This window comes from Anoxybacillus sp. FSL W8-1294 (assembly GCF_037965005.1).
Classification (GTDB): domain Bacteria; phylum Bacillota; class Bacilli; order Bacillales; family Anoxybacillaceae; genus Anoxybacillus; species Anoxybacillus flavithermus_G.
The window spans coordinates 2,440,001-2,551,078 of sequence record NZ_CP150179.1 but is presented as its reverse complement, the minus strand read 5'-3'; the positions used below and the strand labels follow the sequence as shown (position 1 = coordinate 2,551,078).

Here is a 111,078-nt window from a genome sequence, read left to right as displayed (position 1 = left end):
AGAATAATCAGACTAGCTGCTCGGATGCCTGTCGGTAGGCGGAAGAAGCAGCGAAACATAAATATACCGACTACGCTCGTAGACGCTTAAGTGGCGATACCTCTGGACGTGGGTTCGACTCCCACCGTCTCCATTTCTAATATCCGATTGTTTCAGATTGAAAATCTTGAAACCCTTGATACGACTGCGTTTGCGGTCGTTTTTTATTTTTCTGGAATCCGAAAGAATCCCATAGATTTCGAAAAAATTTTGCACGAATTTTGCACGGCTTTTTTTTATTTTGCATTGTAGAGTTCCTTCATTGTAATGTCTACTTGGCGCGATTCTTTCTGCTCCATTTCATCCATGATGTGCGAATACGTTTGGAGGGTAGTCACAATGTCTTTATGACCTAACCGTCTGGAAACATACTTAATGTTCACGCCTTTAAACAGTAGCATCGAGGCGTGAGTATGCCGTAAGCCATGACACGTGATTTCTTTAATTTTGGCTTTCTTACATAATTGACGCAACGTCTTGTTTACTGCTGTATTCGTGACAAGTTTGAATTGGCTGTTCACAAAAACAAGATTGTGCTCGTTTCTCAAACCCGTTTTTAAAGCTAGTTCCGTTTGTTTTAACTTCAAATCTTTCAAAATGCTTAATGTATGTTCGTCAATAGTGATTGTTCGTTTTGAAGCATAGTTTTTTGTGTTATCAAATCCATTTTTATATTTATGATCCCACGTTTTATTGATTGCGACAGCCTTATTTTCAAAGTCAACGCAATCCCAAGTTAAGCCGATGATTTCTGAAAAGCGCGCGCCGGTAGCCAAAGCAAATAAAATGATATATCGCGAAATGTATCGTAACTGCAAGTTCTCAGTCGTTATCCTCAATAGCTTGGCCACTTCTTCATAGTTCAAATATTTGATTTCCTCGTCCTTTGGCGCCACTTTCCCGACTGCTACCACGCTAAATGTCGGATCTTTATGGATAATTCCGTCGGCTAAAGCCTCTTTCAAACACGCTTTCATATAGGTATGATGCTTCTTCACGGAAGCTGTGGAATGTGTTTCCCCATAATCATTTAGAGCCTTTTGGTACATTTCTCTCGTCAATTCCTTCAATTTCACGTCTGGAAAATACTTCTCCACAAATTCCACCGCGCGTCTAATGTCGTTGTCATTGTCCATGCTCTTTTTCCCTTTGCGGAAAATCTCGTACCAATTCCGCATGTATTCAGAAAAGAGTTGATCGCCAGCGTTAATGTCGTATCCCTTATGCAGCTGTTTCTCCAATTCCGCGGCCGCAAGTTCGGCTTCTTTCTTGGTGCGGAAGCCGCCTTTTGTTTTAGTTTTGTACTTCCCATTTTCCTTATACGAGACGCGATAGCGCCAGCCACTTTTGGTTTTTTGAATGCTGGCCATGTTCTCTCCCTCCCTTTGCAAAGCAGAATATATGTTTGGTTCAGAAGTCAAAATTTTTTAGATGCACCACCTCCTTTTGTGTTGGGATTTTTCTGTTCCAACCATGTTCAATTCCTTTCTATCTCTGTATGAGAATCTTTGTTATAATAAAATTGACGCGAAAGGAAAGGTGATGACAATGGATATTCTCGAGCGAATTAACCGCCTGGAATCGGCTCAAATGGAAAATCGGCTGACCACGATATTGATGAAAAACTCTTTGATCAATCCCAAAGTGCCTGAATGGGCAAAGGAAGCATATAATGCCTATAAGGCAGCTGGATATAACTGTGATGATTTTGGACACAGCATGGATTTTTATCGAATTATTACTTTATTGCATGATAAAAAATTATTGTGAAGGAACGACTCGTAATATCATATCCACTATCTCATCGATTGAGTGTTCCTCGGTTTTTACGGCCATTTTATCGACTAGTACGGGGTTGAATTGCGCCACTTCTTCCTTCGTAACACCGTGCCATATAGGGAGGATGACGGTTCTTCCCTCTTCTATTTCTCTGTGGAGGAATCCTTTATATTCGTACTGAGTCCACCCTTTTCGGAAAAAGGCTTTAGATAAAACGACTATGCCGAGCTTTGAGTATTTTATGCCTTCATTGATCTTGTCAGACAGACTATCCCCAAGATTGATGACTTTCACATCTTCAAACACCCTCAGCCCGGCTCTACTAAGCTTTTGAGATAACTCTGTCACTATCGCCTCTTTATCCTCGTGAGCGTGAGAAATGAACACATCGTAAATAATGTTTTCTTTTTTGTTGTCTATTTCCAAACTCTGTGCAGCCTGTTGTTTTAATTGCTCAAGTTGTAATTGGATTTGGTCAAGAGCGTCGGTATGAATCCGATGTTCTAATGATTTTGTTAGCTTATCTGCCTCTTTCTTCTGTTCTCGGATGAGTTGTTCTTCCAGCCTTCTGAGTTTTTTCTCTTCATCGTTAATTTTTTTCATTAGATTGCTTTGTTCTTTTAAAGCCGCGTCTAATTTTTGTTCTTGTCTCTGGATATTTCTTAACTTCGTTGTTATGGATGAACCGGTGCTTCTTGACAATGTCTTTTCAATCCTTTGGATCTCTTTTCTTATTTTTAATTCAGTATCTTTTTGTTTTTGTAGCTTAATTTTTAAATCCGTGAGCTTTTTCTTCGATTGCAGGATTTGGTTTTGTAATGAATACAAGCTCATTTAATTCACCGCCTTTTTTAAGTGAATAAGTTTTGATGGCACTCCGTATGTCGCCGCGGCCTCATAAATGGTTGCATCAGTACCGCGGTATGTATAAAGCACATCATCCGACAGAAGCAATTCAACCGCAAACTCATTCGCTTCCCTTTCCACCTTATCCATGCAGAAAAGCGTGTTTTTTTGCAAAAATGAGGTACTTAGTTCGGGATGTAAAACTGCATGCCCAAGCTCGTGTGCGCAAACAAAACGTTGCATGGATTCATTCAATTCTGAATTAATGTGGATAATGTTTATTCGTTTAAAGCTATGATGGTAGCCATAGATTCCTCCCAATTGTTCAAACAACAGCACAATTCCTTTCTGTGATGCAATCTCAAAGGGGTTATTTGTGCCATGCTTTTTGACTAATTTTTCTACTATCTGTTTTATCTGATTAGCCATTAAGCTCTCCCCCTGAAAAACTTATTCTTTTCTATGTTTTTTTGGAGTAAATTTCTCTTTTGCAATGCGTTTCGCAAGTCGAAGGGAGTTTTCCAGCGAAGCAATCAGCAGTTCCCGATCTTCTTCGTCAAGTTCGTCAATGTCCATTCCACCGAATGCGGCGAAGCCGTTTCCTGTTTTGAGACCTTTAATGATGTTCTCCAATTCTTTCTGGATGTCGCGCTCGTCTTTCTCGGTGAGGGCGGGGAGATCTGTTTTTGTATCGTCATCGATGTAGCCGGCGGCTCGCATGAGATCTTCATAAGTAACCTCGTTGTGTGCATGGTCAGCTAATTTTTTTATCGTCTGTGGAGTGGGAGGGCTGTCTAGTAAACATCTAAGTAATCTTGATATATGAGCAGATGTAACTCCTGATTTTTGGGCGTAGTGGTTTATTGATCTATTTCCTTTTGCTTTTTCTAATAACTCGGCAAACTTTTGTTTATCAAAGGACATATTGACAACCTCCTCTTTTGTATTGTCTGAAATCAATGTTACATATCTTTTGTTGTTTGTAAACAACAAAAGATAAAAAATAATAAAAAAGTATTGACTGTATGTAACGAACGATGTTATATTTTACATGTAAACAACATTGACTGCATACAACAACTAAGGAGGGAGTGGTAAAGTGTACATTGACAAAGATAAGTTGAAAGGATTGATGGAAGAAAAGGCAAATGGAGGGTACCGTAAATTTGCTAGAATGTTAGGGCTAGATGCGGCACATTTATACAGGGTTTTAAATTCGAATAGTATGGCAGGACCAAAGTTCCTAGGGAGATTGAAAAAGTATTGCGATGAAAATGGTTTGAATTTTGAAGAATATATTTTTTTAGATGAACCGTTACATGTAGTCAATGAATCGGGGGGAGGACGGAAATGAATCAGTTACAACAAGTTTTCACTTATGGCGAAACACAAATTAGGACAGTTGTTCAAAGTGGTGAGGTTTTGTTTGTTGGTAAGGATGTTTGCGATGTTCTCGAAATCAAAAACAGTCGCGATGCTTTAGGTCGATTAGACGAAGATGAAAAGGGTGTAGTTTTAATCGACACCCCCGGTGGAAAGCAACAAATGTTATGTATTAACGAAGCTGGTCTTTACAGTTTGATTTTAACAAGTCGAAAACCCGAAGCAAAACAGTTCAAACGCTGGGTTACACATGAAGTCCTCCCAACCATCCGCAAAACGGGCGGATATGTCGCAAATGAGGACATGTTCATCAATACGTATCTTCCGTTTGCCGATGACCAAACCAAACTGATGTTTCGCGGTGTACTGGAAACAGTCCGCAAGCAAAACGAACAGATTGCCGCGATGAAGCCGAAAGTGGAGTATTTCGACGCGCTGGTTGATCGAAACTTGCTGACGAATTTCCGAGACACAGCGAAAGAGTTGCAGGTGAAAGAACGTTTCTTCATCGATTGGTTGTTGAAAAACAAATTCGTCTATCGCGATCAGAAAAACAAACTCAAGCCATACGCGGCATATGTGCCAGAGTTGTTTGAGCTGAAAGAATGGGAGCGAAATGGACGAGCTGACGTGCAGACGCTCATCACGCCAAAAGGGCGGGAGACGTTTCGATTGTTGTTGAAGAAAGAGCGAACGGCGTGAAGGAGGGAGAGGAGTCGATGAAAGTCTGGTGGTCCATGCAAGACCTCAAGGAGCGAACGGGATACAGCGAGGATTGGCTCAAAGAAAATATCCTGCTGCATCCTCGCTACAAGCCGATGCTCGACATTGAAAATGGTGGGTTTGTGTACTACCCGGAACGGAAGGGCGAACGCTGGTGCTTCATTGCTTCACAGATGGAGGAGTTCTTACAAAAGTATTTCAAAGACATTTTTCTGAAAAAGGGGGATTCACATGAAAATCAAAAAACTATCGTTCGATGAGTTGCCGTCGCGTGTTACCGACGAGATCACTGCCCGATACAAGGACATTCAGCCAATCGAGACGACCGTTATGGAGTTTGAAACCGTAGCGGAACCGACATACGCCATCAGCTTTCTCGATGCCGATCGAAACATCATTATTGAACTGACGTTTATGGAAGGCAAAATCGTCCATGAAAACCAGGTGACACTCCGAACGGTTTTCAAGGCGATGGAGAAACACCCGGAACGATTTGGCCTCAATTGGAAGGAGGTGAAATGATGTTTTCGCAAAACAAAAAAACATTTTGCAAAAAGCGATATATGCAGATGCTGAAAGATGAAATTTTTCTATTAGGTTTTGTTGAGGTTCTAGAATCTGCAGGCGATCGCCAGGGCGCGAGCCTGGTTCGGGAAAAGCTCTATGAATTAAGAAATTCGCGCTTGCAGTTGAAGGAGTTGATTTCATGAAGTTCCTGGTTCGTGAATGGCTCCAAATGTCGAAAGAAGAGCGTTTTTGGTTGCTAGAAAACGAGGCCTATCGCCAATGGAAAGAAAGAAAAAATAAAAACGGCTCTCTTGCGCCAGAGAACCGTTAAAAAAGGACCGATGAAAAATGTTCCTATCTCTATTCTATCTCATCGGTCCTTCCGATACAAATATTTTTTTTGGGAGGTATTCGATATGAATCTTGACCGTTTTGCGTATGGTTTACGCGATCCACAATCAATTCCGATGATTGGTGAATGCGCACATTGTCACGCTGGAATCTTCAAAGGCTATGAAGTGATTCGATATGAAGGTGAACTTTTCTGCGATACCCATTGCCTTGGTGAATACTTGTTGGAAGTCGTGGACTACGAGGAGGTGATCCTATGAATCCGATCATCCTGGCAGAGACGGCGAACATGGATCATCTTGAATGGTTGCGGTTACGTCAGAAAGGCATCGGCGGCTCGGATGCGGCCGCCATTGCCGGCCTTAACAAATATAAAAGTCCGGTTCAAGTGTATTACGAAAAGGTCGAGGACATCAAAGTGGAATCAGAACAAAGCGAAGCGGCATATTTCGGTCATGTCCTGGAAGATATCGTTGCAAAAGAATTCGCGAGACGCACCGGGAAGAAAATCCGAAAACGGAACGCGATCCTGCAACATCCGGAGTATCCATTCATGCTCGCGAATGTAGACCGGCTCATTGTTGGAGAAGATGCCGGCCTGGAATGTAAAACGGCGAGCGAATACCTCAAGAATGAATGGGTGGAAGGCGAAAAGATTCCGGATCAATATTTCATCCAATGCCAGCACTACATGGCTGTTACCGGTCGCTCTAAATGGTACATCGCGGTCTTAATCGGCGGCAATAAGTTTCGTTGGGATGTCATCGAACGTGACGAAGAAATCATCAATTACTTGATTGAAATTGAGACGGATTTTTGGCAACGCGTCATCGAAAAACGGCCACCGGAAGTGGACGGATCTGATTCAAGTACAAACTTGTTGAATCTCTTGTATCCGGCTGAATCGGTTATCGATGATGCGGCGGAATTACCGGATGAAGTGGATTCGCTCATTGACAAGCTGGAATCGGTGAATGCGGAAATCAAGAAGTACGAAGCGAAAAAGGCCGAAATTGAAAACAAAATCAAAGCAATGTTAGGTGAATATGAACGCGGCTATACCAATGATTACACGGTGAAATGGTCGGTAGTGAACTCGAACAGGTTTGATTCTAAACGATTCGCGAAAGAACACCCGGATTTGTATCGTCAATACGTCCAAGCGTCGACGTATCGACGTTTCAGCATCTCTAAAAACAAATCGAGAAAGGCGGTATCACAATGACTCAAGCGGAGAAACTAAAAAACCAATTGGCAGCGAAAGCGAACGGAAACGGCCAGGTGGCCAAAAAACAAAACGGCGACAAAGTCACCGTCGCCGATCTCCTTCAAAAAATGAAGCCGGAATTCGAACGGGCGCTACCAAAACATATGGATGCTGACCGACTTATTCGTATTGCTCTTACTGAAATGCGCCAAAATCCAACGCTTCTATCCTGCGAAATTAAAAGTTTGATGGGAGCTATCATGCAAGCAGCTCAACTCGGATTGGAGCCTGGACTTCTTGGACATTGTTATTTGATTCCTTTTGAAAATAAAAAACGCGGAACAAAAGAAGTACAGTTTGTTATCGGCTACAAAGGTTTAATTGACTTGGTCCGTCGTTCCGGGGAAGTTGAAAGCATCAAAGCCGAGGCGGTGTATGAAAACGACGAATTCGAGTTTGAATACGGACTCGATGAAAAATTGCGCCACAAACCATTGCTGTTTGGTGATCGTGGGAAGCTCATCGGGTTTTATGCGTATGCCAAGTTCAAAGATGGCGGCCATGCGTTCCATGTGATGTCGGTGGAGGAGATTAACCGAATTCGCGATAAACACTCCAAGGCAAAAGACAAAGGTCCTTGGAAAGAAGAATACGAAGCGATGGCCAAGAAAACGGTCATTCGTCAGCTTATTAAATATTTGCCGATCTCCATCGAAGTTCAGCGGAACATTTCGTTCGATGAAACGGTGCGTAAAGACATCACCGAAGAACCGGAACGCGTCGATGATTTCATTGATATGGAGTCGGAATACCTGGAAGGGGAAGTAATCGAAGCGGAACCGGTGGAAATGGAGCAACAAAAAGCAAACGGCCAGGGGGATTAATTCTCCCTGGTTAACCTGGAGGTGTTCCTTTTGACGATTTACCGCATCAATAAAAAGGACAACTATGTCGTCTTGGATAAGGGCTTCCTTCAAGACAAAACTCTTTCTTGGCAAGCGAAGGGATTGCTCGCTTATATGCTCTCGTTGCCGAACGATTGGGAGTTCAACATGAAAGACCTTAAAAATCGCAGCAAGAACGGCCGAGATGCGACATACCGGATTATGAAAGAGTTAATCGAAGCTGGCTATGTTACTCGCGTTGAAAACCGGGACGGGGGCAAATTTGAAAAAGTGGAATATATCGTTCATGAGGTGAAGCAATCACCGCGTACTGAAAATCCGGATACGGTTCCACCGTATACTGAAAATCCGTATCCGGAAAATCCGTATCCGGAAAATCCGTATCCGGAAAATCCGACACTACTAAATAATAATAATACTAATTATAAAAATACTAATAATGATGATGATGATAAGGACCGTCCAAAAGAAAACGACCTTAATGCTTTCAGGTTTTATGAAGAAAACTTTCAAGCGACGCTTTCTTCTGTCGATATTGAAATCCTTAATTACTGGTTGGATCGTTTCCCGGAAGAAATTGTTCTCTGCGCCATGAGAAAAGCGCTTGAACAAAATGTCCGGAGAATCAAATACATCGATAGAATCCTTGCTAATTGGGAAATACAAAAGGTTCAAACGTTAGAAGATGTAGCTCGCTTGGACAGGCAGCATGAACTTGAAAAACAAACGAAACAAAAACGCGGGGGTGTTGTCGGTGGCTCGGTTCACCAGCATCGCGGAAGTGATGGCCGATCTTCAAAAGAAGACAAAAGAATTTCGCATTATGAACCAGGAAAATGGGATGACGTCGACCTCTCCCTCGAAGGACTCCTATAAATGCGAAAAGTGTCGAGATTTAGGGATTATCTTTGTCGATAACAGCACTGCACGCGTTTGTGAATGCATTGTGCAGCGGAAAATTGAACGAATCTTTAAAGCGTCCGAGATCACTGAAGCGTTTCGTGGCTTGAACTTCTCAAACTTCTCACTTGACCACCGTCCACAGATCGTTCAGGACGCCTTTAAATGCGCCGTAAAATACGTTAAATCGTTTCCGGGTATCAAACATAGCCGGAGGAACTCTATCGCGCTCCTAGGCGCTCCTGGGGCCGGAAAAACGCATTTACTGACGGCGGTGGCCAATAATTTGATCAGAAATCAAGTCGAGGTTCTCTATTTTCCGTACCGGGAAGGGTTTGATGAAATCAAAGACGATATTGAAAATCTGGAGCAAAAATGCGAACGAATGAAGGCGGTCGAGGTGCTGTTTATCGATGACTTGTTCAAACGTGGCGCGACTGAATTTGAGATCAAAACCATGTATTCTGTCGTGAACTATCGGTATCTCAATCACAAGCCGATTATGGTATCGTCGGAGTGCCTAGAGGATGACCTATTAAACATCGATGAGGCGCTCGGCTCTCGCATTATCGAAATGTGTCGGGATTATCTTGTTGAAATCGTCGGCGATCGGAAACTATTAAACTACCGATTAGCCAGATAAAAAAACGGGAGGTGGAAACCTTGATTGAATTCGTCGGGTTCGACGGTCCTGCGCCGTTCTCCATTATTTTTTGGCAACAGAACGGGGAGTACGTTTCCAAGACGATTTGTTACACGGAAGAGGAGGAATGTGAAGCGGTCAGTCGTTTTTATACGCCGAACGATTTTTACGGTGGTTTTGATGCCGCGATCATTTCTAGAAGAGAAGGGACTGTGAAAACGGTTTGGAGGTGGGAGTGATGCGTTGTCCAATCTGTGGCAGTCGGACAAAGGTATTGGATGTTCGTGAAAAGCGAGATAAGGTGAAGCGCAGACGGGAATGCCCGGATTGTTTAACGCGATTCACTACCGAAGAAAAGCTCGTCATTGATTCGTTGGATGAATACCTTATCCGTCGTCTGAATCGTAATTTTCGGACTCTATAAAAAGGGGGATATTTGAGTGAGAAATGGCTTAAGTCTAGGGGATCTCTTTGACATGCAGGAGGCGCTGGATCATCACATTCGGCGCAAACAAAACATCCCGATGGATATGGATCTCGTTCCGTATTTGGTGGATGCGCTCGATGTGGAAATCGCGGAATTACAGAACGAAGTCCGGTACTTCAAGTTTTGGAGTGCAGACCGAAATATGCGGCGTGAAGCGGCGTTGATGGAATATGTCGACGGATTGCATTTCTTCTTAAGCCTGGGATTGGCATTCGAAATCCCACGCGAATTCGAACCGTTACCGCATCACTACGATGACATCCGGAAACAATTCCGGGCGTTGAAACGCCATGTCTACATCATGGATGGTCCGATGGGGCCGACGCTGTGGTATATCGCATTTGATCTTTTCCTTGGCCTTGGTGAACTCCTGGGATTCAGTTGGTCTGAAATCACGCGCGCATACTCGGAAAAGAACAAGGTCAACCATGAACGTCAAAAGGTGGGGTATTGATGCCGAACGTCAAACGGTTTAAGCGGTTGCGGCGAGTTTACCGAGCGATATCGATGAAGGAAATGAACAAAATCATCGAACGGCAAAAGTCACGCGGCTGGGTTCCGGTGTCTGATGTGGTGGAAATGTTAGAAGCAAGTGTGATCGTGGGCGGTTTTGAACCATACCGGTTTAAAGTGGTGATGGAATTTAGGGGGAATGGCCCATGAATCAAAAGCGACAAGAAATTATCGCTCGGATATGTGAATTGGTCGGTTTGAAACCATCATACTTCAATGATTGGTCCGATGAACATCTCACGTTCTTTTTCAGCGATCTGATGTGGAGGTTACGAAAATGACCAAAAATGAAAAGTGGTATTGTCTGCGGCATCCGAAAAAGCACCGGGAAGTCAGAACGGATTCCTGGAAACAGATGATTCTTTGGAAAGCTCGCGGTTATCATCTGTTATCAGTGGTGGAACCTTGGAAAGTTAACAAAAATGTTAAGGCCTAAATTAATATTAATTTTATCGCTAATTTTAATGTTATCGAGGTGGTATTGTGGCCATCAGTCCAGCAAATCGCGGCATGGCGTTCGAGCATTTAGTCGAATACACGAACCGTTGTTACCGAATGAAAGGAATTGCTCACATCGAAAAAGTACCGACTCCCTGGAAGGTGGTCCGGCGAGGAAATCGCATCATCAGCGCGTTCCCGGAAAAAAAGGGAATGGTGGACTTCATTGGTGTTTCTCATGGCCGCATGATTGCCTTCGATGCGAAATCGACGAGGGAACGCACCCGATTTCCTCTCGATAACATCGAGGAACATCAAATGGCCTTTTTGAAGTCCTGGCGTGACCAGGGAGCGATCACCTTTTTCCTGGTGGAATTCGCAAAGAAGCATGAAGTGTATCTCCTTCGTTTTTCGGATGCAGAGAAATGGTGGGAACAATCAAAACAAGGCGGCCGGAAGTCGATCCCTTATGAATGGTTTGTGGAGCATTGCGACCTGGTGAAATCGAGCCGGGGAATCCCGATCGATTATCTGAAATGCCTGGAGAAATGATATGCATGTGTTTGTATCTATTCACGACGACCGGCCGGAATGGATGAAAGAAGAGGACGCTCTTATGTGTTGTTGGTGGTATTGTCCGTTATTCAAAAAATGCGCGACTCGTTGCGGTCATGACTGCACACGATTTGGTGGCGAAGTAATACCAAAAATAAGGGGATGATGGCATGGATCAGTTGAAATGGCAGTGCGAAATTATCCGGGATGAATATGTAACGGAGGCGGATATCGATGTTCGTGCGCGTGAAATACTTCGAATTTGGCAAAGAAAAGGGCTATACCATGTGGGCCAAAAGCAAGGAGGAAGTCATCGCCAATCTGCGGCGAGTTGGTTGTTCTCCCGACATGATTCAATCGCTTGAAGTCTGCAATCCTGGAGAAAACAAATTCAAACCATACAATCCTAAATTCTTACGGTGAGGTGTTGCTCTATGGCTAAACGGATAAGAATCACACTTGGACAATGCAAACGCGAAATCGACGATGCTCTTGCGCTTTGGGAGCAAATCGCGCTGGAGACGCTCCATAAAGAGTTTGGTTTCGGTCCGAAGCGCCAGGAACGGTTCATGAACCGGTTCCATACGGTGGCGCGTGCCAAACTCATGGAGCAATACGCGCAGATGAACATCAAATATCGTCATATGCTTTAAAAAATCAAAAGGGGAAGGTGACCGGCATGAAAACCAAAGCGAAAAAGAAAACACGCAGCGATCGGCGGTTCTTGGAGGTAGAGCGGATCCTACGGCATTATCGGTATTACAAATCCGGGATCGTCAATCTCAAAAAACAACTCGATTACATTATGCCAGGATGCGTCGCAAACTATGAAATCGTGGAGGGGACAACCGGTACCTTCTCGATTCGATCCACTACGGAAAAGTACGCCATCGATCGGATTGAATCGAAACGCGCTCTCGACATTTATGAAAAAATCCGAGAATATGAATTAATCGTGAATTGCATCGAGCAGTCGCTGGAATCGTTGAACAAGGAAGAGAATAAATTCGTTGAAATTCGCTATTTCGATGGTAAATCGATGAAATATGCAGCTGATGTTCTTGGATATTCGGAACGGTCCATTTTCAACGTGAGAAACGAGGTTTTGCAAAAACTATCGATCAGTCTGAACGGTGTCTTGCAGTTGCTAAAATGAGAGCGATCGGCTCTCTTTTTCTTACCTTTGCAGTTTTCTTGCAGTTTTTTTGCAGTTTTCTTGCATTTTTTTAATTCTATAAAATGTTATTATGCTAATAGGCAACACCTACCCCATCAATGGAGTTACCACCCGGAATTTTTCGGGTGGGTTTTATTTTTTATGTTAATGTTAATGTTATTTTTATCGTTAATAGAGGTGTTAATGTTGTCATGAATCTTCGTGTTGAAAATAAAAAAATTACCGATTTGAAGCCAGCGCCGTACAATCCGCGCTTGGACCTTCAGCCTGGTGATCCGGATTATGAAAAGCTGAAACGGTCCATTCAAGAATTCGGCCTGGTGGAGCCGATTGTGTTTAACGAACGGACCGGATATGTGGTTGGTGGCCATCAGCGATTGAAGGTCCTTCAAGACCTGGGATGGTCCGAAGTGCCGGTTTCGGTGGTTGACCTGGATCCGGAAAAAGAGAAAGCACTAAATGTCGCTCTTAATAAAATTGAGGGCGATTGGGATAATTTTAAACTCAAAGAATTGCTCGAAGAACTTGATTCCGGTGCGTTCGATATAACAATCACCGGTTTCGATGAAGAAGAAATTGAGGACCTCATGACACAGTTCTATGTCGAAGAAGAAACCGAGGTCAAAGAAGACAATTTCGACCCGGATAAAGCGGCCGAAGAAATCCAGGAACCGATCACCAAGCCTGGCGATGTGTGGTTGCTTGGTCGCCATCGGCTAATGTGTGGTGATTCGACCAACATTGATGATGTCCTACGGCTCATGGGCGGCAAACAAGCCGATATGATTTTTACCGATCCACCGTATAACGTCGATTACGAAGGCAGCAATGGAAAGAAAATCAAAAACGACAACATGGAAGATTCGGCTTTTTATCAGTTCCTCTATGATGCCTTTGTTGCCATGTATACGGCGCTGAAAGAGGGCGGTCCGATCTATGTGTGCCATGCGGATTCGGAAGGCCTGAATTTCAGAAAAGCGTTTAAAGATGCCGGGTTCCTCATGAAGCAATGCTTGATATGGGTAAAAAACAGCCTTGTCCTTGGCCGGCAGGACTACCATTGGAAGCATGAACCGATTCTCTATGGCTGGAAGCCTGGCGCGGCTCATGCCTGGTATGGCGGCCGGAAACAGGACACCGTCGTCGAGGAAGATGTGGACTTGGTGGTCCAAAAGGAAGGCGATCATTTCGTTTTGTCCTTCTCTAACGGCATTAAGTCCGTTATGGTGAAAGTGCCAAGCTACGAGATTGTCTTTTCCGGCGATGATTCGGATAGTACGACCTGGCGCATCGAAAAGCCGAAGAAAAACGCGGACCATCCGACCATGAAGCCGATCGCTCTTTGCGCGCGAGCAATTCAAAACTCCAGCAAGCCTGGAGAATTGGTGCTGGATCCGTTTGGCGGTTCCGGATCTACGTTGATCGCGTGCGAACAAACCGGGCGTACTTGCTTCACGATGGAGTTCGATCCAATATATTGCGATGTAATCCTTCGTCGATTTGAGGAATTCACCGGTCAGAAGGCGGTTCGAATTTGAAATATCGTACGGCAGGAACTGTCGGAATCATACGCCTGTGGAGTTAGTAGGTTGCGAGGACGATGAAGCAGGAAATTCTCACTGCGAAGTGAGAAGCCCGCGACTTTAGTCGTGGGAGGTTCACAGCAAACAAAAATACAACCGATCGGCATTCCGGTCGGTTTTTTGTGTGGTGATGAAGATGGCTGGCAGACCTACCAAGCTAACACCGGAACTTCAAAAGAAAATTATTGATGCGATCCGGGCCGGCAACTACATGGAAACGGCGGCGGCCTATGCTGGTATCTCGAAGGATACCTTTTTCCGTTGGCTACGGAAGGGAGCGCGCGCCAAAAGCGGCATTTATAAAGATTTTCACGATGCGGTTGAAAAAGCGCTCGCGGATGCGGAAGTTCGGGACGTGATGCTGATCGCAAATGCAGCGGCTACGGATTGGAAGGCAGCGGCCTGGCGGCTTGAACGTAAATTTCCAGACAGATGGGGAAGAAAGGAGAGATTGTCGGCCGATCTCAATCATTCGGGTCAGGTGGTAAAACGTGAAGAGTACGACATCTCGATCACTCACGAAATCACAAATGAAATCCTCAACGACGAAGAAGCGAAAGAACTTGCAAAACAATTACTCCGACGAAGAAATGCTCTTAAACGGTCTGATGAACAATCTTGATGAGATTGAAAAGGCGCTCGCTCGCGAGGATTATTCGGTTTATCTTGAATACGTCCATCATGGCCGGTATATCCCTTCGCGCCATTCTGATTTGGTATGCCAATATCTCGAAAAAGTCGAACGCGGCGAAATTCGACGGCTCATGATTTTCATGCCACCTCGCCATTCTAAATCTATGACCGTTACGGAAACCTTTCCGTCCTGGTTTATTGGCCGAAATCCGGAGCGCCGGGTGATCGAGGTATCCTACGGTGACTCCCTGGCGCGGAAATTCGGAAAAGCGAACCGGAATAAAATCGCGGAATTCGGCGAGGAATTATTCGGCATTACGCTCGCTCGCGATAATAACTCGGTTACCAATTGGGATATAGAAGGCCATCGTGGTGGTATGATTTCCGTCGGTATCGGCGGTGGTATCACCGGGCAGGGCGCGGACCTCTTAATCATCGACGACCCGATCAAAAACCGGAAAGAGGCCGATTCGGAAACCTATCGCGAGATGCTTTGGTCTGAATGGAAGGACACACTATCGACCCGGTTGCAGCCTGGCGGCCGGGTTATTTTAATTCTCACAAGATGGCATGAAGATGACCTGGCTGGCCGGCTCCTAAAACACGAACCGGACAAATGGACGGTCCTGTCGTTGCCGGCGGTCTGTGAATCAGAAGATGATCCATTGGGCCGTAAGATCGGCGAGGCGTTATGGGCAGAGTACGGATTCGATGAAAAATGGGCCGAAGAAACGAAGCGGTCCGTCGGCTCTCGTACTTGGTCGGCCTTATACCAACAGCGGCCATCGCCTGCCGAGGGTTCTATGTTCAAACGGTCATGGTGGAAATATTACCGCGCGTTGCCGGCTCGGTTTGATGAGGTCATTCAATCCTGGGACTGTGCGTTCAAAGATAATAAAGACAGCGACTATGTTGTTGGCCAAGTGTGGGGAAGAATCGGCGCAAACAAATATTTAATCGACCAGGTTCGGGGGCAAATGGATTTTCCGACGACAATCCAAGCAATCCGTAATCTATCGGCTCGTTATCCTTCTGCCTACGCGAAGTTGATTGAGGATAAGGCGAACGGTACGGCCGTTATTCAAACATTGCGGAATGAAATCCCTGGTATTATCCCGGTGAATCCGGACGGTGGAAAAGTAGCAAGGGCGGCATCGGCATCGGCAGACGCGGAAGCCGGCAACATCTACTTGCCAGCGCCGGAGATTGCTCCTTGGGTGCATGATTTCGTCGAGGAATGCGCTTCGTTCCCTAACGGTGCGAACGACGACCAAGTTGACGCATTCACACAAGCTATAAACCGATTTAATAACAAACCGCGACCGAGCATTCGCTCGCTATAAAGGTGGTGAGAAAATGGGGATTCACTGGCGTAGTTTTATCCCTCGTTTCTTTCAAAGAAAAGCATCAGAGGTAAACCGTTTAATAGCGGCCTGGTTTCTTGGTGAACCAATTTGGACGCCGGTTAACTACGAGAATTTAGCAAAAGAGGGATTTGAAAAAAACATATGGGTGTATCGATGTATTATGGCCATTGCGCATGCCGGCGCGAGTGTTCCTTGGCTCTTGTTTCAAACGCGGCGGAACGGTGACCGGAAGGAAATCACACAACATGCCTTGATCGATCTTTTAAATAATCCGAATCCGTTTATGTCCAGGCAGGATTTGATAGAGCATCTCATTGCCTTTCAGTTATTGTCTGGCAATGCATATTTGCAGCATGCCGGTCCAAAAGCCGGGCCACCGAAGGAATTATGGGCACTGCGGCCCGATCGGGTGAGAATTATCCCTCATCCTGTCGATCTCATTGGTGGTTATGAATACAGGATCGACGATTCCTTAAAACAGCAATTTCCGGCGGATCAAATCACGCACTTTAAGTTTTTTTCTGCGCTCGATGATTTCTACGGTTTATCGCCTATCCAAGTGGCGGCTCGTAGAATTGACAGCGATAACTTTGCGAATAACTGGAACGCATCGTTATTACAAAATGGTGCGCGGCCATCGGGTGCATTGGTAACGGATTCGACGCTCGGCGATGAACAATACAAGCGTTTAAAACAACAAATTCGCGAGCATTACATGAGTCCTAAAAATGCCGGGAAACCGATGCTCCTGGAAGGCGGCCTGGATTGGAAGGAAATGAGTTTATCTCCTAAAGACATGGATTTTATCGAATTGAAAAAGATGAGCCGTTTGGAAATCTGCGCAGCATTCGGTGTTCCACCGGAAATCGTCGGCGACATGGAGCATGCGACGTATTCAAACTACCAGGAAGCTCGGAAAGCGTTCTATCAAGACACCGTTATTCCGATCTTGTATAAAATCCGCGATCGCTTGAACAGTACGCTGGTGAAGAAATTCGGTGATAATCTCGTCCTGGATGTGAACCTGGATGCTATTGATGCGCTTCAAGAGGATCGGGCTGAAATGTGGGATCGCGTATTAAACGCGGTCGATAAGGGATTGCTCTCTATCAACGAGGGCCGTTATGAACTCGGTTTTGAAAACATCGAAGGCGGCGATGTCCGTTATGTACCGATGAATGTCTTACTTGAAGGCCCGGATGCGCCGGATTATGCTTCGTTGCTCGCTCCCGATCAGCCGTCGAATGGCCAAAATAACGACGAAGAGCCACCGGATGAAGCGGAAGATGAGGGCGAAGCGAAAAACCTGGAGCTAAAATCAGGGCTGAATTTGCAAACTCCTATACAAAAAAAGCAATATTGGCGGTCGTTCGACCGGAAGCGAATCGGCTTTTATAACTCGGTCGCTCGACAATTCAAAAAACAATTTGAAAGGGAAAAAAACGGCGTTTTAAAAGCATTCGATGAAGGCGGCGTGCATGAGGTAGAAAGATACCTCGACGAGAACGCTGGAGAATTGGGAAAAGCGCTAACGGCGACATATATCGCGGTGATGGATGCTTTCGGTAAGGAAGTTTATAGCTACCTCAAAGGGGTGAAATCATCCCAAGGAATGGAGAAAAAAGACGATGTAGAGGATGAATTTGATGTCTTTGATAAGGCGGTCCAAGAATTCATTTCGTCTACCGTTGCTAACAAAATTGTTAATATTAACGATAACACTAAAAATATGGTTAAAGAAATTATTAGCAAAGGGTTTGAGGAACAGTTAACGGTTCCGGAAATTCGCGATCAAATTGAAGCGCTCTATCTTGAACAAATCATTCCGAACCGATCGATGGTCATTGCTCGCACCGAGGTCATCAGCGCATCGAACGCCGGAAGCCGGTATGCAGCAAAACAGACCGGGCTTCAATTGGAGAAGGAATGGGTGGCTACGGCGGACAAGCGAACGCGAAAATCGCATAAAAAAGCCGATGGCCAGCGCCGGGGAATCGATGAACCATACGAAGTCGGCGGCCACAAATTGATGTATCCTGGCGATCCAAGCGGTCCGGCTGAAGAAGTCATCCAATGCCGATGCACCGAGGTTTACCATACCGTATAAGGGGATGAAAACATGGAATTATCGATATGTAGTTTTAAAAATCGCGTTGCAAACGGGAGGTGATCCGGATGAACGAACTAGAAGTCAAGTCGTTTAGCTTCGAAGTGAAATCAACAGACGACAATACATTTGAGGGCTATGCATCGGTATTCGGAAACGTGGACTCCTACGGTGATGTCGTGGAAAAAGGGGCCTTCAAGAAAACAATCCAGGAACGCGGCCATAAGGTGAAGGTTTTATGGCAACACGATCCTTGGACGCCGATCGGGAAAGCGATTCATCTCGAAGAAGACAATCATGGTCTGTTTGTAAAAGCGAAAATATCGCAAACCGAAGAAGGAAAACGCGCCATGACGCTTATCAAAGATGGCGTGATTGATGTATTGTCCATCGGTTTCTCTACCGTAAAAGACGAATGGGACAACGAGAAAGGCATCCGTCACATTAAAGAGGTAAAGCTCTATGAATTTTCGCCGGTGACATTCGCCGCCAATGACCAAGCTGTTATCACAGCGGCCAAAAACGACAGCCGGTTGATGTCGATGCTCTATCGTTTCAATCAAGAACTTAAAGCTGGGAAAGTATTAAGCGGGAAAAACCGCGCGTTGGTGGAACAAGCGATTCAGGCTTTGCAGGCGCTCCTGGATGCGGCGGATGAAAGCGAAAATAACCAAAAACAAGGTCAAGGAGCCGAAGAAGAAAAACACGCGCAGGAAGTCTTGAAAATGATTCAAGATATTCAACAAATTAAATTTTAGTAAAAATGGATTGGTGCCACATCAAAAACTAACCAAATAAATTGAGTTTTCAACGCCTATAAGGGCGTTTTTTTCTTGCACTTTTCTGTCCTAAACGGAGCCGGTTTATTGGACCACTCCTGGGGAAGAAAAGCCGCATGATATCAAAACCAAAAAACAGAAAGGGGATCACTATGGATTTAAAACAATTACAAGAGCAATTAGGCAATGTCTTTGAAGAATTCAAAAAAGCGCGTGATGCGTTCCATGAAGAAAAAGAAAAGCTTGGGGATGCAACACAAGAAACAAAGAACTTGGTTACTAAACTTAACGAAAGAATGGACGAGTTGAAATCTCGTATCGACGAACTTGAAACAAAAGCGAATCGTCCGTTTATGCCTGGCGGCGAAAATGGCAAAAGCAAACAAAACCAAATGACACCGGAGCAAAAGGCCGCCTTCTTTAAATTCATTCGTGAAGGCAAATCCGGAATGACTCCGGAAGAAAGAAAGGCGCTTGTTCAAGATTCGGCTGGCGAAATCTTGGTACCGGAAGCGCTCGATAACGAGATCGTTCGTGAATTGCCAAAAATTACGATCGCTCGTCAATTAGCCCAAGTGCGCACTACAACATCCAACCGTCAACGTCGCCGTTCGTTGAACGAAGTTAAGGTTGTGTGGGGTAAATTAGAGACTGGTATCGGCGCTCAATGGGCGGAGGGCGAATCCGATCTTGTTCCGGATGAGGAATACATCTACGTAGAAGATGTATTCGGCTGGACTACGATCGGTGAAGACGAACTCGAAGATTCGGATCAAAACCTAGAAGCATATCTCTCTGATTCGTATGCTCGCGCATTTGCGGAAGCAGAGGATACGGCGATGTTTGTTGGTACCGGTCATGCAAACGGCCAACCGGAGGGAATTCTCAACTCTGCGGTTCCAACATTCAATGCTGGACAAGTTGGCGCTGTTAATGCTGATGATTTCATTAAGTTGCCATACCAAGTCAAAGCGCAATATCGCCGAAATGGGGCATATGTCGTTAACTCGCAGACTGAATTGGCGCTTCGCTTGCTAAAAGACGGAAATCAACAATATTTATGGCAGCCATCGCTCATTGCTGGTAAGCCGGCAACATTTAACGGTTATCCAATTTATACGCAGGATGATATCCCAACACTCCGGGCGACTGGAACGGAGGCCAAAGTAGCTGTATTCGGTGATTTCTATCAAGGTTATCGTATCCTTAACCGGAACGGCGGATCAATCAAACGTCTTGAGGAGAAATTCATCGAGCAAGGTTTGGTCGGCTTCCGTTACAAACGTCGCGTCGGTGGCGGTGTCATCCGTCCAGATGCTTTGGTCATCTTGAAAGTTCCATCAGCATAATGAAATGGGGACGGATTTTTCCGTTTCCTTTTCTTTTTGGGAGGTGATTAACGTTGAAATTCAAAGCGAAATCGGCATTGATTATTGGCAGCGAAGTTCTAACTCCTGGGCAAGAATACGATTCCAAAGAATTAAAAGTCGCGGATAAATATGTGAAATCATGGATTGAATCCGGCCTGGTGGAAGAGGTGGACGAGAATGAGTCTAAAAATAACGATGACGCTGGAGGAGATGAAACTGTTTCTTCGGGTGGAAAACGATCTGGAAGACGCTCTGATTCAAAATCTGAAGAAGACGGCGAGTAATGAAGCGGAGCGTTTTCTAAATACCGATTTTTCTACCACTGATGAAACGGGAAATGTCATCGAAAATGAAGCGCCGGATGAAGTGAAGCAGTGGGTGCTTAACCGAATGGCCCAATTATACGAAAATCGCGGCCAAGTTCCACCACCGGATTTTTCGATGATTCAACATCTGCGTGATTATCCGTTTGATGGCGATTTTGGCCAACCGGAGGAATGCACTGATGAAGATTGGTAAACTGCGGCATCGTGTAACGGTCCAGGAATCCACTAGGGTGAATGATTCGATGGGTGGCGGCCGGGAGGAATGGAGCGATCTTTTTTCTACCTGGGCGAACGTAAAGCCAATAAAAGGGGAAAGACGATACGAAGCCATGAAGGTGAAAGGAGGCATCACCCATGAGATTGAAATGCGCTATCGTCCTGGTATTACGGTCCACCACCGGATTGTTTACGATGGGCGCATTTTTGAAATCGTGAATGTGTACCCGGATGAAATAAAAACGATGTTGACTATCGAATGCTCGGAGGTGGTGTGATGGCCAAGCCTAGACTTAACGTACAAATGAAGGACCTGGATAAAACCATCGAGCGTTTTGAAATCCTGGCCAAAAAGAAGAAAAAAGAAACCGCAGAGCTTGTGAATCAGAAAGCGATCGACATTCAACGCGGCGCAAAAAAACGCGCTCCGGTGGATGATGGGGCGCTTCGTGCTTCGATTGTTATCGAAAAGTTTCAGAATGGAATGGCGGCGCGTGTCGGTTCGCGATTGCCTTATGCGGCCTATCAAGAATGGGGAACGGGTATTTACGCGCAACATCCGGACATTCCTGGTAGAAAGACACCTTGGTCCTTTAAGCATCCGAAAACCGGCGAATGGTGGATCAATTTCCGAGGGGCCAAACCACAGCCATTCCTTTTCCCTGCATTCGAAGCGGAAAGAGAAGATTTCCTCAAAAGAATTGAGGAGTTGTATAAAACGCTATGATGAATAAAAAGCTCGTTTCAACGCTAGGCCTTGTCAAATCGGCGGTGTATAAACGTTTAAGCGAAGATCCAGCGATTCAATCCGTTGTTAGTGGTGTGTATGACTATGTGGATAAACACGCGCGTTTTCCCTATATCGTCCTGGGGGAAATGACCGGCTTTCCCTGGGATTCCAAAACCTCGGCCGGTCAAGAAGTGACAATCACCATTCACACCTGGTCGGATTATCCCGGCGATGAAGAAATTCTGTTGAAAATCCACCCGTTGATTTTTGACGCGATCAGCCGGGAACCGATCGATGTTGGGGAGAACTTCGCGGTAATGCTAGCAAGGCTCGAAATAGAGGAAACCATTGAATCTCCCGATGGAAGAGCAAGACAAGGAATCACTCGATTCCGTTTCAGAATAATGGAGGTGTAGAATGATGGCTCGTTCTAAAGGTATCGATGGTGCGGCGGTGTTGGTGTTGGTGAACCTTGGCGATGATGTCACTCCAAACTGGACACCGGTTGCGGAACAAACCAACCTTTCGACTGAATCAACGCGGAACTTGATCGAAGCAAGCTCCAAAGATTCGGACCACACAAAATGGATTTATGGGAAACAAGATGATACGGTTTCCCTCGAAGCGCTTTATGTTCCAAACGATGCGGCATTTAAAGCGCTTGAAGATGCGATGAAAAATAAAGAGTCTGTCGTTTTACGTCGGACAGAAAATGGAACCGATATCGAAGAAGCGACAGCGCTCGTTTCGACAATCTCAAAAGAATGGCCGGATAATGATGCATCGACGGTTTCGGTCGAATTTCAATTAGATGAACCTTGGACTCCTATAACTCCTTAATGCGATAGGTACCCATTGATGGGTACCTTTTTTATTTCCAAACACTAAAGGGGGATATGAAATGGCAAATAAAGCAAAAGGCATTGTCAAATTAAACGGTGATTATTCATTGCGTTATACAACAAACGCGTTGGTGGAACTTGAAGATGCTCTCGGTCTAACGTTACCGGAGATTCTTGTTCGTTTTGAACGCGGCGGACTTGGTTTTAAAGCGATTCGTACCGTTGTGTGGGCTGGATTGCTCCATCAATTCGATAACGGCGATGGAACATACGACATCACTCAAAAAGAAGTAGGCGATCTCATCGATGAACTTGGCTTTGAAGCGGTAATCGAAAAGGCAGCAACGGCATTAGAATCGGCGTTCCCTCAATCGGAAAACAAACCAAACCGGGAAACGCGTCGGCAAGGGATCGAAAAAAACTAAATAAGAGCGCTCGTATCGATTGGGAAGATCTCTATGCGAGCGCTCTTAAAGTTGGAATCAAGCCCGATGAATTTTGGAACAGCACACTAAAAGAGATTAAGTGGATGGTTGATGGATATTGGTGGCGCAAAGATGAACTCGGCGAATTGTTGGCGCATTTCACAGCGATTCTCGCAAAACCGCATTACAAAAAGCGGAATCTTAAGAGTTCCGATCTGTATCGTCGTCGCGATCGGGAAAAAGACAATGTTTCACTTGAAGAACGGCGCAGACGATTCGAGCGCGCTGTTCGTTTGATGGGGCCGGATGCCATTCCTGTTACAAGGCAGGTGAGAAAGCATACCTAAAGTATCCGAGTTTTTTGTTGAAATCGGCGCGAAAATATCAAACTTTGAAAAAGGAATTAAAGACGTTCAAAACTCCCTGGCTAGCTTGAATGAACGGATGCGAGCATCCGGGGAGCAATTGACACAGAGTTTATCCGTTCCAATGGCCGTTATGGGTGGAATTGCTATCAAGTCAGCGGCCGATTGGCAAGCGGCGCAAGGGAGAATTCAAGCGTCACTTGGTGCTACCGGCGAAAGAGCAAAACAATTAACCTCGATCGCCAAGGAATTATATTTAAAAGCGTTCGGGGAAAGTAGCGCCGACGCAGCCGAGGGCGTTGCGAAGGTGGCTCGTAACCTTCAAAACCTGCCTACAGATCAACTACAAGCAGTATCGGAACAAGCATTTATTATTCGTGATGCCTTTGGTGTTGACATTAACGAATCCACCAAAATGGCAAACGTCTTAATGAAAAACTTTGGCATTTCGGTTCAAGAAGCACTCGATCTCTTAACGGTCGGATTCCAAAAAGGCGGCGATTACGCTGGTGACTTGCTCGATACCATGTGGGAATACGCGCCACAATTCGCGACGATGGGTCATAGCGCTAGGGATATGATGAATATCCTTATTTCCGGCGCGCAAGCCGGGGCTTTCAACCTCGACAAAGTCGGGGATGCGGTAAAAGAGTTTAATATTCGCGCGAAAGATGGAAGTAAAACGACCGCAGAGGCGTTTCGCGCGCTCGGTTTGGATGCTACAAAAATGGCCAATGACATAGCGGCCGGTGGTGAAAGAGGAAAAGCGGCCTTTAATGCTACCATCGCGGCGTTGGCAGCCATGGAAGACCCGGTCAAACGGAATCAAATCGGTGTTGCTCTATTCGGTACACAGTGGGAAGACCTCGAAGCAAAAGTAATTACATCAATGACCACCACAAAGGACCAATTAGGGCAAGTCGAAGGGGCGACTCAACGTGCCGGCGAAGCCATGCGGAACAATTTCGGAACACAATTACAAGAATTGTGGCGGCAGACGTTAGTGGCTTTGGAACCATTAGGCCTGGTGCTTATTGATTTGGCGAATGCGGTATTACCGATTCTTGCGGCGGCCATACAAAAAGTTTCGACCTGGTTCCAAAATTTAAGCCCGACTGTTCAGAAAGTGATCGCGATCATCGGTGTATTGGTGGCAGCCATCGGTCCATTATTAGTAATTTTCGGAATAATGGCCGGGGCCATTGGACAGGCATTGCCGGTAATCTTAAAGCTAACGAGCGTATTTAAAGGGGTTATCACTGTCGTTCGTGCGCTCGGAACGGCATTTACGTTTTTAGCAACAAATCCAATAGGCCTGATAATCACCGCGATTGCGGCGGCAGTAGCCATTGGTATCTACCTATGGAAAAACTGGGATACCATCAAGCCGAAGCTGGTAGCCATTTGGAATACGGTCAAAGATAATATTGCCCAAGCCTGGGATGCGGTCAAGGCGAAAGCGGCGGAGTTGGCCAGCAATTTGATCGCCAAGTGGGAATCTATTAGATCGTCGGTCGTTTCAAAGGTTCAGAGCCTGTGGAGCAGTGTGACCTCAATGTGGGAATCATTGAAATCCTCGGTGGTTTCTAAAGTACAAAGCCTATGGAGTAGTATCACTTCCACCTGGGAAAATATCAGATCGTCGGTGGTTAATAAGATTCAAAGTTTGAAAGATGGCGCGGTTTCAAGATTCCAATCTCTTGTTTCCTCTGCGAAGAGCAATTTTGAATCGGCAAAGAACGCGATTATAAATCCGATCGAAACGGCGAAAGAGAAGATTCGCGGCATCGTAGAAAAAATCGAGGGCTTTTTCAGCGGTCTGAAATTAAAAATTCCGAAGCCATCGCTCCCACCGTTACCGCATTTTAAAATCACCGGTAAATTCTCATTGAATCCACCATCGATTCCGAAGATTTCGGTCGATTGGTACGCATCCGGTGGTATCATCGATGGAGCAAAATTAATCGGCGCTGGGGAAGCCGGACCGGAGGCGATCATTCCTTTACGTGGTCAAGCAATGCAACCATTCGCAGAGGCGATCGCGGAAAAACTCAACGCGATCAGCGGCCAAGGAAGCATGCAACCATTGGAGATTATCGTTCCGGTCGTCCTGGATGGCCGAGAAATCGCGCGTGTAACGGCTCCATATATGGATACGGAATTGGGGCGTAGACGGAACTCGTTAAGTCGCGCCAAAGGAGGGCGGCTAAATGCTAAACTATAACGGTCATGATTTAAGCAATCTATTAATCGTGAACAGCATTGGCAGGCCAATCCTGCCACCTCAAATCTTAAGCACCAAGGAGATCTATGGTCGTCCTGGTGCTTTCTTTTTTGAAAAAAGACACGGTCCGGTCGTGATACCGGTGGGTGTGACACTCAACGCAAAAGGCCACACTCAATATCGCGCGTTGGTCCGGCAGTTGGCGGTTTATTTAGATGTTGAAGAACCAAAGCCGATGATTTTCTCCGATGAACCGGACAAATTCATTAACGGAATCTTGCAGGATGAATCGACTTTAGAAGAAATCGCAACAACTGGCCAGGGCGAACTGCAGTTTTATTGTCCGGATCCATTTTGGTATGCGCTTGAAGATGATGTGATGTCCTGGAAGGGTCCAGGAACCTATGTGCTGGATCGGAAAGGAACGGCTAATTCCGAGCCATTGATTGAAATTAAAGGGACCAACAATGGCGGAAAAATTACGTTACAAACGGACAATACCACCATCAATTTCACCGGAATTCTATCGGCCGGTGAAACGCTTGTATTGGATTCGGCGTTGATTACGGCGTACATCATCAAAAACGACGGCTCTCAAGTATCGGCGATTCACGATATTGATACCATCATTATGCCGATCCTGGTTCCTGGTGCGAATCAATTAACGATTTCCGTCAGCGGCGGTGCATCTGTTACTCAATTCAAAGTAACGGCGCGAAGCCGTTGGAAATAAAGGGGTGAAAGTATGGCCAAAACACCATATAGCGATTTGAAAAGCGAAGACATTTTATCGGCTCATATTAGCGGTTTGCAGCATTCCGTCAATAAAATCGAAGAAGTCCTAAACATGAAAATCCAAAACGTGACCGGCCATACATTGGTTCCGGTTACCGACCAGGACGATCCGTCATTGCGCTATCGCATTTATGAAGGAACAATCCGGGGATGGCTTGATAATCCTTCGCCGGTTATCTATCGAAATGGAGCGCCGGTAGACCTGTCTGAATACACAATTTCTCCTGGACATGGAGTGGTGGTGTTCCATCAGCAGCAATTGTCTACCGATGTGATTACGGCCGATTTCACCTATGTAATCGCTGGATCCTCGGTGTTGGACCAAATTCTCGCGGATATGGCTCAAATGCAACAACAAATCACCGATCTTCAAAATCGGCCAACCGGCGGAGGTAGCGCAATGTTCCATTATCCTGGAACATACCGGTCGCATTCGGTCGCTGGCGTAGGCGATTTAATAGAAGTCAGGGACCAATCGGGCGCAACAAAAATCCAATTTGTAACAGACGTAGATTTTACAGGTCAGAAAACCTCAAAGGCCTACTCGGTTGTCAATCCGTCTTATGCTACAAATGTAGTGGCCGCAACAAACACCGTCGAATTTTTCCCTTTCCCGGTGTCAGAAACAACGATTTACGATCAAATGGCCGTTCAAGTAGACAGCAATCCTACCGGTGGCCTGGTGATGGGTGTTTATGTGAACGAAGGAGGCAAACCAGGGGCATTAATCGCGCAAACCGTAGCGACCACTCTTTCAGCGACCGGGTGGATTGAGTTGCCGTTTCAAAGCGGCGATCTTCAATTAGAACCAGGTTTGTATTGGCTTGCTCGCTCCAATCAAAACGGAGTGTATTTTGGTCGCTGTTTATATGCGCATCAAGCGATCCCTCTTGGTGATTTTGGAACTCCTACTTATAACGGCTCCGGAAATTATCCAGCATGCGCGTTGCGTTCAACCGGTTATACTTATCGGTCGAATTTGCCGGCGGATGCATCAAGCGTTACCGTTCAATTGCTGAAACGGAATTTTTACTGCTCTCCTTGGATCCGGAGAAAGCCGTAGGTGATGTGGAATGAACAAGTATAACCAGCTTGGGCGCGTTCGTTATAATCAGCTTGGTCGAATGAAATATAACAGCCAGGAGACGGAATATAAGCCATTATATAATCGCCTGGCGTTATCCCGTCCGGTTATCCTGGACCAAAACCGGCGGCGGCTCGCGGTGTTAGAAAACGCGGATGACATCATCTTGGAACAAGAAGTCAACGGCATTGACCAACTCACGTTTACATTGCCTTGGAAGGATAAAAAGCGGAAATATATCCAAAATGAAAATCTAGTGCAATTGGTGGATCGGCTGTATATCATCCGTCGTGTTTCTATCAAACGGTCCGGGCTATCCCCTGCGGAAATCGAAGTATACGCGGAGGCATTGTGGTATGATTTGCAATTCGCCGAGCCGGTGACAAAGTCGCGGTGGGAAGAAGCGACACCGGCGGAAATTATGGCAGATTTACTTGCTGGCACCGGATGGTTCGTCGGAAATGTGACCATCACTCGTCGTCGTACCTTGGAAGTGGAAGAAGGGATCACCAACCGGCTAGAAGCTCTCGCTGAACTACCTAGCTTATTCAGCGGTGAATTGAAATTTAACTCGTCGAACATGACCGTCGATTTTACGGAACCGGTCGGAAGAAAATCCGGGGCGGCGATCGTGTACTCGAAAAACCTAGAAGAAATCGAAGCAATCTATGACACCGAGGAATTGGTCACGCGGATCTATCTGTACGGAAAAGACAACATGTCCATCGCCGATGCAAATGATGGCGTTCCGTACCTGGAAGATTTCAGCTATACGAACAAGGTCCGGGTTCGCGTAATCAAAGACGAACGGTTCACGAATCCGTACTATCTCAAAGAAAAGGGACAGGACGCATTAAAAGTCCTGGCGCGTCCTCGCGCTTCGTACATTATGAAAGCATCCGATCTATCGTCGCTTTCGGGGCTATCGCACGAAGAATTTTTCCTGGGCGACGAGGTATTGGTCTTTGATGAAGAGCTAGGAATCAATGTAACTACGCGTATCATGTCCTGGAAGTATAATGTGAAGGAGCCTTGGAATACAGAACTGCAGCTCGAAACTAAACAACCAAGTTTGACCGAACTCTTGACCGGTATCCAAGATAGCGCGTCATTCTTGCAATCCGAGGATACCGTCGATCGGAGCGAAATGCTCAACCTTCACGTTTTTAACTATTTGATGAACTCAAGGGCTGATGATGGGTTTAATTATTGGACAAACGATGGATGGGAAATCGATCCGGTGAATGGTTATAGTGGGAATGCTTCATTTAAGGCTACGGCCCAGCCTGGAGTAAAAAAATCATTGAAACAAACGGTCTATCCTTCTCATCGTGATTCTTATTCCATCAGCATGCGTGTGGCCACCGAAAACTTGCAAGTCGGAACCGGAAAAGTCGGGGTGTATATCCGCATCAAATATACGGATGGAACAGAAGATGAACCGATTTGGATTTCACTAGCCGAGGAGGTGTAATCATGTATTTTAATCTCATAAATCAAGCGATCGAGGTGAAAAATCCCGATCGTGGTGTTGCGGCGATCGAAGTTGAATTTGTCATGGAAAACTGTCAATCCGGACAAATCAATGTTACGGATATCATGTTGCAAGGGGGAACGATCGCGACCATGTGGGCTGGCCATCCTTCGGAGACTCGTTGGTCCTTGGATGGGTGATGAGACATGAACAAGGAATCCTGGACGCGCTATTTAGCGACGTTATCGAAATTCCAAAGAAAAAAGGTATCCAGCATCGAAATAGAATTCGTCATGGAAAACGTCGAAGCAGGAACGGTTCGTATAACGGATCTACAATTGCAAGAAGGGCAGCAAGTGACGGCCACCATTCCAAATACGGCCGAATTTTTTACACCAAAGTATGGAACGCTGGACGAAACCAAGACAGCCGTCGGCGGCGATTTGTACCTGGGCGATCAACCGAGGGTGTTCTCTGGTGTGAAAAATCGCTTTTATAACATCGTCGGCCGAGGGCATGAAGCAATTGTGGCTCCGAATATCTACGAAGATGATTTCTCGCAAAAATTAGTTACGACTGCGGTGGATATCACCTTGTATGCGAAGAATGATTTCGACCTTTTACGAATCTCAACGAACTATGGCGATTTCGTTTCCGGCGAGGAATTGACGTATGAAGATGAACCGGACCACCCATTAAATAAACGGTATAGCCGCGAGTTCTTTTTTGAAGGCGGCCCGGCTGGTAGTGAAATCAAACTATGGGCTTCTCAAAACATCGCCACTATCAATGGGCAGCCGGCAAACCGAGCCAGCCGGTTACTGAATGTCGGGAACGGAACGTTAAAAATTAAACGTCAATTGTTCATGGGATTGCCTTATGGTTCCAATCGAATACGGATTGAATTTTATAAGCTGGTGAATGGGAAAATGCAAGACACCGGCATCGGTTATTGGGGAATCGTCGAATTGATCCAATGGCAAGAAGGGAAGTCGAAACTATGAGTATTAAATTCTTATCCTGGTCTTTAAATGAACCATCGAACGTTCAATTTGAACAATACGCGAGAGAAATCGCGCTAGGACAATGGCAAATCATCGACCCGGACGCTTGGAAAAATTGGGGCGGCGATCAGCGAAATTTTTGGTATGCGTTCCTGGCGCATCACCAAAAGTTTTACGCGTTCGGTCTACATGATTTCGGCGTGTTGGCCGATGGCTCCATTTATCATTACAAGGCCGGAGAGTCATATCCGGTGCTTACATCGGATGAATCGGCTATCCGGTATTGGATGAGAGACTCCCTTCGTTACCTGGTGGATCATTATCCAAATATCAAATGGTCGTTACAAATGGTTTGTTTTGGTGAAAGCCGGGTAGAACCGATGCTCGATAACGTGAATAATTGCCAGGACACCTTCATTCGGCAATTAAAGAAAATCGCGCAGCTATACATGGACCGTTTCCCTGGTCGCATCAAAGGGATTGAGATGGACTTTGAAAAAAGTTCATCTCGAAGCCGTTCATATCAAGAAGCGGAAAAGTATCGGGATCTCCTGGTCCGGGTAAAAAATGAAGTTTGTATCCCTCTCGGCCTGGAGTTGCGCGTTAACCTTCACGCGATGACCGGCGATTTCGAGCCGCATTGGTATCAATGGACCGATTATCGTACTGTTGCCAGCGGCATTGATGCAAACGGAAACCAAGCCATCGATGAGTTTCAGATCATGTCATACGATTTCTCGCATAATAACTCGGCTCCTGGGCCATCGACACCGATATGGTGGCTTATTCAGGTCCTGGAACACGTGAAGAATGTTTTGCCACCGGAGAAAGTGTTCATCGGGAATGCGGCATATGGTCGCCGTTGGCCATTGAATGAGAAGCGATCCGGGAACGCGGTCCGGTATTGGCAGTTGCTCATGTGGCAAAATGGTTTATTTAGGCATAACGCTGGCCAAACAAACGAAAACGGCGAGTTTGTTTGGTACGATCAATCCTTCATCCCTTATGTTGGTTTCCATGATGAGGAATCCGGATATGAAAAAACGTTCCTTCATGTCTACGATCGGTTCGCAGTACAATTCGCGAAATTAATAGAATCGTTCAATGGAACCGATGTCATTTTCCGGTCTACGTATAATGGTCAAGATTACATCACTAGCTATTCCAAGCACCAAAGGGCCGAATTTACCGGAATTCAAAAAATCATCACTGATGTATCGAGCCGATCCGGGAATACGCGCCAAGGGACGACCTGGACACCGAGCGATACGCTCCCTGGCTATACGTTTATCGGTTATTCGGCTCATTCGGCGGTGTATAACTATAACGAGGACTTGAACACTTGCGAACCGGCCGAAGATGAAACCGGCCAAGATGGGAAGCTCATTTATTCATTCACGTTGCCAAGCGCCGGGAATTATCGATTAATTGCAGCGGTTTATTTTCCATACCTCAATCCGCGCATCCCGATCTTGGTAAATGGCCAAAGTTTCACTATTGGTGAAATCGGGAATCAGCCGGAATGGTATCCGTTTTATGTGAATCCGTCTAAACACTTTTATGACTGCGGCGTATTCTCGTTTGGAACTTCTAACACCATTGAGGTGGGTGTTTGCTCGGACGACGCGCAAATTCTAGGATTTATTGTCTGCCAAAATTTCGAGCATGGAATGTCCGGCGGTGAAGTGGAATATACGGTGAATCTCCACCCAGCAATGAAACGGGGAACGGTCCAGGATGGAATCGTTTCTAAAGTAGAAGCAGATTTTCCGGATCAAATGACCATCACCGGCGAATTATTGCGGCGGCCACCTCGTCCGGCCATCATATGGGAGGATATGTTTGGTCCTCATGTCAATAGTGGTATTACTGATTTGGCTCAAACTCGGTATTATCTCCATGTCGATCCTGATTATGTTCCACCTGGTAGTAATCCGGACCCTAATTTGAAGCGTTGCGTTGGTCCGGCGGTGGCTAGAGGTTATTCAAATGGGGTATGGAAGCCGATCGCGGCAACCGAAACCGAAGAAGCGCATGTGTATGCGGATACTCGCTCTCAATCCATGCAGCTAATACTCAACCGTCAGTATCAAATGAACGCGCATATTGAAGCCGATTTAAGAGCCGATTCAAACGATCGATCGGCGGTGTATGGCATTCGTTTTTATGCGGATACGCCTGGAGAAATCGGAAAAGGATATGTTTTCGTTGCCGATCATAGCGCCGGTCAGTTTTATTTGAAATACGAAAGTGGCGGAAGCTCCCAAGTGTTAGCGTCTGCGCCGTTGAACATCACGCTGGGGAACCGGTATACCTTCAAAGTCCGGGTGGTCGGAAATCACATCAAATGCCTAATCGGAAATGACACGGTGGTGATTGACTATCCAAGCAACAAATCGTTCCCAGGTCAATTAACGAAGGGCGCTCATGGCATTTATGCTCGCAATTGCCGCGTGAAATGCTACCGGCTCCAAATTGCTACAAACGATCGGTACGAACCAATGGAGAAAGTATCGGCGATCGTGGATGGTGTGGAGCATATCGCTCTGAAAGAAAGCCGACCATACTCCTATGATGAATTGGGCTACATGGTGTATTCTGGTTTCGATCCCGACGAAGGCCTGGGAATCAAAATCTCCAATGACTACGAAAACCTTCCAATCGCTACGGTTCCGTCCTGGCGCGGCAATAAAACGATCCGGATTCGAATGGTGGACGCTGGCGTATGGTTACGAAACTTCTATATTGGCGATTCGTCCGGTTTCTCGATTGCATGGAACAGCGACCTGGAAGGCTTTATTAGGACGCTCCGATATATCTCTGAATATGGATGCAAAGGCGTAGCCATGTGGACCGTCGGGCAGGAAGATCCGCGCGTGTTCGCATATTTGCCGACTCCTGAATGATAGATGGCAGAAAGGAAGAGTATTCGTGGAACAATGGTATTCGAACAAAGAACTATTCGAACAAATGATGAAGATGAGAGAGGAGATTGTTCATTTGCGATCCGAAATGAAAGAAACCAGAGACATCATTCGGAAGTACAACGGGTTGCGAGAAGAACTGTACAATATTGAAAGCGAAATTGAAAAGCTGAAAGCAGCAGAAAGCGGCAAGACAACCGTTTTAGATGCCATTCGAGAATGGGGCGGTTGGATTGTCGCTATTTTAATGCTTGTGATCAATATTTGGAAGGGATGACCTGAAAGGAGGTGAGAAAGATGAAGGACTGGAGAAAAATCATTGGTTATTTCATACCGATTATTGCGCTCGTTATTGCGAACATCGTCAAAGTCGATGATCCATCGCAAATCGAAGGAGCGTTGGAGATCATCGTCTCTGGGGTCTTTGGTTTGCTGGCAGCTATCGGTGTCTATCAAAATCATGATAAAACATAGTTCTTTCACGAGCAAAACAAACTTTTGGTGAAAATAACTAATCGATGAGCGATCATTTTCATGCTTGGTGTTGTACGAAACTCGCTCATGGATATTTTACTGAATTAAAACAAATCATAGGAGGATGATTTGAAGATGCCTTGTGATTATAACGGTGGAGCCATTTTTAGCTTATGCACTGACGCAAATCGTTATACAAAAAACGCTACTTCAATTGATGTAGTTGCTAGTTATTATGGTGGTGGAATTAGCGGTCCGAACGGTAATCCGGTTGCGCCAACTTGGGATTATGTCATGGCATTAGAAATACAAGAACAGGAGGATTTTTGGAAAGCGGTAGAGTTACAATCGGGGTATTTCAAACATCAAACACCTGTAAAAAAATTTTACTTGAGTGGAAAGAAAGCAGGAAGATACAGAGTGCGCATGTATTATCAAGCAAGAGAAAACGATGAGTATACAGGCTCTGTTATCACATATTCGTTTCCTGTTGAAAGATAATCATTGCGAAATAGAGGGCACCAAAAATGGCGCCTTCTATTCCCAATTGAGATAAAATATGAAATTTGTTATAATGTATGAAAATAACAAATTTCATATTAAAAGAGGGGATTGCAGTTGAGAAAACTTTTTGTGGTTTTTGGATTATTGCTGATCGTGGTCTTAGGAAGTGGATTTTTCGTACTTAGTAAGACTCCTGCTAAAAATACGGAATCTGAACCTAAAAGTCAAATGGAATCTATACAGCCAGAAGTATTACAACGGGGCGTGGATCCCAATACTTATCCTAAATATGAGTCTAATTTCAATCTTTATTTCGCTCATCTTAATTCTGCTATTTTTGTAGACAAATCCAAAGTCAACAACGGCGGAAAGTCTCTTAATGATGAGGATTATAAGTCTATTTTAAACGAAATTAAAAAGAATTTAAGCGAAATTAAATATGATGACAACGGGGAAAAGAAGCCTGAATTAGATAAAGCAATAAAATTAGTGGATCTAGCCATTCAAAATAATGCGAAAAAAGGTGACCAGATTTTTGAGGAAATCCATCAAACGATACATGATCTGGACGTATATTTTAACACGACGCACTTTGTCGATGACAAATAATTTTCTTAAAACGCATTTTTAAAATGCGTTTTTTTATTTTTTGTCAAAGGAGATGATTGGATGAAGTTCATTCAAGAAATTGCGCCACACGCTCAAAAAATTCAAGAAAAATACAATATTCTTGCGTCGCTCGTGATCGCGCAAGCGTGTTTGGAAAGCAACTTTGGCCAAAGCGGACTAGCTCAAAAGGGAAAGAATTTGTTCGGAATAAAGGGCGCATATAACGGAAAGTCGATCACGATGCAAACAACAGAGTATCGTGACGGAAAAGCGTACAAAACGGATGCTGCATTCCGGAAGTACCCTTCTTGGTTAGAGAGTTTAGAGGACTTGGCACACTTGTACGTCAATGGTGTCAGTTGGGATCGGAATAAATATAAATCGATCATCGGCGAGACGGACTATGTGACTGCATGCAAAAAAGTTCAAGAGTGCGGTTACGCAACCGATCCGAATTATGCGGCAAAATTGATCCAGATCATTGAAAAGTACGACTTAACTAGGTACGATAAAGTCGGAAATAAGCGACCTGTACAAACTGCAGCGAAAGAAGAGTATCAAGTATATACAGTAGAAAAAGGGGATACTTTGAGTGGGATTGCGACTAAGTTTGGAACAACTGTCAATGAACTTTCTAAAATAAACAAAATCAAGAACCCTAATTTGATTCTGGAGGGACAAGTATTAAAAGTGCCTGTTAAAACAGAAAAAGTTGAGTATTACATTGTGAAGAAGGGTGATGCCCTAACTAAAATTGCAAAGAAGTATGGAACAACCGTGCAAAATTTAGTGAAACTTAATAATATTAAAAATCCAGACTTGATTCGTGTTGGGCAAAAGTTGCGTGTGAAATAACCCCTGCCACTCGGCAGGGGATTTTACCTATACTTAAAAAATCCCTATACAAGCAATTTTTTTGTTTTATCTATTTACAATTGTAAATAGATAGTGTATAATGAAATCAGAAAGGAGGTGAACAAAGGGAGATGATGAAAATACTCGATATCGTCGAGAAAATCATGAGTATAGCGGCGGCAACGCTAGCATTCAAGATTTACCTCGACGATAGGAGAAAAAATAAAAAGCGACGTCCAAGAAAGAAGCGTCGCAAATAATCGCCAAGGAAGCCCGACCTTCGGGAAGGGCTTCTAAATAAAAAATAACATCTCCCAAAATAAATGTCAAAGGTCATTCTTAATGTATTGATCGCAATTATTGCTATCAGCTTCTTTGTAACTACAGATTTTAGCAATTTAGGTGTTTTGGATATAGCGTTATTAGTGGCTATTGCGTTATGGGGCTGGACACTAGTCGATCGATTGATTAACTATATCCGCAAATGAGGTGCTTAATATGCAATATCACTTTACATCACGAAAAGAACTCGAGGACTTCATTAAAAACGAAGTCCTCACGACTTCTGAGGTAGTTGAAATTCTTGGTGTTACACGTCAGAGAGTTAGTCAGATGATTTCTTCTGGTAAGTTAAATCCGATAAAAAAACTACGTGGCGATAGTTTGTTTTTACGCCAGGATATCGAAGAAAGGAAAAAAGAACTTGAGGCATTGCGCAAGAAATACCGACCGTATGATGCAGAATAATGCAAAAGCCCTTCTCATTCGAGAGGGGCTTTTTTAATTTAAATGTGACTCATTTTCCTTAACTGCACTGATATAACGAACCTCGACTCTTATTGTATTCTGTCATTTTCCCATTTCCTTCAATGCTTTATCCATCTGTCTTTCATTCGATTTTACAGCAGAACTATCCACAGCATCCACACCGCGATATGTATATTTTAAGTTTTGATGATAGTCAAAAGCAAAATCTTTTACAGCACCTTCACTATTTCGTTCAACAATATAAGATTTGAAAATATTGGTTAACATACGTTCATGATTATTTAATTCACTTAAATAATCTCCGGATTTGTAATCATTGATTATGTCACTCTTGAATTGTTCAATCTCATCCTTATTGAATTTTGTTTTATATTCCATCATTAATTTTTCAACTGCATAATATTTATCTGCCGGTTTATCATCATTTTCGGCAATTTCTTTAATTTTTGATTTCCAATCTGCAACTTCTTTATTGGGTTGCTCTTTTACAGATTTCTCTTTTGCCTTAGTCTTTTCTTCAGCTGGTTTAGATGATTCTTTTTGCACTTCCTCTTTAGGTGTTTCTGTAGATTCTGTGTTTTTCTGTTCCTCGGTCGGCGGTGTAGCTATGAATGCGATAATAAAAAGAACTAATGAAACAATTGTAATTACCCCACCGTAATATTTTTTCTTTTTAATTTTACCTATGATAAGCAGTACAACACCAACAATTATCCCGATAAATCCTAGTGTGCCAAGAAATTCCACTGTTTTATCATCCCCTCTGATAACTTTTTTAATAATATTATCAGAGTTAGGGGTTATCTGTCATTACAGATTTTTGAAGAAAAAAGAAGGCGGAGATCACGCTCCGCCTTGTTTTGATGAATTTGCGAATCAAAAATAATTTTGCACGAATTTTGCACAGAAACAAATTAAACATCGTAAAAACGTTGAAATATCAATATTTGATAAAAAATAGTTATACTCCCACCGTCTCCATACGCTAATGAGAAAACGCTAGAGAGTAAATGCCTCTCTAGCGTTTTATATTTAATAATACCATCCGCCACCATATGGATAAAACGGATATGGACGTGGTGGATAATAATATGGGCGTGGCGGATAAAACGGATAAGGCGTCAATGCGCTGCCGAGCAATCCACCTAGAAAGCCCCCGAAAAACGGTGCACCGAAAAAACCGAAAAACGGTCTGCGACCATACATTTGAGCATTCCCTCCTCGCAAATTCATCATTACATTAACACGATATGCAAGGCGTTTGTCCAATGGTTGGGCTCATCATAAGAAAAACCGACTGCATCAGCAGTCGGCTTTTCTTATTGTATCATATTGTTGTACGGGAATTGGCTCGCATATCCTTGAAATTGCTGATACGATTGTTGTAATTTTTGCTGGTCTGCTTGTTCGAGTGCATACCAACCTTTTTTGAACATTAAATTGTACAATTCACGTTGACAGTTTTGTGTTTCGGTAAACATATGCAAAATTTCGTCATACAAATGTTGATGACTCGCTTCATTTAAAAACGTACAATAACTGTCTGTCATATATTTTTCAGTCGATAACATATCATTAATAAAATCGCGATCGTTCATTTGTGGTGTTTTTGGAATTGGTGTTTCTGGATTTTGCACCTTCATGTTATGTCCTCCTTTATTGCACGTGGGCAGATGGTTGCAATTGATGTAAAAGCTGTTGATAGTGGCGCTGGTGCATTTGTCCAACGCGATCAATCGCTTGTTTAATTTCTTCATCTTGGCATTGAGAAGCGAAAAAATGTGCTTTTTTCATCGCAATCAAATTCCATGAGAGCGCATCCGTTAAATAAAGGGCGTCTTTCGTCGAAATCATTTCAGGCGGTTGAGCCATCATCGCTTGTTGTTGCATGTTCATTTGTTGCTGCATCTGGATCCCTCCTAATAAAATCGCATTCGACTGTATATTGCCCACTTGCTGTATAGTTATACGTATGTAGACAAAAAATACGATTATTCGACAAAAGCATATTCAAGCAAGTGAAAACGTGTTACAATACGGGTGGATGCGCTTGCAAAAGGGGGTAAACAACAATGGAGCAGTTGATGCGCGACTTTTTCTTATTTTTGTCAAAAAATAAAACGTTAACAAAATTGGCGAAGCGTTACGGTCTTCGTTTCGGTGCGTCGCGTTTTGTAGCGGGAGAAACAATCGAACAGGCAGTAGAAGTTATTCAACAACTGAATCGTAAAGGACTAGCGGTCACGATCGATTATTTAGGTGAATTTGTTGATAACGAGCAAGAAGCGAATGAAATGGCGAACCATTCGATTGAGGCGATTCGTGCAATTGGTGAAAATAAACTAAATTCACAACTATCATTAAAAATGACGTCGATGGGATTAGACATTTCCGATGAGCTTGTGATGAAAAATATGCGCCGTATTTTAGATGAAGCGAAAGCCCACGGCGTATTCGTTACAATTGATATGGAAGACTATTCACGTTGTCAAAAAACAATCGATATTTTTAAGCAGTTAAAGAAAGAGTATGACAATGTCGGAACGGTACTGCAAGCATATTTGTACCGTACGGAAAAAGACATCGAAGATTTAAATGCGTATCATCCGAATTTACGTCTCGTGAAAGGCGCGTATAAAGAGTCACAGGAAGTCGCTTTTCCAGACAAAAAAGACGTGGATGAAAACTTTAAAAAGATTATTAAGATGCATCTATTAAACGGAAACTATACAGCTGTTGCTACGCACGATGATGAGATAATTGAATACACGAAACAACTCGTGAAGGAATATAACATCCCGAACGATCAATTTGAGTTCCAAATGTTATACGGCATTCGTCCAGAGAGACAAGAACAATTAGTACGTGAAGGATACACAATGCGCGTCTACGTTCCATATGGAACCGATTGGTACGGCTATTTTATGCGCCGTTTAGCAGAACGCCCAGCCAACGTGGCATTTGTGTTAAAAGGTATATTCAAAAAATAAAGGTGGGGTGTCCCACCTTTATTCACTTCCCATATTTTCTTTTCCATATTGTTGATTTTGGCTTGTTTTCTTTCCGCCCCCATCACGTTCCACAGTCGGACCGGCATTTCCTTTTACACTTGCGGCACTCACACCTGCTTTGGACGGGTGTTTTTTCATTTTCATTGCCTCATCACCTCCTTTTGTATCATTTCCTAAATCGTTGACAAAATTCGCTACATTTATTTGTTGCGAAAATTTAAAATATAATTTATATTTAAGATAAAGGAAAAATGAATGACCATTCATTCAATTCGGATAAGGGGGAACGAGCATGCGAATTAAAAAAGCAGCGGTTCTCGGTTCCGGAGTTATGGGATCGGGAATTGCGGCGCATTTAGCGAACGTCGGCATTCCGACATTGTTGTTAGATATTGTACCGAAAGAGTTGACAGCTGAAGAACAAGCAAAAGGATGGACGCTTGAACATAAACAAGTGCGCAATCGCATCGTCAATCAAGCGGTTCAACGTTTATTGAAACAAAAACCAGCGCCACTTATGTCGAAAGACAACTTAGCATTGATCGAAGTCGGTAACTTTGAAGATGACTTTCATCGCTTAGCCGAATGCGATTGGATTATTGAAGTCGTTGTTGAGCGACTTGATGTGAAAAAAAGTGTGTTTGAAAAAGTGGATGAAGTCAGAAAGCAAGGAAGTATCGTCAGCTCAAACACGTCCGGCATTTCCATCGAAGCGATGGCCGAAGGACGCTCGGACGATTTTAAAAAGCACTTTTTAGGCACGCACTTTTTCAATCCACCGCGCTATTTAAAACTATTAGAAGTCATTCCGACAAAGCACACTGATCCAGCTGTTGTTACGTTTATGAAACAATTTGGTGAAAATGTGCTTGGCAAAGGCGTCGTTCTTGCGAAAGATACGCCAAATTTTATCGCCAATCGGATCGGTACGTACGGTTTGCTTGTGACGGTACGTGAAATGATGAAAGGTGGCTATAGCGTCGGCGAAGTCGATTCTGTGACAGGCCCATTAATCGGTCGTCCGAAAAGTGCGACGTTCCGCACGCTCGATGTCGTCGGTTTAGACACGTTTATTCATGTAGCTAACAACGTATTCGAAAAAGTAGAAGGCGAAGAAAAAGAAGCGTTTACTGTTCCGTCTTTTATGAAAACGATGGTTGAAAAAGGATGGCTTGGCAGTAAGTCAGGGCAAGGATTTTTCTATAAAAAAGGAAAAGACATTTTTGAATTAAATTATGAAACGCTCGAGTATGAACCGACGAAAAAACTAAAGGCACCGTCGATCGAGATGAGCAAACAAGCAAAAGGAACAGCGAACAAATTGAAAGCGCTTGTATATGCGAACGATCGCGCTGGTCAACTGCTGTGGAATATTTTAAGCCCGACGTTATTATATTCCGCTCAGTTGCTTGGTGAAATCGCAGATGACATCGTAGCGATTGACCGTGCAATGAAATGGGGCTTTGGCTGGGAGCTCGGTCCTTTTGAAACATGGGATGCGATCGGTGTGAAGCAGTCTGTTGAAAAAATGAAAGCGGAAGGTCGTCAAGTACCATCGTGGGTTGAAGATATGCTTGCGAGCGGATATGAGGCGTTTTATAAATACGAGCACGGTCGCGTATCATACTACGATCGTGGACAATATAAGCCGGTTGAAGAAAATGAAAAAGTCATTCACATTCAGCGCTTAAAAGAACAAAAAGGGGTCATTAAGAAAAATAGTGGTGCAAGTTTAATTGACCTTGGTGACGATGTAGCATTACTCGAATTTCATTCACCGAACAACGCCATTGGATTTGACATCGTCCAAATGATTAACTACGCGTTAGAAGAAGTTGACCGCAACTATAAAGGACTTGTCATCGGAAATCAAGGAAAAAACTTCTGTGTCGGCGCGAACCTTGCGATGATTTTAATGGAAGCGCAAGATGATAACTATTTTGAAATTGAAATGGTCGTTCGTCAATTCCAACAAGCGATGATGAATATTAAATATAGCACTAAACCGGTCGTTGTCGCACCATTTGCGATGACGTTAGGCGGTGGAACGGAAATTTGCTTGCCAGCTTCACGCATTCAGGCAGCTGCAGAAACATACATGGGGCTTGTTGAGGTAGGTGTCGGTCTCATTCCAGGCGGTGGTGGAAATAAAGAGCTATACATTAAACATTTAAGCGGCATGCCAAACGGTGTGGAATTTGATTTGCAAAAGGTTGCAAATAAAGTGTTTGAAACGATTGCGATGGCGAAAGTATCGACATCGGCAGCAGAAGCGCGTGAGTTAAATTTCTTAAATGCACAAGATGGTATTTCGATCAATGGTGATCATCTCATTCATGACGCAAAACAAGCTGTATTAGCGCTATATGAGAGCGGATACAAACCGCCGGTGCGTAAAAAAATTCCGGTTGTCGGGGAAACAGGGTATGCGACGTTACTACTTGGCGCTCAAGGTATGTATTATTCAGGCTATATTTCGGAGCATGATTTAAAAATTGCGAAAAAGCTTGCATACGTCATCGCTGGTGGAAGCGTACCGTACGGAACAGAAGTGGACGAACAATATTTGCTTGATTTAGAGCGCGAAGCATTTTTAAGTCTTGTCGGTGAGCCGAAAACGCAAGCGCGCATGCAACATATGCTTGTTAAAGGAAAACCGTTAAGAAACTAAGGGGGGATTGACGTGAAAGAAGCGGTCATCGTTGCCGGGGCGCGCACGCCTGTCGGCAAAGCGAAAAAAGGGACGTTAGCAAACGTCCGCCCAGATGATTTAGGGGCGATTGTTGTTAAAGAAACGTTGAAACGAGCAGGAAACTATGAAGGAAACATTGACGATCTCATTATCGGCTGCGCTATGCCAGAGGCAGAACAAGGGTTGAATATTGCGCGCAACATTGGTGCGCTTGCTGGTTTGCCGTATACAGTGCCAGCGATTACAATTAACCGTTATTGTTCATCAGGATTACAAGCGATCGCTTATGCGGCAGAAAGAATTATGCTTGGTCATGCAGATACCGTTATTGCTGGCGGTGTGGAGTCGATGAGCATGGTTCCGATGATGGGTCATGTCGTACGTCCGAACGTGAAGCTCGCAGAAAGTGCGCCAGAGTATTACATGTCGATGGGGCATACAGCTGAGCAAGTCGCGATGAAATATGGGGTGACGCGCGAAGAGCAAGATGCGTTTGCTGTTCGCAGCCATCAAAGAGCAGCAAAAGCGATTGCCGAAGGAAAATTTGTCGATGAAATTGTGCCGGTCGAAGTGACAGTCCGTCATATTGAAAACAATAAATTAGTAGAGAAAAAGATGACGTTTAGTCAAGATGAAGGAGTACGCCCAGATACAAATATGGAAACGCTCGCGAAGTTACGCCCTGCGTTTTCGGTAAACGGAACGGTAACAGCAGGAAACGCTTCACAAACGAGCGACGGAGCAGCTGCGGTGATGGTGATGGATCATGAAAAAGCGAAAGCGCTCGGTTTACAACCGCTTGGTAAATTCCGCTCGTTTGCTGTTGCAGGTGTTCCACCTGAAGTGATGGGTATCGGTCCGATTGCAGCCATTCCAAAGGCGCTTGAGCTTGCGGGTCTTGAGCTTTCTGATATCGGTTTAATTGAACTAAACGAGGCGTTCGCATCACAATCAATTCAAGTCATTCGCGAACTCGGACTAGATGAAGAAAAAGTAAACGTAAACGGAGGAGCCATTGCTCTTGGGCATCCGCTCGGTTGTACAGGTGCAAAGCTAACGTTGACGCTTTTACATGAAATGCGTCGTCGCAACGAACAATTTGGTATTGTCACGATGTGCATTGGCGGTGGCATGGGTGCTGCAGGCGTATTTGAATTATTATAAGAGGGGGAAATAATGATGGAAAAAACATTGAAAGTTGCACAAGGTGGTAGCTTTTTAATTGAAGATGTGTCATCAACGCAAGTGTTTACACCAGAAGATTTTACAGACGAACAAAAAATGATTGCGAAAACGACAGAAGAATTTGTCGTGAATGAAGTGTTGCCACAACTTGAACATTTAGAAAATCATGAGTTTGATCGTTCTGTTGCGCTTTTAAAACAAGCAGGTGAACTCGGATTGCTTGGTGCAGATGTGCCTGAAGAATATGGTGGATTAAGTTTAGATAAAATTAGCTCGGCATTAATTGCTGAAAAAATGGCGCGTGCGGGCGGCTTCTCGATTTCACACGGTGCGCACGTCGGGATCGGTTCGCTTCCAATCGTCTTGTTCGGAACAGAGGAGCAAAAACAAAAATATTTACCGGCACTAGCGACAGGTGAGAAAATTGCTGCTTATGCGTTAACAGAGCCAGGCTCTGGCTCAGATGCGCTCGGTGCGAAAACGACAGCAAAACTAAATACGGAAGGTACGCATTACGTTTTAAATGGGGAAAAACAATGGATTACAAACGCTGGTTTTGCCGACGTATTCGTCGTCTATGCCAAAGTAGACGGTGAGCATTTCACGGCATTTATCGTTGAGCGCGATTTCCCCGGCGTATCGACAGGAGCAGAAGAAAAGAAAATGGGCATTAAAAGCTCATCGACGCGCACATTAATTTTACAAGATGCGCTCGTTCCGAAAGAAAACGTCCTTGGCGAAATCGGCAAAGGCCACATCATCGCCTTTAACATTTTAAACATCGGCCGTTATAAGCTTGGCGTCGGTGCCGTTGGCGGAGCAAAACGTGCCCTTGAAGTGACGATTCAATACGCCAATCAACGTCAACAATTTAAAACACCAATTTCGAAATTTACATTAACACAAGAAAAATTAGCGACGATGGCGTCGAAATTGTATGCGGCAGAAAGCTCCGTTTACCGTACAGTCGGTTTATTTGAAGCGCGCATGGGACAGTTGACAGATGAACAAGCAAAAGACGGAAAGGAAACGGCAAAAGCGATTGCAGAATACGCGATTGAATGCTCATTAAATAAAGTATTTGCTACGGAAATGCTTGACTACGTTGTAGATGAAGGTGTACAAATTCACGGCGGTTATGGTTTCATGCAAGAATACGAAATTGAGCGCATGTATCGTGATTCACGTATTAACCGTATTTTTGAAGGAACGAACGAAATTAACCGCCTCCTTGTACCAGGAATGTATTTAAGAAAGGCGATGAAAGGTGAATTGCCGCTTTTACAAAAAGCGCAACAATTACAAGAAGAATTAATGATGCTTATGCCGGAAGAAGTTGGCGATGGCGTGCTTGAACAAGAAAAATATCTTGTTCGTAATGCGAAAAAAATCGCTTTAATGGTCGCGGGACTGGCGGCGCAAAAGTTCGGTCCGAAACTTGAAAAAGAGCAAGAAGTGCTTGTGAATATTGCAGACATCGTTAGCAACGTATATGCGATGGAATCTGCGCTTTTACGCACGGAAAAAGCGATTGCCCAATCTGGCGTTGAGAAAAACAAACAAAAAGTATTGTATACACAAATTTTCTGCCAGGAAGCATTTAACGAAATTGAAGCACATGCAAAAGAAACGATCGTCGCTGTCGAACAAGGTGACATGTTGCGTATGATGCTATCAGCATTGCGTAAATTAACACGTCATACGCCAATCAACATCATTGCGAAAAAACGTGAGGCAGCGCAAGCACTAATTGAAGCTGAACGATATGTTGTGTAATAATGGAAGTACCAGACGCATCGTCTGGTACTTTCTGTTTGTTATATTGTGTATAGATGAGGTCAACAACCCAACGACTAAAATCGTGGGCTTGTAAGCCCCATGTTGACCAGACCAAGGCTTGAAACAGAGCCTACGTTATAGATGTCATGACACGGTGGGGTGCTTCTCCAGCCCTACCCCCTGTCGTGCAAGATTAAACAAGCGTGGTGGGTGGCGCTAGTGTCTTGCACATAACAAGCATCTATAACATGGTCGAGGAGAATATGACCTGCGTAAGCAGAGGAAAGGGGAGGACCCTATGGTTTTTGTGTTAGACACAAATAAGTGTCCGCTTGCTCCTTGTCACGAAGCAGTTGCGAGAAAGCTGTTGAAACAAGGGAAGGCGGTGATTTACAAACGATTCCCATTTACCATTATCTTGAAAAAATCAGTGGACGAATCAGAAAATGAAACAACATATCGGCTAAAAATCGACTATGGAAGTAGACATACAGGATTAGCGATTTTGCGAGGACAAGAAGTGGTATGGTTAGGGCAACTTGACCATCGCACAGACATCAAGGAAAGAATAGATAAAAGGCGTGCTTTTCGTCGAGCAAGACGAAATCGAAAAACAAGATACAGAAAACCACGCTTTCTGAACCGAAAGCGAAAGGAGGGATGGTTGCCTCCATCACTAGAGAGTCGTGTGCAAAATATCCAAACATGGGTTAGCCGTCTAAAAAAGTTATGCCCCATTGGACATATATCATACGAAAATGCCAAATTCGACACGCAACTCATGCGAAATCCTGAAATCAGTGGCATTGAGTATCAGCAAGGCACGCTTCAAGGATACGAAGTAAGAGAATACTTGCTTGAAAAGTTTGGACGAAAGTGTTGTTATTGCGGAAAAGAAAACGTTCCACTTGAAGTGGAGCATATTATTCCAAAATCGAGAGGCGGGACAGATCGAATAGATAACCTTTGCCTTGCATGTCGAGATTGCAACCAAAGAAAAGGAAACCAAACAGCAGAAGAGTTCGGCTGTCCACACATTCAAAAACAAGTCAAAGAATCATTAAAAGACACAAGTATCATTAACGCAACAAGATGGAAAGTGTACGAAGTATTAAAGCAGGCAAGATTAGATGTTGAGTGCGGAACAGGTGCACGAACAAAAATGAATCGTATTCGTTTAGGTTTGCCGAAAACACACTATTTTGATGCCTGTTGCGTTGGAGAAAGCACACCAAACCACTTGTACTTCAAAACAAAAGAAGTGTTATTCATCAATGCAAAAGGGCGTGGCAGTCGTTCACGCACAAACCTAGATAGATATGGCTTCCCAAGGGGTTATCTTGCAAGACAAAAGTTCTTCTTTGGCTTCCAAACAGGAGACATGGTTAAGGCTATTGTTCCAAGAGGAAAATACAAAGGCGTGTGGTTTGGTGAAGTGGCATGCAGGAAGACTGGAAATTTCGACATCAAAGGAAAAGACGGTAAACGTATCGCACAAGGAATCAGCTATAAATATATTCAAGTCATTCAGCGATTTGATGGATATACTTACAGAAAGGAGGAAGCGGAACTTGCACAAGGCGCAATTCCTCCCCGTGCCTAAAGGCAGGGGCTTCCTTGCGTGAGTTTCGTGAGAAGATGGTAACATTTTATTGGTATCCAAAGTGCGGCACATGTCGCAAAGCAAAAAAATGGCTAGATGACAACAACATTTCTGTGCAAGCGATACATATTGTTGAGCAGCCTCCGTCAAAAGAGCAGTTGCGGACGTTATATGAAAAAAGTGGGCTTGATTTAAAGAAATTTTTTAATACGAGCGGCATGAAGTATCGTGAACTTGGATTAAAAGACAAATTAAAAACGATGACAGAAGAAGACATGCTGCAATTGTTGTCATCAGACGGGATGTTAATCAAGCGTCCAATCATCACAAATGGCGAGCAAGTTATTGTCGGATTTGACGAACAAAAATATCACGAAATGTTTAAATTATCGTGAAATCATGTTGAAAATCGTGTATGATGAAAAAGAAGATGATATGTTGGAGGGAAAACGATGAGCATTCCAAAAGAGCTACGTTATTCACAAGAACATGAATGGGTGCGTGTCGAAGGAAATACAGTTCGCATTGGGATTACGGACTTTGCCCAGTCAGAACTCGGCGATATCGTATTCGTTGAATTGCCAGAAGTGGGGGCGCAACTGACAGCAAATGAGCCATTTGGTAGCGTGGAGTCAGTGAAAACTGTGTCTGAATTATATGCCCCAATTAGCGGAAAAGTCGTAGCTGTGAACGAAGAGTTAAACGACAACCCAGAGTATGTAAACGAATCACCATATGATAAAGCGTGGATGATCGTCATTGAGCCAAGCGATTTAAGTGAAGTGGACAACCTATTAACGGCAGAACAATACGAACAAATGATTAATCAAGAGTAAAACACACATCACAGGGCACCCTATGACACTGGGGTGTCTTTTTTGTTAAAACAAAAAACAATCGATATTACAAAAGATGTTGTTGGGAAATTTAATGAAAACGGCAACTTTGAGCTGTTTTATGACAACGAATGTGTTGGAGGATTTGTTCAAGAAACGAATAAGTTAAAGTTAAAGCATGGATACCAACAACAAAACAGGCGTATTTTGAAAAGCGTAACAGTTACTGAACATCCAAATATGAAATATGTCGATTGTGACATAGAAGGTGGTTGGTGTTAAGGACAGCGCCATCGCTGTCCTTTTGTATTGAATAAAAGGAGAAAAAGTGTACGATCACGAATATAATATACATAAATGAATGTACAAGGTGATGACGATGGCGATTGTTGAGGTAGAAAAAGTGATTATTGTCGAAGGGCGCTCAGATAAACGAAAAGTCGAAAGCATCATTAGTGAGCCAGTTGAAATTATATGTACAAACGGAACGCTTGGCACCGCCAAACTTGATGAATTAATCGATGCTTTGTACGATAAAGAAGTGTACATTTTAGTCGATTCCGATGAAGCGGGGGAGAAATTACGTCGTCAACTCCGTCGAGAGTTTCCGCATGCTGAGCACTTATATATTGATAAAATGTATCGTGAAGTCGCAGCAGCTCCGAAGCATCATATTGCGGTCGTGTTATTAAGTGCAAACATTGATGTACATGCCCAATATTTGTAGAAAGTTGTGTGGTTGTTGTGAAAGTCGTTTATATGTACACGCCGTTATGCGGCACATGTCAAGTGGCAAGTCGAATGGTTGATGTACTTGAGCAGTTATTGCCATCTGTTACATTTGAACGTCAAGATTTAAACTACGTGCCGGACAAAGCGGTTGAGTGGTGCATCGAAAGCGTTCCGTGTTTACTTATTTTTCAACATGATAAACTTGTACAAAAAATATATGCTTTTCATTCTGTTCCATATTTATACGAAACGTTGCGAAAGCTGGCTGAATAAAGCCAGCTTTCGACATATTTCTTGGGAAATTGACGAGGAAACGAGACATTTGTCGAGCGTTTATAGCAGGAACTACTCGCATTTATATGGAAACAATGGATATGAGAAATATGGGACGGGGGCGATTGAATGAACATGTTAGCGCCGATTTTGCCGAATGACTGTTTATATATTCAACTACAATGGGAGAGTCGAGAAGTATTATTATGCATATCGAAAGAAGGGATTCGTCGCGTAGAAGAGGTAGATGGCGAGCGAGTCATTACGATTCGTGGTTCGGCACAGGCAATTATGTCGCTATTGCAAGGGTCTTTAAAACTACAGCAACAACTGCGATTAAACGAATTGTCCGTCACAGCATCGTTTCGTCACATTTTATTGTTAGAGTCGATCTTTTTTCTTGCCAAGCCGTATGATGTTGTTCGTTGACGAACGCATTTTGTCATGTTAAAATTCAAAATATTCACAAATTATTGCGTATGGGGGAGAAACGATGAAATTTGAAACGATTGCTGTTCATGGCGGATTGCAAACGGATCCAGTAACGAAAGCACGTGCGGTGCCTATTTATCAGTCGAATGCATACTTGTTTGATAACACAGAACATGCGGCCAATTTATTTGCGCTAAAAGAAGCTGGATACATTTATACACGCATTCATAATCCGACGGTAACGGTGTTTGAAGAGCGTGTCGCTCAACTTGAAGGCGGTATTGGTGCTTTAGCGGCCGCGAGCGGCATGGCTGCTATTACGATGGCGATATTAAACGTCGCTCAAGCCGGGGATGACATCGTTTCTGCTTCGACGTTATATGGAGGAACGTACAATTTGTTTGCGAATACGTTGCCGAAATACGGCATCACGACACATTTTGTCGATCCGACCGATCCAGAAAATTTCCGCGCTGCCATTACGCCGAAAACGAAAGCCATTTTTGCCGAAACAATTGGCAACCCAAGCCTGCATGTGTTAGACATTGAGGCGGTTGCGGAAATTGCGCATGAAGCAGGTATTCCGTTGATTATTGACAACACGTTTGCAACTCCGTACCTTTGTAGGCCAATCGAGCATGGGGCAGATATCGTCGTTCATTCGGCAACGAAATGGTTGCTTGGTAACGGAACGACGTTAGGTGGTATCATTGTCGATGGTGGAAAATTTGATTGGCATTCGCCGAAGTTTCCAGCGTTTACGACGCCAGATCCAAGTTACCATAATCTCGTATACGCAGACATCGGTGCGGCGGCGTATATCGTGAAAGCACGCGTGCAGTTGTTACGTGACTTAGGACCGGCGATTAGCCCGTTCAACGCGTTTCAGTTTAATTTAGGACTGGAAACGTTACACGTCCGCATGAAAGAACATATTGCCAATACGAGAAAAATCGTCGAGTATTTGGACAACCATCCAGCAGTTAATTGGGTGTTGTATCCGGAACACGACGACCATCCAGCAAAAGAGCTAGCGAAAAAATATATGCCAAAAGGGGCAGGAGCAGTCGTTGTCTTCGGCATTCAAGGTGGCCGTGAAGCAGGGGCTACGTTAATTAACAACGTTAAGCTTTGGTCACATGTGGCAAACGTCGGCGATGCAAAAAGTTTAATTATTCATCCTGCAAGTACAACGCATCAACAGTTAAGTGAAGAAGATTTACAAGCATCCGGCGTAACGGAAGATATGATTCGTTTATCTGTTGGTATTGAAAATGTCGATGATTTAATTGAAGACTTAGAACAAGCGATTGAGTCCGCAACAGGTGTGCGCTCGCTGTATTCACGGGTGTAGCATGCCTTGTGCATATACGCAAAAAATGTTATAAAATTTTTATTGACACCGTCCTTCTTTCGATGATATACTCACCTTTGTAATTTAAAATGATCCTCAAACATATTAAAACGTTAACTGAATAAAGCGTTTAAAAGCGCTCTTATCAAGAGAGGTGGAGGGATGTGCCCGATGAAACCCGGCAACCGTCAGCGCTGCTGAAATGGTGCCAATTCACACAAAGCGTTTGCTTTGAGAGATAAGAGACAGAATGGACGATTCGCGCCTTTCTGTTCTCTTGAGCAGAAAGGCTTTTTTCATGGAAGGAAGGTGACAGCAACGTGATCACATTATCGAATGTAACAAAAGTGTATAAAGCAGCAAGTGGGAATGTAACGGCAGTCGATCATGTGAATTTGCATATCGAACAAGGAGAAATTTTTGGTATTATCGGCTATAGCGGCGCAGGGAAAAGCTCGCTCATTCGGTTATTGAACGGATTAGAAAAGCCAACGAGCGGCGAAGTCATCGTCGATGGCAAGGACATCGGAAAAATTAGTGGAAAACAATTGCGACAAGCGCGCCAACAAATCGGTATGATTTTTCAACATTTTAATTTGCTTTGGTCGCGAACCGTGCGCGAAAATATTGCTTTTCCGTTAGAAATTGCTGGCGTGCCGAAAGAAGAACGGATGAAGCGTGTCGATGAACTCATTCAGCTCGTTGGGCTAGAAGGACGAGAAAATGCATATCCGTCACAACTAAGCGGCGGGCAAAAACAACGTGTCGGCATTGCGCGCGCGTTAGCAAACAATCCGAAAGTGTTGTTGTGCGACGAGGCGACGTCAGCGCTCGACCCACAAACGACAGATTCCATCTTAGATTTGCTCGTCGACATTAATAAACGTCTCGGTTTAACGATCGTATTAATCACTCATGAAATGCACGTTATTCGTAAAATTTGTGATCGTGTAGCGGTCATGGAAAACGGAAAAATCGTTGAAATGGGTGAAGTGCTTCACGTGTTTCGTAAGCCGGAGCAGCCGATTACGAAGCGTTTTGTTCAACAAGTAACTGAGCCGGAAGAAACGAAAGAAGCGATGTTGCATCTTCTTGAGCGATATCCAAATGGAAAAGTTGTACAGCTTACATTTGTTGGCGAAGCAGCTGAGCAACCGCTCATCACGCACATCATTCGACAATTTGATTTAAACGTGAACATTTTGCAAGGGAAAATTTCGCAAACGCATCACGGTTCATACGGGGTGTTGTTCGTTCATTTAGACGGTGCCGATGAAGAAATCGAGCGAGCACTCGCTTTTATTCGCCAGCAAGAAGTTGGAGTGGAGGTGTTGGCGAATGTTCAATGAGCTATTTCCGAACGTCGTTTGGGATAAAATATGGGCGGCAACAATGGAAACGTTGTATATGACCGCCGTCTCCGTTGTCGCAACGTTTGTGCTTGGTATTTTACTCGGATTGTTACTCTTTTTAACGTCTAAGGGAAACATATGGGAAAATCGTTTTATTAACGGTGTGATCGCATCGTTCGTCAACATTTTTCGTTCTATACCGTTTATTATTTTAATTATTTTGCTTATTCCATTTACGAAACTTGTCGTTGGTACAATTCTTGGAGCGGATGCTGCGCTACCGGCACTCATTATCGGGGCCGCCCCGTTTTATGCACGCATGGTTGAAATTGCGCTTCGTGAAATTGATAAAGGTGTCATTGAAGCGGCAAAAGCGATGGGGGCAACGACAGCAACAATTATTTGGAAAGTGCTTCTCCCTGAAGCGTTGCCAGCACTTGTATCTGGTATTACAGTTACAACGATCGCGCTCGTTGGTTATACAGCGATGGCAGGAGTTGTCGGTGCTGGGGGGCTTGGAAACTTAGCGTATTTAGAAGGATTTCAACGCAACAATAACGATGTGACGTTTGTTGCGACAGTGCTCATTTTAATCATCGTCTTTATCATTCAGTTTATTGGTGACTTTGTCACTTCTAAAATAGATAAACGATAAAAGGAGGAAAAAACAAATGAAAAAATGGATCTCTTTACTTGTTGCTGCAGTTGTTGTATTAGCGCTCGCTGCTTGCGGAAAAAGCGAAAGTGCCGAAGAAAAAACGAATAAGCTTGTCGTTGGGGCATCAAACGTGCCACATGCCGAAATTTTAGAAAAAGCAAAACCGATTTTAAAAGAAAAAGGAATTGAACTAGAAATTGTGACGTTCCAAGATTACGTGTTACCAAACAAAGCATTAGCGGATAAAGAGTTAGATGCAAACTATTTCCAACACATTCCTTATTTAGAATCTCAAATGAAAGAGCATGGCTATGACTTTGTGAATGCAGGCGGTATTCATATTGAGCCGATTGGCGTATATTCAAAAAAATACAAAAGCCTTGAAGAGCTACCAAACGGTGCGAAAATCATTATGAGTAACTCTGTTGCTGATCACGGTCGTATTTTATCGATGCTTGAAGAAAAAGGGTTAATTAAGTTAAAAGATGGTGTCGATAAGACGAAAGCAACCGTTGATGATATCGTTGAAAATCCGAAAAATTTAGTGTTTGAAGCAGATATCGAAGCGGGATTGCTTCCGCAAGTATATAAAAACAACGAAGGAGACGCGGTATTAATTAACGCAAACTATGCACTAGATGCTGGTTTAGACCCAGCAAAAGATCCGATTGCGGTTGAATCGCCAGAAAACAACCCATACGTGAACATTATTGCGGTTCGTAAAGGTGACGAAAAACGTAAAGAAATTCAAACGCTCGTTGAAGTGTTGCAATCAAAAGAAATTCAAGACTTCATTTTACAAAAGTATAACGGCGCGGTCATTCCAGCGGCAAAATAAGGATGTCCATTCGGGCGTCCTTTTATATTTTCTCGAAAACGACGCATGATAAAAAGGAAGGAGGCGTGCATATGTCGATGGAACAATGTTTACACGAATATAAGCAAGGGTTAGGCACCGTTTACACAACAAATGCCTCATGTTGGACGAGCGTTTAACGCGTTTACTCGCATGCATTAAAAGGATAGGAATTCCCTATCCTTTTTTACATACGTGATAAAGTAAACAAACTTTAGAAACAAAAAAGTATCAAAATGCTTGCAATAAGGTTGCTAATAATTTTCATCTGTTATAAAATTGTAATGAGAATAAAATGAGAATTACGTTTTTTATGAACATAAGCGAAACTGGAGGTATTTTTTTATGGCAACATTAACAATTAAAGATCTTCACGTTGCAATTGACGGAAAAGAAATTTTAAAAGGGGTTAACCTTGAAATTAAAAGCGGCGAGTTCCATGCGATCATGGGACCGAATGGAACGGGAAAATCGACATTATCGGCGGCGATTATGGGCCATCCAAAATATGAAGTAACAAAAGGAAGCATTACATTAGATGGTCAAGATGTATTAGAAATGGAAGTAGATGAGCGCGCTCGTGCCGGTCTCTTTTTAGCGATGCAATATCCGAGCGAAATTAGCGGTGTAACGAATGCTGATTTCCTTCGCTCAGCGATTAACGCACGTCGTGGAGAAGGAAATGAAATTTCATTAATGAAATTCATTCGTCAATTAGACGAAAAAATGGCGTTTTTAGAAATGAATCCAGATATGGCGCATCGTTATTTAAACGAAGGATTTTCAGGCGGAGAGAAAAAGAGAAACGAAATTTTACAATTAATGATGTTACAACCGAAAATTGCAATTTTAGATGAAATTGACTCAGGTCTTGACATTGATGCATTAAAAGTTGTTGCAAAAGGCGTCAATGAAATGCGCAGCAACGACTTCGGCTGTTTAATCATTACGCACTATCAGCGTTTATTAAACTACATTACGCCAGATTACGTGCATGTTATGATGCAAGGACGCATCGTGAAATCTGGTGGTCCAGAGTTAGCACAACGTCTTGAGGCTGAAGGATACGATTGGATTAAAAAAGAGCTAGGCATTGAAGATGAAGTCGTCGAGCAAGAAGCGTAAGCGTTAGGAGGATTTGTGATGATTGAGACGAAACTACCATTCGACCAACAGTATGTGCGCTCTTTTTCTGAAGGGCGTGGAGAACCGGACTGGCTTTTAAACGTTCGCTTACAAGCTCTTGCGCAAGCGGAACAACTTCCTTTACCGAAGCCAGATAAAACGAAAATTGATCGTTGGAACTTTACACAATTTTCTACTCATCTCGTTGAAAGCGCACCGCTTTCGTCGTTAGAAGAGTTGCCAGAAGAAGTGAAAGTGCTTATTGATATCGATGAGGAACAAAAAAATGTATATGTGCAACGCGATCATACATGTGCATACGCATCGCTTGCCGATGAATTAAAAGAAAAAGGTGTCATTTTTACAGACTTAGCGACAGCTGTTCGCGAGCATAGCGAACTTGTACAAAAATATTTTATGAACGGCGTCAAAGTAAATGAGCACCGTCTTACTGCTCTTCATGCGGCGCTTGTCAACGGTGGAGTGTTCGTATATGTGCCAAAGCACGTTCAAATCGACGTTCCTTTGCAGGCGGTATATGTGCATGAAAAAGCGGAAGCGTTATTTAACCATGTCATTATCGTTGCGGATGTCGGTAGCAAAGTGACGTATGTTGAAAACTATATTTCAACATGTGAACGTTCCGAAGCGATCGTGAACATCATTGCTGAGGTGTTTGCATTAGACGATGCGCAAGTATTTTTTGGCGCTGTGGACAGTTTAGCGAAAGGGACGACGACATACGTAAACCGCCGCGGTATCACAGGTCGTCATGCACGCATTGAATGGGCGCTCGGTTTAATGAACGATGGAAATACTATTTCAGAAAACATTACGCGTTTAATCGGCGACGGTTCGTTTGGCGACACAAAAACAGTTGTTGTGAGCCGCGGTGAGCAAGTGCAAAACTTTACAACAAGCGTCATTCATTATGGAAAGCATACGGAAGGCTACATTTTAAAACATGGCGTAGTCAAAGATGAAGCAACATCTATTTTTAACGGTATTGGCAAAATTGAGCATGGGGCATCGAAATCAAATGCAGAGCAAGAGTCGCGTGTGCTTATGTTAAGCCCGAAAGCGCGTGGCGATGCAAACCCAATTTTATTAATTGATGAAGATGACGTCACAGCAGGCCATGCGGCATCGGTCGGCCGTGTCGATCCGACGCAACTATATTATTTAATGAGCCGCGGTATTTCGAAAACGGAAGCAGAGCGATTAATTATTCATGGCTTTTTAGCACCAGTCGTCAATGAAATTCCGATTGAACGTGTGAAAAAACAATTAATCGAAGTGATCGAAAGGAAAGTTAAATGATGAACGTAAAAGAACTTCGTCAACTATTTCCGATTTTAGATCAACAAGTAAACGGCAAACCGCTTGTTTATTTAGACAGTGCAGCAACGTCGCAAAAACCGCTGCCGGTCATTGAGGCGATTGACAATTATTATCGTCAATACAATTCAAACGTTCATCGTGGCGTGCATACGCTTGGGACTAAGGCAACTGACGCATATGAAGGGGCGCGCGAAAAAGTGCGCCGCTTCATCGGTGCCGCCTCAACGGAAGAAATTATTTTTACACGCGGGACGACAACAGCGATTAACTTAGTGGCGGCAAGCTATGGGCGAGCAAACGTACGTGAAGGCGATGAAATCGTTATTACGTACATGGAGCATCATAGTAATATCATCCCGTGGCAACAAGTCGCCAAACAAACAGGGGCAACGTTAAAATACATTCCGCTTCAACCAGACGGCACGATCCGGTTAGAAGATGTGGAACAAACAGTCACGCCAAACACGAAAATTGTTGCGATCATGTACGTATCGAACGTCCTAGGTACGATCAATCCTGTAAAAGAAATTGCGCAAATTGCCCATAAGAACGGTGCCGTCGTTGTTGTTGACGGGGCACAAAGCACGCCGCATATGAAAGTGAACGTACAGGAGCTAGATTGTGATTTTTATGCGTTTTCAGGCCATAAAATGTGCGGTCCGACAGGTATTGGCGTATTATACGGTAAAAAACGATTGCTTGAGCAAATGGAACCTGTTGAGTTTGGTGGGGAAATGATTGATTTTGTCGGCTTGTATGAGTCGACGTGGAAAGAGCTTCCGTGGAAATTTGAAGGCGGCACGCCAATTATCGCAGGAGCGATTGGCTTAGGAGCGGCGATTGATTTTCTTGAGCAAGTCGGGTTAGATCATATTGCTGAGCACGAACATCGTTTAGCGCAATATGCGCTTGAACAGCTTGCAACGATTGACGGATTAACGATTTACGGCCCGAAAGAACGCGCAGGGCTTGTGACATTTAATATTGACGGTGTGCATCCGCACGATGTTGCGACCGTCTTAGATGCGGAAGGTATTGCTGTTCGTGCTGGTCACCATTGTGCGCAACCACTTATGAAGTGGCTAAACGTGACGGCAACTGCACGCGCAAGCTTTTATTTGTACAACACAGAAGAGGAAATTGATGCACTCGTTTCAGCATTAAAGAAAACGAAGGAGTATTTCAGCTATGTCTTTTAATAGCCATTTAGATACGTTGTATCGACAAGTTATTATGGATCATTACAAAAATCCGAGAAATCGTGGTGTGTTAGAAGGGGAGCACGTCGATATAAACATGAACAACCCGACGTGTGGCGACCGTATTCATTTAACGTTAAAAGTAGAAGGCGGAAAAATTGTCGATGCGAAGTTTGAAGGAGAAGGTTGCTCTATTTCGATGTCCTCTGCATCGATGATGACAGAGGCGATCAAGGGAAAAACAATTGAAGAAGCGCTTAAGCTATCAACGATTTTTTCAGACATGATGCAAGGAAAAGATTATGACGACTCAATTGATTTAGGCGATATTGAAGCACTTCAAGGCGTATCAAAATTCCCTGCCCGCATTAAATGCGCTACATTAGCGTGGAAAGCGATGGAAAAAGGATTGCATGAGCAACAAGGCTAGTCATAAAAAAGGAGGCGAAAGAGATGGCGAAAAAAATGCCAGAAATCGGTGAATATAAGTATGGTTTCGCCGATAAAGATGTATCTGTCTTCCGTGCTGAGCGCGGCTTAACGCGCGAAATTGTAGAAGAAATTTCGCGAATGAAAAATGAACCAAAGTGGATGCTCGACTTCCGCTTAAAAGCGTTAGACATTTTTTACAGCATGCCGATGCCACAATGGGGCGGCGATTTATCAAGTTTAGATTTCGATGAAATTACGTATTACGTCAAACCATCGGAAAAATCCGGTCGTTCTTGGGATGAGGTGCCGGAAGAAATTAAAGCAACGTTCGATAAGCTCGGTATTCCAGAAGCAGAACAAAAATATTTAGCTGGGGTATCGGCGCAATACGAGTCGGAAGTTGTATACCATAACATGAAAGAAGATCTAGAGAAATTAGGGGTCATTTTTAAAGATACAGACTCGGCGTTAAAAGAAAATGAAGATTTATTTCGCGAGCATTGGGCGAAAGTTGTCCCACCGACAGATAATAAATTTGCAGCGCTCAACTCTGCTGTTTGGTCTGGTGGTTCATTCATTTACGTGCCAAAAGGTGTAAAAGTTGATACGCCATTGCAAGCATATTTCCGCATTAACTCGGAAAATATGGGACAATTTGAACGGACGTTAATTATCGTCGATGAAGGGGCGCATGTTCATTACGTGGAAGGCTGTACAGCGCCTGTCTATACGACAAACTCACTTCATAGCGCAGTCGTTGAAATTATCGTGAAAAAAGGCGCATATTGCCGTTATACAACGATTCAAAACTGGGCAAACAACGTCTTTAACCTCGTGACAAAGCGCGCTGTTTGCGAAGAAAATGCAACGATGGAATGGATCGATGGAAATATCGGTTCAAAATTAACGATGAAATACCCAGCTGTCATTTTAAAAGGAGAAGGCGCGCGTGGCTTGACGCTTTCGATTGCGATTGCTGGCAAAGGGCAACATCAAGATGCTGGTGCGAAAATGATTCATTTAGCGCCAAATACGTCATCAACGATCGTCTCAAAATCGATTTCGAAACAAGGTGGAAAAGTCACATATCGCGGTATCGTTCATTTCGGACGGAAAGCGGACGGTTCTCGTTCAAATATTGAGTGTGACACGCTCATTATGGATAATCAATCGACATCTGATACGATTCCATATAACGAAATTTTAAACGACAACATTTCGCTTGAGCATGAAGCAAAAGTGTCGAAAGTATCAGAAGAACAACTATTTTATTTAATGAGCCGCGGCATCTCTGAACAAGAAGCGACAGAAATGATCGTTATGGGCTTTATTGAGCCGTTTACGAGAGAATTGCCGATGGAATACGCCGTTGAAATGAACCGACTCATTAAGTTTGAAATGGAAGGTAGTATTGGATAATCCTTATAATATCAATGGTGTAGCGTTTGCTTATAGGCGCTACACCCACAATTCATTTTCTTTCGGTGTACCGCTGATACAACTCCAGTGCCCCATCCTCAATTTTCTTGGTCACATGGAGGTACGTATCAGCGGTCATTTTTATGCTGGCATGCCCTAATCGCTCGGAAACATATTTGATATTTGCCCCAGCCTCTAAAAGATGCACGGCGTGACTATGACGTAACGCATGCGGCGATAAAACAGGAAGTTCTGCCCGTTTACATACTTCTTTGAAATATTCCCTTACGACATTCGTCCGCAACCAACGTCCGTCTTGCTGGTGAAAGACGATGTTCGTTTCTGGCTTCTTGTAGCCGGGATATCTTAAATACATCTCGTTCCGATTGATGCGATGTTTTTTCAATAAACGAATGGTCACTTCATCCAGCTTAATCGTCCGCAGACTCGCCTTTGATTTTGGAGTGGAAAGATAGGGTGTCGAGTTCGTCGGACACACTAGCGTTTTGTTCACCGTGAGCGTTTTATTTTCCAAGTCAATATCATCCCAGGTCAAAGCCAACGCTTCGCCAATTCGTAATCCTGTCCGCGCTAAAAGCGTAAATAACACGTAATATTGAATCGAATGTTGATACTTCGCGTGTTTTTGCGGCTTCTTTACCTCGTTCAAAAACTTCTCCAGTTGCTCACGTGTAAAATACTTCAGCTCGTTATTTTTCTCTGTCTCCTTTGGAATAGTGGTTTTAGCGACGGGATTCTCGCGCAAAATACGAAATTCATGAACAGCATCATTCAGTGCTGAGTTCATGATGCTGTGAATTCGCCGCACTATCCCCTCGCTATATTGTTTCCCCAATTCGTTGATTCATTTTTGTACTCGACCCGATCGATTTCTTTTAGCTTGTAATTTCCCCAGCGTGGCAAAATGTTAAGTCCGACGTTTCGTTCTTGGAGCGTATACGTAATAGGCTTGACGTTTGGCTTTTTATACACCTCAAGCTCAATCGGCGCAAAAAGTCAAGGAACGTTTCGGCATTGGCGGATGATGCACGATGAAACACCACATCGCCTTGTTGAACGTCAACTGCACCAAAAATGGACACATGGTCATGGTGTCCGTAGCTTGGCACTTGTTTCTGATTTCCTACTTCTGCCCATGTCGTATGTAGCGCTTGATAGGCACGAACATGTGTCTCATCCACATTTAAAAAAATTAACTTCAAAAATAGAAGATAAAAAAATAAAAAGTTTTTGTGAAGATAATCTGTTAGGAGCTATTAATAAATGTCGAATTATTGATATGACAAGCTTTTAACACCTAACAGATGTTAAAAAAACAAACTGTTAGGGGTGCACATATCACAGGAGGCATCGATGGATGAGCTCTTGCAAGAATATAAACAAACGTTGAAACAGACAAAGAAATTACTTGAGCATGCGCCAGAACAAGACAAAACCATTATTCGTCAAATGATTGCCGACCTTGAATTTGTGATTGAATGGCTCACGACTGGACGACAACCTGGTCACAAAAGAGGCATCGAGCGTCGCGCTGCCTATCAACGCGAGAAACTTTTTGACCCATTGCTCATGCAAAAATATTTCCATTCCAACGAACCTGTCTATGAATGGGACGACCACGAAAGAGAAAGCGTCATTACAAGCTGGGATCGGGAACGCATTGGGGATGCATTATCGGTGCCCACCGAACGGGAACGAGAAGTGTATCTCATGTCACGAGGATATTGTCTAACATATGGCGAGATTGCGAATTATCTTTGTATCTCTTCGAGTAGTGTCCAAACGATGATTGAACGCGCTGAAAGAAAAATTAAAAAACGAATCAAAGAAAGCCTCTTCTGCCTTTGTGGGTGAAGAGGCTTTTTTATAATTTATTTAATTATTTTTATAATTTATTTAATTTATCGGTCGGTAGCACCAAGATGCTTCTTTAATGCTTCTTGAAGAATTTGGGAGTAGTTCACGTTATGTTCTTTCGCTAGATCATCAAGCCATTTCGGGATAGTCAACGTCTTTTTAACTGCTTTGTTTTCCATTTCATGTCTAAAAGGTGGCATCCATACTTCGACGAACACAACGACTTGGTGTTTTTCTGTTTGAATTTCCGATACTTTTGAAGGCTGAGGGATTTCTTCATTTTCCTGCTCTAATCCATACAGATGCAATGCCATCGCTTCTTTTGCCATTTGAAATGCTTCTTCTTCTGTGTCTCCGCAGGTAAAACAGCCAGGAAGATCAGGGAACTCAACAGATATCCCATCGCTACCATAATCGAAAATAGCTGGATAAATATAACGGTCTTTTTTATGCATATATGTTAACCTCCTTTAGGAGGGGCTTAAAGTAGTCCCGCCTGTTTAAGTATGCTTTTTACTGTTTTAGTGGGTAAGTCTCTCTTAGGATGAGGGATGGTCACTAATCCGGGTTTACTGGGATGTTTAAACTGATGATGACTGCCAGTCGTTCTGACTATGTACCATCCGTCTTGCTGTATCATTTTAATTAATTCTTTTGAAGAGTAACTCTTCATTTCCCTCCCTCCTCGATTTTATTATAACACGTATAATAATACGTATCAACATTTTTTCGTTATTTTGTGCTTTTTTGTCGTGTAAATGCCACTAATATGTAGAACGACGTTTTCCTCCTTTCATGAGTACCTAGCTTTTGACTAGGCACTTATTTTATGCATGAGGTGATGAGGATGTATAAGTTATGTAACCATCTATCGGATGATGAAATAAAAAACTGTAGATGAGCAATTTTCATAACAATAATTACCATGTAAAAAGAAACAAACAGGGTACCCCTTATGCCACATGGAGCTGTTTTTTCACGGTATCAATGGGAATATTTTGTTTCGCTGCACAGTAAATGAACTCCACGAGGCTATGTCCTTTTCTCTTGTGCAAGAGATCGAGCCCATCAGAAAAATCGCTGTTCGACTCGAATAGGCTGTATACGTAAGCAAGCTGCACCAAGATCCAGTAGCGTTTCACCGCCCGAACCTGACGAACACGGTACCCATCGAGCTTCAGCTGGTCTTTCGCTTGTCGAAAAAAGCATTCGATCGACCAGCGTTGGGCATAGTGGCGCAAGATGTCTTCATCGCTTAGCTCTCGGTCGGTGCTCAAGACGCAGTGAAGATGTTCCGATGTCATCGGCTGATTGGCTTTCCAAGCGAGCAGCACCACCGCATGGTCGAGACCGTTGAGCGCTCCTTCGTAACGATAGACGCGATAATGCTCTTCTCCCACCGTGACGAGGTGAGTGTCATTCGGTTCGATGGAGCGGGCCAACTGCTTCGCTTGGACGGCAACGCCGTTCGGATAGAGAATCCGGTTCGTCTTGAGCATCGCGATGACGTGGAATCCTTTTTTCAGACAAGCTTCCACGAGCGCTTTCGATGGATACCACGAATCCATCAGCACATAAACGGGACGGCGTACATCCAACGAAGAAAGCATCTCGATCGCGAGTTCCCCTTTGCTTTTCCCGCCGTCTTGTCATAGAGGCGGAAGGCAAAGGGAAACGCCTGGGTTGCAGTATGAACCATGAACCAAACAAGAGAATGGCCCCAAATCGATTTTTTCTCTGAGTGAGAGTAGTGCATGATTACTGCTGCTGGAGTAGTAATTATAGGTGGTACAGTAATAGCAGCAGGCACTTGGTTATATAACAAAGTTGTTGATTGGTTTGAAGCTAGAGCGGAAGAAAAAATAATTGATAAAGCTTTAAAAGATTTAGATGGACAGCCTAATAAGCAAAGACATATAAAAGATCCAAAACATGATTGGGATAAAATTATTAAGGGAACAATTACATGGGAAAAAGTAAGAGATATAATAGAAAAAGTTATGAAAAAAGGAACAGAAAGCAGATACGGTTCTGCATATAAAAGAGTTTTAAAAGTTGGGAAAGAAACAGTAACAGTAACATTTCAAAAGATAAATGATAGTATATGGAAAATTAGCGATGCATGGGTAAATAAGAAATAAATAGAATATTATTTGAAAGGTTATGATGTACAATGGATTTAGATAAGTTAGAGAGAATTATAAAAAATGAAAAATGGGAAGAACTTATAGGTTTTTTTGATGCTATTAATGAAGATTATTTAAAAACAGTTGAGAAATATGATCTTTTCAGAATTTCTTTTTACACTTGGTATGTTATGGCTGAATGGGGAAGATTATCACCAAAATTAGAAAAATGTTTAAACCAAGCAGAAAATATATTACTAGATGCCTTTAAAATAGCAACTGAGAAATATTCAAATGACGGAGATTATTTGTGGTTTTATGGTTATTTAATTAGTGTTTTTCCGGAACACTTTGTATCAGTATATTCTGATTATTTAAAAGCAGAAAATACAGGAAAACAAATGTTAAATGTGGCTTCACAAATGCAATATACTTTAGCAATTATTTTTAATGAAAAGTTTTCGGAAAAAGATGTTTTGGAAAGTGGGAAAAAAGACTTAGAAAACATATTTGATAAAAGTACAGAAGTATATAATTATTTTATTAAAATGATAGAACTGATAGAGTCTGAGAATAAAAAATAGAATATTTCAAATAGAAAAATATATAATGTTTCTGTTAAAGCAAAGTTATAAGCGTTCATCTTGAATTCATAGGGGGTAAAATTAAAATACTCCCTTATTTTTCTGTGAAAATTTATCACCTTTCTATCAAAACACATGTTGAGTGCGTCACATTGGTGTCAAGGGTTTAGAAATAAAGAACAGAAAAGATCCATGGGCAATGGTTTGCCCTCCACCCAGGGATGAAAATCCCCCTTTTCTTCCCATAATGAAGAATAGGCGCAAACAGTTTAACAGGACGTTATACTTAATGGTGGCTTGGACCCTGTACAGAAAAGTGTTTGAATCCACTGGGTGCACCACCCATTGTCCGCCCTTTCCTGTGACAGAGGAAAGGTGACGACGAACGGAAAACTGCCGCATGTCTCCCGTGGATTCGCCTAATGATAAAACATATGAATAGTAGAAGAAAAAAGATTATTTATAAGAAAATATGGGGAATTCATCCGAATTTAAACAAATTTTATTTTTGCATTTTGTTAAAACACTTTGTCAAGGAAGACAAGGTGTTTTTTACGTGCAAATAATAACGGGTATTCGGGTTTTATAGTGGAATTTCTTTTTGCCATACTTTATAAGTATAAAAAAATGCATAAAAAGAACTTGGTCTTTTTATTTGACTAACGGACAGTTTACTTCAATAAAAAAAGCCCATTCATTAGGGGCTTTTTTATTGAAAACTATACATTTTTGTCAACCTTAAAGGCAATTTTATATTCTTTTTGTTGTGTTTCTTTACCTAAGTGTTCTAAGTCTAAATTCTTATTTATGAATAAATAATAATTACTTCCCATTTTATAACCTTCTTTAGGAGGGAGAATTTTTATCGTTACATTATTCTCACGTTGGATTTTTACAGGGATATAGTTATTTCTATCGTCTAAAACATAGATATTATCACTATTTAGCAACGATTCATTTATTCCTTTATCAAAAACAATAACCCATTCTTTATTACGTTCAACAGTTTGATATGAATCAATATCTGTTTGTTGAATATCCTGATGAATATTTGGTGAATTAAAATAAAGATAAGTTGATAAACACACTGTAAAGATAGAGGAAAATAACAATGTTTTCTTTTTCATTAATTGCACCTCCAGTTTTTTATTATTTTATAATAAAACGAAAATTTTTACAATTCTTGAACTAAAATTTATAGATGGAATGATAAATAAATACTTTATTAACAAAATAAATTCAAACATCATTCCACCATATAATCCGAAGAGCCATAATAACTTAATCGTACTATATAACCAATCTATATACATCCAATTTAAAATTTTAACCTCTGATTCACACAGTACACCCGATGCGGCGCAACACCTCATCCGAGTGTTGTAGAACGTATTGTTCAAAACGAGTAATGGATTGGGCAATGTCGTTTTGATCCTTGTGAAAAACATTGGCAATCACCTCATCTTTCAACCACTTCCATAACCGTTCAATCGGGTTCAACTGTGGGGAATAAGGTGGCAAAAAGATGAAATGAAAAGCAGCACCTTCCTCGCCATCAAGAAAGGCTTGTACCATCTTGGCATGATGAATACGCGCATTGTCCAACACAAGCACGATGAATCGATCGGCATATTTCTCTTTCAATCGGCGCAAAAAGTCGAGGAACGTTTCGGCATTGACGGATGATGCACGATGGAAAACAACATCGCCTTGTTGAACGTCAACTGCATCAAAAATGGACACATGGTCATGGTGTCCGTAGCTTGGCACTTGTTTTTGATTTCCTACTTCTGCCCATGTCGTACGTAGCGCTTGATAAGCAAGAACATGTGTCTCATCCACATAAAACAGCGTGACATTCTTGAAGGCGAACAGTGCCTGGCACTGTTCGCCAAATACGTATCCTTCTTTCTCGCGGCGGCACGGGCACATTCTACTAAACACGCTCTCAGCTTCTTGTTCCCTTTCCTCGTTCGGCTTGATAACCGTTTCCCCGCACTCTCGTAGTTTCCTGGTGCCATGCCTGCCCACGATGCCAGATGGCTCGCTGATGCAAAGCGACTCATATCGGTTCCGATTTCCGCCAAAATTTGTTCCGCACTTTGCCGCCCGACTCCCGGAATCGTATCTAAGAGCTCCAGCGCTTCTTCAAAAGGGCGCGTTCTCTCCTCGATCTCCTGATCTAATCGCGCAATCGCTTCATCTAGGTATTCCACATGCCGCCATTGTTCGGCTAACATCATCCGTTGATGAGGGCCGATTACCCCGTGTAATGCGCGCTGGAGTTCTTCCACTTTTTGTTTCAATTTCCCTTTTGCGAGCTGAGCGATGACCATCGGATCGTTTTTCCCTTCGATCAACGCACGAATCATTTTTCGTGCCGATGCCCCATTGATATCGGAAACAACGGACGACAACTTGATGTTCGCTCCTTCCAATACTTTTTGAATCCGATTCAATTCCCGCGCTCTTTCTTCGATCAAACTGCGACGATATCGAACGAGTTCTCGCAGTTCTCGTTGGGCTCGGTCCGGAATATAACTTCCTTTCAACAATCCATGGCGAAGCAAGTTGGCGATCCACTCGGCATCCTTCATATCCGTCTTCCGTCCAGGAACCGCTTTAATATGCCGGGCATTGACGACAAGCGTTTCGATTTGTTCGAGTTCGAGCAAATTGTACAACGGTTTCCAGTACACGCTTGTCGATTCCATCGCCACGTGCGTCACCCCTTTTTCTTTCAACCAGTTCACAAACTCCAGCAATTCATCGGTCATGGTACCGAATGTTCGTATTTCTTTTCCTTCAGGGGTGATGGTACAAGCGATAATGGATTTTTTATGCACGTCTACTCCACAACAACGTTCATATAATACCTTCATCGCTTTCCCTCCCTGCTTCATTTCATCTTCAGCTGGTGCAGTAGCCTATGACGAAGCATTCTATCCTGCGTGCTTCCCAACTCGGGAGCGACATTCCGTGGTGCACCAGGCTACTGGGGTCCGTCTATCTTTCGGACTCTTGCGTACCATAGATTCATCGACCTCATGACCCCAGCTGCAAGGAGATATTTCGACAATATTCGTTTTCATCCTTCCGATGGTGCCGAATTTTTTCGGCATGGGGGTCTATCCTGAAAACACCATTTAAGACAAAAAAACGGAACCTGCCTAGCCTTCGGAATTTGATTCCAAAGGGGGGTATTTCAGTATATATATGGTTAATAAGTGCTATGCACTCGTTTTTTCCAGTTTCACTTCGTACCCTAACGCCTCTAATCGTTTCACCGTTTGACGCACGATGCGCGCTTCTCGCTGCCGATCCCAGTAGTCGGCTCCCAACTCTTTATACGGTTCCTTTCGAGTAAGATGTAATAGATCATTTCTAAAATCGTTCTCCCGACCGCGACACTCGCTCGATTTGCTCCTCTTCGTTTGGCGATCCGATGATACTTGGCCGATAGGTACGTGTTCTTCGTTCGGGCGGCGGCACGGGCGCATTCCACGAGGCACGACCTTAGCTTCTTGTTCCCTTTCCTCGTTCGACCTGACAACCGTTTCCCTGCACTCTCATGATTCCCGGGAGCCATTCCGGCCCATGAGGCCAAGTGCGCGGCGGTAGGGAACCGGCTCATGTCCGTCCCGATTTCCGCTGCAATTTGTTCCGCGCTTTGCCGCCCCACTCCCGGGATCGTATCGATGAGCTCCAGCGCTTCATGAAAAGGGCTCGTTCGTTCCTCGATTTCTCGATCCAACCGGGCAATCGCTTCATCTAAATACTCCGCATGACGCCATTGCTCGGCCAGCATCATGCGTTGATGCGGCCCTATCACTCCTTTCAACGCGCGCCGGAGCTCTTCCGTTTTTTGTTTCAGCCGCCCTTTGGCGAGCTGGGCGAGGGCCGCCGGATCGTCTTTTCCTTCGATAAGGGCGCGAATGATGAGCCGGGCCGACATCCCGTTGATGTCGGATACGACCGAAGAAAGCTTGATATTGGCTCCTTCCAGCACTGTTTGGATGCGGTTGAGCTCCCGTGCCAGTTCCTCGATCAAACTGCGCCGATAACGGACCAGTTCTCGGAGCTCCCGCTGAGCTCGATGAGGGATGTAACTCCCTTTTAGCAATCCATGGCGAAGCAAGTCCGCGATCCATTCAGCATCTTTGACATCGGTCTTTCGCCCGGGAACCGCTTTGATGTGTTGGGCATTGACGACAAGCACTTCGATCGGCTCTGCTTCGAGGAGATTATACACCGGCTTCCAATATACGCCCGTCGACTCCATGGCAACGTGCGTCACCTTTTTTTCTTTCAGCCAATCCACCAACTCCTCGAGATCGTCGGTCAGCGTACCAAACGTGCGAATCTCTTTTCCTTCAGGGGTAAGGGCGCAAGCCGTAATCGATTGCTTATGCACGTCCAATCCGCAACAGCGTTCATACAAGACGCGCATCGGTCTCCCTCCCTGCTTCGTTCTCAAAAACAGCTGGTGCAGTAGCCTTTGTTCAAGCATTCTATCCTGCGTGCTTCCCTCAAGGGAGCGACATTCCGTAGTGCACCAGACTACTGGGGTCCGTCTATATATCGGACTTTTACGTACCATAGATACAACGACCTCATGACCCCAGCTGCAAGGAGACCATTCGACAGAAGGTTGTTTTCATCCTTCCGATGGTGACGAAATTTTTTTGTCATGGGGGTCTATATAGTAAATTAAAAGAAAGCTATAGCTATTTATTTGAACATTCGAAATTGGTTGATTATGAGAACAAATACGTTGATTTAGAATCCCATTTTATGACCTATATAAAGAATATTTCCTAAGATTTACAATTAGATATTTTATGCGCTATAATACGAAGTAAAGTTAGAAAAATAGATGTTTAGATTAATTAGGATCATCATAAACCACGTACACATCCCAACCTTCGAAAAAATAGGTATTTCAAAGTATGAAAGAATGAGTTGTTTGTTAAATATATTTAAGAATAGATGAGGGGTGGTTTTATGTTAAGAAAAAGCTGGGAGTTTTTTATTTTGTTTAACAAAGAAGTTTTTTATAACAAAATCGCATTACTTTGGACACTTGTTATTCCTTTGTTTTTCATGGTATTTAACCATCTTTCTTGGTTGACTAATCCTCCAAACTTCCAATCATTTAAAAATAATATTTTTTTATATTGGGGTTTTATGATTTTAACTACCGCAATATACGGTGTAGGGATTTCTATTCTAATGCTTCGAGATAATGGTTTTCTGAAGATGTTTAAATTTATTGCTCGTAATAAACTACCAATTATATTAGGAAAGATTGGGTCACAATGGTTTTTTGTCACTATCAATCTTGTTATTTTTACTGCTGCAAGCGCTCTACTGTTTCACCAACCTGTATTTTCTGTATTAAGCATTGCAATCATAGTAGCTATTATAGTACCACTACCTATTTTCTTTCTTTTTCTATGGATAAGTTCTTTGCCGTATCGTCAGGAAACTATTTCGCCGATATTTACTATTTTGATGTCTTCTCTTATATATTTTGCAAATGTTGAGGTGAATCATAAAAGCTTATTAGTATTAAATCCTGCTAGTTTTATACTAAATGTATCTAAACTTATTTCAGATGCAGTTTCTAATCATGTTTGGGATATAACATTATCGTATACATTAGTAGTGATCATGGGTGTTTATATTTTAATAGGAGTCTTTTCTTATAAAATAATAGATATTACACCTAAAGCAGGTCGAATATAAATAAAAAGGAGAGAGAAGAAAATATGAAAATAAATTCTCTAACTCATTACTATAAAGGTCGTTCATCCCCTGTTTTAAACCAATTATGTATTGAATTTGATCCAAATAAATTAAATGTAATTGTAGGATTAAACGGAGCCGGAAAGACGACATTATTAGATATTATAAGTGGTGTTATACCTTCTGCACAGTTTCATAGTCCATTTGCAGAAGAGGATGTTGTATATCAAATGCAAGGTGTTCCTCTTCCATCGATTATGAAAGGTAAGGACATTGTTCGCCTAATTCTTAAGTGCGATACACCTTTTTCTTTTTCGAAAAGTTTAAAGACATTTATTGAATCCTTAACGCCAAGAGAAAAAGAACTATTGAATAGATTATGGGGTGTAAGAATAGGAGATATGTCTGTTGGAGAAAGAAGATGGCTTATTATCAAATCAGTTTGTCAACTTGAACGAAAACTGTATATTTTTGATGAACCTACTGCTGGTATTGATCCTGACACTAGAAATTACGTACTTAGTAGTATTAACCGTTTGGTCAAAAAAGGTAAGTTGGTTATTATGTCTACTCATATTCTCCATGAACTAGAGTTTATTGATTGTAAAATACATTTTTTACATAAAGGTAGGATTCTATATGAAGGAGACTACGTGTCTTTTTTAAGAAAACATAATACCGAGAATCCAGATATTGCTTTTCAAATGTTTATACAGGAGCAAGGGGGAGAATTAAATGAGGAAACTATGTTTGTATAATAGTCTTCGTCTACTAATTGACAAAATCCCCTACGCTAAATCGGTTTCTATTGGAGGAAACATGAAACAAAAGAGACGAATGGAATAGCTCATTTCATTGAACATTTGTTGTTTAAAAACCAACTTAATTTTTCTAATATGTGATGCTAGTATATTTTTATGGACACATCTTAGTTAAGTTTTTGAATATTTGACTAAAATGCTAATGAAAGGATGTGTCCCTATGGGTAACCAAAATATTGGTATAAAATTCAATGAAGACTTCAAAAAAATGGTGGTAGATCTTTACGGTACTGGAAGGAAAGTTAAGGACTTAAGCAGCGAATATGGCGTATCTGAAGTAACGATTTACAAATGGATCAAAAGATATTCTCCAGTAATATTGTGGTTTATGATTTTGTTTGATTAAGAAAAATCGAAAAACCCTGATAAATCAACGTTTGTAAGGTTTTATTTTCTCATGCAACAAGCAAAAATAATCAAGTTTGAAATGGAAGGTAGTATTGGGTAATAAACGAGCTGATGATCTGCGTGATGCAGGTCATCGGCTTTTTTTGTATGTTATGGTAAGATAAAATGTAGGTGATGAAGATGATTTATGTCGGATTAACAGGTTGGGGCGATCATGATAGTTTATATCCGTCTCGACTTGCGTCAAAAGATAAGCTACAAGCGTATGCCGCTTATTTTCCAACGGTTGAGGTTGATGCGTATTTTTATGCGATTCAACCGCGCCAGAACGTTGAAAAATGGATGGCGGAAACGCCTGCGTCATTCCAATTTGTCGTGAAAGCGTATCAAGGAATGACAGGGCATCAACGTGGTGACATTCCATATGCAAACAAAGACGAGATGTTTACTGCATTTTTACAATCGATTGAGCCATTTCAACAAGGAAATAAGCTTGCGATGGTGTTATTTCAATTTCCACCTTGGTTCGATTGTAAAAAAGAACATGTTTACTATTTGCGTTGGTGCCGGGAGCGAATGGGGAATGTTCCTGTGGCACTTGAATTTCGTCATCAATCGTGGTTTTCCCCTCCGTTTTACGAAAAGACGTTGCGTTTTATGGAAGAAGAGCGCTGGATCCATAGCATTTGCGATGAACCGCAAGCGGGGGAAGGATCGGTACCGACTGTTTTGCATCCAACAGATCCAAATAAAACGCTCATTCGTCTACACGGACGCAACGTAGCTGGCTGGAATAAACGGGATGATGAAAATTGGCGCGCTGTTCGTTATTTATATCGATATAACGAGCAAGAGTTACAAGAGTGGGTACAGCATATTCGCATGTTACAAACGAAATGTGAACACATTTACGTCTTATTTAACAATAACTCGGGTGGAGATGCCGCTGATAATGCAAAACAGTTTTTGCAGTTGTTAGGTATTGAGTATACGAACTTAGCGCCACGACAATTAGATTTGTTTTCATAATGGGGGATGAAAATGGAATACATACTTCTTTTAGTGGTCGGTTTTTTAGCAGGAACGATCGGCAGTCTTGTCGGTTTAGGGGGAGGGATCATTATCGTTCCCGCGCTTCTTTTTTTAAGCACCGCACATGTATTGCCAGCCATTTCACCACAAATGGCGGTTGGTACATCGCTTGTCGTCATTATTTTTAATGGATTGTCGTCGACTTTAACATATATGAAGCATAAAATGGTGGACTATAAAAGCGGCTTGTTTTTTTTCATCGGTAGTGGACCAGGGGCAATGCTTGGTGCATGGGTAAATCAACATGTGCATATGCAACATTTTTCGCTTTATTTCGGATTATTTTTAATTGCTGTTTCATTTTTGCTTATGTTTCAATCGCGTTTTTCACCGCGTGCAACACGAACGTTTCCTATTATGCGCACATATGTCACGAACGAAGGAGAGGAAGTGACATATGGCTATAATCCGTTCATCGCTACGCTCATTGCGTTTATTGTTGGCTTTGTCGGCGGGTTTTTTGGCATTGGTGGCGGTTCGCTCATGGTGCCTGCGATGATGTTATTGTTTTTGTTTCCTCCCCACGTAGCCGTTGCTACATCGATGTTTATCGTTTTTTTATCATCCATTGTTAGTTCACTAACTCATGTGTTTATAGGAAATGTTGCATGGGCGTTTGCGCTTTCGCTTATTCCGGGCGTATGGGTCGGTGCAAAATGTGGCGCATGGCTTAATCGGAGACTAAAAGGAAAAACAGTTGTGACGCTATTGCGGATCGTACTCATTTTACTTGGGGTTCGTTTAATCGTGCAAGGACTTGGCTGGTAAAGGGAAAGGTGTGTTGCAAACATTGAAAGAGACGATACATATTTATCATACAAACGATGTGCATAGCCATTTTGAACATTGGCCAAAAGTAGTGCATTATTTACGAAAAAAAAGAAGCGAGCATAAAAAACAAAATGAACATATGGTTTTGCTCGATATTGGTGACTTTATTGATCGATTTCATCCATTGACAGAAGCGTCGGATGGAAAAGCTAATATCACCCTTTTAAACGATGCAGCATACGATGCGGTCACAATTGGAAATAATGAAGGAATTACACTGAGTCATAAACAGCTCGATACGTTATATGCACATGCTAAATTCCCTGTGATTGTTGCGAACGTTTTTTATGAAAACGGAGAGCGCCCACATTGGATGAAGCCGTATGTTATCATGACGTTCGGGTGTGTTCGCGTGGCGTTCATTGGGGTGACCGTTCCGTTTCAGACGTTTTATGAGCTGCTTGGATGGCGTGTTGCGGATCCATTTGAGACGGTCGCTCAGCTTGTGGAAGAGCTTTCGGAAAAAGTGGATGCGATCGTTTTATTATCTCACTTAGGCGTAAATGATGACGAAAAAATGGCAGAAATGTTCCCACAATTGACAGCGATTTTAGGTGGTCATACCCATCATGTATTTGAGCAAGGAAAATGGGTGAATGAAACGTTGCTCTGTGGAGCGGGGAAATTCGGTCATTATGTTGGGCATGTCACGTTGACGATCGATCAAAAAAGTCGAAAAGTAGATATGAAGGCGCATGTACAACATACGGAAGCGTTAGAATATGAATGCGAAGAAACAAAACAAAAATTAAATGATATGATTGCACAATCTGCTCGTGCGTTGGCTCAGCCGATTGTACAATTGCCAGAGACGCTACATATTGATTGGTTTGCCCCGTCTCCATTGGCAACCATTCTTGCGCAAGCGTTAAATGAATGGTGTGAGGGCGATGTAGCGATGGTGAATGCCGGGGTGCTACTGTCTTCTCTCGAAAAAGGTGTTGTGACGAAAGGAGACATTCACCGCATTTGTCCACATCCGATTAATCCATGCAAAGTATATTTGCGAGGGAGCGAGTTAAAAGAAGTCATTTTACAAGCGGAAACTGAACAAATGAAACAGTTACGTCTGAAAGGATTTGGATTTCGTGGAGAAGTAATGGGACAAATGGTGTATGACCGCATTACTGTTGAAAAAGAACAACTGATAGATGGTCAAGCACATGTGCGCCGCATTTTTATTCATGATCAGCCAATCGATGAGCAAAAAACGTATGCGGTGGCGACAATTGATATGTTTACGTTCGGACATTTATATCCAGAAATATATCGGGCGAAAAAACAATATTATATGCCAGAAATGTTGCGTGATGTGCTTGCGTGGAAGCTAAAAAACATGTATCAATCGTAGGCACCCTTCGTTCCTTTATTCATACATTGAATAAAGGAAAGGAGCGTGAACATATGATTGAGGTAAAACCGTTATGGATTAACGGAGAACCGTTTACAGCGATTTCTGTTCAGTTGCCTAAAACAACGTTATTAGCTGTTGCAAATGATAAAGGATACATTATGTGCGGGGCGTTAGATGTAGCGCTGTTAAACGAAAAATTGCGTGATCGCGGTATTGTCGCAGGAAGGGCGGTAGGGGTGCGAACAATTGACCAACTGTTAGAAGCACCGCTTGAGTCTGTCACTTTTGCGGCTGAACAATTAGGAATCTCACGTGGAATGAAAGGAAAAGACGCTTTGCTTCTCATGAAATAAAATAATAATCCCCTGCTTGATCGCATACATATAGCGTGAGAGGGGGGATTTTTGTTGTATCAACAATTGCGCAAAAGAAGAAAACCGCTACCCGTCCGTTATATTTTTTTAATCACGTTCGTTTTTTTTATTGTTTCGACTGTTGCGAGCCTTTGGTTCATTAATAGAGGGATTGAACCGACGCTTATGGCGATCGCCGAGAAAGAAACGCGCCGCCTAGCGAACTTAGTGATAAACAATGCGATTAGTCAACAAATTGCTGAGGACGATTTCAACGTCGAAAACTTTATTAAAATTGAAAAAGATGGGCAAGGAAAAATTTCGGCTATTGACTTTAATGCAACAGTAGTCAATCGTGTATTAGCAAAAACGACAAACCGCGTACAGCGAAATTTAAAAGCAGCATCGGAAGGAAAACTATCCGCGCTTGAGTTTCCAGACGTGCAAGTTGAAACGGAAATGGAAAAAGGGATTATTTATTATATCCCGCTCGGACAAGCAACAAACAACGTCTTATTAGGGAATTTAGGTCCGCGTATACCGGTTCGCTTTTACGTCATTGGGGACGTTCATTCGGATGTCAACAAAAATATTCGTCCATTTGGAATTAACAATGCTTTAATAGAAATAGCAATTCATATCGAAGTGAACGTGCAAATTATTATTCCATTTGCAACAAAAACAGCAACGATTCAAAACGACATTCCTGTCGCTATCCAAATTATTCAAGGCGAAGTTCCGCAATTTTACAATCAGGGAGGGGAAGGAAATACGTCGATTCAAATTCCTGTTAAATAATGAAAGCAATTAAAATGTACATGATGATCGGTATAGCTATGATTTAGAGGGTATCGCTCATGCAGTAAAGAAAAGCCGTCAATCATAAAAAAAGATGGGGCAAAATGCCTCATCTTTTTTTCATTCGTTCTTGTCTTTCCCACTGTTTTAAATAAGGATATGGATCGAACGACCATTCTGTATAGCCATTATCTTTATACATCCCATAATGAAGATGAGGTGGAAACTTACCTGACGTTCCGGGTGGCCCATAACCAGAGCTTCCGACTGAACCGATGAGCATGCCAGGTTCCACAATAGATCCTTCTTCTAAATTGTTGGCGAATCCGTTTAAATGTGCAAAGTAGTGGTACGTATTGTTGATGTCACGAATACCGATGCGCCAACCACCGTATTTGTTCCAACCTTTTAATTCAACGATGCCATAACATGTAGAACGAACCGGCGTGCCATAGTGAGCAAAAATGTCTGTTCCTTCATGAATGCGGCGCCCTCCCCACCCGCGTGCATCTCCCCATGTACTCCGATAGCTATATTCAAAGCGGCGCGGAATTGGGAAGGCATATTGATCGAGTTGTATTGTCCCAAAATGTTTATATAGCTTCACTTTTCCTAAAATGATATCGACGGTTTTGTTTCGCTCATAATAATCCCATAGCGCCATTTTTATATGCGTATGATCCGTGCCATATGATCGTAAAAAGCGAGCGAATGCAAATAATACGTCTTCATCGTTTGTCCGATCAGCGATACCGTCTCCATTTCCATCTATCCCTATGCCACCGAATTGGCTAATGGTAAACGGGTTTTGATCTTCTTGATTTTTGTTGAGTGGACCCGCCCAGCGTTCCGGGGGAATATAAATGCTAATTACTCCTGTTGGTTTCGGTAGATCTCTACGTGCTTGGCGAACACTTCGTTCATATTGATCAACAGCGGCGAAATAGTACCATGGAATGAAAGAAATCGCTTCGGCCTTTTTATAAAGTTCCATTCGCTTGTCATATAAATCATTTGGTGCAGCTGCAAATGCTTGAAACGGCACGAAAAGAAGAAAGATGATGCACCATAATGTTCTCACGCACTCTTGCTCCTTTCTCCGAAGTTCATATCATTAGTTTGGGGTAATCGACTGTTTTCATAAATAAAAAATGTTGGAAAAACAGTATGAGTAAAATGTTTGTGGGAGAAAAAAAGACAGGTTCCTGATTTGGTATAATAAGGAACCTGTCAGATATGTAAGCAAAATAGATGAAAAACGGGCTCTCCTCCTGGTAAGGTAGTAAGTGAGAAAAAAATACAACCAAAGAAAGGAGTGGAGCCCATGCAGGATTATATCACAAACGGCTTGACATTAAAAGAGATCGAACAGTCTTTATTTAGACATATGCAAAAACAATATGGTCATCTCCTTCAACAGGTGTTGGAGGAGATCGACCGCACATTGGCAGAACAGCGGGACAAGAAACGATATGCGCTCAAAGATAAGCGGACGATCCGACTCCAAACGCTATTTGGAGAGGTGGAAGTGAAGCGAAACTACTACTTTGACCGTGAAAAAAAGGTGTATACGTCTTTACTCGATGTCTTTCTTCAGTTCGATGGGGCGCATGGAGTGAGTCCGCTATTAGAGGAGACAGCGATTCATCTCGCCGTGACGGGTTCTTCGTATCGACAGGCTGCGCAGTCGCTTGAAAAGCTGGTGGGGTATGCATGTATGAGTCACGAAACGATTCGCCAGTCCATCATCGAGGCAGAGGTGGAAGGGCACCGTGCGATGGAGAAAAAAGGGCGCGTGTTTTTTATCGAAGCAGACGGGTTGTACGTGAAACGTCAACGAAGCCGCATCAAAGGAAAAGAAGAAAAGATCATCACGATTCACCAAGGATGGGAGAAAAACGGGAAACGCGTATCCTTAGTGAATCGACGGTATATGGTTCATCAAACGAATGAACCGATTTGGGAAGCTGTAGAGAATTTTCTGATGAAGGAATACAGCTATGATCCGTTTGAGGATTGGGTGGTCATCAATGGAGATGGAGCCCCATGGATTACAGCGTGTCGAGAATATTTCGGGGACAGGGGGTACTTTCAGCTTGATCGGTTCCATGTGGCAAGAGAGATTCGTCAATTGTTCCGAGGTCATGCGAGATATCGGGTGATTCGAAAGAAGTTAGCATCATGGGATGAAGAAGGTGTGTTACGAGAACTCACAAGTGCCATCGGTACGTTAGAACATGAGGAGAAGGAAAAGCAACTCGAGGCGCTTGTTCGTCGAATCGAGGAGATACCAGGATGTTTACGTGACTATCGCGTATGGTTGAAGGAAAAAGGGATTGACACGACAAACATGAGGGCGATGGGGAGTGCGGAAGGAACGATGCATGTGTTTGCGAAACGAAGTAAAAACGGTCGAAGTTGGAGGGATGCAGGGATTGAAGCGATGTTGCGAGCGATCGTCGCGATAAAAGATACGTTACTCATTCGGACACGCGATGGAGTGATGTATGGCGTGGAAGAACGAGAAGAAACGAAACGAGAAACGATCGTGAAAAAGGCACTGAAGCGCGTGCAAACGCAAATGACAGAAGTGGTACGAGATAACATCCCATACCTTCGCCAATCTTCAGGGACACCGATTTACGAGGCATTGCAAGCATTGAAAGGTTTTTAAAACGAGAGAAAACGCACATACCTACAGGATGAGAGTGAGTAAAAGCGCTTACATATAACGATTTTATAAAACCATATATAACCAAAAAAATCGGTCGAGAAAAAAATCTCCCACAAAGTCTTGACTCAAACGGAAAAACAAACTGTTTTGTATTGTAAGGCAATAACTCGTATAATGGGTAATGTACATTAACGAGTGGAGCGTGAAAAACATGTCAACAAAAGAACAGCACCTTCGCAAACCAGAATGGTTAAAAATAAAGTTAAATACGAACGAACATTATACAGGCTTAAAAAAAATGATGCGTGAAAAACAGTTGCATACTGTATGCGAAGAAGCACGTTGCCCAAATATTCATGAATGTTGGGCGGTTCGTCGAACAGCAACGTTTATGATTTTAGGGGACGTATGTACGCGTGCTTGCCGCTTTTGTGCCGTCAAAACAGGATTGCCTACTGAGTTAGACTGGCAAGAACCAGAGCGTGTTGCTGAATCCGTTCGTCTAATGAATTTAAAACATGTCGTTGTGACTGCTGTAGCGCGCGATGATTTAAAAGATGGTGGGGCAGCTGTATTTGCGGAGACAGTTCGCGCCATTCGTCGTAAAAATCCATTGACGACGATCGAAGTATTGCCGTCTGACATGGGTGGCGTGTATGAAAACTTAAAAACGTTAATGGACGCGCGGCCAGATATTTTGAACCATAATATTGAGACGGTTCGTCGCCTTACTCCACGTGTGCGTGCGCGTGCCACGTATGAACGTTCGCTCGAATTTTTACGCCGTGCAAAAGAAATGCAGCCGGACATTCCAACGAAATCTAGTTTAATGGTTGGACTTGGTGAAACAAAAGAAGAAATTTTAGAAGCTATGGACGATTTACGAGCCGTAGGAGTCAACATTTTAACGATTGGACAATATTTACAACCAACGAAAAAACATTTGAAAGTGGAGAAATATTATCATCCGCATGAGTTTATGGAATTAAAAGAGATTGCACTAGCGAAAGGATTTAGCCATTGTGAGTCCGGTCCGCTCGTTCGCTCTTCTTATCATGCGGATGAACAAGTACAATCAGCAAAGGCGGCGGAGTGAATGATGAAGGATGTCCCACTTCATTTGAGCGGGACATCCTTTTTTCTTATTGCATCATGTTCATTTCTTCGCGTTGCACGCCATTTTCGTTTTCCCCGCTACTTACTTTTCTTCCTTGTGGTGATTTAAGCATTTCTTTAATTGTCTGTTGTAAAATTTGATCGATATTTCGGCTATTAGCGTCTAAACGTCCGAAGCGCTCAATATCTTGAAACATGCGCGGATTGTCTGAAACATATACGTGATAATAACGTGGAACGACAGAAATCGCTGTTTTTTTCACTTGATCGGCTGTTTCAAAGCGATTTGTACTATCTGTTTTGTAAACGACGAACACTGTATCGTCTGTGACGAGCGTTCCAACGTCATAAACGTTCGGAAGCTGTGTACATAATTTGCTAATTAAGTCCGCAACGTTTTCACGGTTTAATACTGGAATGGTCGCATATTGTGTCGTGTCCCCTGGAATAGGACTTTTTTGATGACGGACGTAACCGAAATTAGTTAACCGTGAATCCATCCCATTTTTTACGCCATGTTCGTTATATAAATCGTTTCGTGAACGGACGTTAATGGTGGTTCCGCTTTTTTCATACAAAGATGTGGATTCATTCATTTGAGCACAGCCAGATAATAAAACGATAGTGCTAATCCCTGTCCATAACCATGTATTACGCAAAGTAACTCCCCCCTTCTTTTTTATTATTCGCTTTATGGAAAGGATCATAACGGTGATTGCCTGGGAGAAAGACATGTTTTATGATAGAAATGGGAAGAAGAGGTGAGAACTATGATTTGCGTTCATAATACATGTTACGAGCTCGTGGAAAATGTGCGTAACGGGTTCAATGAAGAAGCGTTTCGTGCTCGCTACACAGACATTTTAAATAAATATGACTACATTGTCGGTGATTGGGGATATAACCAACTTCGTTTGCGAGGCTTTTTTGATGACCATAATCAAAAGGCGACATATGATACGAAAATAAGTACGTTATCGGAATATTTGTTTGAATATTGTAATTTTGGATGTGCATATTTTGTGTTGCGGAAAGTGAAAAAATAGGTCAGAACACCTGACCTATTTTTTGTCAACTACCCCCACTTAGCTAACGCTTGAAGTGAGGGCTTGCAACTCCCCAGAAGTGCAAACGGACTTCGTCCTCCTTCCTTGACTTGGGGTTGCATCAGGGGCAGGTTGACGACTACCCAACGACGCAGGTCATGCCTGCATCGTTACCGATTCTCTCGGTGTGTCTGTTGGCAGTACTTGGCTTCCACACACAACAGACGGACCTACGCTCGATGTTTTACGGTTACAACGTTTCCTGTAACCAACTCCATACATCGAGTAGCAGTTATTGGAGTGCCTTTATTGAACGGTTTTCTCCACGCCTTTATTATATCATACACAAAAGAAAGGGGGAACGCGCATTCCTCTCCCACTTACTCCCTTTGGTCGTTGAAGTGGGAGTCTCCTGCGCGAAATAGGATGAATATGGTTGTTGTCCGTTCTCGTCTGGATCGTCATGAACGGGATGTGCCCCTGGATCTTGGCGTGGAATATTTTGATGAAGCGATTTGTACTCGTAATTAAATGCACTATAATATCGCTGTCCTTCTTGCCACGGGGTACTTTTATTTTGTACCGGCTCATGTTCACCACGCGGCGCGCCATATGGACCTTCAGGCAATGTCTCTGGAACGAGAAAATTTTTTCTTGCTTCTACCGTTGAAAAATCATGATATGTTTCATCGGTCATATGAACGCTTCCTTTCGTTTTTTACATAGCGTATCCTTTAACCGACGATTTCATGTAAAAAGTTTCGTAATTCGTTTGCTTCCTCTTCATTGATATTGTATGCATGTTCAATATATCCTGGTTCTTGTAAGTCGTCTGAACCGATAATGGCAAACCGGTTACTTTGTAAATCAAGGACAAGCACTTTCCCATAAAAACGGTCTGTTTGGACGATCGCTAAATCAAACCGTTCATTTTTTCCAACGAAGCTAACAAAACGTGTTTTCGTATCGACTGTGTCATCATATAAAAAGAAACGCTCCATATTCAAACCTCCGTATGTTTTTGTTTGCTTCTTCATCTTAACAAATTTCTGATAGATGTGTAAAAGAAAGCGCTATGATACAATAAAATAAAACACTGAGGGGAAGATGGATGATGTATTTTGTTGATCGTCAAAAAATCGAAAAAACATTGCAATATATGGAGCAAATCGTTCGTTATGTGGAACAACCGTTTCATACACCGATCGAGAAACTCGCGCTTGAGCGCATTGCACATGTCATTATTGAATCTATTATTGATGTAGGAAATGCCATGATTGATGGTTTTATTATGCGCGATCCAGGGAGTTATGAGGACATTATTGATATTTTAGTCGATGAACGTGTCCTTTCAGCTGAAGATGGAGAAGCGCTAAAACAAATCATTCATTTCCGTAAAAAGCTCGTTCAACAATACATCGATGTGCCGCATGACGAATTGTTGGAAGTGTTGCAACGTCATAAGCATGTTCTTCATTCTTTTCCGCATGCTATTCGCACATACTTACATGATGAACTAGGCCCAGTGTCTGCCTTTTTAAACGAAAATGTTTAAAAATTGTGCGTATAGGGAAAATCGTTTAAAATGGAAGAGGGTGAAAATTGATGCGAAAAAAAACCTCTTCTACAAAAGAGCAAATTTTAAAAATGTTAAAAGTGCAGAAACGGTTGACTGTCGGTGAAATGGCGGAACAATTGCAAATTACAGAAATGGCTGTCCGCCGTCATTTAAGTGCATTAGAGCGTGAAGAATTGATTGAATCGACGCTTGTTCGTCAGCCGATGGGAAGGCCGACGAACGTATATGAGTTGAGCGCAAAAGGACATCAGCGTTTCCCGCGTCATTATCAACAAACGATGCTTGATTTTTTAGCTGATTTAGAACAGATGGGCGGGAAACAAATTGTAGCAGATTTGTTTCAAAATCGACAAGAGCGAATGAGAAAACTATACGAACAACAATTTGGTGATAAATCGTTTGATGAAAAAATAAAAGAACTTGTGGCGGTACAAAATGAGCACGGATATATGTCAGAGTTGTTACAGTACGATGACGGTTCATTCGAGTTAGTGGAACATAACTGTCCGATTGCAGAGGTTGCCCAAGCGTATCCGATTGCTTGTGAGTGCGAACGAAAGTTGTTTGAGACGCTTATTCACGAGGCGGACATTGTGCCAAAAACATGTTTAGCTGATGGGGATGATGCGTGTCGTTACCATATTAAGCGAAAAAAATGAACAATCGTTGACAGTTGCTGCTCTCTTTTTGACAAAAATAGTTGTTTTGCGTTAAAGTTTGAACGTGCAAGTTGTCAAAAGGAGTGGCAAAAGTGAAAACGTATAAAGGATATTTAATTGATTTAGATGGTACGATGTATCGCGGGACCGAACGAATTGAAGAGGCGTGTGCGTTTGTGCATCGTCTTCATGAAAAGGGTATTCCGTATTTGTTTGTCACGAATAATTCTTCACGCACGCCAGAACAAGTAGCTGAAAAGCTACGGAATTTTGGCATCCCTGCAACGAAAGAGCAAGTATTTACAACAAGTCAAGCAACGGCCAATTACATTTATGAAAAGAAGCCGAATGCTTCTGTGTATGTGATTGGAGAAGATGGCATTCGTCGAGCGCTTGAAGAAAAAGGGTTTACATTTGCGAATGAAGATGCAGAAGTTGTTGTAATGGGCATTGATCGCAGCATTAATTATGAAAAATTAGCGATCGCTTGCTTAGCTGTTCGCAACGGAGCGATGTTTATTTCGACAAATGGAGACATCGCGATTCCGACAGAGCGTGGACTGTTACCAGGAAACGGTTCACTTACATCTGTTGTCGCTGTATCGACACAGACGAAACCGATTTTTATTGGGAAGCCAGAAAAAATTATTATGGAACAGGCGCTTGACGTGCTCGGTGTGCCAAAAGAAGAAACGTTAATGATCGGGGATAACTATGATACAGATATTATGGCGGGAATGAATGCCGGAATAGATACGCTCCTCGTTCATACAGGCGTGACGACGAAAGAAATGTTACAAACGTATGACCGACAACCGACATATGTCGTCGATTCGTTAAAGGAATGGATGGAACGTATATGAAAGAGGCTAACCCTAAAACGCAAATGCGTCTCGGGGTTAGCCTTGCTTTTTTAGTATTACAGTTTATATTGGCTATCGCTGAAGGAAAAACAATCGTTTATTCAACGTGGGCGGCGCGATGTGCTAAACGACTTGAAGCGGCAGCAGCAATCGCTCCAACGATATCATCTAAAAATGTATGACAGTAACCTGAAGATTTATCATTTAATTGTTTTAAAATACCCGGTTTTTGTTTATCGATGTAACCGTAATTCGTAAAACCAATGGAACCATATACGTTAACGATGGACAGAGCTAAAATTTCATCGACGCCATACAGTCCTTCGTCTTTTGCGATAAACGATTGAAGAGGTTCTTCCAACAATCCTTTTTCCGCTAAAATATCGAGCTGAATGCCGGTAAATAGCGCATTTTGCACTTCGCGTTTTGCGATGACTCGATTGACGTTATGAATACATTCGTCCATTTGTAAGTCAGGATGATATTTAGATTGTAAATAATAAACGAGTTCCGCAATATGTTCGATGGTTACCCCGCGATCTGCAAGCCATTGTCGTGCAATTTGCTCCATTTTTCCTATTTTCTTTTCCTCCATCCAACTTCACCTATTTCATTTTTTGTTTTTTACAATGTATGTGTTTTTTTATGAAACGTGCGTTTATTTCCTCTCTCATATGAAGTTTATACGTATTTTTTAAACATATACATGAAAGAAGGAGGGATGTGCATGGATTATTATTTTCGTGTCGATCATATGGAAACAAAAAATGATCGTCTTCTCGTTCGAAGTGGAAACGATATATATGTCGCCGTGCCAACAAATGAGAAAGAAAACGACATACAGCAATTATATTACATGGCGATGTATATGCGAGCACAAGGTGATGAAACGATTGCAACGTTGCTTCCGACGAAGACAGGTCGATTTGTTGGGCAGTTGCAAGGGATGCGAGTGAGTGTATGGAAGATGGGAAAGCGAAATGAAACAGACGATTTAGCACAACAGATGGCATTATTTCATCAGCGCGGGCGCACATATCCGTATGATGTTTCCACAAGAAACAGATTCGGTCAATGGAACGAGCTATGGGGGCAACGCATTGATCAATTAGAACAGTTTTGGCAATGGCAAGTGAGGTCGTCTGAAAAAAATGAAATGGACGAATTGTTTATTGAGACATTTCCGTATTACTTAGGCTTAGCCGAAAATGCGATTCAGTATGTCGTAGATACCCAATTAGATGAAGTTCCAATGCGTAGCGATATGCGAACCATTTGTCATGAACAATTTGCGCCTGAAGCATGGGAGATGGGGAAAATACCGACGGATTGGGTGTGTGATCATGCGGGTCGCGATATAGCAGAATGGATAAGAAAGCAATGGCTTATGAAACAAGTAGACGGAACGATTACGCATTTTTTACGGACGTATGAACGGGTGCAAACACTTAGTCGCTTTTCTTGGCGGATGATTTATGCTCGCTTACTATTCCCGCTTCATTATTTTCAAGCAATTGAAAACTATTACGGAACAGCAGGAGACATAAGACAAGGCTATGAACAGCAATTGAGACAAGTGTTTGAAGAGAGTGATATGTATGAACAAAAACTTCGCCATTTTCATGACATGACTACTGTTTCCATTCCTCGTCTTGACTGGTTATAAATGTGCTACAATAAAACGGAGGACAATGTGCGAAAGGGGTTAAAAAGATGGGAAGACCGTATGTGTTTATTACAAGAAAATTACCGGACGATATTGTTGCTCCGTTATGTGACAAATATGATGTGAACATGTGGCCGCATAAGGACATCGCTGTGCCGCGCGACGTATTGCTTGAGGAAGCGAGCAAGGCAGAAGCGTTAATTACAATGCTATCTGATCGCATTGATGAGGAGCTGTTGAAGCAAAGTCCGAAGCTTCGCGTGGTGGCAAATGTGGCGGTCGGCTACGACAATATCGACGTAGAGGCAGCAAAAACATATGGAGTTATCGTTTGTAACACCCCCGATGTGTTAACAGAAACGACAGCAGATTTAACATTTGCTTTACTGCTAGCAACAGCGAGACGATTAATTGAAGCAACAGAGTTTATAAAAAGAGGAGAATGGAAAAGTTGGAGCCCGCTGTTACTTGCCGGGACAGATGTTCACCATAAAACGATTGGAATTGTCGGTATGGGGAAAATCGGGCAAGCTGTTGCGCATCGAGCGAAAGGGTTTTATATGCGCGTGTTATACTATAATCGTTCACGAAATATTGAAGCGGAACAAACGCTTGGTGCAACGTATTGTTCGTTTGACGAGTTGCTTGAGCAAGCGGATTTTGTTGTCTGTTTAACTCCTTTAACGAACGAAACGTATCAATTGTTTAATCGTGAAGCATTTATGAAAATGAAGCGGTCGGCCATTTTTGTTAACGCAGGTCGTGGAGCGGTTGTTGATGAAAAAGCGCTGTATGATGCATTAATTGACGGACAAATTGCTGGTGCAGGATTAGATGTATTTGTAGAAGAACCGATTCAGTCGGATCACCCACTTTTACAATTGCCTAACGTTGTTGCACTACCACATATCGGAAGTGCAACGAAGGAGACGAGATATGCAATGATGCATGTATGTTGCCGCAATGTGATGGCCGTCTTGGAAGGAAAAGAACCATATACACCTGTGCGTTAGAGCCAAAGGGCTCTTTTTTTATTTTTTTAGAAAATTTTTAAACATAAAACGTTTTCATATGATACGATAGTGAAAATAAGGATTGTAAATGAAGCGGAGATGTCCTATAATGTCTACTATATAAAAACAAATGTTCACTACAGGAAAACAAGAGGTGGGGAAGATGGTAAAAAGCGTGTCAGTCGGATTATTAGGATTAGGAACGGTTGGTAGTGGTGTTGTCAAAATCATTGAAAACCATCAAGATAAATTGATGCATCAAGTCGGTTGCCCTGTAGAAATTAAAAAGGTTGCGGTGCGTGATCGCGATAAAAAAAGAGATGTCGCTTTGCCGGAGGCGGTATTAACGACAAATGTAGAAGAAGTGATTCATGATCCGGACATTGATGTTGTCATTGAAGTGATGGGAGGCGTCGAAGAGACGCGTCAATATATACTAACGGCATTAAAAAATGGGAAGCATGTCATCACAGCGAATAAAGATTTAATGGCATTATACGGTACAGAGTTGCTCTCCGTTGCGTCTGAGTACGGTTGTGACTTATTTTATGAAGCAAGTGTAGCAGGAGGCATTCCAATTTTACGCAGCCTTGTGGACGGATTAGCTTCTGACCGTATTACGAAAATGATGGGGATTGTCAACGGAACGACAAATTACATTTTAACAAAAATGAGCAAATTTAATCGGCCATATGAAGAAGTATTAGCGGAGGCGCAAGCGCTTGGTTATGCGGAAGCAGATCCAACGTCAGATGTGGAAGGATTAGATGCAGCACGGAAAATGGCAATTTTAGCTCGGCTTGGCTTTTCGATGAATATTGATTTACAAGATGTGTACGTAAAAGGGATTACTGGGATTACGGAAGAAGATTTAAACTATAGCAAACGACTCGGTTATACAATGAAATTAATCGGTATTGCCCATCGAGACGGCGATAAAGTTGAAGTGAGTGTACAACCGACGTTGTTGCCAGAGACGCATCCACTTGCGTCTGTAAACGATGAATATAATGCAGTTTACGTTTACGGTGAGGCGGTTGGCGAGACGATGTTTTACGGTCCGGGGGCAGGAAGTTTGCCGACAGCGACATCCGTCGTATCCGATCTCGTTGCTGTCGTGAAAAATATGCGTCTTGGGGTGAATGGAAGAAGTGCAGTTACTCCGCAATACGATAAGCAGTTAAAAGACGATAGCGAAATATACTCGAAATATTTTTTACGCATTCATGTGAAAGATCAAGTCGGGGCGTTTGCAAAAATTACATCGCTCTTTTCGGAAAGAGGAGTGAGCTTTGAAAAAATTTTACAATTGCCATTAAATCAAAAAGATTTAGCTGAAATTGTACTCGTTACACACCAAGCATCGTTAAAAGACTATCGTGATGTATTGCAGCAGTTGAGAGATTTAGAAGTCGTCGAAAAAGTGAAAAGCTCGTATCGCGTAGAAGGGGAAGGTGCATTGTAATGTGGAAAGGGTTGTTACATCATTATCGTGACTATTTGCCAGTGACCGATCAAACGCCGCTGTTATCGTTAAATGAAGGGAATACACCACTTATCCCGCTTGTTCACTTATCAGAAAAACTCGGTGTGGAATTATACGTTAAAACAGAGGGGGCAAACCCAACAGGATCATTTAAAGATCGCGGAATGGTGATGGCTGTCGCTAAGGCAAAGGAAGAAGGAAGCGATACGATCATTTGTGCTTCGACAGGAAATACGTCTGCGGCAGCAGCAGCTTATGCTGCGAGGGCGAATATGCGCTGTATTATTATCATTCCTGATGGGAAAATTGCGCTTGGGAAGTTGGCACAAGCGGTTATGTATGGAGCGGAAATTGTTGCAATTCAAGGAAATTTCGATCATGCATTAAAAATGGTGCGCCGTTTGAGTGAGTTGGCTCCAGTCACGCTTGTTAATTCGGTCAATCCGTATCGCATCGAAGGACAAAAAACAGCCGCTTTTGAAATTTGTGAGCAACTCGGGGAGGCGCCAGATATTCTTGCCATACCAGTTGGAAATGCAGGAAATATTACAGCTTATTGGAAAGGGTTTAAGCAATTTCATGAAAAGCATGGCACAAAATTACCAGAAATGCGCGGATTTGAAGCGGAAGGGGCGGCAGCGATTGTACGTAATAAAGTGATCGAAAATCCTGAAACGATTGCGACAGCGATTCGCATTGGTAATCCAGCTAGTTGGGAATACGCTGTTCAAGCTGCCAACGAATCAGGTGGAAAAATCGATGAGGTAACAGATGAACAAATTTTGGAGGCGTACCGTTTGCTTGCGCGCGAAGAAGGAATTTTTGCAGAGCCTGCTTCGTGTGCATCGATAGCTGGTGTGATGAAGCAAGTGGCAAGTGGTGAAATTAAAAAAGGCAGCCGTATTGTTGCGGTGCTAACTGGAAACGGATTGAAAGATCCGAATGTAGCGATGGAAGCGATGAAAGTTCACCCGATCGTCTTGCCGAATGATGAGGAAGCGGTGTTTGCGCATATTCAAGGAGCTGTTCTTCAATGAATGATGGGGAGATGTTAAAAATTGTCGTTCCAGGAAGCACAGCCAACCTCGGTCCTGGCTTTGACTCGATCGGATTAGCGGTATCGTTACATTTAACATTGGAAGTCGTGCGTGCAGAATCGTGGGGATTTATCCCAAAAACAGATGAAGTAAAAAGCATTCCAACCGATGAAAGTAATCTAATTTATCAAGTAGCAAGTAAATTAGCAAGCGAGTATGGTGTAACGTTGCCGCCTTGTCATGTATTTGTCTCAAGCAATATTCCTTTTACACGCGGTCTCGGAAGTAGTGCTGCGGCGATTGTGGCGGCTATTGAGTTGGCAAATGAAATTGGACGTCTCCGTTTGTCGCAAGAAGAGAAAATGAGGATAGCGAGTGTATACGAAGGGCATCCTGATAATGTTGGCGCCTCTTTGTATGGGGGGTTAGTAATTGGTAGCTATGTAAAAGAACGTACGCATGTTGTGCACGTACCGCACATCCCGATAGATCTCATTGCGGTCATTCCGACGTATGAACTGGAGACGAAAAAATCTCGTACCGTTCTTCCGAGTGAGTTCACACGTGCGCAGGCAGTAGAGGCGAGTGCGGTTGGAAATGTGCTCGTTGCCGCATTGCTTACACAAAACTGGTCACTGGCAGGTGAGATGATGGATGCGGATCTTTTTCACCAGCCATATCGGGAGCGTCTCGTACCTGAATTGAAACGAGTGCGTGTCGTGGCGAAGCGGAGTGGAGCATTCGGTGTCGCATTAAGTGGTGCTGGTCCGACGGTGCTATGTTTTGCGGAACGAGGGCAAGGAGAGAAAGTATATCATGCGTTGAAAGTGGCGTTTCCATATAGCGATGTTCGGATGTTGTCAGTAGAGGAGACAGGTAGCTCTGTATATAAAATGGCGTTAGAGAAATGAAAAGGGTGCCCAATCATTTTTTGGACACCCTTTTTGCTGTTAGAACACTTGTTCAACTTCAACAATGCCAGGAACTTCTTCAAGCAATGCGCGCTCAATTCCCGCTTTTAACGTAATCGTTGAGCTTGGGCAGCTTCCGCAAGCGCCGAGAAGGCGAAGTTTAACAACGCCATCTTCCACATCAACTAATTCGCAATCTCCGCCATCGCGAAGTAAAAATGGACGAAGTTTATCTAATACTTCTTGCACTTGTTGTTTAATATCTTGATCTGTCATTTTCATCGACTCCTTTCACTAATTTTATTATAATCATCATGATGAAAAAAATCTATTCACGTTACTTAACTTTTTTCCGGGGGAGAGAGTCAACTACCCCCACTTAGCTAACGCTTGAAGTGAGGGCTTGCAACTCCCCAGAAGTGCAAACGGACTTCTTCCTCCTTCCTTGACTTGGGGTTGCATCAGGGGCAGGTTGACGACTACCCAACGACGCAGGTCATGCCTGCATCGTTACCGATTCTCTCGGTGTGTCTGTTGGCAGTACTTGGCTTCCACACACAACAGACGGACCTACGCTCGATGTTTTACGGTTACAACGTTTCCTGTAACCAACTCCATACATCGAGTAGCAGTTATTGGAGTGCCTTTATTGAACGGTTTTCTCCACGCCTTTATTATATCATACACAAAAGAAAGGGGGAACGCGCATTCCTCTCCCACTTACTCCCTTTGGTCGTTGAAGTGGGAGTCTCCTGCGCGAAATAGGATGAATATGATTGAAATATGTGTGTACGGAGCAGATACAGTTTGTGCTTCTTGTGTCGGTGCCCCGTCATCAAAAGATACGTATGAATGGATTCAAGCTGCAGTTTCACGAAAATATCCGAATCATGCGTTTCAGTTCGTTTATGTTGATATTTTTTCGCCACCGGAAGATGATGAAAAGCGTCAGTTTGCGCAAAAAGTAATCGACGAAGATTTATTTTATCCGGTTGTCGTTATTGATGGTGAGATTGTTGACGAAGGAAATCCGAAATTAAAAAACATTTATGAAGCGATTGAAAAAAGGGCGGAGTAATTCGCCCTTCATCTCAATATCCGTTATGGTACTTATACATCCATAAAACACCTGATTTTAGAAGGCGTGGGACGCGACCGGTTAGTGGACGATCAGCAACGAGACCAAATCCATGCTTTTTGCCTAATGATCCTAAAACGCCTTTTAATTTAATTGGTGGAAATTCGCTTGGTGGTTCTTCGCCTTTCCACCGCTTTTGCAACACTTGGGCGATTTGTTCTGCCTGACCTTCAGCAAGTTGAGCGCTCGGGGCATGTGGTAAACTTGCACAGTCCCCAACGACGTATACATTTTCTATATTCGGTATGTGATGTCTAGGTGTTAACACAACACGTCCTTGATTGTCTTTTTCAACATTCAGTTCGCGAACGACGCGATTCGGTTGAATGCCGGCAGTCCACACAATCGCATCACAGTGGATAGCTTCATCGTGGTTATACAACGTATGTTCTTCGACTTTTGTAATATTGGATTGGCGAATAAGCTCAACACCATGTGAATGAAACCATTGTTCTACGTAATGACTTAGCCGTTCAGGGAACATAGACAAAATACGTGTGCCGCGATCAAACAGTTTCACGTGTAAATCTGGACGACTCTCTACTAGCTCGCTTGCCAACTCCACACCGCTTAATCCAGCTCCAACGACGCCGACAATGCTATGCGGTGGGAGATTGCTTAGCTTTTGGTACGTTTCTCTTGCTTTATCGATAGTTTGAATGCTATAAGTAAAAATGTCTGCACCGGGGACACCGTGATATTTGTCTTCACAACCTAATCCGATGACTAAGTCATCGTACGAAATACACGTCCCATCTTGAAGGTGAACCACTTCGTGATGAAGATCAATTTTTTGAACCTCACCAAACACATAAGAGAGGCGAGGGTGTTCTGGAAATGGGACGCGAATGTGCTGGTCACTAATCGTTCCAGCAGCTAAAGCATAATACTCTGTTTTTAAACAATGATATGGAACGCGATCAATTAGCGTAACACGAATATGTTCTGGTAAATTTGGAAGGATGCGGAGTAGTATACGCATATTTCCGTATCCGCCGCCAAGTAGCACGAGGTTTCTCATGGAAGCTTTCCCCTTTTGATAAAATTCGACCATTAAAAGTATAACGAAATTGTGACAAAATAACAACATTTTTTCGAGAAACATGAATGATTAAGGTGTTTTTTTGACAGTAATATTACATCATTTTTTATGAAAGTGTTACAATAGTGAGATTGGGGTGAATATAGTGTTAAGACCGATTGTTGAATTTTGTATAAGCAATTTAGCAAATGGGTCACAACGTGCGCTAGAGCAACTTGAAAAAGATCCAAATTTAGATATTATCGAATATGGGTGTTTAGGGTATTGTGGGAAATGTGCCAATACGTTGTTTGCGATGGTAAATGGGGATATTGTCACAGCAGAGAATGCGGATCAACTTGTCGAACGAGTTTATGCATATATTGAGGAAAATCCCATGTTTTAGGGGGCTATTGTGCCCCTTTTTTTCTTCGCGAATTTCTTGCCAACGGTCGTAAGCCATGTTGACGATTCCCTTTTCGATTGTCTCTTTTTTTCGTGCGATCACACGTGAAAAGTAAATAATCGCTTGTTTTTCTTTTCCTAGCCTGCGGTACAATTCGCCGATTAAATACAATAAACGCACTTCTGACATATGTGTATAAATAAAATCATCCGTTTCTGTTGAAAATTCCTCTGTTGCCGCAAATCCACAGTGTGGACAAACATGGACGTAATATAAAAGCGGATTCGCTTCTTCGCTAGCATATATGAACAAAAGTCCGTATCGTGTTGGACCGGGCGGATGAAACGTGAACGAACTTTTTTCGTTGTATACGTTTGTTTACAAACAAGACACGTAACGGTACGATCGTATAAGACATCCATTATGTTCCCTACCTCGTATAGTTGATAGTCATATTATACTATACGCTGTTCGTGTTGCCTGTGACTTTTTATGTATTTGTAAAAAAGTTGTCACGGTTATGATGACGATGTATAGTGTTATTAAAGATGTATGCGGAGGGGAAGTAATGAGAAGTTTTTCATTTACGAAAATGCACGGTCTGGGAAATAGTTACATTTACGTAAATATGTTTAAAGAGTGTTTAGCAGAAGAAGAATTATCATATATCGCAAAACGTGTGTCAAATGTGCACACAGGAATCGGTTCGGATGGACTCATTTTAATTTGTCCGTCCGATGTAGCTCCAGTGAAAATGCGTATTTTTAATAGCGATGGATCGGAAGGGAAAAACTGTGGCAACGGGTTGAGGTGTGTAGCGAAATATGCATATGAACACGGAATTGTTCAGGAGGAACAATTTCTCATTGAAACGTTATCAGGTCTTGTAGAAGCTCGTGTGTTTGTTGAAGATGGGAAGGTCAATAGTGTAGAAGTAAATATGGGAAAACCTCGTTTATCCCGCGCTGAAATACCGATGATAGGAAAAGAGGATGATATTGTCGTTAGTGAACCGATCGAATTTGAAGGGCATACGTATTATATGACAGGTGTATCGATGGGGAATCCTCATGCTGTGTTTTATGTGGATCAAATCGAAGATGCTCCCGTCACTTCTCTTGGACCGATTGTTGAAAAAGATGAGCGTTTTCCAGAAGGAATTAATGTAGAGTTTGTAGAAGTGGTGAACGACCGCGAACTTCATTTTCGTGTGTGGGAGAGAGGTTCCGGTGTGACGCAAGCGTGCGGAACAGGGGCTTGTGCAGCGGTTGTGGCATCCGTATTAAACGGAAAAACGAAGCGAAACGAAGAAACGGTTGTTCATTTAGCTGGTGGAGATTTGTACATTACGTGGAAAGAAAATGGTGATGTGTTGATGCGTGGAGCAGCCGAAACTATTTGTATAGGTGTATACTACTATTAAAAAGGAGTGAGATCGAATGGAACAAATCGTTTTGTTAACCGAAAAAGCAGTGAAGCAAGTGAAACAGATGATGAAAGAAAGCGGAGAAGAACACGCTTATTTTCGTGTCGGTGTGTACGGTGGAGGGTGTAGCGGATTATCTTATGCGATGGGATTTGAACACAATAAACGTGAGGACGATCATGAGTTTGAACAAAACGGTTTGCGCATATTAATCGATAAAGAAAGTGCACTTGTATTAAAAGGAACGACGATTGATTATGAACAAGGAGCGATGGGTGGCGGATTTACGATTCATAATCCGAACGCTATTGCTTCATGTGGTTGCGGTTCATCGTTCCGCACAGCAACTCATGCTGGTACGCCGGAGGAATGTTAAATATGAAAGGGCAGAGGAATATCATCTTCGCTCTTGGGTTTGCACTAATTGTAGCGTTATTTTCTATTGCGAATATCCAAAACGTGAAAGTGAACTATATTGTCGGTTATTTTGAAACACCATTAGTGATTGTTATTTTAGGTTCTGTTACAGTTGGTGCATGCATCGTTTTTCTCGTTGGTGGATGGAAGTTTGTAAAGATGCGAAATTATACAAAAAAGTTAGAAAAAGAAATGGAGCAGTTGCGAGCCTCTCTACCGAATGAGGAAGTAGCTGCCACGATTGAAAATGTGGTGAATGAAAATGATCATTCGAAGCCCCTCTCTTAAGAGAGGGGCTTCGAATTATTCAAACATCGATGTGGAATGAAGTGGTTGTACTTTTGCGTTTGGATCGATGTATGATTTCGCATTGTTGACCGCTGTTGGTGCTTCACCAAATCCGCAAGCAATTAATTTCACTTTTCCTTCGTATGTGCAAATATCGCCTGCTGCATACACACCTGGAATGTTTGTTTCCATTTTGGAATTCACTTTAATAGAGTTTTTCTCGATCTCTAAGCCCCATTCTTTAATTGGTCCGAGCGATGAAATGAACCCGTAGTTGACAATGACTGCGTCAACGTCAATCGTTTCGCGCGTTTTTGTTTTGACTTCTTCTAGAACAACCTGTTTGATACCGTTTTCATCTCCGATCAATTCAACAGGAACGAACGGTGTTTTTACATCAACAGATGAGTTCATTAAATTTTCGACGCTATGTTCATGGGCACGGAATTTATCACGGCGATGCACAATCGTTACTTTTTTAGCGATTGGCTCAAGCATAAGCGCCCAGTCAACTGCAGAGTCACCACCACCGCATACGAGCACATTTTGACCGGCAAATTTATTCAAATCGTCAACGAAGTAATGTAAGTTTTTACCTTCGTATTGTGTCGCGCTTTCGAGCTCTAATCGGCGAGGCTGAAATGCGCCGTTTCCAGCAGTAATGATGACCGCTTTTGAATAATGAATTTCTTTATTTGTCGTTAGTTTAAATGTCCCATCCTCCAGTTTTTCTAACTTCTCGACAGACTGTTCTAAGCAAACGGTTGGGTTAAATTTGCTCATTTGCTCCTTTAAGTTGTCGATTAGTTGTTGGGCGCGAATTTTCGGGAAACCTGCCACATCATATATGTATTTTTCTGGGTAAAGCGCGGAAAGTTGTCCACCGAGTTGCGGAAGACTTTCGATAATTTTGACGCTCGCTTGACGCATGCCGCCGTAAAACGCTGTAAACATGCCGACAGGACCACCACCAATAATGGTAATATCGTATAATTTTTGATCTTCTTTCACGTTCTTTCCTCCTAAAACGCAAATTTTCATGTATTATCATACCATAAAAAATGGGTAAACGCTTTTGTTGTTTTGAAAATTTCGACATGAACTCGATAAAAATTATGACTAAAAATTGAACAAATAACTCTTGAAAAAGAGTGAAAAAAAGAATAAGATGTTAACGTAGAAATGACAACTTTGTTACAAAACGTTGTATTTTTTTGGTCTATTTCGTGAATAAATTCACAAACTTTCTAAGCGATAAAAATCGTTCAAAAAGCGCAAGCTAAAAAAATAAGAAAAGGTGGAAGTGATTCGCTTGAAGAAGCCAAATGTTGTTGTATTAGGTGCAGGTTATGGTGGATTGATGACAGTAACGCGTTTACAAAAAATGATTGGCGTCAACGAAGCAAGCATTACGCTTGTCAACAAACATGATTATCATTACGAGTCAACTTGGTTGCATGAGGCGGCAGCAGGAACGTTACATCATGAGCGCGTTCGCTATGCGATTGCTGACGTCATCGACCAAAGCAAAGTAAAATTCATTCAAGATACGGTTGAAAAAATCAACCTTGAAGAAAAACAAGTGTTGCTTCAAAATCATGAGCCATTAACATATGATTATTTAGTTGTTGCGCTTGGATTTGAATCTGAAACGTTTGGCATTAAAGGACTAAAAGAATATGCTTTTTCAATTGCCAACGTTAACGCAGCTCGTCAAATTCGCGAACATATTGAGTATCAGTTTGCGACATATAGCACAGAAGAAGAAAAACGTGATGAGCGTTTGACGATTGTAGTTGGTGGTGCAGGGTTTACAGGTATCGAATTTTTAGGGGAACTCGTAAACCGCGTGCCAGAACTTTGCCGTGAGTATGATGTGGATCCAAATAAAGTGCGCATCATCTGTGTGGAAGCGGCGCCAACGGTTCTTCCTGGCTTTGATCCAGAGCTTGTTGAATATGCGGTAAATGTGCTTGAGAAAAAAGGTGTGGAGTTTAAAATCGGCACGGCGATTAAAGAGTGCACACCAGAAGGCATTATCGTTAGCAAAGATGACCAAGTTGAAGAAATTAAAGCAGGAACAGTTGTATGGGCGGCTGGAGTACGTGGAAGCCGCGTTATTGATGAATCTGGCTTTGAAGCGATGCGCGGTCGCGTGAAAGTTGATCCGTTCTTGCGTGCGCCAGGCCATGAAGATGTGTTTGTTGTTGGGGACTGTGCGTTAATCATTAACGAAGAAACGAATCGTCCGTATCCTCCAACAGCGCAAATTGCGATGCAACAAGGAGAAGTTTGTGCGAAAAACTTAGCTGTATTAATTCGTGGGCAGGGTGAACTACAGCCGTTTAAACCAGACTTAAAAGGAACAGTATGTTCGCTTGGTCACGATGATGCCATCGGGGTTGTGTTCGGTAAGAAAATTTGGGGCACAAAGGCAAGTGTGATGAAAAAAGTGATTGACAACCGTGCGCTTTACTTAATCGGTGGCCCAACACTCGTTGCGAAAAAGGGAAAATTTAAATTACTATAAAAACGAGCGAAGCAATTTTTCGCTCGTTTTTTCTTTACAAATCATTTGTTTTTATGTATAATTATCTGAAAATTAAGAAAAAGGAGAGGTAGTTATGAATAAAACAACGTGTCAATATTGTGCAGGGAACGGTTATGTTCATGTAGCGGTCGGTGGCTCGGAAACATGCCATTATTGTGAAGGGACAGGAGTAGAAAAAGATGAAATGGTGATCAAGCAATAATTGACTGATGTTTTCGCTTTCAGTACACTTAAAATGGTGTATTGGAGGTGAAAACGTATGGAGATGAGCATTCCGGTTCTACTCATTTCTGTTTTATTATTTTTCGTTTTATTTTTTGGTATTGGTTTTTTATTAAACATGATTTTGCGGACGACGTGGACGATGGCGATATTAAGTCCATTTGTTTTGTTATTGTGGATTGATAAAATTTCTGTAATGGACTACGTGACAAGTCCATCCGCTTCGCTCGCTCATGTGAAAGAGCGAATCGAATCATTAGCAAGCGCCGATTTAATTATTTTAAGTAGCGGTATTGTTGGTGCTATTGTCTCAGGTGTCGTTATCCAGACGCTGAGAAAAAAAGGATATCGAATGTTTTAAGCCTTCACAATCGTGGAGGTTTTTTTTTGTAGCTAATGTATATTTTTTTTGAATGTTGGAAAGAAATACAACCGTGGGAGGAGTGAATAAATGGGTATAAAATGGTTAAGAAGAACGACCATGGTTGTATTGTTTCTATGTGCGTTCATGACGACATTTCAATCGATATCGGGCGTTGAAGCGAAAATGTTATCTGATTGGTTTTCACCTTCACGTTTTTCTTTTTTCTCGTTTAAATCATTATTTTCATCAGATACGTATGAGTACGTAGCTGATCGTTTTCGTAAACACGAAAAACAAGTGACTCAACTTTCGTCACAGCAGACGACAAACGAATCGTTGACGCTAGAAGAAGCGTTTGACTGGTCACAGTATCCATCTGTTACTGTTGTAGCGACAGGATATACAGCGGGAGTGGAGTCAACAGGAAAAACGCCCGATCACCCGAGTTATGGCATTACATATTCGGGTGTACGTGTAAAACGTGATTTGTACTCAACGATCGCAGCAGATTTGAAAGTTTTTCCGATTGGAACGATTTTATTTATCCCAGGATACGGATATGGTGTTGTTGCAGATACAGGATCAGCGATTAAAGGTCATAAAATTGATTTATACTATGAAACAGTAGATGATGTGTATAAACATTGGGGAAAGAAAAAAGTAAACGTATATGTCGTCAAACGCGGAGATGGGACATTATCGGAGCAAGAGATGATCGCACTGAACGAAAACGAATCGATGCAAGTGTTTCGACAACAATATATAAAGAAAAAGGAAGTCGGGCTATAACCGAACTTCCTTTTTCTTTGTTATGCAACGCTTTCGTTATATGTTTGGTGTTCGTTTAGCGCTTTGTAAATGCGTGGTGCGATGACACCAGCAACAACTGATAAAATGATATCTTTTGGAAGTGGAACGAGCATCCAGCTCCAAGCCATTGTGTATGAAAAGCCTTCTGGTGCTTCAGCCCATAACTTATATGCCATGTACATCCAATTCGTTCCTACAACATAGTTAATGATCATACCGACGATTGTTGCGGTGATAAAACGCGCTATCGAACGGTTTGCACTTTTTTCAACCAATAAGCCAGTAACGTAAGCGGCAAGAATAAAAGAAAGAATAAAGCCAAATGTTGGAGCAACGACTATCGAGAACCCTCCGTTAAAACGGGCGAAAACAGGCGCACCGAACAGTCCAATGAGCATATACACTGTCATTGCCATCGCGCCGCGTTTTGCTCCGAGAATGGCGCCGGCTAATACGCAAAAAAACGTTTGTAGCGTAATAGGAACCCCTCCGATGACAAGAAAAGGTGCCCACGATGTAATGTTTGCTCCAATCGCCATAAGCGCGGCAAACATGGCGATAAATGTTAAATCTTTCGCTTTCATTTGTTAACCTCCTTATTTTAATTGTTAACAAAATCGTAGCCGATAAAACAAAAAACGTCAATACATAAGTGACATGTACTTGTACAATATAACGGTATGGAGGGGTGACAATGAAAGAAGAAGAACAATTGCTTCGCGCAAATCGATTAGGGGCGAAAGAAGATATCATTCATGTGAGTGAAACAGATGACGGACATGATTTGCGCGATGCAGCACATATTGGTGAAAAACAAATGGCGGCACCGAATTATCGCCAGTAAAGAAAAAAGGTGAGTTGACAGCACGGCGACTCGCCTTTTTTTGGAGAAAGCGTAATATGGATCGTATTTGGATTAAAAGAGATTTTCATTTCTGATTCCACACCAATGGATTGTAGTTGCTTCTGCACTTCTTCTTGTTTCGATTGTTGTGCTTTTTCCATTAATTGTTTTGCGAAAACTGGATCGTTTCCAATTTTTGCAGAAATAGCAGTTGCCTCTTTTAACAGCTTTTGCACAGCTTTTGCTGATTGTGTAAATTGCGTAATATCAACATTTGGATACATCTTTTTTCCCTCCTTGCAAGCAGTATATGATAAAAAGAAAAAAACGCTCAAAGGCGAGCGTTTTTATAAGTAACGGATGAAAATATAAGCGTGTGAAATAAGTAAAGAAATGAGCGTGAGCGGTGCCCCGATTTTAAGAAAATCAAAGTAGCTAAATCCATGTCCTTCACGTGAAGCCATGCCTGCAACGATGACGTTCGCAGATGCCCCAATTAATGTTCCATTTCCACCTAAGCAAGCGCCAAGCGCTAAAGCCCACCATAGAACGTCAATTTGTGCTGAATCCGGAGACAACCCCATACCGACTGCCATGTCTTGAATGAGTGGAATCATCGTCGCAACAAAAGGGATGTTGTCAATGGTTGCTGATGCGATTCCAGATACCCAAAGAATTAAGTAAGACGCGGCATGAATATCGCCACCGGTAATTTCTAATGCTTTTTCTGCCAAACTTTTAATGAGCCCAATATCGACGAGCCCGCCAACGAGCGTAAACAATCCAACAAAGAAGAAAATAGTTGTCCATTCGATAGAAGCAAATACTTCTTCTAAATCATGTTCTTTTACGCCGATGAGCATTAAAAGAACGGCTCCGATCATCGCAATGACCGCTGCATCCACATGAATCACCGAATGAAGCGTAAATCCTAAAATGGTTAATCCAAGGATAGTAACGGACTTTTTTAATAGCACCGCATCTTTAATATATTGTCTTTCATCAATTTTCATGAGCTGTGCGATGAGCGCTGCGTTTGATTGAAGACGTTTGCGATAAACCACGTACAAAATCGCGACAATGACTAGCTCGATAATTAAAATGACAGGACCTAAATTAAATAAAAAATCGTTAAATGTTAAATGTTTATTTGCAGAGCCGATCATAATGTTCGGTGGATCTCCGATTAACGTCGCTGTTCCTCCGATGTTCGAAAAAAGCACTTGAGAAATTAAAAATGGAACAGGGTCTACTTCTAACATGCGTGTAATGGAAAATGTCACCGGGACAACGAGTAATACCGTTGTGACATTGTCGAGAAAGGCGGAAAGGGTAGCTGTCAGTAATGATAAAATGACTAAAATGTTAATCGGACTCCCTTTCGCCATTTTTGCGGCTTTGACTGCTACATATTGAAAAAAACCTGACTTACTCGTAATATTAACAAGAATCATCATGCCGATTAAAAGCGTAATTGTCCCCCATTCGATATGATGGGTATACGCTGCGTTCAAGTCAACAATGCCAAAAATGATCATAAAAGCAGCACCTAATAAAGCGATCACAGCACGATTAACTTTTTCTGAAATGATTATGGCGTATGTAATCAAAAAGATAGCAATAGCCGCATAATATTGAAAGTTGCTTACTTCATGAGTTATTGTCTCATGCACGTCTGTCATTCCTTTCTTTTTGCAGTTTTTCAGTGGCTGAATTGTTTACGAATCCAATTATATTCCTTTTTACAAAGTGAAACAATTACCTTTATGGTATAATCGATTGATGAGACGATATACGGAAAGGTTGATTGTATGACTAACATCATATTTGGACTGTTTTTGTACTTTCCAGAAGATAAAACCGAATACATTCCTGCTGCCATTTCGTTTATGGCATTTTTCATCGCTGCGGTGTTGACGATGCGGTTGATTATAAAAATTTCAAAGCGTCAAGAAGAAAAAGCAAAGCAATTTGAAGAGCAGCTGAAAAAACAACAAGCGAAAGATTAAATAAATGAAAATAGGGCATAATAAGCCGTAAATATGTAGTTGGAGGGCTTGTTGTGCATCGAGTGATTGTATATTTTTTTCTATTGCTTGTAAGCGGATGCGTGGAAGAGAAAGTGAAAAGCGTCGATGTCAATGTAATTAATGAGGATGGAGACTCGCTTGGAACGATTAAAATGTCTCAACAATCTAAAGGAGTAAAACTGGACATTAATCTCAAAGGGCTGTCGCCAGGGGAGCATGCGATGCATATTCACGACAAAGGAACATGCGAACCGCCTGAATTCAAATCAGCAGGGGAACATTTTAATCCAGAAGGAAAGGAGCACGGGCTTCTTCATCCGGAGGGGGCGCATGCAGGCGATTTACCGAATTTAATCGTGAAAGAAGATGGAACAGTTAAGGCACAATTGGTGGCTCCGAATGTCAATTTATCAGAAGAGAAAAACGGTTTATTTACAAAAAACGGAACGGCGATTGTAATCCATGAAGGAAAAGATGATGGCATGTCCCAGCCAGCGGGAAATGCAGGCAAGCGAATCGCGTGTGGTGTCATAAAAAAGAAGTAGCAGCAAGCGATCAGCAAACGATGTCGTCTTGCTTCTTTTTTTGAAAAAATACGTGCATTTTTTTCTAAATTGTGTGAAAATTTATAATAGGGGGGATTCATGATGAAGTTAACTGAAAAAGAAATCGAAATCGTTGAACTGTTAGAAAAAAACGCGCGATTGCCGATTGAGACAATGGCGAAAATGCTTTCTCTCCCTGTTTCGGAATTGGAGCATATGATAAAAAAGTTAGAGGAAGCAAAAGTCATTGTGCAATACGCAGCTATTGTGGATTGGCGGAAAGTGGATGGGCATGAAGGTGTAACAGCGATGATTGATGTAAAAGTGACACCAAAGCGCGGTGTTGGATTCGATGAGGTAGCAGAACGTATTTATCGTTTTCCAGAGGTCAAATCTGTCTATTTAATGTCGGGTGCATATGATTTATCTGTTGTTATTGAAGGGCGTTCCATGTCTGAGGTCGCTCATTTTGTTTCTGAAAAATTATCAACGCTTGACTCTGTTATTTCAACGACAACTCACTTTATTTTGAAGAAATATAAACATGATGGCACCGTATTTGAACAAGGTGATCAAGATCGAAGAATCGTGGTGGCACCTTGATGCAAAAGACGAAGACGTACGTATCTGATACTGTATCACGTTTAAAACCATCTGGTATTCGACGCTTTTTTGATTTAGCAGCGAGCATGGAAGGGGTCATTTCATTAGGGGTTGGTGAGCCGGATTTTATTACCCCTTGGAGTGTGCGAGAAGCTTGCATTCTATCGTTAGAACAAGGATATACGTCATATACAGCAAATGCTGGTTTATGGGAGTTAAGGAAAGAAATTAGCGATTATTTAGCGCGTCGTTTCGAAGTGCTATACGATCCGGCAAATGAAATTATTGTCACGGTTGGAGCAAGTCAAGCGCTTGATGTTTCTCTTAGAGCGATTTTGAATCCGGGTGATGAAGTCATTGTTGTAGAACCAAGTTTCGTCTCATACGCACCGCTTGTTTCATTAGCTGGTGGCGTGCCGATTCCAATTCAAACGAGTGGAAAACATCAGTTTAAGTTACAGCCTGAACAAATTGAACAAGTTGTGACACCGAAAACGAAAGCATTAATCATTTGTTCGCCGAACAACCCGACAGGAACGGTATTGAATAGGGGAGAACTGGAACAAATCGCATGCATCGTAGCAAAGCATGATTTGCTTGTTATCTCAGATGAAATTTATGCAGAATTATGTTACGAGGAACAATATACAAGTTTTCCTGCCATTGCCCATATGCGAGAGCGAACGGTTTTAATTAACGGATTTTCAAAAGGATTTGCGATGACAGGATGGCGATTAGGTTTTATTGCGGCACCGAAAGATTTGGCGGCGGCGATGTTAAAAATTCATCAATATACGTTGATGTGTGCACCAACGATGGCACAATATGCAGCTATTGAAGCGTTGCAAAACGGAGCGGATGACGTCGAACAAATGAGAAAAAGTTACCGGCAACGGCGCAACTTTTTTGTGCAATCATTAAATGAAATCGGTCTTACTTGCCATATGCCGGGAGGAGCATTTTATGCATTCCCTTCCATTCAATCAACAGGCATGACCTCAGAGCAGTTTGCGGAACGTCTATTATTAGAAGAAAAAGTTGCTGTTGTTCCTGGACATGTGTTTGGAGCAAGCGGTGAAGGATATATTCGTTGTTCATATGCATCATCGCTCGAACAGCTGCAAGAGGCGATTCGGCGCATGAAGCGATTTCTTGAGCGACTATAAAAAAAGCTGACACGATCGTCAGCTTTCTTTATTGTATTTGAGTTCATATAACATTTGCATGACGCGTAAAAAGTCTTCTTCGCTAAATTCTTTTGCTTTCCGTAAAATGAGCTTTGCCCGCTTAATGCCAATTTCTTTAATTAAATATTCGATTTCAGGATCGACCACGGAGGAATTGGACAAGTCGGCACGTTCTAGCAATTCGGATGCAGGCACATCAAGTGCGGTACAAAGTTTTAAAATCGTTGGTGTATCAGGAATTTGTTCTCCTGATTCATATTTTTGAATCGTTGCTACCCCTACACGTACTTTCATCGCTAACTCTTGTTGTGACATATTTCGCTGTTCCCGATACATGCGAATATTTTCACCAATTGTGCTCATTTATTCTCCCACCTCTCGCAATTTCATTTACATGTTTATCATACCATGTTCCTATTTATACTCGTGAACAAAATTAACACTTTTTAAGCGAATTATGTTACAATTTTTCAAAAAACGGGGAGTGTTTCATTTGGAGTGGAAGGAAGGTGCGATCGTTACGGGTATTGTGACGGGAATACAGCCGTACGGCATATTTGTATCGCTTGATGAACGAACACAAGGACTCATCCATATTTCAGAAATCACAGATGGATATGTAAGAAATATTTACGATTATGTGGATGTCGGGCAGTCCGTTCGGGTAAAAATTATTGCGATTGATGAAAAAACGAAGCGAATTAGCTTATCTTTACGAGATGTTGATCATGAAACAATGAATATCGAAACCCCTTTAGGATTTCAACCATTGAAAATGCAACTAGAAAAGTGGATTGCAGAAGCGAAAAAACAATACAACTCACCGAATGATCGGTGAGTTGTTCGTTTATGTCCTTGACATTTTTGGTTCTGTACGTCCGAGCTCTTCCGTTGGTTTAAACAGAAGTACGAGATTAATGAGCCCTGCAATTCCAACAAGAGCATAAACAATGCGAGCAAATGCCGATGCTTGTCCGCCGAAAATGGCTGCCACAAGATCGAAACGAAAAAAGCCAATGAGCCCCCAGTTAAGCGCTCCAATAACAGTAAGCAATAGTGCGATTCGTTGTAACGTACTCATGTTCATCCTCCTTAGCAAAATATCGTATTCACTTATAGAATGGGTAATTATTTTTGAAATATGTATAATGAAAAAGAAAAAATGCAAGTTTCTTTACTTATTTGTTTATTTTAGAAATAATGAAGAAAAAGGAGGGGTTTTAATGGAACAGTTTATTTTTCACAACCCAACAAAATTAATTTTTGGAAAAGGACAAATTGAACAACTAAAGAAAGAGCTTGTTCCGTATGAGCGTATTTTAATGGTGTACGGCGGAGGGAGCATTAAGAAAAACGGTGTATATGATGATGTCGTAGCTGTTTTTCGCTCATTGAATAAGCAGTGGACGGAGTTATCAGGTGTCGAGCCGAATCCACGGTTATCTACTGTTCAAAAAGGGATTGACATATGTCGTGAAGAGAAGGTTGATTTTATTTTAGCTGTTGGCGGTGGAAGCGTCATTGATTGTGCGAAAGCGATTGCAGCTGGCGCCTTATACGATGGAGACGCATGGGATTTTATTTCGCGCAAGATAACGGTTCAACGTGCGCTTCCGCTCGGGACGGTGTTGACGTTAGCAGCGACAGGATCAGAGATGAATGCCAATTCTGTCATTACAAATTGGGAAACGAAAGAAAAGTACGGTTGGAGCAGCCCAGCTGTCTTTCCGAAATTTTCAATTTTAGACCCTGTTTATACAACAACTGTTCCAAAAGATCAAACCGTATACGGCATTGTTGATATTATGTCGCACGTGCTAGAACAATATTTTCATCATGCCCCAAATACGCCACTGCAAGATCGAATGTGTGAAGCGATTTTGAAAACGGTGATCGAAACGGCGCCAAAACTTGTGGATGACCTGCAAAATGTCGACTATCGTGAAACGATTTTATATTGTGGAACGATGGCTTTAAATGGAATTTTGCGTATGGGGCTACGTGGTGATTGGGCGACACATAACATTGAACATGCTGTATCGGCTGTGCACGATATTCCACACGCGGGTGGACTAGCTATTTTATTTCCAAACTGGATGAAATATGTGCTTGATGAACGTGTTGAACGCTTTAAACAGCTAGCTGTTCGCGTGTTTGACGTTTATTCGGAAGGAAAAGGGGATCGGGAAATTGCGCTAGAAGGAATCGAAAAACTTCGGGCATTTTGGAATAGCTTAGGTGCTCCAAATCGATTAGCAGATTATCATATCGGTAAAGAATCATTGCCAATAATAGTGGAAAAAGCGATGGCGTTCGGCCCATTTGGTAATTTTAAAAAGCTACAACACGATGATGTTATGGCGATTTTAAAAGCTTCGTTATAAAGTGCGAAAAATGTCATAATGAATCCGTTTACATGGTTTTTGCTAACTTGATTCTCTTTGTTTGTTTCGCTAAAGTGAAAGAGGATACAATCATTGAGGAGGAAACGTACATGACGCATATTCAGTTTGACTACTCAAAAGCGTTGTCGTTTTTCGGTGAACATGAACTAACGTATTTGCGTGATGCTGTAAAAGTAGCACATCATGCACTTCATGAGAAAACAGGACAAGGTAACGATTTTTTAGGATGGATTGATCTTCCTGTGGCATATGACAGAGAAGAATTCGCTCGCATTCAACAAGCAGCGAAAAAAATTCAACAAGACTCTGATGTGTTATTAGTGATCGGTATTGGTGGTTCTTATCTCGGGGCTCGTGCAGCGATTGAAATGTTGCAACACTCGTTTTACAATGCGCTTCCTGCAGAAAAGCGGAAGACACCACAAATTATTTTCGTCGGTAACAACATTAGTTCTACATATATGCGCGACGTGATGGATTTACTTGAAGGAAAAGATTTTTCGATTAACGTCATTTCAAAATCCGGAACGACAACAGAACCTGCGATTGCCTTCCGCATTTTCCGTAAGCTTCTTGAAGAAAAATACGGAAAAGAAGAAGCGCGCAAACGCATTTATGCAACAACAGACCGCGCGCGCGGAGCGTTAAAAACGTTAGCAACGGAAGAAGGATATGAAACGTTTGTTATTCCAGATGATGTCGGTGGACGCTACTCCGTTTTAACAGCGGTTGGATTATTGCCAATTGCCGTAAGTGGAGCGGACATTGAAGCGATGATGAAAGGTGCGGCACAAGCGCGCGAAGATTTCAGCAAATCGGAGTTAGAAGAAAATATCGCTTATCAATATGCCGCGGTGCGTAACGTGCTATACAACAAAGGAAAAACAATTGAAATGCTCATTAACTACGAGCCAGCATTACAATATTTTGCAGAATGGTGGAAGCAATTATTTGGTGAAAGTGAAGGAAAAGATCAAAAAGGTATTTTCCCAGCTTCAGCAAACTTTTCAACTGATCTTCACTCTTTAGGACAATATGTGCAAGAAGGTCGTCGCGATTTGTTTGAAACAGTGTTAAAAGTGGAAACGCCGCGTCATGAGTTGACGATTGAGGCGGAAGATAACGATTTAGACGGTTTAAATTATTTAGCAGGAAAAACAGTCGACTTTGTCAACACAAAAGCGTTTGAAGGTACATTGTTGGCGCATACCGACGGGGGCGTGCCAAACTTAGTTGTCACACTACCGCGATTAGATGAATATACATTCGGTTATCTCGTTTACTTCTTTGAAAAAGCGTGCGCCATGAGCGGATATTTGCTTGGAGTCAATCCGTTTGACCAACCGGGTGTTGAAGCATACAAAGTAAATATGTTTGCCCTTCTTGGTAAGCCTGGATACGAAGAGAAAAAGGCAGAACTTGAGAAGCGATTGAAATAATTAAATTTAAAAGAGCTTTCCCTGCGCGCAGGGAAAGCTCTTTTTTTGGGTATGATACAATTAAAGGAGGAGTGATGCAAATGATTGAAATTCCGTCTAGACTAGAAGGAAAAACATTTTTGTTAAATGTGTTAGAACAACAATTAAAACCGCTTGGTTACGTAATCGGTGGAAATTGGGATTATGATCACGGTTCGTTTGATTATAAAATGGCAGATGATGTCGGCTATCAATTTTTGCGTCTTCCATTTGTTGCTGTAGATGGACAGCTTGATTCGTATGGGGCAACGGTTGAATTGAAACGCCCATACGTCTTATGTCATAAATATCAGCGCGGATTAGACGACAACGTGCATGTTGGAAACGTAAGCGCTTCGTTTAATCAGTTTTCCGAACCAGAAGACTCCGATGCAACTGTACCAGACAAATATGTATCGATGGCAAAGATGCTTGTCAAAGATGTAGAAGATCTGTTATTACACTAATACAATGAGCTCATCTGTTTTTTGAATGGCTGTATGGCCTTGTGGATTGATCGTTACTTGTTGCTCGTTTGCAATGCCGATGAGCAATAGTCCTTCCTTGTTTAACTCGGTAAGCAATGTATGAAACGACATGCCGATCCATTCATCGTGAACAGTTAAACGCTTGATCGGATGTTTTTTCAATTGTTCCATGTCGTTTAATATATTTGGGGCTGAAAGACAATTTGTCATTAAAAAACTGATCCATTTATTCGTTTCAATAACTGCATCGGCTCCCGCTCGTTTTGCATTATCGACTTGCGGTGTTGTTAATACTTCCACAACAGTATATACATCGGGGTGGAGTGCTTTAATTGTCAAAAGAGTGACAATAGATGCTAAGTCCGCTTCTGTTTCATTTTTATGTTGGTTCGCAGTAATGATGACGGCATGAGCGTCGAAAACGTTCGCTTTTTTCCATACATCATCGTGGGTCGGATTTCCTTTAATAAAATGAATGTGCTTCGGCATATCCCAACGTTGTAATGTTTCGTCGATGACAAGGCACGGCACATGGGGAGGTAGAAGCGTGAGTAATTGGCGAATCCGTTCATTCCAACCAACTAAAATAACATGTTGACCTTTTGTATAAGGGAGCTCCCCAGCTGATAAAGCGTTTTCTTTTGAAATGGCCTTCGCAGATAGTGTAACAAAATAAGCTGAGACGAACGCGGTGCCGAGCGAAATGAGAGCGATGGCGACAACTTTACCAACGACAGTTTTTGGAACGAGGTCTCCATAACCGATAGTTGTAGTTGTGATGAGCGCCCACCATATTCCGTCAAATGTTGTTGAAAATGTTTGTGGCTCCACGATATGAATGACAATCCCAAATAAACAAATGATCGTTGTAATTGTTAGTATGATGCGTGCGAGCGGAGAAAGCCGCCAATATGAAGCGAGAAACTCGTACCATCTCATGTATTTTCCCTCCTTTTTTTATCATTGTAGACGAGAAAATCTCGTTTCTTACATATTTTTTCTACAAAAACAAACGATATAAACGAAAGGAGGGAATGAAATTGGATATAAATCGCATCAAGCAAATCGTTTCTTCCCCAGATGATATTCGTGTATGTTATCACGGTCAGTCTGTTTGGATTGATGGGTACGATGAAGCAAACCGAACAGCCACCGTACATATGCGTGGGAGGGAACATGAACGCCATACCGTTCCAGTGGAAGAATTGACGGAAGAGTAAAAGAAAAAACCCTTGCATGGCAGGGGTTTTTTCTATGGAGCATATCGGGATCCCTTCGCGCTGCCAGCACGACGCTCTTCCAAGCTTGTCAGTTACACTACCCAAAATCCTTGAAAAACAGCTTCGTGTTTTATTCAAGTAAAAGTATAGCAAATAGCATTTATTACGTGAATATGACGGATGGGTGTGCATTGCAGTATTCGAAGTGTGATTTACACGACCAATGCCATTGAACGAACGATCAAGGAGATTCGGAAACGTCTCAAACCGATGAACAGTTTGAGTAGTTTAGAAGCTGCTGAAAAAGTCGTGTATTTGACCATTCAAGATTTTAATGAGAAATGGGCAGGACGAAAGTTACGAGGATTTTCCGAAGCTCATGAAGCCCTTCAACGAATGTTTGAAGAATGTTACAATTAACTTAATGTAAATAAATGAGATAAGGGGATTCTCCCTTCCTACACAAGAGACTGAATATTCAGTCTCTTGTGTGGAGGAAACCAGTCTCCCCTCTATTCTAAATCTATTTCAGAGATACCCTATCTATTTTACATTACACAAAATTCTTGACGGTACCTAGAAACAGATTTGTAATAAAAAAATTAACACTATAACGTTTGACTGTATATTTTTTTTTGCTATATAATTTCATTAAACATACCGAATAATAATAGATGGGGAGTGAGTTCGTTGGGAAGTTGCTTAAAATTGGTGAACTTGCAGAATTAGCTGGTGTTTCCAAACGAACCATTGATTATTATACGCAGTTAGGATTGCTTGAGCCCGTTCGTTCTGAGACCAATTATCGCTATTATCCTGAAGAGAGTATTGAGCATTTACAGTTAATCCATGCATTAAAGAAACAGCATTTAACTCTCGAGGAAATAAGAGAGCGCCTGCAGCTTATGAAAAAACAGCCTGCTCCGATGAATGAAATTATCGATAAAATTGAGCATCTTCAAGAACAAATGCAGCATATTCAAGAAGAAGTGCTGGAATTAAAGCCGTTGCTCAAACAATTAAATGAACAACAGATCAAGATGATGACAAAACCATTGACCCAGCAAGGTTACGCATTGCTACGTTCATTAGGGATATTGCTTGGAGGAAATCCTTTTATATATGATTTTCTTTCAAGGAAATAGTGAAGAAGAATAAGAAAAACATATTATACAATTAGCAGGAGGTGGATTCTCTAGCTGTTTGCATGCAGTTAGAGAGCTTAATTGGAGATAGTTAATTTACTGATGGTTGGCATTTTAATTGCCTTGACGGCGTTTTTTGTTGCATCGGAATTTGCCATTGTCAAAGTGCGCCGTACACGGATTGATCAGCTCGTGGCCGAAGGAAATCGAAGCGCCATGGCTGCAAAAAGAGTCATCAGCAATTTAGATGAATATTTATCAGCTTGCCAGCTTGGTATCACCATCACTGCACTAGGGCTTGGTTGGCTTGGGGAACCAACGGTGGAACATTTGCTTCGTCCTGTATTTGAGCAAATGAATTTGAATGAGTCTGTAGCATCCCTCCTTTCTTTTGTGATTGCGTTTGTGGCGATTACCTATTTGCACGTAGTTGTCGGTGAATTAGCGCCTAAAACATTGGCGATTCAAAAAGCGGAAACCATTACGTTGTTATGTTCAAGACCTTTAATCCTTTTCTACAAAATCATGTATCCGTTTATTTGGGTATTGAACGGATCAGCACGTGTCATCATCGGATTATTTGGACTAAGACCGGCATCCGAACACGAAGTCGCCCATTCTGAGGAAGAGTTGCGGCTTATTTTATCTGAAAGTTATAAGAGCGGAGAAATTAATCCGTCGGAGTATAAATACGTAAACAATATTTTTGAGTTTGACAATCGGATTGCCAAAGAAATTATGGTGCCGCGCACAGAAATTGTCGCATTAGATAAAAACGATTCAATCGCGGACATTTTGGAAATTATGAGGAAAGAAAAATATACACGCTATCCTGTTATAGACGGCGATAAAGACCATATCGTTGGGATGGTGAACATAAAGGAAATATTAACGGATTGTATTCGAAATCCACAAGCGATTGAAAAGAAGTTAGATGATTATATTCGTCCAATCATACAAGTAATTGAATCGATCCCTATTCATGACTTGTTCGTAAAAATGCAGCGAGAACGAGTCCATATGGCGATTTTAGTTGACGAATATGGCGGAACAGCTGGACTTGTGACGGTTGAAGATATATTGGAGGAAATCGTCGGTGAAATTCAAGATGAGTTTGATATTGATGAAGTTCCGATGATTCGCAAAGTGAACGAGCATACTACCATTGTTGATGGAAAAGTGTTGATTGAAGAGGTAAACGATTTACTTGGAACGGATATCGATGATACCGATGTCGATACGATTGGCGGTTGGATTTTAACGGAGAAATTTGATATTCAACAAGGTGAGATTCTCTCCTACGGTGATTATGAATTTAAGGTATTAAAAATGGAAGGTCGCCATGTCCAATTGGTTGAAATCACGAAGCGTGTAAAAACTCCTTTACTTACCGTACAAGAAGAAGCGGAAACAAAATAACAGTTAATATTAAAGAGAGGCTGTCTCATAAGGGTCTGACCTCACGCGAGCTTCACAATATATCGTTCATTTATCCAACGTGATGTCCTATATATTGTGTTGCGGGGTCTGACCCTGTGGTTTTTTGGGCAGCCCCTTCGTTTTTCTAAAAAGACAAGTCATTATTTTATAACACCGTTTCGATTTTTAAAACTATTGGGAGACAAAACAAGACTAACAATCATGGGACTAGTAAATAATCAAGATTGTTGCGTGTGTGAATTATACTAATATAAATGATAATCACTTTCGAGTTAAATATTCTCAATATCGACGCTCCGAATAGAAGGAATTTGATGAATAAATTCGTATACATCTGTCGTTGCCTGCTTTTGATCAACGGATACCTTTAGCTCAACAAAGTGGTTTCCGTTGTCTAAATCTTTAATGCGCACAGTTTTGATGCGAATATTTTTTTGTTTAATAGCGTCGATTACTTCTGAAATTTTTGTTGCATCTAATACAATCAGTTTGACAGAAAGTTCTTTTTCTCTCAGTTGTTTTGGTCCGAAGACGGTTGTTACAAGAGGGATGAGCTCAACGCTAGCGATCAGAAAAGCTACGCACAAAATGGCTTCGATATAAAAATTTGCACCAACAGCAATTCCAACGCCGGCTGCTCCCCAAATAAGCGCGGCAGTTGTTAAACCTGAAATGCTGTCGTTTCCGCGTCGGAGGATAACACCTGCACCAAGAAAACCGATGCCAGATACAATTTGTGCAGCGAGGCGAAGTGGATCCATATTTATATGATCGCTTTTTGGAAACGTATATGCTGATTCAATCGAAACGATCGTTAACAAACAACTTACAATCGAAATGACAAGACATGTTTTAAGGCCGACCGGCTTTCGTTTTAATTCTCGTTCTAGGCCAATGA

At 42.5% G+C, this 111,078-nt stretch carries 138 protein-coding genes, 1 other RNA gene, 9 pseudogenes and 1 riboswitch (2 of these 149 only partly in view); of the genes and pseudogenes, 113 read left to right on the top strand and 35 right to left on the bottom strand.

Going from position 1 to position 111,078, the window contains the following annotated elements; translation table 11 throughout:
* Positions 1–136, top strand: a transfer-messenger RNA (tmRNA) gene (ssrA, locus tag NSQ23_RS13960) (it extends 217 nt beyond the left edge of the window).
* 139 nt (positions 137–275) lie between these two features.
* On the opposite strand, the gene NSQ23_RS13955 is transcribed toward ssrA, so the two are convergent.
* Positions 276–1,409: a site-specific integrase gene (locus tag NSQ23_RS13955; protein WP_339171538.1), complete on the bottom strand. Its 1,134-nt coding sequence runs from the start codon at positions 1,407–1,409 to the stop codon at positions 276–278.
* Positions 1,410–1,587: 178 nt separating this feature from the next.
* On the opposite strand from NSQ23_RS13955, the gene NSQ23_RS13950 reads away from it, so the two are divergent.
* Positions 1,588–1,809, top strand: a complete 222-nt coding sequence (locus NSQ23_RS13950; RefSeq protein WP_339171535.1) for a hypothetical protein — start codon at positions 1,588–1,590, stop codon at positions 1,807–1,809.
* Here NSQ23_RS13950 and NSQ23_RS13945 read toward each other — a convergent pair.
* Genes NSQ23_RS13945 through NSQ23_RS13935 form a run of 3 tightly spaced genes read right to left on the bottom strand, consistent with a single transcriptional unit; the run spans position 1,801 to position 3,588 of the window.
* Positions 1,801–2,652, bottom strand: coding sequence for a TIR domain-containing protein (locus NSQ23_RS13945; protein WP_339171532.1), 852 nt, complete (start codon positions 2,650–2,652; stop codon positions 1,801–1,803). The two genes, NSQ23_RS13950 and NSQ23_RS13945, sit on opposite strands and share 9 nt — an antisense overlap.
* Complete coding sequence (locus tag NSQ23_RS13940; protein WP_339171530.1) at positions 2,653–3,093, bottom strand: ImmA/IrrE family metallo-endopeptidase; 441 nt, start codon at positions 3,091–3,093, stop codon at positions 2,653–2,655.
* A gap of 21 nt (positions 3,094–3,114) precedes the next feature.
* Positions 3,115–3,588, bottom strand: a complete 474-nt coding sequence (locus tag NSQ23_RS13935; protein ID WP_328213636.1) for an XRE family transcriptional regulator — start codon at positions 3,586–3,588, stop codon at positions 3,115–3,117.
* 175 nt (positions 3,589–3,763) lie between these two features.
* Here NSQ23_RS13935 and NSQ23_RS13930 point away from each other — a divergent pair, with 175 nt between their 5' ends.
* The 47 genes and pseudogenes from NSQ23_RS13930 to NSQ23_RS13700 all read left to right on the top strand — a co-directional run bounded on the left by NSQ23_RS13930 (position 3,764) and on the right by NSQ23_RS13700 (position 35,890).
* Entirely contained in the window at positions 3,764–4,018 is a 255-nt protein-coding gene (locus NSQ23_RS13930) for a hypothetical protein (RefSeq protein WP_339171521.1), read from the top strand.
* The gene (locus NSQ23_RS13925) at positions 4,015–4,749 is read left to right on the top strand and encodes a BRO family protein (protein WP_339171517.1); all 735 of its coding nucleotides are present in this window, start codon (positions 4,015–4,017) and stop codon (positions 4,747–4,749) included. The genes NSQ23_RS13930 and NSQ23_RS13925 overlap by 4 nt, the downstream gene beginning before the upstream one ends.
* Before the next feature lie 17 nt (positions 4,750–4,766).
* The gene (locus NSQ23_RS13920) at positions 4,767–5,030 is read left to right on the top strand and encodes a DUF771 domain-containing protein (protein WP_339171514.1); all 264 of its coding nucleotides are present in this window, start codon (positions 4,767–4,769) and stop codon (positions 5,028–5,030) included.
* On the top strand, positions 5,002–5,292 hold the full coding sequence (locus NSQ23_RS13915; protein ID WP_339171511.1) for a hypothetical protein: 291 nt from the start codon (positions 5,002–5,004) through the stop codon (positions 5,290–5,292). Before NSQ23_RS13920 ends, NSQ23_RS13915 begins: the two co-directional genes overlap by 29 nt.
* Entirely contained in the window at positions 5,292–5,480 is a 189-nt protein-coding gene (locus tag NSQ23_RS13910; RefSeq protein WP_339171509.1) for a hypothetical protein, read from the top strand. The genes NSQ23_RS13915 and NSQ23_RS13910 overlap by 1 nt, the downstream gene beginning before the upstream one ends.
* The gene (locus tag NSQ23_RS13905; protein ID WP_255429659.1) at positions 5,477–5,608 is read left to right on the top strand and encodes a hypothetical protein; all 132 of its coding nucleotides are present in this window, start codon (positions 5,477–5,479) and stop codon (positions 5,606–5,608) included. The genes NSQ23_RS13910 and NSQ23_RS13905 overlap by 4 nt, the downstream gene beginning before the upstream one ends.
* An 85-nt stretch (positions 5,609–5,693) precedes the next feature.
* Positions 5,694–5,888 carry a hypothetical protein gene (locus NSQ23_RS13900; RefSeq protein ID WP_339171503.1) on the top strand — a complete coding sequence of 65 codons (195 nt, stop codon included), beginning with the start codon at positions 5,694–5,696 and terminating at the stop codon, positions 5,886–5,888.
* Entirely contained in the window at positions 5,885–6,853 is a 969-nt protein-coding gene (locus tag NSQ23_RS13895) for a YqaJ viral recombinase family protein (RefSeq protein WP_121781243.1), read from the top strand. The genes NSQ23_RS13900 and NSQ23_RS13895 overlap by 4 nt, the downstream gene beginning before the upstream one ends.
* Entirely contained in the window at positions 6,850–7,719 is an 870-nt protein-coding gene (gene recT / locus NSQ23_RS13890; protein ID WP_121781242.1) for a recombination protein RecT, read from the top strand. Before NSQ23_RS13895 ends, recT begins: the two co-directional genes overlap by 4 nt.
* Positions 7,720–7,749: 30 nt before the next feature.
* Positions 7,750–8,616: a DnaD domain protein gene (locus tag NSQ23_RS13885; protein WP_339171498.1), complete on the top strand. Its 867-nt coding sequence runs from the start codon at positions 7,750–7,752 to the stop codon at positions 8,614–8,616.
* Entirely contained in the window at positions 8,525–9,283 is a 759-nt protein-coding gene (locus tag NSQ23_RS13880; protein ID WP_339171496.1) for an ATP-binding protein, read from the top strand. The genes NSQ23_RS13885 and NSQ23_RS13880 overlap by 92 nt, the downstream gene beginning before the upstream one ends.
* Before the next feature lie 20 nt (positions 9,284–9,303).
* Positions 9,304–9,522 carry a hypothetical protein gene (locus NSQ23_RS13875; protein ID WP_339171493.1) on the top strand — a complete coding sequence of 73 codons (219 nt, stop codon included), beginning with the start codon at positions 9,304–9,306 and terminating at the stop codon, positions 9,520–9,522.
* A gap of 201 nt (positions 9,523–9,723) precedes the next feature.
* Positions 9,724–10,224, top strand: a complete 501-nt coding sequence (locus NSQ23_RS13870) for a dUTP diphosphatase (RefSeq protein ID WP_339171490.1) — start codon at positions 9,724–9,726, stop codon at positions 10,222–10,224.
* A complete protein-coding gene (locus NSQ23_RS13865) occupies positions 10,224–10,433 on the top strand; it encodes a hypothetical protein (RefSeq protein ID WP_339171488.1) in 210 nt (69 codons plus the stop codon). The genes NSQ23_RS13870 and NSQ23_RS13865 overlap by 1 nt, the downstream gene beginning before the upstream one ends.
* A 333-nt stretch (positions 10,434–10,766) precedes the next feature.
* Positions 10,767–11,273 (top strand): Holliday junction resolvase RecU, encoded by a 507-nt coding sequence (gene recU / locus NSQ23_RS13860; RefSeq protein WP_339171485.1) that lies wholly within the window; start codon positions 10,767–10,769, stop codon positions 11,271–11,273.
* Between the two features lie 173 nt (positions 11,274–11,446).
* A complete protein-coding gene (locus NSQ23_RS13855) occupies positions 11,447–11,641 on the top strand; it encodes a hypothetical protein (protein WP_339171483.1) in 195 nt (64 codons plus the stop codon).
* A gap of 69 nt (positions 11,642–11,710) precedes the next feature.
* Positions 11,711–11,929, top strand: a complete 219-nt coding sequence (locus NSQ23_RS13850) for a hypothetical protein (RefSeq protein ID WP_339171481.1) — start codon at positions 11,711–11,713, stop codon at positions 11,927–11,929.
* Between the two features lie 26 nt (positions 11,930–11,955).
* Complete coding sequence (locus tag NSQ23_RS13845) at positions 11,956–12,432, top strand: sigma-70 family RNA polymerase sigma factor (RefSeq protein WP_339171478.1); 477 nt, start codon at positions 11,956–11,958, stop codon at positions 12,430–12,432.
* Positions 12,433–12,551: 119 nt separating this feature from the next.
* On the top strand, positions 12,552–13,991 hold the full coding sequence (locus NSQ23_RS13840; protein ID WP_339171475.1) for a site-specific DNA-methyltransferase: 1,440 nt from the start codon (positions 12,552–12,554) through the stop codon (positions 13,989–13,991).
* Positions 13,992–14,166: 175 nt separating this feature from the next.
* Positions 14,167–14,658, top strand: a complete 492-nt coding sequence (locus NSQ23_RS13835; RefSeq protein ID WP_339174429.1) for a hypothetical protein — start codon at positions 14,167–14,169, stop codon at positions 14,656–14,658.
* The gene (terL, locus tag NSQ23_RS13830) at positions 14,600–16,012 is read left to right on the top strand and encodes a phage terminase large subunit (RefSeq protein ID WP_339171472.1); all 1,413 of its coding nucleotides are present in this window, start codon (positions 14,600–14,602) and stop codon (positions 16,010–16,012) included. The genes NSQ23_RS13835 and terL overlap by 59 nt, the downstream gene beginning before the upstream one ends.
* Positions 16,013–16,025: 13 nt before the next feature.
* Positions 16,026–18,143, top strand: a complete 2,118-nt coding sequence (locus tag NSQ23_RS13825) for a phage portal protein (protein WP_339171470.1) — start codon at positions 16,026–16,028, stop codon at positions 18,141–18,143.
* A gap of 68 nt (positions 18,144–18,211) precedes the next feature.
* Complete coding sequence (locus NSQ23_RS13820) at positions 18,212–18,901, top strand: HK97 family phage prohead protease (RefSeq protein WP_339171468.1); 690 nt, start codon at positions 18,212–18,214, stop codon at positions 18,899–18,901.
* A gap of 173 nt (positions 18,902–19,074) precedes the next feature.
* Positions 19,075–20,271 carry a phage major capsid protein gene (locus NSQ23_RS13815; RefSeq protein WP_339171466.1) on the top strand — a complete coding sequence of 399 codons (1,197 nt, stop codon included), beginning with the start codon at positions 19,075–19,077 and terminating at the stop codon, positions 20,269–20,271.
* A 53-nt stretch (positions 20,272–20,324) separates the two neighbouring features.
* On the top strand, positions 20,325–20,576 hold the full coding sequence (locus NSQ23_RS13810) for a hypothetical protein (RefSeq protein ID WP_339171464.1): 252 nt from the start codon (positions 20,325–20,327) through the stop codon (positions 20,574–20,576).
* Entirely contained in the window at positions 20,503–20,811 is a 309-nt protein-coding gene (locus NSQ23_RS13805) for a head-tail connector protein (protein WP_339171461.1), read from the top strand. The genes NSQ23_RS13810 and NSQ23_RS13805 overlap by 74 nt, the downstream gene beginning before the upstream one ends.
* On the top strand, positions 20,798–21,112 hold the full coding sequence (locus tag NSQ23_RS13800; RefSeq protein WP_339171459.1) for a phage head closure protein: 315 nt from the start codon (positions 20,798–20,800) through the stop codon (positions 21,110–21,112). The genes NSQ23_RS13805 and NSQ23_RS13800 overlap by 14 nt, the downstream gene beginning before the upstream one ends.
* Complete coding sequence (locus NSQ23_RS13795) at positions 21,112–21,561, top strand: HK97-gp10 family putative phage morphogenesis protein (RefSeq protein WP_339171456.1); 450 nt, start codon at positions 21,112–21,114, stop codon at positions 21,559–21,561. Before NSQ23_RS13800 ends, NSQ23_RS13795 begins: the two co-directional genes overlap by 1 nt.
* Positions 21,558–21,980 (top strand): DUF3168 domain-containing protein, encoded by a 423-nt coding sequence (locus NSQ23_RS13790; RefSeq protein WP_121781229.1) that lies wholly within the window; start codon positions 21,558–21,560, stop codon positions 21,978–21,980. The genes NSQ23_RS13795 and NSQ23_RS13790 overlap by 4 nt, the downstream gene beginning before the upstream one ends.
* Positions 21,981–21,984: 4 nt before the next feature.
* On the top strand, positions 21,985–22,404 hold the full coding sequence (locus NSQ23_RS13785) for a phage tail tube protein (RefSeq protein ID WP_339171451.1): 420 nt from the start codon (positions 21,985–21,987) through the stop codon (positions 22,402–22,404).
* 61 nt (positions 22,405–22,465) lie between these two features.
* Positions 22,466–22,831, top strand: a complete 366-nt coding sequence (locus tag NSQ23_RS13780) for a GTA-gp10 family protein (RefSeq protein WP_339171448.1) — start codon at positions 22,466–22,468, stop codon at positions 22,829–22,831.
* A gap of 104 nt (positions 22,832–22,935) precedes the next feature.
* A complete protein-coding gene (locus tag NSQ23_RS13775) occupies positions 22,936–23,178 on the top strand; it encodes a hypothetical protein (protein ID WP_339171446.1) in 243 nt (80 codons plus the stop codon).
* 151 nt (positions 23,179–23,329) lie between these two features.
* On the top strand, positions 23,330–25,420 hold the full coding sequence (locus NSQ23_RS13770) for a phage tail tape measure protein (protein WP_339171444.1): 2,091 nt from the start codon (positions 23,330–23,332) through the stop codon (positions 25,418–25,420).
* Entirely contained in the window at positions 25,407–26,153 is a 747-nt protein-coding gene (locus NSQ23_RS13765; RefSeq protein WP_121781226.1) for a distal tail protein Dit, read from the top strand. Before NSQ23_RS13770 ends, NSQ23_RS13765 begins: the two co-directional genes overlap by 14 nt.
* A gap of 12 nt (positions 26,154–26,165) precedes the next feature.
* On the top strand, positions 26,166–27,278 hold the full coding sequence (locus NSQ23_RS13760) for a hypothetical protein (RefSeq protein ID WP_339171438.1): 1,113 nt from the start codon (positions 26,166–26,168) through the stop codon (positions 27,276–27,278).
* Positions 27,279–27,288: 10 nt separating this feature from the next.
* Positions 27,289–28,773: a phage tail protein gene (locus tag NSQ23_RS13755; RefSeq protein ID WP_339171435.1), complete on the top strand. Its 1,485-nt coding sequence runs from the start codon at positions 27,289–27,291 to the stop codon at positions 28,771–28,773.
* Positions 28,774–28,775: 2 nt separating this feature from the next.
* The gene (locus NSQ23_RS13750) at positions 28,776–28,973 is read left to right on the top strand and encodes a hypothetical protein (RefSeq protein ID WP_339171433.1); all 198 of its coding nucleotides are present in this window, start codon (positions 28,776–28,778) and stop codon (positions 28,971–28,973) included.
* A 6-nt stretch (positions 28,974–28,979) separates the two neighbouring features.
* The gene (locus tag NSQ23_RS13745) at positions 28,980–29,777 is read left to right on the top strand and encodes a hypothetical protein (protein ID WP_339171430.1); all 798 of its coding nucleotides are present in this window, start codon (positions 28,980–28,982) and stop codon (positions 29,775–29,777) included.
* Complete coding sequence (locus tag NSQ23_RS13740; RefSeq protein ID WP_339171428.1) at positions 29,774–32,683, top strand: glycosyl hydrolase family 18 protein; 2,910 nt, start codon at positions 29,774–29,776, stop codon at positions 32,681–32,683. The genes NSQ23_RS13745 and NSQ23_RS13740 overlap by 4 nt, the downstream gene beginning before the upstream one ends.
* A gap of 25 nt (positions 32,684–32,708) precedes the next feature.
* Positions 32,709–32,978 (top strand): hypothetical protein, encoded by a 270-nt coding sequence (locus NSQ23_RS13735; protein ID WP_339171426.1) that lies wholly within the window; start codon positions 32,709–32,711, stop codon positions 32,976–32,978.
* Positions 32,979–32,998: 20 nt separating this feature from the next.
* Positions 32,999–33,175 (top strand): hypothetical protein, encoded by a 177-nt coding sequence (locus NSQ23_RS13730; protein ID WP_339171423.1) that lies wholly within the window; start codon positions 32,999–33,001, stop codon positions 33,173–33,175.
* Between the two features lie 135 nt (positions 33,176–33,310).
* On the top strand, positions 33,311–33,676 hold the full coding sequence (locus NSQ23_RS13725) for a hypothetical protein (RefSeq protein ID WP_339171420.1): 366 nt from the start codon (positions 33,311–33,313) through the stop codon (positions 33,674–33,676).
* Positions 33,677–33,793: 117 nt separating this feature from the next.
* On the top strand, positions 33,794–34,288 hold the full coding sequence (locus NSQ23_RS13720) for a hypothetical protein (RefSeq protein ID WP_339171417.1): 495 nt from the start codon (positions 33,794–33,796) through the stop codon (positions 34,286–34,288).
* 60 nt (positions 34,289–34,348) lie between these two features.
* Positions 34,349–34,804 (top strand): annotated as a pseudogene (locus NSQ23_RS13715) (glycoside hydrolase family 73 protein); the annotation flags it as partial.
* Between the two features lie 60 nt (positions 34,805–34,864).
* Positions 34,865–34,972, top strand: a pseudogene (locus tag NSQ23_RS13710) (LysM domain-containing protein); the annotation flags it as partial.
* Positions 34,973–34,978: 6 nt separating this feature from the next.
* Positions 34,979–35,143, top strand: a complete 165-nt coding sequence (locus tag NSQ23_RS13705; RefSeq protein ID WP_339174428.1) for a LysM domain-containing protein — start codon at positions 34,979–34,981, stop codon at positions 35,141–35,143.
* Between the two features lie 498 nt (positions 35,144–35,641).
* Positions 35,642–35,890 (top strand): helix-turn-helix domain-containing protein, encoded by a 249-nt coding sequence (locus tag NSQ23_RS13700; protein WP_252506455.1) that lies wholly within the window; start codon positions 35,642–35,644, stop codon positions 35,888–35,890.
* A 102-nt stretch (positions 35,891–35,992) separates the two neighbouring features.
* Here NSQ23_RS13700 and NSQ23_RS13695 read toward each other — a convergent pair whose 3' ends face one another.
* The 4 genes from NSQ23_RS13695 to NSQ23_RS13680 all read right to left on the bottom strand — a co-directional run bounded on the left by NSQ23_RS13695 (position 35,993) and on the right by NSQ23_RS13680 (position 37,819).
* Positions 35,993–36,658: a hypothetical protein gene (locus NSQ23_RS13695; protein WP_339171413.1), complete on the bottom strand. Its 666-nt coding sequence runs from the start codon at positions 36,656–36,658 to the stop codon at positions 35,993–35,995.
* Between the two features lie 285 nt (positions 36,659–36,943).
* Positions 36,944–37,117 (bottom strand): hypothetical protein, encoded by a 174-nt coding sequence (locus NSQ23_RS13690; RefSeq protein ID WP_009362281.1) that lies wholly within the window; start codon positions 37,115–37,117, stop codon positions 36,944–36,946.
* Positions 37,118–37,230: 113 nt separating this feature from the next.
* Positions 37,231–37,554 (bottom strand): spore coat protein, encoded by a 324-nt coding sequence (locus NSQ23_RS13685; RefSeq protein ID WP_339171406.1) that lies wholly within the window; start codon positions 37,552–37,554, stop codon positions 37,231–37,233.
* Positions 37,555–37,567: 13 nt separating this feature from the next.
* Positions 37,568–37,819, bottom strand: a complete 252-nt coding sequence (locus NSQ23_RS13680) for a hypothetical protein (RefSeq protein ID WP_339171403.1) — start codon at positions 37,817–37,819, stop codon at positions 37,568–37,570.
* A gap of 164 nt (positions 37,820–37,983) precedes the next feature.
* Between NSQ23_RS13680 and NSQ23_RS13675 the strand changes: the two genes are divergently transcribed.
* On the top strand, positions 37,984–38,901 hold the full coding sequence (locus tag NSQ23_RS13675) for a proline dehydrogenase (RefSeq protein WP_004892460.1): 918 nt from the start codon (positions 37,984–37,986) through the stop codon (positions 38,899–38,901).
* Between the two features lie 18 nt (positions 38,902–38,919).
* Here NSQ23_RS13675 and NSQ23_RS13670 read toward each other — a convergent pair whose 3' ends face one another.
* The gene (locus NSQ23_RS13670; protein WP_339171399.1) at positions 38,920–39,066 is read right to left on the bottom strand and encodes a YuzL family protein; all 147 of its coding nucleotides are present in this window, start codon (positions 39,064–39,066) and stop codon (positions 38,920–38,922) included.
* Between the two features lie 148 nt (positions 39,067–39,214).
* Here NSQ23_RS13670 and NSQ23_RS13665 point away from each other — a divergent pair, with 148 nt between their 5' ends.
* The 19 genes from NSQ23_RS13665 (at position 39,215) to sufB (ending at position 58,190) form a co-directional block, all read left to right on the top strand.
* On the top strand, positions 39,215–41,593 hold the full coding sequence (locus NSQ23_RS13665; RefSeq protein ID WP_339171396.1) for a 3-hydroxyacyl-CoA dehydrogenase NAD-binding domain-containing protein: 2,379 nt from the start codon (positions 39,215–39,217) through the stop codon (positions 41,591–41,593).
* A 12-nt stretch (positions 41,594–41,605) separates the two neighbouring features.
* On the top strand, positions 41,606–42,778 hold the full coding sequence (locus tag NSQ23_RS13660) for an acetyl-CoA C-acetyltransferase (protein ID WP_339171393.1): 1,173 nt from the start codon (positions 41,606–41,608) through the stop codon (positions 42,776–42,778).
* 15 nt (positions 42,779–42,793) lie between these two features.
* Positions 42,794–44,575, top strand: coding sequence for an acyl-CoA dehydrogenase family protein (locus NSQ23_RS13655; protein ID WP_339171391.1), 1,782 nt, complete (start codon positions 42,794–42,796; stop codon positions 44,573–44,575).
* 301 nt (positions 44,576–44,876) lie between these two features.
* Positions 44,877–46,181 (top strand): RNA-guided endonuclease IscB, encoded by a 1,305-nt coding sequence (gene iscB, locus NSQ23_RS13650; protein ID WP_339171388.1) that lies wholly within the window; start codon positions 44,877–44,879, stop codon positions 46,179–46,181.
* A gap of 35 nt (positions 46,182–46,216) precedes the next feature.
* Positions 46,217–46,576, top strand: coding sequence for an arsenate reductase family protein (locus NSQ23_RS13645; RefSeq protein WP_004892444.1), 360 nt, complete (start codon positions 46,217–46,219; stop codon positions 46,574–46,576).
* Positions 46,577–46,633: 57 nt separating this feature from the next.
* The gene (gene gcvH, locus NSQ23_RS13640) at positions 46,634–47,017 is read left to right on the top strand and encodes a glycine cleavage system protein GcvH (protein WP_004892441.1); all 384 of its coding nucleotides are present in this window, start codon (positions 46,634–46,636) and stop codon (positions 47,015–47,017) included.
* Between the two features lie 33 nt (positions 47,018–47,050).
* Complete coding sequence (locus NSQ23_RS13635; protein ID WP_004892436.1) at positions 47,051–47,299, top strand: YusG family protein; 249 nt, start codon at positions 47,051–47,053, stop codon at positions 47,297–47,299.
* Between the two features lie 97 nt (positions 47,300–47,396).
* Positions 47,397–47,744 carry a toprim domain-containing protein gene (locus tag NSQ23_RS13630; protein WP_004892434.1) on the top strand — a complete coding sequence of 116 codons (348 nt, stop codon included), beginning with the start codon at positions 47,397–47,399 and terminating at the stop codon, positions 47,742–47,744.
* Positions 47,745–47,752: 8 nt separating this feature from the next.
* Positions 47,753–48,022, top strand: coding sequence for a thioredoxin family protein (locus NSQ23_RS13625; RefSeq protein WP_339171382.1), 270 nt, complete (start codon positions 47,753–47,755; stop codon positions 48,020–48,022).
* A gap of 129 nt (positions 48,023–48,151) precedes the next feature.
* Complete coding sequence (locus NSQ23_RS13620; RefSeq protein ID WP_035020823.1) at positions 48,152–48,451, top strand: hypothetical protein; 300 nt, start codon at positions 48,152–48,154, stop codon at positions 48,449–48,451.
* Positions 48,452–48,515: 64 nt separating this feature from the next.
* Positions 48,516–49,808, top strand: coding sequence for an O-acetylhomoserine aminocarboxypropyltransferase/cysteine synthase family protein (locus tag NSQ23_RS13615; protein WP_339171379.1), 1,293 nt, complete (start codon positions 48,516–48,518; stop codon positions 49,806–49,808).
* 139 nt (positions 49,809–49,947) lie between these two features.
* Positions 49,948–50,053, top strand: a riboswitch (SAM riboswitch).
* A gap of 75 nt (positions 50,054–50,128) precedes the next feature.
* Positions 50,129–51,157: a methionine ABC transporter ATP-binding protein gene (locus NSQ23_RS13610; protein WP_339171375.1), complete on the top strand. Its 1,029-nt coding sequence runs from the start codon at positions 50,129–50,131 to the stop codon at positions 51,155–51,157.
* The gene (locus tag NSQ23_RS13605; protein ID WP_192948497.1) at positions 51,147–51,815 is read left to right on the top strand and encodes a methionine ABC transporter permease; all 669 of its coding nucleotides are present in this window, start codon (positions 51,147–51,149) and stop codon (positions 51,813–51,815) included. The genes NSQ23_RS13610 and NSQ23_RS13605 overlap by 11 nt, the downstream gene beginning before the upstream one ends.
* A gap of 16 nt (positions 51,816–51,831) precedes the next feature.
* Positions 51,832–52,656, top strand: coding sequence for a MetQ/NlpA family ABC transporter substrate-binding protein (locus NSQ23_RS13600; protein ID WP_339171371.1), 825 nt, complete (start codon positions 51,832–51,834; stop codon positions 52,654–52,656).
* Between the two features lie 363 nt (positions 52,657–53,019).
* Positions 53,020–53,799: a Fe-S cluster assembly ATPase SufC gene (gene sufC / locus NSQ23_RS13595; protein WP_192948495.1), complete on the top strand. Its 780-nt coding sequence runs from the start codon at positions 53,020–53,022 to the stop codon at positions 53,797–53,799.
* Between the two features lie 15 nt (positions 53,800–53,814).
* Positions 53,815–55,119, top strand: coding sequence for a Fe-S cluster assembly protein SufD (sufD, locus tag NSQ23_RS13590; protein ID WP_339171368.1), 1,305 nt, complete (start codon positions 53,815–53,817; stop codon positions 55,117–55,119).
* Positions 55,119–56,339, top strand: coding sequence for a cysteine desulfurase (locus NSQ23_RS13585; protein ID WP_339171366.1), 1,221 nt, complete (start codon positions 55,119–55,121; stop codon positions 56,337–56,339). Before sufD ends, NSQ23_RS13585 begins: the two co-directional genes overlap by 1 nt.
* Positions 56,329–56,769, top strand: coding sequence for a Fe-S cluster assembly sulfur transfer protein SufU (sufU, locus tag NSQ23_RS13580; RefSeq protein WP_055441462.1), 441 nt, complete (start codon positions 56,329–56,331; stop codon positions 56,767–56,769). The genes NSQ23_RS13585 and sufU overlap by 11 nt, the downstream gene beginning before the upstream one ends.
* Before the next feature lie 23 nt (positions 56,770–56,792).
* Complete coding sequence (gene sufB, locus NSQ23_RS13575; protein ID WP_006322751.1) at positions 56,793–58,190, top strand: Fe-S cluster assembly protein SufB; 1,398 nt, start codon at positions 56,793–56,795, stop codon at positions 58,188–58,190.
* A gap of 52 nt (positions 58,191–58,242) precedes the next feature.
* On the opposite strand, the gene NSQ23_RS13570 is transcribed toward sufB, so the two are convergent.
* From NSQ23_RS13570 to NSQ23_RS13560, 3 genes and pseudogenes are all read right to left on the bottom strand, one after another.
* A complete protein-coding gene (locus tag NSQ23_RS13570; protein ID WP_339171361.1) occupies positions 58,243–59,019 on the bottom strand; it encodes a site-specific integrase in 777 nt (258 codons plus the stop codon).
* Positions 59,019–59,129 (bottom strand): annotated as a pseudogene (locus NSQ23_RS13565) (hypothetical protein); the annotation flags it as partial. The gene NSQ23_RS13570 and the pseudogene NSQ23_RS13565, both read right to left, overlap by 1 nt.
* Complete coding sequence (locus NSQ23_RS13560; protein WP_339171358.1) at positions 59,087–59,392, bottom strand: transposase; 306 nt, start codon at positions 59,390–59,392, stop codon at positions 59,087–59,089. The pseudogene NSQ23_RS13565 and the gene NSQ23_RS13560, both read right to left, overlap by 43 nt.
* Positions 59,393–59,564: 172 nt before the next feature.
* On the opposite strand from NSQ23_RS13560, the gene NSQ23_RS13555 reads away from it, so the two are divergent.
* Positions 59,565–60,065: a sigma factor-like helix-turn-helix DNA-binding protein gene (locus tag NSQ23_RS13555; RefSeq protein WP_339171355.1), complete on the top strand. Its 501-nt coding sequence runs from the start codon at positions 59,565–59,567 to the stop codon at positions 60,063–60,065.
* Positions 60,066–60,112: 47 nt separating this feature from the next.
* Here NSQ23_RS13555 and NSQ23_RS13550 read toward each other — a convergent pair whose 3' ends face one another.
* The 3 genes and pseudogenes from NSQ23_RS13550 to NSQ23_RS13540 all read right to left on the bottom strand — a co-directional run.
* Positions 60,113–60,523: a type II toxin-antitoxin system HicB family antitoxin gene (locus NSQ23_RS13550; RefSeq protein WP_121678196.1), complete on the bottom strand. Its 411-nt coding sequence runs from the start codon at positions 60,521–60,523 to the stop codon at positions 60,113–60,115.
* A 26-nt stretch (positions 60,524–60,549) separates the two neighbouring features.
* Complete coding sequence (locus NSQ23_RS13545; protein ID WP_339171351.1) at positions 60,550–60,741, bottom strand: type II toxin-antitoxin system HicA family toxin; 192 nt, start codon at positions 60,739–60,741, stop codon at positions 60,550–60,552.
* Positions 60,742–61,021: 280 nt separating this feature from the next.
* Positions 61,022–61,821 (bottom strand): annotated as a pseudogene (locus NSQ23_RS13540) (IS701-like element ISBsm1 family transposase); the annotation flags it as partial.
* Position 61,822: 1 nt separating this feature from the next.
* On the opposite strand from NSQ23_RS13540, the gene NSQ23_RS13535 reads away from it, so the two are divergent.
* Complete coding sequence (locus tag NSQ23_RS13535) at positions 61,823–62,209, top strand: polymorphic toxin type 35 domain-containing protein (RefSeq protein ID WP_196762689.1); 387 nt, start codon at positions 61,823–61,825, stop codon at positions 62,207–62,209.
* Positions 62,210–62,241: 32 nt separating this feature from the next.
* On the top strand, positions 62,242–62,778 hold the full coding sequence (locus NSQ23_RS13530) for a hypothetical protein (protein ID WP_003515960.1): 537 nt from the start codon (positions 62,242–62,244) through the stop codon (positions 62,776–62,778).
* Positions 62,779–63,497: 719 nt separating this feature from the next.
* Here NSQ23_RS13530 and NSQ23_RS13525 read toward each other — a convergent pair.
* The 4 genes and pseudogenes from NSQ23_RS13525 to NSQ23_RS13510 all read right to left on the bottom strand — a co-directional run bounded on the left by NSQ23_RS13525 (position 63,498) and on the right by NSQ23_RS13510 (position 67,228).
* On the bottom strand, positions 63,498–63,905 hold the full coding sequence (locus NSQ23_RS13525; RefSeq protein ID WP_064221227.1) for a hypothetical protein: 408 nt from the start codon (positions 63,903–63,905) through the stop codon (positions 63,498–63,500).
* Positions 63,906–64,116: 211 nt separating this feature from the next.
* Positions 64,117–64,620 (bottom strand): IS630 family transposase, encoded by a 504-nt coding sequence (locus NSQ23_RS13520; protein ID WP_339171333.1) that lies wholly within the window; start codon positions 64,618–64,620, stop codon positions 64,117–64,119.
* Positions 64,563–65,660: an IS110 family transposase gene (locus NSQ23_RS13515; RefSeq protein WP_339171330.1), complete on the bottom strand. Its 1,098-nt coding sequence runs from the start codon at positions 65,658–65,660 to the stop codon at positions 64,563–64,565. Before NSQ23_RS13515 ends, NSQ23_RS13520 begins: the two co-directional genes overlap by 58 nt.
* A gap of 348 nt (positions 65,661–66,008) precedes the next feature.
* Positions 66,009–67,228 (bottom strand): annotated as a pseudogene (locus tag NSQ23_RS13510) (IS110 family transposase).
* Between the two features lie 554 nt (positions 67,229–67,782).
* Here NSQ23_RS13510 and NSQ23_RS13505 point away from each other — a divergent pair.
* The 8 genes and pseudogenes from NSQ23_RS13505 to yunB all read left to right on the top strand — a co-directional run bounded on the left by NSQ23_RS13505 (position 67,783) and on the right by yunB (position 74,123).
* On the top strand, positions 67,783–68,526 hold the full coding sequence (locus tag NSQ23_RS13505; protein WP_339171327.1) for a hypothetical protein: 744 nt from the start codon (positions 67,783–67,785) through the stop codon (positions 68,524–68,526).
* A gap of 23 nt (positions 68,527–68,549) precedes the next feature.
* The gene (locus NSQ23_RS13500) at positions 68,550–69,284 is read left to right on the top strand and encodes an AAA family ATPase (protein WP_064221413.1); all 735 of its coding nucleotides are present in this window, start codon (positions 68,550–68,552) and stop codon (positions 69,282–69,284) included.
* Between the two features lie 223 nt (positions 69,285–69,507).
* Positions 69,508–69,663: pseudogene (locus NSQ23_RS13495) on the top strand (transposase); the annotation flags it as partial.
* Positions 69,664–69,875: 212 nt separating this feature from the next.
* On the top strand, positions 69,876–70,724 hold the full coding sequence (locus tag NSQ23_RS13490; RefSeq protein ID WP_339174425.1) for a DUF72 domain-containing protein: 849 nt from the start codon (positions 69,876–69,878) through the stop codon (positions 70,722–70,724).
* A gap of 12 nt (positions 70,725–70,736) precedes the next feature.
* Complete coding sequence (locus NSQ23_RS13485) at positions 70,737–71,555, top strand: sulfite exporter TauE/SafE family protein (RefSeq protein ID WP_339171323.1); 819 nt, start codon at positions 70,737–70,739, stop codon at positions 71,553–71,555.
* A gap of 22 nt (positions 71,556–71,577) precedes the next feature.
* Entirely contained in the window at positions 71,578–72,969 is a 1,392-nt protein-coding gene (locus NSQ23_RS13480) for a bifunctional UDP-sugar hydrolase/5'-nucleotidase (RefSeq protein WP_035019272.1), read from the top strand.
* Between the two features lie 53 nt (positions 72,970–73,022).
* Positions 73,023–73,325 carry a DUF1805 domain-containing protein gene (locus NSQ23_RS13475; RefSeq protein ID WP_004892392.1) on the top strand — a complete coding sequence of 101 codons (303 nt, stop codon included), beginning with the start codon at positions 73,023–73,025 and terminating at the stop codon, positions 73,323–73,325.
* Positions 73,326–73,376: 51 nt separating this feature from the next.
* Complete coding sequence (yunB, locus tag NSQ23_RS13470; RefSeq protein WP_004892389.1) at positions 73,377–74,123, top strand: sporulation protein YunB; 747 nt, start codon at positions 73,377–73,379, stop codon at positions 74,121–74,123.
* A 109-nt stretch (positions 74,124–74,232) separates the two neighbouring features.
* Here the strand turns inward: yunB and NSQ23_RS13465 are convergent, their stop codons facing one another.
* Positions 74,233–75,204, bottom strand: a complete 972-nt coding sequence (locus NSQ23_RS13465) for a M23 family metallopeptidase (protein ID WP_004892387.1) — start codon at positions 75,202–75,204, stop codon at positions 74,233–74,235.
* Positions 75,205–75,447: 243 nt separating this feature from the next.
* On the opposite strand from NSQ23_RS13465, the gene NSQ23_RS13460 reads away from it, so the two are divergent.
* Together NSQ23_RS13460 and lipA are read left to right on the top strand one after the other, a co-directional pair.
* A complete protein-coding gene (locus NSQ23_RS13460) occupies positions 75,448–76,797 on the top strand; it encodes an ISLre2 family transposase (protein ID WP_075039588.1) in 1,350 nt (449 codons plus the stop codon).
* 211 nt (positions 76,798–77,008) lie between these two features.
* Positions 77,009–77,893: a lipoyl synthase gene (gene lipA / locus NSQ23_RS13455; protein WP_064213863.1), complete on the top strand. Its 885-nt coding sequence runs from the start codon at positions 77,009–77,011 to the stop codon at positions 77,891–77,893.
* Between the two features lie 46 nt (positions 77,894–77,939).
* Here lipA and NSQ23_RS13450 read toward each other — a convergent pair whose 3' ends face one another.
* A complete protein-coding gene (locus NSQ23_RS13450) occupies positions 77,940–78,572 on the bottom strand; it encodes a YhcN/YlaJ family sporulation lipoprotein (protein WP_004892383.1) in 633 nt (210 codons plus the stop codon).
* A gap of 111 nt (positions 78,573–78,683) precedes the next feature.
* Here NSQ23_RS13450 and NSQ23_RS13445 point away from each other — a divergent pair, with 111 nt between their 5' ends.
* The gene (locus tag NSQ23_RS13445) at positions 78,684–78,959 is read left to right on the top strand and encodes a YutD-like domain-containing protein (protein WP_004892381.1); all 276 of its coding nucleotides are present in this window, start codon (positions 78,684–78,686) and stop codon (positions 78,957–78,959) included.
* Between the two features lie 427 nt (positions 78,960–79,386).
* On the opposite strand, the pseudogene NSQ23_RS13440 reads toward NSQ23_RS13445, so the two are convergent.
* Positions 79,387–79,656: pseudogene (locus tag NSQ23_RS13440) on the bottom strand (cytosolic protein); the annotation flags it as partial.
* A gap of 37 nt (positions 79,657–79,693) precedes the next feature.
* Positions 79,694–79,996, bottom strand: a complete 303-nt coding sequence (locus NSQ23_RS13435; RefSeq protein WP_004892371.1) for a DUF3055 domain-containing protein — start codon at positions 79,994–79,996, stop codon at positions 79,694–79,696.
* A 77-nt stretch (positions 79,997–80,073) separates the two neighbouring features.
* Between NSQ23_RS13435 and NSQ23_RS13430 the strand changes: the two genes are divergently transcribed.
* The 3 genes from NSQ23_RS13430 to NSQ23_RS13420 all read left to right on the top strand — a co-directional run bounded on the left by NSQ23_RS13430 (position 80,074) and on the right by NSQ23_RS13420 (position 82,060).
* Positions 80,074–80,514, top strand: a complete 441-nt coding sequence (locus NSQ23_RS13430) for a DUF86 domain-containing protein (protein ID WP_004892369.1) — start codon at positions 80,074–80,076, stop codon at positions 80,512–80,514.
* 50 nt (positions 80,515–80,564) lie between these two features.
* Entirely contained in the window at positions 80,565–81,197 is a 633-nt protein-coding gene (locus tag NSQ23_RS13425; protein ID WP_339171318.1) for a metalloregulator ArsR/SmtB family transcription factor, read from the top strand.
* A 92-nt stretch (positions 81,198–81,289) separates the two neighbouring features.
* On the top strand, positions 81,290–82,060 hold the full coding sequence (locus NSQ23_RS13420) for a TIGR01457 family HAD-type hydrolase (protein ID WP_004892363.1): 771 nt from the start codon (positions 81,290–81,292) through the stop codon (positions 82,058–82,060).
* Between the two features lie 97 nt (positions 82,061–82,157).
* Here the strand turns inward: NSQ23_RS13420 and NSQ23_RS13415 are convergent, their stop codons facing one another.
* Positions 82,158–82,655, bottom strand: coding sequence for a phosphatidylglycerophosphatase A (locus tag NSQ23_RS13415; protein WP_004892362.1), 498 nt, complete (start codon positions 82,653–82,655; stop codon positions 82,158–82,160).
* A gap of 132 nt (positions 82,656–82,787) precedes the next feature.
* Between NSQ23_RS13415 and yutH the strand changes: the two genes are divergently transcribed.
* From yutH to thrB, 5 genes are all read left to right on the top strand, one after another.
* Positions 82,788–83,726: a spore coat putative kinase YutH gene (gene yutH / locus NSQ23_RS13410; protein ID WP_339171313.1), complete on the top strand. Its 939-nt coding sequence runs from the start codon at positions 82,788–82,790 to the stop codon at positions 83,724–83,726.
* Between the two features lie 47 nt (positions 83,727–83,773).
* Complete coding sequence (locus NSQ23_RS13405) at positions 83,774–84,739, top strand: D-glycerate dehydrogenase (RefSeq protein ID WP_339171310.1); 966 nt, start codon at positions 83,774–83,776, stop codon at positions 84,737–84,739.
* 163 nt (positions 84,740–84,902) lie between these two features.
* A complete protein-coding gene (locus NSQ23_RS13400) occupies positions 84,903–86,204 on the top strand; it encodes a homoserine dehydrogenase (protein WP_339171307.1) in 1,302 nt (433 codons plus the stop codon).
* A complete protein-coding gene (gene thrC, locus NSQ23_RS13395) occupies positions 86,204–87,262 on the top strand; it encodes a threonine synthase (RefSeq protein WP_339171304.1) in 1,059 nt (352 codons plus the stop codon). The genes NSQ23_RS13400 and thrC overlap by 1 nt, the downstream gene beginning before the upstream one ends.
* A complete protein-coding gene (gene thrB, locus NSQ23_RS13390) occupies positions 87,259–88,173 on the top strand; it encodes a homoserine kinase (RefSeq protein ID WP_339171301.1) in 915 nt (304 codons plus the stop codon). Before thrC ends, thrB begins: the two co-directional genes overlap by 4 nt.
* A gap of 39 nt (positions 88,174–88,212) precedes the next feature.
* Here thrB and NSQ23_RS13385 read toward each other — a convergent pair whose 3' ends face one another.
* Positions 88,213–88,449, bottom strand: a complete 237-nt coding sequence (locus NSQ23_RS13385; RefSeq protein WP_339171299.1) for a NifU family protein — start codon at positions 88,447–88,449, stop codon at positions 88,213–88,215.
* A gap of 496 nt (positions 88,450–88,945) precedes the next feature.
* Between NSQ23_RS13385 and NSQ23_RS13380 the strand changes: the two genes are divergently transcribed.
* Positions 88,946–89,251, top strand: a complete 306-nt coding sequence (locus NSQ23_RS13380; RefSeq protein ID WP_339174422.1) for a YuzD family protein — start codon at positions 88,946–88,948, stop codon at positions 89,249–89,251.
* Between the two features lie 13 nt (positions 89,252–89,264).
* Here the strand turns inward: NSQ23_RS13380 and NSQ23_RS13375 are convergent, their stop codons facing one another.
* Positions 89,265–90,332 (bottom strand): NAD(P)/FAD-dependent oxidoreductase, encoded by a 1,068-nt coding sequence (locus tag NSQ23_RS13375; protein ID WP_339171296.1) that lies wholly within the window; start codon positions 90,330–90,332, stop codon positions 89,265–89,267.
* A gap of 166 nt (positions 90,333–90,498) precedes the next feature.
* Between NSQ23_RS13375 and NSQ23_RS13370 the strand changes: the two genes are divergently transcribed.
* Positions 90,499–90,738, top strand: a complete 240-nt coding sequence (locus NSQ23_RS13370) for a YuzB family protein (RefSeq protein ID WP_006322168.1) — start codon at positions 90,499–90,501, stop codon at positions 90,736–90,738.
* 12 nt (positions 90,739–90,750) lie between these two features.
* Here the strand turns inward: NSQ23_RS13370 and NSQ23_RS13365 are convergent.
* Positions 90,751–91,160 (bottom strand): annotated as a pseudogene (locus tag NSQ23_RS13365) (DUF2225 domain-containing protein); the annotation flags it as partial.
* A 146-nt stretch (positions 91,161–91,306) separates the two neighbouring features.
* On the opposite strand from NSQ23_RS13365, the gene dapF reads away from it, so the two are divergent.
* The 3 genes from dapF to NSQ23_RS13350 are packed head-to-tail and all read left to right on the top strand — an operon-like array spanning position 91,307 to position 92,869.
* The gene (gene dapF / locus NSQ23_RS13360) at positions 91,307–92,161 is read left to right on the top strand and encodes a diaminopimelate epimerase (RefSeq protein ID WP_004892332.1); all 855 of its coding nucleotides are present in this window, start codon (positions 91,307–91,309) and stop codon (positions 92,159–92,161) included.
* A 16-nt stretch (positions 92,162–92,177) separates the two neighbouring features.
* Complete coding sequence (locus NSQ23_RS13355) at positions 92,178–92,540, top strand: iron-sulfur cluster assembly accessory protein (protein ID WP_339171293.1); 363 nt, start codon at positions 92,178–92,180, stop codon at positions 92,538–92,540.
* The gene (locus NSQ23_RS13350; protein WP_339171290.1) at positions 92,534–92,869 is read left to right on the top strand and encodes a LapA family protein; all 336 of its coding nucleotides are present in this window, start codon (positions 92,534–92,536) and stop codon (positions 92,867–92,869) included. The genes NSQ23_RS13355 and NSQ23_RS13350 overlap by 7 nt, the downstream gene beginning before the upstream one ends.
* Positions 92,870–92,884: 15 nt before the next feature.
* On the opposite strand, the gene NSQ23_RS13345 is transcribed toward NSQ23_RS13350, so the two are convergent.
* Entirely contained in the window at positions 92,885–93,880 is a 996-nt protein-coding gene (locus tag NSQ23_RS13345) for an NAD(P)/FAD-dependent oxidoreductase (protein ID WP_339171287.1), read from the bottom strand.
* Positions 93,881–94,172: 292 nt separating this feature from the next.
* Between NSQ23_RS13345 and NSQ23_RS13340 the strand changes: the two genes are divergently transcribed.
* From NSQ23_RS13340 to NSQ23_RS13325, 4 genes are all read left to right on the top strand, one after another.
* Entirely contained in the window at positions 94,173–95,399 is a 1,227-nt protein-coding gene (locus NSQ23_RS13340; protein ID WP_339171284.1) for an NAD(P)/FAD-dependent oxidoreductase, read from the top strand.
* Between the two features lie 94 nt (positions 95,400–95,493).
* On the top strand, positions 95,494–95,622 hold the full coding sequence (locus NSQ23_RS13335) for a YuiA family protein (protein WP_004892321.1): 129 nt from the start codon (positions 95,494–95,496) through the stop codon (positions 95,620–95,622).
* Positions 95,623–95,679: 57 nt separating this feature from the next.
* Entirely contained in the window at positions 95,680–96,003 is a 324-nt protein-coding gene (locus tag NSQ23_RS13330) for a YuiB family protein (protein ID WP_004892319.1), read from the top strand.
* A gap of 90 nt (positions 96,004–96,093) precedes the next feature.
* On the top strand, positions 96,094–96,795 hold the full coding sequence (locus tag NSQ23_RS13325; protein ID WP_339171279.1) for a 3D domain-containing protein: 702 nt from the start codon (positions 96,094–96,096) through the stop codon (positions 96,793–96,795).
* A gap of 20 nt (positions 96,796–96,815) precedes the next feature.
* On the opposite strand, the gene NSQ23_RS13320 is transcribed toward NSQ23_RS13325, so the two are convergent.
* Positions 96,816–97,400, bottom strand: a complete 585-nt coding sequence (locus NSQ23_RS13320) for a biotin transporter BioY (protein WP_339171276.1) — start codon at positions 97,398–97,400, stop codon at positions 96,816–96,818.
* A 110-nt stretch (positions 97,401–97,510) separates the two neighbouring features.
* On the opposite strand from NSQ23_RS13320, the gene NSQ23_RS13315 reads away from it, so the two are divergent.
* A complete protein-coding gene (locus NSQ23_RS13315) occupies positions 97,511–97,660 on the top strand; it encodes a hypothetical protein (protein WP_339171273.1) in 150 nt (49 codons plus the stop codon).
* Here the strand turns inward: NSQ23_RS13315 and NSQ23_RS13310 are convergent.
* Together NSQ23_RS13310 and NSQ23_RS13305 are read right to left on the bottom strand one after the other, a co-directional pair.
* Complete coding sequence (locus tag NSQ23_RS13310) at positions 97,648–97,944, bottom strand: hypothetical protein (protein ID WP_339171270.1); 297 nt, start codon at positions 97,942–97,944, stop codon at positions 97,648–97,650. The genes NSQ23_RS13315 and NSQ23_RS13310 overlap by 13 nt on opposite strands.
* 63 nt (positions 97,945–98,007) lie before the next feature.
* Entirely contained in the window at positions 98,008–99,333 is a 1,326-nt protein-coding gene (locus NSQ23_RS13305) for an ArsB/NhaD family transporter (protein ID WP_339171267.1), read from the bottom strand.
* A gap of 138 nt (positions 99,334–99,471) precedes the next feature.
* On the opposite strand from NSQ23_RS13305, the gene NSQ23_RS13300 reads away from it, so the two are divergent.
* From NSQ23_RS13300 to NSQ23_RS13285, 4 genes are all read left to right on the top strand, one after another.
* A complete protein-coding gene (locus NSQ23_RS13300; protein WP_004892308.1) occupies positions 99,472–99,669 on the top strand; it encodes a hypothetical protein in 198 nt (65 codons plus the stop codon).
* 53 nt (positions 99,670–99,722) lie between these two features.
* Positions 99,723–100,235, top strand: coding sequence for a superoxide dismutase family protein (locus NSQ23_RS13295; RefSeq protein ID WP_339171262.1), 513 nt, complete (start codon positions 99,723–99,725; stop codon positions 100,233–100,235).
* A 102-nt stretch (positions 100,236–100,337) separates the two neighbouring features.
* Positions 100,338–100,838 carry an Lrp/AsnC family transcriptional regulator gene (locus NSQ23_RS13290; protein ID WP_237810613.1) on the top strand — a complete coding sequence of 167 codons (501 nt, stop codon included), beginning with the start codon at positions 100,338–100,340 and terminating at the stop codon, positions 100,836–100,838.
* Positions 100,838–102,004 carry an aminotransferase gene (locus NSQ23_RS13285; RefSeq protein ID WP_339171257.1) on the top strand — a complete coding sequence of 389 codons (1,167 nt, stop codon included), beginning with the start codon at positions 100,838–100,840 and terminating at the stop codon, positions 102,002–102,004. The genes NSQ23_RS13290 and NSQ23_RS13285 overlap by 1 nt, the downstream gene beginning before the upstream one ends.
* A gap of 18 nt (positions 102,005–102,022) precedes the next feature.
* Here the strand turns inward: NSQ23_RS13285 and NSQ23_RS13280 are convergent, their stop codons facing one another.
* Complete coding sequence (locus NSQ23_RS13280) at positions 102,023–102,388, bottom strand: helix-turn-helix transcriptional regulator (protein ID WP_339171254.1); 366 nt, start codon at positions 102,386–102,388, stop codon at positions 102,023–102,025.
* A gap of 130 nt (positions 102,389–102,518) precedes the next feature.
* Between NSQ23_RS13280 and NSQ23_RS13275 the strand changes: the two genes are divergently transcribed.
* The gene (locus tag NSQ23_RS13275; RefSeq protein ID WP_004892296.1) at positions 102,519–102,863 is read left to right on the top strand and encodes a CvfD/Ygs/GSP13 family RNA-binding post-transcriptional regulator; all 345 of its coding nucleotides are present in this window, start codon (positions 102,519–102,521) and stop codon (positions 102,861–102,863) included.
* 9 nt (positions 102,864–102,872) lie between these two features.
* Here the strand turns inward: NSQ23_RS13275 and NSQ23_RS13270 are convergent, their stop codons facing one another.
* Positions 102,873–103,106: a DUF378 domain-containing protein gene (locus tag NSQ23_RS13270; protein WP_004892293.1), complete on the bottom strand. Its 234-nt coding sequence runs from the start codon at positions 103,104–103,106 to the stop codon at positions 102,873–102,875.
* 142 nt (positions 103,107–103,248) lie between these two features.
* Between NSQ23_RS13270 and NSQ23_RS13265 the strand changes: the two genes are divergently transcribed.
* From NSQ23_RS13265 to NSQ23_RS13255, 3 genes are all read left to right on the top strand, one after another.
* Entirely contained in the window at positions 103,249–104,409 is a 1,161-nt protein-coding gene (locus NSQ23_RS13265; protein ID WP_339171249.1) for an iron-containing alcohol dehydrogenase, read from the top strand.
* 110 nt (positions 104,410–104,519) lie between these two features.
* Positions 104,520–105,869, top strand: a complete 1,350-nt coding sequence (locus NSQ23_RS13260; RefSeq protein WP_339174421.1) for a glucose-6-phosphate isomerase — start codon at positions 104,520–104,522, stop codon at positions 105,867–105,869.
* Between the two features lie 80 nt (positions 105,870–105,949).
* Positions 105,950–106,354, top strand: coding sequence for a YugN-like family protein (locus NSQ23_RS13255; RefSeq protein WP_004892286.1), 405 nt, complete (start codon positions 105,950–105,952; stop codon positions 106,352–106,354).
* Here NSQ23_RS13255 and NSQ23_RS13250 read toward each other — a convergent pair.
* The gene (locus tag NSQ23_RS13250) at positions 106,346–107,314 is read right to left on the bottom strand and encodes a potassium channel protein (protein WP_004892284.1); all 969 of its coding nucleotides are present in this window, start codon (positions 107,312–107,314) and stop codon (positions 106,346–106,348) included. The two genes, NSQ23_RS13255 and NSQ23_RS13250, sit on opposite strands and share 9 nt — an antisense overlap.
* A gap of 101 nt (positions 107,315–107,415) precedes the next feature.
* On the opposite strand from NSQ23_RS13250, the gene NSQ23_RS13245 reads away from it, so the two are divergent.
* The 4 genes and pseudogenes from NSQ23_RS13245 (at position 107,416) to NSQ23_RS13230 (ending at position 110,159) form a co-directional block, all read left to right on the top strand.
* Positions 107,416–107,595, top strand: coding sequence for an H-type small acid-soluble spore protein (locus NSQ23_RS13245; protein WP_035018897.1), 180 nt, complete (start codon positions 107,416–107,418; stop codon positions 107,593–107,595).
* Positions 107,596–107,790: 195 nt separating this feature from the next.
* Positions 107,791–108,015: pseudogene (locus tag NSQ23_RS13240) on the top strand (transposase); the annotation flags it as partial.
* Positions 108,016–108,269: 254 nt separating this feature from the next.
* Positions 108,270–108,740, top strand: coding sequence for a MerR family transcriptional regulator (locus tag NSQ23_RS13235; RefSeq protein WP_192948490.1), 471 nt, complete (start codon positions 108,270–108,272; stop codon positions 108,738–108,740).
* 81 nt (positions 108,741–108,821) lie between these two features.
* Complete coding sequence (locus NSQ23_RS13230) at positions 108,822–110,159, top strand: hemolysin family protein (protein WP_339171244.1); 1,338 nt, start codon at positions 108,822–108,824, stop codon at positions 110,157–110,159.
* Between the two features lie 293 nt (positions 110,160–110,452).
* Here the strand turns inward: NSQ23_RS13230 and NSQ23_RS13225 are convergent, their stop codons facing one another.
* Positions 110,453–111,078, bottom strand: partial view of an MgtC/SapB family protein gene (locus NSQ23_RS13225; protein ID WP_004892274.1) — the 3' portion only. 52 nt of this gene lie beyond the right edge of the window; 626 of the gene's 678 nt are visible here — the last part of the coding sequence; its start codon lies beyond the right edge, outside the window; it ends in the stop codon at positions 110,453–110,455.

Excerpts from the sequence above, each read along its gene's own strand:
- NSQ23_RS13955 (WP_339171538.1), bottom strand. The coding sequence starts at position 1,409 with ATGGCCAGCATTCAAAAAACCAAAAGTGGCTGGCGCTATCGCGTCTCG.
- NSQ23_RS13950 (WP_339171535.1), top strand. The coding sequence starts at position 1,588 with ATGGATATTCTCGAGCGAATTAACCGCCTGGAATCGGCTCAAATGGAA.
- NSQ23_RS13945 (WP_339171532.1), bottom strand. The coding sequence starts at position 2,652 with ATGAGCTTGTATTCATTACAAAACCAAATCCTGCAATCGAAGAAAAAG.
- NSQ23_RS13940 (WP_339171530.1), bottom strand. The coding sequence starts at position 3,093 with ATGGCTAATCAGATAAAACAGATAGTAGAAAAATTAGTCAAAAAGCAT.
- NSQ23_RS13935 (WP_328213636.1), bottom strand. The coding sequence starts at position 3,588 with ATGTCCTTTGATAAACAAAAGTTTGCCGAGTTATTAGAAAAAGCAAAA.
- NSQ23_RS13925 (WP_339171517.1), top strand. The coding sequence starts at position 4,015 with ATGAATCAGTTACAACAAGTTTTCACTTATGGCGAAACACAAATTAGG.
- NSQ23_RS13920 (WP_339171514.1), top strand. The coding sequence starts at position 4,767 with ATGAAAGTCTGGTGGTCCATGCAAGACCTCAAGGAGCGAACGGGATAC.
- NSQ23_RS13915 (WP_339171511.1), top strand. The coding sequence starts at position 5,002 with ATGAAAATCAAAAAACTATCGTTCGATGAGTTGCCGTCGCGTGTTACC.
- NSQ23_RS13910 (WP_339171509.1), top strand. The coding sequence starts at position 5,292 with ATGTTTTCGCAAAACAAAAAAACATTTTGCAAAAAGCGATATATGCAG.
- NSQ23_RS13905 (WP_255429659.1), top strand. The coding sequence starts at position 5,477 with ATGAAGTTCCTGGTTCGTGAATGGCTCCAAATGTCGAAAGAAGAGCGT.
- NSQ23_RS13900 (WP_339171503.1), top strand. The coding sequence starts at position 5,694 with ATGAATCTTGACCGTTTTGCGTATGGTTTACGCGATCCACAATCAATT.
- NSQ23_RS13895 (WP_121781243.1), top strand. The coding sequence starts at position 5,885 with ATGAATCCGATCATCCTGGCAGAGACGGCGAACATGGATCATCTTGAA.
- recT (WP_121781242.1), top strand. The coding sequence starts at position 6,850 with ATGACTCAAGCGGAGAAACTAAAAAACCAATTGGCAGCGAAAGCGAAC.
- NSQ23_RS13880 (WP_339171496.1), top strand. The coding sequence starts at position 8,525 with ATGGCCGATCTTCAAAAGAAGACAAAAGAATTTCGCATTATGAACCAG.
- NSQ23_RS13865 (WP_339171488.1), top strand. The coding sequence starts at position 10,224 with ATGCCGAACGTCAAACGGTTTAAGCGGTTGCGGCGAGTTTACCGAGCG.
- NSQ23_RS13855 (WP_339171483.1), top strand. The coding sequence starts at position 11,447 with ATGGATCAGTTGAAATGGCAGTGCGAAATTATCCGGGATGAATATGTA.
- NSQ23_RS13850 (WP_339171481.1), top strand. The coding sequence starts at position 11,711 with ATGGCTAAACGGATAAGAATCACACTTGGACAATGCAAACGCGAAATC.
- NSQ23_RS13845 (WP_339171478.1), top strand. The coding sequence starts at position 11,956 with ATGAAAACCAAAGCGAAAAAGAAAACACGCAGCGATCGGCGGTTCTTG.
- NSQ23_RS13840 (WP_339171475.1), top strand. The coding sequence starts at position 12,552 with ATGGAGTTACCACCCGGAATTTTTCGGGTGGGTTTTATTTTTTATGTT.
- NSQ23_RS13835 (WP_339174429.1), top strand. The coding sequence starts at position 14,167 with ATGAAGATGGCTGGCAGACCTACCAAGCTAACACCGGAACTTCAAAAG.
- NSQ23_RS13825 (WP_339171470.1), top strand. The coding sequence starts at position 16,026 with ATGGGGATTCACTGGCGTAGTTTTATCCCTCGTTTCTTTCAAAGAAAA.
- NSQ23_RS13820 (WP_339171468.1), top strand. The coding sequence starts at position 18,212 with ATGAACGAACTAGAAGTCAAGTCGTTTAGCTTCGAAGTGAAATCAACA.
- NSQ23_RS13815 (WP_339171466.1), top strand. The coding sequence starts at position 19,075 with ATGGATTTAAAACAATTACAAGAGCAATTAGGCAATGTCTTTGAAGAA.
- NSQ23_RS13805 (WP_339171461.1), top strand. The coding sequence starts at position 20,503 with ATGAAACTGTTTCTTCGGGTGGAAAACGATCTGGAAGACGCTCTGATT.
- NSQ23_RS13800 (WP_339171459.1), top strand. The coding sequence starts at position 20,798 with ATGAAGATTGGTAAACTGCGGCATCGTGTAACGGTCCAGGAATCCACT.
- NSQ23_RS13795 (WP_339171456.1), top strand. The coding sequence starts at position 21,112 with ATGGCCAAGCCTAGACTTAACGTACAAATGAAGGACCTGGATAAAACC.
- NSQ23_RS13790 (WP_121781229.1), top strand. The coding sequence starts at position 21,558 with ATGATGAATAAAAAGCTCGTTTCAACGCTAGGCCTTGTCAAATCGGCG.
- NSQ23_RS13785 (WP_339171451.1), top strand. The coding sequence starts at position 21,985 with ATGGCTCGTTCTAAAGGTATCGATGGTGCGGCGGTGTTGGTGTTGGTG.
- NSQ23_RS13780 (WP_339171448.1), top strand. The coding sequence starts at position 22,466 with ATGGCAAATAAAGCAAAAGGCATTGTCAAATTAAACGGTGATTATTCA.
- NSQ23_RS13775 (WP_339171446.1), top strand. The coding sequence starts at position 22,936 with ATGGTTGATGGATATTGGTGGCGCAAAGATGAACTCGGCGAATTGTTG.
- NSQ23_RS13770 (WP_339171444.1), top strand. The coding sequence starts at position 23,330 with ATGGGTGGAATTGCTATCAAGTCAGCGGCCGATTGGCAAGCGGCGCAA.
- NSQ23_RS13765 (WP_121781226.1), top strand. The coding sequence starts at position 25,407 with ATGCTAAACTATAACGGTCATGATTTAAGCAATCTATTAATCGTGAAC.
- NSQ23_RS13760 (WP_339171438.1), top strand. The coding sequence starts at position 26,166 with ATGGCCAAAACACCATATAGCGATTTGAAAAGCGAAGACATTTTATCG.
- NSQ23_RS13755 (WP_339171435.1), top strand. The coding sequence starts at position 27,289 with ATGAACAAGTATAACCAGCTTGGGCGCGTTCGTTATAATCAGCTTGGT.
- NSQ23_RS13750 (WP_339171433.1), top strand. The coding sequence starts at position 28,776 with ATGTATTTTAATCTCATAAATCAAGCGATCGAGGTGAAAAATCCCGAT.
- NSQ23_RS13745 (WP_339171430.1), top strand. The coding sequence starts at position 28,980 with ATGAACAAGGAATCCTGGACGCGCTATTTAGCGACGTTATCGAAATTC.
- NSQ23_RS13740 (WP_339171428.1), top strand. The coding sequence starts at position 29,774 with ATGAGTATTAAATTCTTATCCTGGTCTTTAAATGAACCATCGAACGTT.
- NSQ23_RS13730 (WP_339171423.1), top strand. The coding sequence starts at position 32,999 with ATGAAGGACTGGAGAAAAATCATTGGTTATTTCATACCGATTATTGCG.
- NSQ23_RS13725 (WP_339171420.1), top strand. The coding sequence starts at position 33,311 with ATGCCTTGTGATTATAACGGTGGAGCCATTTTTAGCTTATGCACTGAC.
- NSQ23_RS13700 (WP_252506455.1), top strand. The coding sequence starts at position 35,642 with ATGCAATATCACTTTACATCACGAAAAGAACTCGAGGACTTCATTAAA.
- NSQ23_RS13690 (WP_009362281.1), bottom strand. The coding sequence starts at position 37,117 with ATGTATGGTCGCAGACCGTTTTTCGGTTTTTTCGGTGCACCGTTTTTC.
- NSQ23_RS13685 (WP_339171406.1), bottom strand. The coding sequence starts at position 37,554 with ATGAAGGTGCAAAATCCAGAAACACCAATTCCAAAAACACCACAAATG.
- NSQ23_RS13680 (WP_339171403.1), bottom strand. The coding sequence starts at position 37,819 with ATGCAGCAACAAATGAACATGCAACAACAAGCGATGATGGCTCAACCG.
- NSQ23_RS13675 (WP_004892460.1), top strand. The coding sequence starts at position 37,984 with ATGGAGCAGTTGATGCGCGACTTTTTCTTATTTTTGTCAAAAAATAAA.
- NSQ23_RS13670 (WP_339171399.1), bottom strand. The coding sequence starts at position 39,066 with ATGAAAATGAAAAAACACCCGTCCAAAGCAGGTGTGAGTGCCGCAAGT.
- NSQ23_RS13665 (WP_339171396.1), top strand. The coding sequence starts at position 39,215 with ATGCGAATTAAAAAAGCAGCGGTTCTCGGTTCCGGAGTTATGGGATCG.
- NSQ23_RS13655 (WP_339171391.1), top strand. The coding sequence starts at position 42,794 with ATGGAAAAAACATTGAAAGTTGCACAAGGTGGTAGCTTTTTAATTGAA.
- iscB (WP_339171388.1), top strand. The coding sequence starts at position 44,877 with ATGGTTTTTGTGTTAGACACAAATAAGTGTCCGCTTGCTCCTTGTCAC.
- NSQ23_RS13645 (WP_004892444.1), top strand. The coding sequence starts at position 46,217 with ATGGTAACATTTTATTGGTATCCAAAGTGCGGCACATGTCGCAAAGCA.
- gcvH (WP_004892441.1), top strand. The coding sequence starts at position 46,634 with ATGAGCATTCCAAAAGAGCTACGTTATTCACAAGAACATGAATGGGTG.
- NSQ23_RS13630 (WP_004892434.1), top strand. The coding sequence starts at position 47,397 with ATGGCGATTGTTGAGGTAGAAAAAGTGATTATTGTCGAAGGGCGCTCA.
- NSQ23_RS13620 (WP_035020823.1), top strand. The coding sequence starts at position 48,152 with ATGAACATGTTAGCGCCGATTTTGCCGAATGACTGTTTATATATTCAA.
- NSQ23_RS13615 (WP_339171379.1), top strand. The coding sequence starts at position 48,516 with ATGAAATTTGAAACGATTGCTGTTCATGGCGGATTGCAAACGGATCCA.
- NSQ23_RS13605 (WP_192948497.1), top strand. The coding sequence starts at position 51,147 with ATGTTCAATGAGCTATTTCCGAACGTCGTTTGGGATAAAATATGGGCG.
- NSQ23_RS13600 (WP_339171371.1), top strand. The coding sequence starts at position 51,832 with ATGAAAAAATGGATCTCTTTACTTGTTGCTGCAGTTGTTGTATTAGCG.
- sufC (WP_192948495.1), top strand. The coding sequence starts at position 53,020 with ATGGCAACATTAACAATTAAAGATCTTCACGTTGCAATTGACGGAAAA.
- NSQ23_RS13585 (WP_339171366.1), top strand. The coding sequence starts at position 55,119 with ATGAACGTAAAAGAACTTCGTCAACTATTTCCGATTTTAGATCAACAA.
- sufU (WP_055441462.1), top strand. The coding sequence starts at position 56,329 with ATGTCTTTTAATAGCCATTTAGATACGTTGTATCGACAAGTTATTATG.
- sufB (WP_006322751.1), top strand. The coding sequence starts at position 56,793 with ATGGCGAAAAAAATGCCAGAAATCGGTGAATATAAGTATGGTTTCGCC.
- NSQ23_RS13555 (WP_339171355.1), top strand. The coding sequence starts at position 59,565 with ATGGATGAGCTCTTGCAAGAATATAAACAAACGTTGAAACAGACAAAG.
- NSQ23_RS13550 (WP_121678196.1), bottom strand. The coding sequence starts at position 60,523 with ATGCATAAAAAAGACCGTTATATTTATCCAGCTATTTTCGATTATGGT.
- NSQ23_RS13545 (WP_339171351.1), bottom strand. The coding sequence starts at position 60,741 with ATGAAGAGTTACTCTTCAAAAGAATTAATTAAAATGATACAGCAAGAC.
- NSQ23_RS13535 (WP_196762689.1), top strand. The coding sequence starts at position 61,823 with ATGATTACTGCTGCTGGAGTAGTAATTATAGGTGGTACAGTAATAGCA.
- NSQ23_RS13530 (WP_003515960.1), top strand. The coding sequence starts at position 62,242 with ATGGATTTAGATAAGTTAGAGAGAATTATAAAAAATGAAAAATGGGAA.
- NSQ23_RS13525 (WP_064221227.1), bottom strand. The coding sequence starts at position 63,905 with ATGAAAAAGAAAACATTGTTATTTTCCTCTATCTTTACAGTGTGTTTA.
- NSQ23_RS13515 (WP_339171330.1), bottom strand. The coding sequence starts at position 65,660 with ATGAAGGTATTATATGAACGTTGTTGTGGAGTAGACGTGCATAAAAAA.
- NSQ23_RS13505 (WP_339171327.1), top strand. The coding sequence starts at position 67,783 with ATGTTAAGAAAAAGCTGGGAGTTTTTTATTTTGTTTAACAAAGAAGTT.
- NSQ23_RS13500 (WP_064221413.1), top strand. The coding sequence starts at position 68,550 with ATGAAAATAAATTCTCTAACTCATTACTATAAAGGTCGTTCATCCCCT.
- NSQ23_RS13490 (WP_339174425.1), top strand. The coding sequence starts at position 69,876 with ATGATTTATGTCGGATTAACAGGTTGGGGCGATCATGATAGTTTATAT.
- NSQ23_RS13485 (WP_339171323.1), top strand. The coding sequence starts at position 70,737 with ATGGAATACATACTTCTTTTAGTGGTCGGTTTTTTAGCAGGAACGATC.
- NSQ23_RS13475 (WP_004892392.1), top strand. The coding sequence starts at position 73,023 with ATGATTGAGGTAAAACCGTTATGGATTAACGGAGAACCGTTTACAGCG.
- NSQ23_RS13460 (WP_075039588.1), top strand. The coding sequence starts at position 75,448 with ATGCAGGATTATATCACAAACGGCTTGACATTAAAAGAGATCGAACAG.
- lipA (WP_064213863.1), top strand. The coding sequence starts at position 77,009 with ATGTCAACAAAAGAACAGCACCTTCGCAAACCAGAATGGTTAAAAATA.
- NSQ23_RS13445 (WP_004892381.1), top strand. The coding sequence starts at position 78,684 with ATGATTTGCGTTCATAATACATGTTACGAGCTCGTGGAAAATGTGCGT.
- NSQ23_RS13435 (WP_004892371.1), bottom strand. The coding sequence starts at position 79,996 with ATGAAGAAGCAAACAAAAACATACGGAGGTTTGAATATGGAGCGTTTC.
- NSQ23_RS13430 (WP_004892369.1), top strand. The coding sequence starts at position 80,074 with ATGTATTTTGTTGATCGTCAAAAAATCGAAAAAACATTGCAATATATG.
- NSQ23_RS13425 (WP_339171318.1), top strand. The coding sequence starts at position 80,565 with ATGCGAAAAAAAACCTCTTCTACAAAAGAGCAAATTTTAAAAATGTTA.
- NSQ23_RS13415 (WP_004892362.1), bottom strand. The coding sequence starts at position 82,655 with ATGGAGGAAAAGAAAATAGGAAAAATGGAGCAAATTGCACGACAATGG.
- yutH (WP_339171313.1), top strand. The coding sequence starts at position 82,788 with ATGGATTATTATTTTCGTGTCGATCATATGGAAACAAAAAATGATCGT.
- NSQ23_RS13405 (WP_339171310.1), top strand. The coding sequence starts at position 83,774 with ATGGGAAGACCGTATGTGTTTATTACAAGAAAATTACCGGACGATATT.
- NSQ23_RS13400 (WP_339171307.1), top strand. The coding sequence starts at position 84,903 with ATGGTAAAAAGCGTGTCAGTCGGATTATTAGGATTAGGAACGGTTGGT.
- thrC (WP_339171304.1), top strand. The coding sequence starts at position 86,204 with ATGTGGAAAGGGTTGTTACATCATTATCGTGACTATTTGCCAGTGACC.
- thrB (WP_339171301.1), top strand. The coding sequence starts at position 87,259 with ATGAATGATGGGGAGATGTTAAAAATTGTCGTTCCAGGAAGCACAGCC.
- NSQ23_RS13385 (WP_339171299.1), bottom strand. The coding sequence starts at position 88,449 with ATGACAGATCAAGATATTAAACAACAAGTGCAAGAAGTATTAGATAAA.
- NSQ23_RS13380 (WP_339174422.1), top strand. The coding sequence starts at position 88,946 with ATGATTGAAATATGTGTGTACGGAGCAGATACAGTTTGTGCTTCTTGT.
- NSQ23_RS13375 (WP_339171296.1), bottom strand. The coding sequence starts at position 90,332 with ATGAGAAACCTCGTGCTACTTGGCGGCGGATACGGAAATATGCGTATA.
- dapF (WP_004892332.1), top strand. The coding sequence starts at position 91,307 with ATGAGAAGTTTTTCATTTACGAAAATGCACGGTCTGGGAAATAGTTAC.
- NSQ23_RS13355 (WP_339171293.1), top strand. The coding sequence starts at position 92,178 with ATGGAACAAATCGTTTTGTTAACCGAAAAAGCAGTGAAGCAAGTGAAA.
- NSQ23_RS13350 (WP_339171290.1), top strand. The coding sequence starts at position 92,534 with ATGTTAAATATGAAAGGGCAGAGGAATATCATCTTCGCTCTTGGGTTT.
- NSQ23_RS13335 (WP_004892321.1), top strand. The coding sequence starts at position 95,494 with ATGAATAAAACAACGTGTCAATATTGTGCAGGGAACGGTTATGTTCAT.
- NSQ23_RS13330 (WP_004892319.1), top strand. The coding sequence starts at position 95,680 with ATGGAGATGAGCATTCCGGTTCTACTCATTTCTGTTTTATTATTTTTC.
- NSQ23_RS13325 (WP_339171279.1), top strand. The coding sequence starts at position 96,094 with ATGGGTATAAAATGGTTAAGAAGAACGACCATGGTTGTATTGTTTCTA.
- NSQ23_RS13320 (WP_339171276.1), bottom strand. The coding sequence starts at position 97,400 with ATGAAAGCGAAAGATTTAACATTTATCGCCATGTTTGCCGCGCTTATG.
- NSQ23_RS13315 (WP_339171273.1), top strand. The coding sequence starts at position 97,511 with ATGAAAGAAGAAGAACAATTGCTTCGCGCAAATCGATTAGGGGCGAAA.
- NSQ23_RS13310 (WP_339171270.1), bottom strand. The coding sequence starts at position 97,944 with ATGTATCCAAATGTTGATATTACGCAATTTACACAATCAGCAAAAGCT.
- NSQ23_RS13300 (WP_004892308.1), top strand. The coding sequence starts at position 99,472 with ATGACTAACATCATATTTGGACTGTTTTTGTACTTTCCAGAAGATAAA.
- NSQ23_RS13290 (WP_237810613.1), top strand. The coding sequence starts at position 100,338 with ATGAAGTTAACTGAAAAAGAAATCGAAATCGTTGAACTGTTAGAAAAA.
- NSQ23_RS13285 (WP_339171257.1), top strand. The coding sequence starts at position 100,838 with ATGCAAAAGACGAAGACGTACGTATCTGATACTGTATCACGTTTAAAA.
- NSQ23_RS13280 (WP_339171254.1), bottom strand. The coding sequence starts at position 102,388 with ATGAGCACAATTGGTGAAAATATTCGCATGTATCGGGAACAGCGAAAT.
- NSQ23_RS13270 (WP_004892293.1), bottom strand. The coding sequence starts at position 103,106 with ATGAGTACGTTACAACGAATCGCACTATTGCTTACTGTTATTGGAGCG.
- NSQ23_RS13265 (WP_339171249.1), top strand. The coding sequence starts at position 103,249 with ATGGAACAGTTTATTTTTCACAACCCAACAAAATTAATTTTTGGAAAA.
- NSQ23_RS13260 (WP_339174421.1), top strand. The coding sequence starts at position 104,520 with ATGACGCATATTCAGTTTGACTACTCAAAAGCGTTGTCGTTTTTCGGT.
- NSQ23_RS13255 (WP_004892286.1), top strand. The coding sequence starts at position 105,950 with ATGATTGAAATTCCGTCTAGACTAGAAGGAAAAACATTTTTGTTAAAT.
- NSQ23_RS13250 (WP_004892284.1), bottom strand. The coding sequence starts at position 107,314 with ATGAGATGGTACGAGTTTCTCGCTTCATATTGGCGGCTTTCTCCGCTC.
- NSQ23_RS13235 (WP_192948490.1), top strand. The coding sequence starts at position 108,270 with ATGGGGAGTGAGTTCGTTGGGAAGTTGCTTAAAATTGGTGAACTTGCA.